General features: G+C 73.0%; 104 protein-coding genes (2 of these 104 running past the window's edge). 48 read left to right on the forward strand and 56 right to left on the reverse strand.

Translation table 11 applies throughout. The annotated features are described in order from the left end of the window. From OG472_RS20545 to OG472_RS20565, 5 genes are all read left to right on the forward strand, one after another. Positions 1-366, forward strand: partial view of a flavin-containing monooxygenase gene (locus tag OG472_RS20545; protein WP_405941859.1) — the final stretch only. The gene continues 813 nt to the left of window position 1, outside the view; only the last 366 of its 1,179 coding nucleotides appear in the window; its start codon lies off the left edge, out of view; its stop codon occupies positions 364-366. Between the two features lie 118 nt (positions 367-484). Continuing rightward, entirely contained in the window at positions 485-970 is a 486-nt protein-coding gene (locus tag OG472_RS20550) for a MarR family winged helix-turn-helix transcriptional regulator (RefSeq protein WP_401608306.1), read from the forward strand. A gap of 100 nt (positions 971-1,070) precedes the next feature. Further along, the gene (locus OG472_RS20555) at positions 1,071-2,582 is read left to right on the forward strand and encodes an MFS transporter (RefSeq protein ID WP_405941860.1); all 1,512 of its coding nucleotides are present in this window, start codon (positions 1,071-1,073) and stop codon (positions 2,580-2,582) included. A 138-nt stretch (positions 2,583-2,720) separates the two neighbouring features. Beyond that, the gene (locus tag OG472_RS20560) at positions 2,721-4,955 is read left to right on the forward strand and encodes an acetate--CoA ligase family protein (RefSeq protein WP_405941861.1); all 2,235 of its coding nucleotides are present in this window, start codon (positions 2,721-2,723) and stop codon (positions 4,953-4,955) included. Between the two features lie 217 nt (positions 4,956-5,172). Further along, on the forward strand, positions 5,173-5,976 hold the full coding sequence (locus OG472_RS20565) for an enoyl-CoA hydratase/isomerase family protein (protein WP_401608299.1): 804 nt from the start codon (positions 5,173-5,175) through the stop codon (positions 5,974-5,976). Position 5,977: 1 nt separating this feature from the next. Here OG472_RS20565 and OG472_RS20570 read toward each other — a convergent pair whose 3' ends face one another. The 3 genes from OG472_RS20570 to OG472_RS20580 form a co-directional block, all read right to left on the reverse strand. Continuing rightward, positions 5,978-6,769, reverse strand: coding sequence for a VOC family protein (locus tag OG472_RS20570; protein WP_401608298.1), 792 nt, complete (start codon positions 6,767-6,769; stop codon positions 5,978-5,980). Positions 6,770-6,921: 152 nt separating this feature from the next. Further along, positions 6,922-7,659 (reverse strand): hypothetical protein, encoded by a 738-nt coding sequence (locus tag OG472_RS20575; protein WP_401608295.1) that lies wholly within the window; start codon positions 7,657-7,659, stop codon positions 6,922-6,924. A gap of 24 nt (positions 7,660-7,683) precedes the next feature. Next, the gene (locus OG472_RS20580; protein ID WP_401608294.1) at positions 7,684-8,499 is read right to left on the reverse strand and encodes a hypothetical protein; all 816 of its coding nucleotides are present in this window, start codon (positions 8,497-8,499) and stop codon (positions 7,684-7,686) included. A 247-nt stretch (positions 8,500-8,746) separates the two neighbouring features. Here OG472_RS20580 and OG472_RS20585 point away from each other — a divergent pair, with 247 nt between their 5' ends. Beyond that, the gene (locus OG472_RS20585; protein ID WP_401608854.1) at positions 8,747-9,364 is read left to right on the forward strand and encodes a flavin reductase family protein; all 618 of its coding nucleotides are present in this window, start codon (positions 8,747-8,749) and stop codon (positions 9,362-9,364) included. Here the strand turns inward: OG472_RS20585 and OG472_RS20590 are convergent. From OG472_RS20590 to OG472_RS20605, 4 genes are all read right to left on the reverse strand, one after another. After that, the gene (locus tag OG472_RS20590) at positions 9,354-9,914 is read right to left on the reverse strand and encodes a hypothetical protein (protein WP_383571361.1); all 561 of its coding nucleotides are present in this window, start codon (positions 9,912-9,914) and stop codon (positions 9,354-9,356) included. The two genes, OG472_RS20585 and OG472_RS20590, sit on opposite strands and share 11 nt — an antisense overlap. Positions 9,915-10,011: 97 nt before the next feature. Beyond that, positions 10,012-11,079 carry a Zn-dependent alcohol dehydrogenase gene (locus OG472_RS20595; protein WP_405941862.1) on the reverse strand — a complete coding sequence of 356 codons (1,068 nt, stop codon included), beginning with the start codon at positions 11,077-11,079 and terminating at the stop codon, positions 10,012-10,014. Continuing rightward, positions 11,076-12,341: an acyl-CoA dehydrogenase family protein gene (locus OG472_RS20600; protein WP_405830665.1), complete on the reverse strand. Its 1,266-nt coding sequence runs from the start codon at positions 12,339-12,341 to the stop codon at positions 11,076-11,078. Before OG472_RS20600 ends, OG472_RS20595 begins: the two co-directional genes overlap by 4 nt. A 14-nt stretch (positions 12,342-12,355) precedes the next feature. Further along, positions 12,356-13,267: an SDR family oxidoreductase gene (locus OG472_RS20605; protein WP_401608287.1), complete on the reverse strand. Its 912-nt coding sequence runs from the start codon at positions 13,265-13,267 to the stop codon at positions 12,356-12,358. A gap of 117 nt (positions 13,268-13,384) precedes the next feature. Here OG472_RS20605 and OG472_RS20610 point away from each other — a divergent pair, with 117 nt between their 5' ends. The 3 genes from OG472_RS20610 to OG472_RS20620 all read left to right on the forward strand — a co-directional run bounded on the left by OG472_RS20610 (position 13,385) and on the right by OG472_RS20620 (position 15,697). Next, positions 13,385-14,311: a cyclase family protein gene (locus OG472_RS20610; protein ID WP_405941863.1), complete on the forward strand. Its 927-nt coding sequence runs from the start codon at positions 13,385-13,387 to the stop codon at positions 14,309-14,311. Positions 14,312-14,458: 147 nt separating this feature from the next. Continuing rightward, a complete protein-coding gene (locus OG472_RS20615) occupies positions 14,459-15,145 on the forward strand; it encodes a hypothetical protein (RefSeq protein ID WP_405941864.1) in 687 nt (228 codons plus the stop codon). Between the two features lie 99 nt (positions 15,146-15,244). Beyond that, the gene (locus tag OG472_RS20620) at positions 15,245-15,697 is read left to right on the forward strand and encodes a hypothetical protein (RefSeq protein ID WP_401608281.1); all 453 of its coding nucleotides are present in this window, start codon (positions 15,245-15,247) and stop codon (positions 15,695-15,697) included. 153 nt (positions 15,698-15,850) lie between these two features. Here OG472_RS20620 and OG472_RS20625 read toward each other — a convergent pair whose 3' ends face one another. From OG472_RS20625 to OG472_RS20640, 4 genes are all read right to left on the reverse strand, one after another. Further along, positions 15,851-16,315, reverse strand: a complete 465-nt coding sequence (locus tag OG472_RS20625; protein WP_383571382.1) for an ATP-binding protein — start codon at positions 16,313-16,315, stop codon at positions 15,851-15,853. Positions 16,316-16,638: 323 nt separating this feature from the next. Then, positions 16,639-17,538 carry an acyl-CoA dehydrogenase family protein gene (locus OG472_RS20630; protein ID WP_405830672.1) on the reverse strand — a complete coding sequence of 300 codons (900 nt, stop codon included), beginning with the start codon at positions 17,536-17,538 and terminating at the stop codon, positions 16,639-16,641. 5 nt (positions 17,539-17,543) lie between these two features. Continuing rightward, positions 17,544-18,698: an acyl-CoA dehydrogenase family protein gene (locus tag OG472_RS20635; protein WP_405941865.1), complete on the reverse strand. Its 1,155-nt coding sequence runs from the start codon at positions 18,696-18,698 to the stop codon at positions 17,544-17,546. Further along, positions 18,698-19,912 carry an amidohydrolase family protein gene (locus OG472_RS20640; RefSeq protein ID WP_401608275.1) on the reverse strand — a complete coding sequence of 405 codons (1,215 nt, stop codon included), beginning with the start codon at positions 19,910-19,912 and terminating at the stop codon, positions 18,698-18,700. Before OG472_RS20640 ends, OG472_RS20635 begins: the two co-directional genes overlap by 1 nt. A gap of 136 nt (positions 19,913-20,048) precedes the next feature. On the opposite strand from OG472_RS20640, the gene OG472_RS20645 reads away from it, so the two are divergent. Beyond that, positions 20,049-21,602 (forward strand): class I adenylate-forming enzyme family protein, encoded by a 1,554-nt coding sequence (locus tag OG472_RS20645; RefSeq protein WP_405941866.1) that lies wholly within the window; start codon positions 20,049-20,051, stop codon positions 21,600-21,602. A gap of 6 nt (positions 21,603-21,608) precedes the next feature. Here the strand turns inward: OG472_RS20645 and OG472_RS20650 are convergent, their stop codons facing one another. The 4 genes from OG472_RS20650 to OG472_RS20665 form a co-directional block, all read right to left on the reverse strand. Further along, the gene (locus OG472_RS20650; protein WP_405941867.1) at positions 21,609-22,793 is read right to left on the reverse strand and encodes a serine hydrolase domain-containing protein; all 1,185 of its coding nucleotides are present in this window, start codon (positions 22,791-22,793) and stop codon (positions 21,609-21,611) included. A gap of 75 nt (positions 22,794-22,868) precedes the next feature. Then, the gene (locus OG472_RS20655) at positions 22,869-23,540 is read right to left on the reverse strand and encodes a DUF4097 family beta strand repeat-containing protein (RefSeq protein ID WP_405941868.1); all 672 of its coding nucleotides are present in this window, start codon (positions 23,538-23,540) and stop codon (positions 22,869-22,871) included. 205 nt (positions 23,541-23,745) lie between these two features. Then, positions 23,746-24,999, reverse strand: a complete 1,254-nt coding sequence (locus OG472_RS20660) for a maleylpyruvate isomerase N-terminal domain-containing protein (protein WP_401608265.1) — start codon at positions 24,997-24,999, stop codon at positions 23,746-23,748. Then, positions 24,996-25,559: a sigma-70 family RNA polymerase sigma factor gene (locus tag OG472_RS20665; protein ID WP_401608262.1), complete on the reverse strand. Its 564-nt coding sequence runs from the start codon at positions 25,557-25,559 to the stop codon at positions 24,996-24,998. The genes OG472_RS20660 and OG472_RS20665 overlap by 4 nt, the downstream gene beginning before the upstream one ends. 302 nt (positions 25,560-25,861) lie before the next feature. On the opposite strand from OG472_RS20665, the gene OG472_RS20670 reads away from it, so the two are divergent. Beyond that, positions 25,862-26,380, forward strand: coding sequence for an EF-hand domain-containing protein (locus OG472_RS20670; RefSeq protein WP_401608259.1), 519 nt, complete (start codon positions 25,862-25,864; stop codon positions 26,378-26,380). Between the two features lie 368 nt (positions 26,381-26,748). On the opposite strand, the gene purU is transcribed toward OG472_RS20670, so the two are convergent. Both purU and OG472_RS20680 read right to left on the reverse strand, forming a co-directional pair. Further along, on the reverse strand, positions 26,749-27,627 hold the full coding sequence (purU, locus tag OG472_RS20675; protein ID WP_327414628.1) for a formyltetrahydrofolate deformylase: 879 nt from the start codon (positions 27,625-27,627) through the stop codon (positions 26,749-26,751). 14 nt (positions 27,628-27,641) lie between these two features. Beyond that, on the reverse strand, positions 27,642-28,088 hold the full coding sequence (locus tag OG472_RS20680) for an SCO4402 family protein (RefSeq protein WP_383577957.1): 447 nt from the start codon (positions 28,086-28,088) through the stop codon (positions 27,642-27,644). A gap of 196 nt (positions 28,089-28,284) precedes the next feature. Between OG472_RS20680 and OG472_RS20685 the strand changes: the two genes are divergently transcribed. After that, the gene (locus OG472_RS20685; protein WP_401608257.1) at positions 28,285-29,574 is read left to right on the forward strand and encodes an ABC transporter substrate-binding protein; all 1,290 of its coding nucleotides are present in this window, start codon (positions 28,285-28,287) and stop codon (positions 29,572-29,574) included. 3 nt (positions 29,575-29,577) lie between these two features. On the opposite strand, the gene OG472_RS20690 is transcribed toward OG472_RS20685, so the two are convergent. Together OG472_RS20690 and OG472_RS20695 are read right to left on the reverse strand one after the other, a co-directional pair. Then, positions 29,578-30,960, reverse strand: a complete 1,383-nt coding sequence (locus tag OG472_RS20690) for a hypothetical protein (protein ID WP_405941869.1) — start codon at positions 30,958-30,960, stop codon at positions 29,578-29,580. Between the two features lie 182 nt (positions 30,961-31,142). Next, positions 31,143-32,525 carry a transcriptional regulator gene (locus OG472_RS20695; RefSeq protein WP_405830681.1) on the reverse strand — a complete coding sequence of 461 codons (1,383 nt, stop codon included), beginning with the start codon at positions 32,523-32,525 and terminating at the stop codon, positions 31,143-31,145. Positions 32,526-32,741: 216 nt separating this feature from the next. Here OG472_RS20695 and OG472_RS20700 point away from each other — a divergent pair, with 216 nt between their 5' ends. From OG472_RS20700 to OG472_RS20710, 3 genes are all read left to right on the forward strand, one after another. Continuing rightward, the gene (locus tag OG472_RS20700) at positions 32,742-33,428 is read left to right on the forward strand and encodes a bifunctional DNA primase/polymerase (RefSeq protein ID WP_401608251.1); all 687 of its coding nucleotides are present in this window, start codon (positions 32,742-32,744) and stop codon (positions 33,426-33,428) included. Between the two features lie 109 nt (positions 33,429-33,537). After that, positions 33,538-34,380, forward strand: coding sequence for an ABC transporter ATP-binding protein (locus OG472_RS20705; RefSeq protein WP_401608249.1), 843 nt, complete (start codon positions 33,538-33,540; stop codon positions 34,378-34,380). Then, a complete protein-coding gene (locus OG472_RS20710) occupies positions 34,377-36,059 on the forward strand; it encodes a transporter (RefSeq protein WP_405941870.1) in 1,683 nt (560 codons plus the stop codon). Before OG472_RS20705 ends, OG472_RS20710 begins: the two co-directional genes overlap by 4 nt. 89 nt (positions 36,060-36,148) lie before the next feature. On the opposite strand, the gene OG472_RS20715 is transcribed toward OG472_RS20710, so the two are convergent. The 3 genes from OG472_RS20715 to OG472_RS20725 all read right to left on the reverse strand — a co-directional run bounded on the left by OG472_RS20715 (position 36,149) and on the right by OG472_RS20725 (position 38,829). Then, positions 36,149-36,667 carry a hypothetical protein gene (locus OG472_RS20715; protein WP_405941871.1) on the reverse strand — a complete coding sequence of 173 codons (519 nt, stop codon included), beginning with the start codon at positions 36,665-36,667 and terminating at the stop codon, positions 36,149-36,151. 223 nt (positions 36,668-36,890) lie between these two features. Then, positions 36,891-37,766: an alpha/beta fold hydrolase gene (locus tag OG472_RS20720; RefSeq protein ID WP_401608245.1), complete on the reverse strand. Its 876-nt coding sequence runs from the start codon at positions 37,764-37,766 to the stop codon at positions 36,891-36,893. Between the two features lie 370 nt (positions 37,767-38,136). After that, positions 38,137-38,829, reverse strand: a complete 693-nt coding sequence (locus OG472_RS20725) for a metal-dependent transcriptional regulator (RefSeq protein WP_319726830.1) — start codon at positions 38,827-38,829, stop codon at positions 38,137-38,139. A gap of 191 nt (positions 38,830-39,020) precedes the next feature. On the opposite strand from OG472_RS20725, the gene OG472_RS20730 reads away from it, so the two are divergent. Then, a complete protein-coding gene (locus OG472_RS20730) occupies positions 39,021-39,776 on the forward strand; it encodes an SIS domain-containing protein (RefSeq protein ID WP_401608244.1) in 756 nt (251 codons plus the stop codon). Positions 39,777-39,969: 193 nt separating this feature from the next. Here OG472_RS20730 and OG472_RS20735 read toward each other — a convergent pair whose 3' ends face one another. Beyond that, positions 39,970-41,286: a PAS domain-containing protein gene (locus OG472_RS20735; RefSeq protein ID WP_405941872.1), complete on the reverse strand. Its 1,317-nt coding sequence runs from the start codon at positions 41,284-41,286 to the stop codon at positions 39,970-39,972. 555 nt (positions 41,287-41,841) lie between these two features. Here OG472_RS20735 and iscB point away from each other — a divergent pair. Continuing rightward, positions 41,842-43,203, forward strand: a complete 1,362-nt coding sequence (gene iscB / locus OG472_RS20740; RefSeq protein WP_405941873.1) for an RNA-guided endonuclease IscB — start codon at positions 41,842-41,844, stop codon at positions 43,201-43,203. Positions 43,204-43,481: 278 nt separating this feature from the next. Here the strand turns inward: iscB and pdxH are convergent, their stop codons facing one another. Further along, positions 43,482-44,144 (reverse strand): pyridoxamine 5'-phosphate oxidase, encoded by a 663-nt coding sequence (gene pdxH / locus OG472_RS20745; RefSeq protein WP_401608239.1) that lies wholly within the window; start codon positions 44,142-44,144, stop codon positions 43,482-43,484. 200 nt (positions 44,145-44,344) lie between these two features. Between pdxH and OG472_RS20750 the strand changes: the two genes are divergently transcribed. Further along, the gene (locus OG472_RS20750) at positions 44,345-45,451 is read left to right on the forward strand and encodes a citrate synthase 2 (RefSeq protein WP_327414642.1); all 1,107 of its coding nucleotides are present in this window, start codon (positions 44,345-44,347) and stop codon (positions 45,449-45,451) included. Further along, positions 45,448-45,642: a hypothetical protein gene (locus OG472_RS20755; RefSeq protein ID WP_401608237.1), complete on the forward strand. Its 195-nt coding sequence runs from the start codon at positions 45,448-45,450 to the stop codon at positions 45,640-45,642. Before OG472_RS20750 ends, OG472_RS20755 begins: the two co-directional genes overlap by 4 nt. A 16-nt stretch (positions 45,643-45,658) precedes the next feature. Here OG472_RS20755 and OG472_RS20760 read toward each other — a convergent pair whose 3' ends face one another. The 7 genes from OG472_RS20760 to OG472_RS20790 form a co-directional block, all read right to left on the reverse strand. Then, positions 45,659-46,264 carry a TetR/AcrR family transcriptional regulator gene (locus OG472_RS20760; RefSeq protein ID WP_401608236.1) on the reverse strand — a complete coding sequence of 202 codons (606 nt, stop codon included), beginning with the start codon at positions 46,262-46,264 and terminating at the stop codon, positions 45,659-45,661. After that, entirely contained in the window at positions 46,252-46,989 is a 738-nt protein-coding gene (locus OG472_RS20765; RefSeq protein ID WP_405941874.1) for an enoyl-CoA hydratase family protein, read from the reverse strand. The genes OG472_RS20760 and OG472_RS20765 overlap by 13 nt, the downstream gene beginning before the upstream one ends. Positions 46,990-47,311: 322 nt before the next feature. Then, positions 47,312-48,481: an acyl-CoA dehydrogenase family protein gene (locus OG472_RS20770; protein ID WP_401608232.1), complete on the reverse strand. Its 1,170-nt coding sequence runs from the start codon at positions 48,479-48,481 to the stop codon at positions 47,312-47,314. After that, positions 48,478-50,409 (reverse strand): acetyl/propionyl/methylcrotonyl-CoA carboxylase subunit alpha, encoded by a 1,932-nt coding sequence (locus OG472_RS20775; RefSeq protein ID WP_405830695.1) that lies wholly within the window; start codon positions 50,407-50,409, stop codon positions 48,478-48,480. The genes OG472_RS20770 and OG472_RS20775 overlap by 4 nt, the downstream gene beginning before the upstream one ends. 8 nt (positions 50,410-50,417) lie before the next feature. Beyond that, positions 50,418-52,016, reverse strand: coding sequence for an acyl-CoA carboxylase subunit beta (locus tag OG472_RS20780; protein ID WP_401608228.1), 1,599 nt, complete (start codon positions 52,014-52,016; stop codon positions 50,418-50,420). After that, complete coding sequence (locus tag OG472_RS20785) at positions 52,013-53,893, reverse strand: acyclic terpene utilization AtuA family protein (RefSeq protein ID WP_405941875.1); 1,881 nt, start codon at positions 53,891-53,893, stop codon at positions 52,013-52,015. The genes OG472_RS20780 and OG472_RS20785 overlap by 4 nt, the downstream gene beginning before the upstream one ends. Further along, complete coding sequence (locus tag OG472_RS20790; protein WP_405941876.1) at positions 53,890-54,702, reverse strand: TIGR03084 family metal-binding protein; 813 nt, start codon at positions 54,700-54,702, stop codon at positions 53,890-53,892. The genes OG472_RS20785 and OG472_RS20790 overlap by 4 nt, the downstream gene beginning before the upstream one ends. Positions 54,703-55,016: 314 nt before the next feature. Between OG472_RS20790 and OG472_RS20795 the strand changes: the two genes are divergently transcribed. Together OG472_RS20795 and OG472_RS20800 are read left to right on the forward strand one after the other, a co-directional pair. After that, entirely contained in the window at positions 55,017-56,639 is a 1,623-nt protein-coding gene (locus OG472_RS20795; RefSeq protein ID WP_401608223.1) for a CocE/NonD family hydrolase, read from the forward strand. A gap of 169 nt (positions 56,640-56,808) precedes the next feature. Then, positions 56,809-57,150, forward strand: coding sequence for a DoxX family protein (locus OG472_RS20800; RefSeq protein WP_401608220.1), 342 nt, complete (start codon positions 56,809-56,811; stop codon positions 57,148-57,150). A 20-nt stretch (positions 57,151-57,170) separates the two neighbouring features. Here OG472_RS20800 and OG472_RS20805 read toward each other — a convergent pair whose 3' ends face one another. The 3 genes from OG472_RS20805 to OG472_RS20815 form a co-directional block, all read right to left on the reverse strand. Continuing rightward, complete coding sequence (locus OG472_RS20805; RefSeq protein ID WP_401608218.1) at positions 57,171-57,530, reverse strand: DUF1801 domain-containing protein; 360 nt, start codon at positions 57,528-57,530, stop codon at positions 57,171-57,173. Next, entirely contained in the window at positions 57,530-58,486 is a 957-nt protein-coding gene (locus tag OG472_RS20810; RefSeq protein WP_401608217.1) for an EamA family transporter, read from the reverse strand. Before OG472_RS20810 ends, OG472_RS20805 begins: the two co-directional genes overlap by 1 nt. Positions 58,487-58,547: 61 nt before the next feature. Further along, positions 58,548-61,289 carry an FAD-binding and (Fe-S)-binding domain-containing protein gene (locus tag OG472_RS20815; protein ID WP_405943197.1) on the reverse strand — a complete coding sequence of 914 codons (2,742 nt, stop codon included), beginning with the start codon at positions 61,287-61,289 and terminating at the stop codon, positions 58,548-58,550. Positions 61,290-61,463: 174 nt separating this feature from the next. On the opposite strand from OG472_RS20815, the gene serC reads away from it, so the two are divergent. Next, the gene (gene serC / locus OG472_RS20820) at positions 61,464-62,582 is read left to right on the forward strand and encodes a phosphoserine transaminase (RefSeq protein ID WP_351300224.1); all 1,119 of its coding nucleotides are present in this window, start codon (positions 61,464-61,466) and stop codon (positions 62,580-62,582) included. A gap of 704 nt (positions 62,583-63,286) precedes the next feature. Continuing rightward, entirely contained in the window at positions 63,287-66,418 is a 3,132-nt protein-coding gene (locus OG472_RS20825) for a sacsin N-terminal ATP-binding-like domain-containing protein (RefSeq protein ID WP_405941877.1), read from the forward strand. Between the two features lie 308 nt (positions 66,419-66,726). Here the strand turns inward: OG472_RS20825 and OG472_RS20830 are convergent, their stop codons facing one another. Together OG472_RS20830 and OG472_RS20835 are read right to left on the reverse strand one after the other, a co-directional pair. After that, entirely contained in the window at positions 66,727-67,503 is a 777-nt protein-coding gene (locus OG472_RS20830; RefSeq protein ID WP_405941878.1) for an SGNH/GDSL hydrolase family protein, read from the reverse strand. Next, positions 67,490-68,056, reverse strand: a complete 567-nt coding sequence (locus tag OG472_RS20835; protein ID WP_401608206.1) for a PadR family transcriptional regulator — start codon at positions 68,054-68,056, stop codon at positions 67,490-67,492. The genes OG472_RS20830 and OG472_RS20835 overlap by 14 nt, the downstream gene beginning before the upstream one ends. Before the next feature lie 87 nt (positions 68,057-68,143). Here OG472_RS20835 and OG472_RS20840 point away from each other — a divergent pair, with 87 nt between their 5' ends. Further along, positions 68,144-68,566, forward strand: a complete 423-nt coding sequence (locus tag OG472_RS20840) for a nuclear transport factor 2 family protein (RefSeq protein WP_405830710.1) — start codon at positions 68,144-68,146, stop codon at positions 68,564-68,566. Between the two features lie 19 nt (positions 68,567-68,585). On the opposite strand, the gene OG472_RS20845 is transcribed toward OG472_RS20840, so the two are convergent. Beyond that, positions 68,586-71,039: an HAD-IC family P-type ATPase gene (locus OG472_RS20845; RefSeq protein WP_405941879.1), complete on the reverse strand. Its 2,454-nt coding sequence runs from the start codon at positions 71,037-71,039 to the stop codon at positions 68,586-68,588. Positions 71,040-71,236: 197 nt separating this feature from the next. Further along, entirely contained in the window at positions 71,237-71,539 is a 303-nt protein-coding gene (locus OG472_RS20850; RefSeq protein ID WP_401608197.1) for a DUF2530 domain-containing protein, read from the reverse strand. Between the two features lie 128 nt (positions 71,540-71,667). On the opposite strand from OG472_RS20850, the gene OG472_RS20855 reads away from it, so the two are divergent. Continuing rightward, positions 71,668-73,116: an NCS2 family permease gene (locus OG472_RS20855; protein WP_383569937.1), complete on the forward strand. Its 1,449-nt coding sequence runs from the start codon at positions 71,668-71,670 to the stop codon at positions 73,114-73,116. Positions 73,117-73,129: 13 nt separating this feature from the next. Here the strand turns inward: OG472_RS20855 and OG472_RS20860 are convergent, their stop codons facing one another. Continuing rightward, positions 73,130-73,312 carry a hypothetical protein gene (locus OG472_RS20860; RefSeq protein ID WP_030156886.1) on the reverse strand — a complete coding sequence of 61 codons (183 nt, stop codon included), beginning with the start codon at positions 73,310-73,312 and terminating at the stop codon, positions 73,130-73,132. 130 nt (positions 73,313-73,442) lie between these two features. On the opposite strand from OG472_RS20860, the gene OG472_RS20865 reads away from it, so the two are divergent. From OG472_RS20865 to thpR, 3 genes are all read left to right on the forward strand, one after another. Beyond that, complete coding sequence (locus OG472_RS20865) at positions 73,443-73,880, forward strand: MarR family transcriptional regulator (protein WP_319728456.1); 438 nt, start codon at positions 73,443-73,445, stop codon at positions 73,878-73,880. A 25-nt stretch (positions 73,881-73,905) separates the two neighbouring features. Then, the gene (locus OG472_RS20870; protein ID WP_401608192.1) at positions 73,906-75,255 is read left to right on the forward strand and encodes an MFS transporter; all 1,350 of its coding nucleotides are present in this window, start codon (positions 73,906-73,908) and stop codon (positions 75,253-75,255) included. Positions 75,256-75,402: 147 nt separating this feature from the next. After that, positions 75,403-75,957 carry an RNA 2',3'-cyclic phosphodiesterase gene (gene thpR, locus OG472_RS20875; protein ID WP_401608189.1) on the forward strand — a complete coding sequence of 185 codons (555 nt, stop codon included), beginning with the start codon at positions 75,403-75,405 and terminating at the stop codon, positions 75,955-75,957. 137 nt (positions 75,958-76,094) lie between these two features. On the opposite strand, the gene OG472_RS20880 is transcribed toward thpR, so the two are convergent. Next, positions 76,095-77,084 carry an aldo/keto reductase gene (locus OG472_RS20880; protein ID WP_383569927.1) on the reverse strand — a complete coding sequence of 330 codons (990 nt, stop codon included), beginning with the start codon at positions 77,082-77,084 and terminating at the stop codon, positions 76,095-76,097. 72 nt (positions 77,085-77,156) lie between these two features. Beyond that, positions 77,157-77,831 (reverse strand): GDSL-type esterase/lipase family protein, encoded by a 675-nt coding sequence (locus OG472_RS20885; RefSeq protein ID WP_401608187.1) that lies wholly within the window; start codon positions 77,829-77,831, stop codon positions 77,157-77,159. A gap of 76 nt (positions 77,832-77,907) precedes the next feature. On the opposite strand from OG472_RS20885, the gene OG472_RS20890 reads away from it, so the two are divergent. Further along, positions 77,908-78,906 (forward strand): WD40 repeat domain-containing protein, encoded by a 999-nt coding sequence (locus OG472_RS20890; protein ID WP_405941880.1) that lies wholly within the window; start codon positions 77,908-77,910, stop codon positions 78,904-78,906. Positions 78,907-79,035: 129 nt separating this feature from the next. On the opposite strand, the gene OG472_RS20895 is transcribed toward OG472_RS20890, so the two are convergent. The 3 genes from OG472_RS20895 to OG472_RS20905 all read right to left on the reverse strand — a co-directional run bounded on the left by OG472_RS20895 (position 79,036) and on the right by OG472_RS20905 (position 81,855). Next, positions 79,036-80,511, reverse strand: a complete 1,476-nt coding sequence (locus OG472_RS20895; protein WP_401608182.1) for a flotillin family protein — start codon at positions 80,509-80,511, stop codon at positions 79,036-79,038. Positions 80,512-80,648: 137 nt separating this feature from the next. Beyond that, positions 80,649-80,879: a hypothetical protein gene (locus tag OG472_RS20900; protein WP_319728442.1), complete on the reverse strand. Its 231-nt coding sequence runs from the start codon at positions 80,877-80,879 to the stop codon at positions 80,649-80,651. A gap of 52 nt (positions 80,880-80,931) precedes the next feature. After that, on the reverse strand, positions 80,932-81,855 hold the full coding sequence (locus tag OG472_RS20905) for a DUF3027 domain-containing protein (RefSeq protein WP_405941881.1): 924 nt from the start codon (positions 81,853-81,855) through the stop codon (positions 80,932-80,934). 327 nt (positions 81,856-82,182) lie between these two features. Between OG472_RS20905 and OG472_RS20910 the strand changes: the two genes are divergently transcribed. The 4 genes from OG472_RS20910 (at position 82,183) to OG472_RS20925 (ending at position 85,845) form a co-directional block, all read left to right on the forward strand. Next, a complete protein-coding gene (locus OG472_RS20910) occupies positions 82,183-83,550 on the forward strand; it encodes an MFS transporter (protein ID WP_405830717.1) in 1,368 nt (455 codons plus the stop codon). Positions 83,551-83,773: 223 nt separating this feature from the next. After that, positions 83,774-84,268 (forward strand): DUF2771 domain-containing protein, encoded by a 495-nt coding sequence (locus OG472_RS20915; protein WP_401608175.1) that lies wholly within the window; start codon positions 83,774-83,776, stop codon positions 84,266-84,268. A gap of 13 nt (positions 84,269-84,281) precedes the next feature. Beyond that, the gene (locus OG472_RS20920; RefSeq protein WP_405941882.1) at positions 84,282-85,007 is read left to right on the forward strand and encodes a futalosine hydrolase; all 726 of its coding nucleotides are present in this window, start codon (positions 84,282-84,284) and stop codon (positions 85,005-85,007) included. After that, entirely contained in the window at positions 84,994-85,845 is an 852-nt protein-coding gene (locus tag OG472_RS20925; RefSeq protein ID WP_405941883.1) for a 1,4-dihydroxy-6-naphthoate synthase, read from the forward strand. Before OG472_RS20920 ends, OG472_RS20925 begins: the two co-directional genes overlap by 14 nt. Before the next feature lie 71 nt (positions 85,846-85,916). On the opposite strand, the gene OG472_RS20930 is transcribed toward OG472_RS20925, so the two are convergent. Beyond that, positions 85,917-86,300, reverse strand: a complete 384-nt coding sequence (locus OG472_RS20930; protein WP_030012939.1) for a cold-shock protein — start codon at positions 86,298-86,300, stop codon at positions 85,917-85,919. Between the two features lie 178 nt (positions 86,301-86,478). Between OG472_RS20930 and OG472_RS20935 the strand changes: the two genes are divergently transcribed. Next, complete coding sequence (locus OG472_RS20935) at positions 86,479-86,730, forward strand: hypothetical protein (RefSeq protein ID WP_030727717.1); 252 nt, start codon at positions 86,479-86,481, stop codon at positions 86,728-86,730. A 39-nt stretch (positions 86,731-86,769) separates the two neighbouring features. On the opposite strand, the gene OG472_RS20940 is transcribed toward OG472_RS20935, so the two are convergent. Continuing rightward, positions 86,770-87,396, reverse strand: coding sequence for an HAD family hydrolase (locus OG472_RS20940; RefSeq protein ID WP_361759188.1), 627 nt, complete (start codon positions 87,394-87,396; stop codon positions 86,770-86,772). A 171-nt stretch (positions 87,397-87,567) separates the two neighbouring features. Here OG472_RS20940 and OG472_RS20945 point away from each other — a divergent pair, with 171 nt between their 5' ends. Beyond that, a complete protein-coding gene (locus tag OG472_RS20945) occupies positions 87,568-88,092 on the forward strand; it encodes a SigE family RNA polymerase sigma factor (protein ID WP_401608170.1) in 525 nt (174 codons plus the stop codon). Between the two features lie 9 nt (positions 88,093-88,101). Continuing rightward, the gene (locus OG472_RS20950) at positions 88,102-88,932 is read left to right on the forward strand and encodes a hypothetical protein (RefSeq protein WP_401608169.1); all 831 of its coding nucleotides are present in this window, start codon (positions 88,102-88,104) and stop codon (positions 88,930-88,932) included. 75 nt (positions 88,933-89,007) lie between these two features. Here OG472_RS20950 and OG472_RS20955 read toward each other — a convergent pair whose 3' ends face one another. Then, positions 89,008-90,018: a hypothetical protein gene (locus OG472_RS20955; protein ID WP_401608168.1), complete on the reverse strand. Its 1,011-nt coding sequence runs from the start codon at positions 90,016-90,018 to the stop codon at positions 89,008-89,010. Positions 90,019-90,104: 86 nt separating this feature from the next. On the opposite strand from OG472_RS20955, the gene OG472_RS20960 reads away from it, so the two are divergent. Both OG472_RS20960 and OG472_RS20965 read left to right on the forward strand, forming a co-directional pair. Continuing rightward, on the forward strand, positions 90,105-92,588 hold the full coding sequence (locus tag OG472_RS20960) for a helicase C-terminal domain-containing protein (RefSeq protein WP_405941884.1): 2,484 nt from the start codon (positions 90,105-90,107) through the stop codon (positions 92,586-92,588). 121 nt (positions 92,589-92,709) lie between these two features. Next, entirely contained in the window at positions 92,710-93,321 is a 612-nt protein-coding gene (locus OG472_RS20965; protein WP_401608164.1) for a DUF4291 domain-containing protein, read from the forward strand. Here the strand turns inward: OG472_RS20965 and OG472_RS20970 are convergent. The 3 genes from OG472_RS20970 to OG472_RS20980 form a co-directional block, all read right to left on the reverse strand. Next, a complete protein-coding gene (locus tag OG472_RS20970; protein WP_405941885.1) occupies positions 93,308-93,856 on the reverse strand; it encodes a DoxX family protein in 549 nt (182 codons plus the stop codon). The two genes, OG472_RS20965 and OG472_RS20970, sit on opposite strands and share 14 nt — an antisense overlap. A 127-nt stretch (positions 93,857-93,983) precedes the next feature. After that, positions 93,984-94,448, reverse strand: a complete 465-nt coding sequence (locus tag OG472_RS20975) for an N-acetyltransferase (protein WP_405941886.1) — start codon at positions 94,446-94,448, stop codon at positions 93,984-93,986. Then, on the reverse strand, positions 94,445-95,017 hold the full coding sequence (locus tag OG472_RS20980; protein WP_405830728.1) for a peroxiredoxin-like family protein: 573 nt from the start codon (positions 95,015-95,017) through the stop codon (positions 94,445-94,447). Before OG472_RS20980 ends, OG472_RS20975 begins: the two co-directional genes overlap by 4 nt. A gap of 119 nt (positions 95,018-95,136) precedes the next feature. On the opposite strand from OG472_RS20980, the gene OG472_RS20985 reads away from it, so the two are divergent. Then, a complete protein-coding gene (locus tag OG472_RS20985) occupies positions 95,137-95,757 on the forward strand; it encodes a TetR/AcrR family transcriptional regulator (RefSeq protein ID WP_401608156.1) in 621 nt (206 codons plus the stop codon). Between the two features lie 139 nt (positions 95,758-95,896). Further along, the gene (locus OG472_RS20990) at positions 95,897-97,540 is read left to right on the forward strand and encodes a DNA repair helicase XPB (RefSeq protein WP_319730758.1); all 1,644 of its coding nucleotides are present in this window, start codon (positions 95,897-95,899) and stop codon (positions 97,538-97,540) included. Here the strand turns inward: OG472_RS20990 and OG472_RS20995 are convergent. Further along, positions 97,506-98,315 (reverse strand): glycosyltransferase family 87 protein, encoded by an 810-nt coding sequence (locus OG472_RS20995; protein ID WP_405941887.1) that lies wholly within the window; start codon positions 98,313-98,315, stop codon positions 97,506-97,508. The two genes, OG472_RS20990 and OG472_RS20995, sit on opposite strands and share 35 nt — an antisense overlap. 155 nt (positions 98,316-98,470) lie before the next feature. Next, a complete protein-coding gene (locus tag OG472_RS21000; protein ID WP_351296420.1) occupies positions 98,471-98,656 on the reverse strand; it encodes a hypothetical protein in 186 nt (61 codons plus the stop codon). 447 nt (positions 98,657-99,103) lie between these two features. Here OG472_RS21000 and OG472_RS21005 point away from each other — a divergent pair, with 447 nt between their 5' ends. Then, positions 99,104-101,077 (forward strand): HelD family protein, encoded by a 1,974-nt coding sequence (locus OG472_RS21005; protein ID WP_401608852.1) that lies wholly within the window; start codon positions 99,104-99,106, stop codon positions 101,075-101,077. 521 nt (positions 101,078-101,598) lie between these two features. Here OG472_RS21005 and OG472_RS21010 read toward each other — a convergent pair. After that, complete coding sequence (locus tag OG472_RS21010) at positions 101,599-102,285, reverse strand: copper homeostasis protein CutC (protein WP_401608150.1); 687 nt, start codon at positions 102,283-102,285, stop codon at positions 101,599-101,601. Between the two features lie 108 nt (positions 102,286-102,393). On the opposite strand from OG472_RS21010, the gene OG472_RS21015 reads away from it, so the two are divergent. From OG472_RS21015 to OG472_RS21025, 3 genes are all read left to right on the forward strand, one after another. After that, complete coding sequence (locus OG472_RS21015; protein WP_405941888.1) at positions 102,394-103,098, forward strand: hypothetical protein; 705 nt, start codon at positions 102,394-102,396, stop codon at positions 103,096-103,098. Between the two features lie 54 nt (positions 103,099-103,152). After that, positions 103,153-104,385 (forward strand): Cmx/CmrA family chloramphenicol efflux MFS transporter, encoded by a 1,233-nt coding sequence (locus OG472_RS21020; RefSeq protein ID WP_405943198.1) that lies wholly within the window; start codon positions 103,153-103,155, stop codon positions 104,383-104,385. 119 nt (positions 104,386-104,504) lie between these two features. Then, entirely contained in the window at positions 104,505-105,740 is a 1,236-nt protein-coding gene (locus OG472_RS21025) for a serine hydrolase domain-containing protein (protein WP_405941889.1), read from the forward strand. Positions 105,741-105,743: 3 nt separating this feature from the next. On the opposite strand, the gene OG472_RS21030 is transcribed toward OG472_RS21025, so the two are convergent. Together OG472_RS21030 and OG472_RS21035 are read right to left on the reverse strand one after the other, a co-directional pair. Beyond that, positions 105,744-106,013: a DUF4031 domain-containing protein gene (locus tag OG472_RS21030; RefSeq protein WP_383569849.1), complete on the reverse strand. Its 270-nt coding sequence runs from the start codon at positions 106,011-106,013 to the stop codon at positions 105,744-105,746. Between the two features lie 7 nt (positions 106,014-106,020). After that, positions 106,021-106,395 (reverse strand): hypothetical protein, encoded by a 375-nt coding sequence (locus OG472_RS21035; protein WP_361759131.1) that lies wholly within the window; start codon positions 106,393-106,395, stop codon positions 106,021-106,023. A 100-nt stretch (positions 106,396-106,495) separates the two neighbouring features. Here OG472_RS21035 and OG472_RS21040 point away from each other — a divergent pair, with 100 nt between their 5' ends. The 4 genes from OG472_RS21040 to OG472_RS21055 all read left to right on the forward strand — a co-directional run bounded on the left by OG472_RS21040 (position 106,496) and on the right by OG472_RS21055 (position 111,360). After that, on the forward strand, positions 106,496-107,419 hold the full coding sequence (locus OG472_RS21040) for a MurR/RpiR family transcriptional regulator (RefSeq protein WP_405941890.1): 924 nt from the start codon (positions 106,496-106,498) through the stop codon (positions 107,417-107,419). Between the two features lie 155 nt (positions 107,420-107,574). Continuing rightward, positions 107,575-108,498, forward strand: coding sequence for an N-acetylmuramic acid 6-phosphate etherase (gene murQ / locus OG472_RS21045; RefSeq protein ID WP_401608143.1), 924 nt, complete (start codon positions 107,575-107,577; stop codon positions 108,496-108,498). Between the two features lie 69 nt (positions 108,499-108,567). Continuing rightward, positions 108,568-110,052, forward strand: coding sequence for a PTS transporter subunit EIIC (locus tag OG472_RS21050; RefSeq protein ID WP_405941891.1), 1,485 nt, complete (start codon positions 108,568-108,570; stop codon positions 110,050-110,052). A gap of 72 nt (positions 110,053-110,124) precedes the next feature. Then, positions 110,125-111,360 (forward strand): MFS transporter, encoded by a 1,236-nt coding sequence (locus tag OG472_RS21055; RefSeq protein WP_405941892.1) that lies wholly within the window; start codon positions 110,125-110,127, stop codon positions 111,358-111,360. A gap of 49 nt (positions 111,361-111,409) precedes the next feature. Here the strand turns inward: OG472_RS21055 and OG472_RS21060 are convergent, their stop codons facing one another. Then, on the reverse strand, positions 111,410-112,730 hold the 3' portion of the coding sequence (locus OG472_RS21060; protein WP_405941893.1) for a helix-turn-helix domain-containing protein. The gene runs 104 nt beyond the window's last position; the window shows 1,321 of its 1,425 coding nt (coding positions 105-1,425); the start codon falls outside the window, past its right edge — the gene reads right to left on this strand; the stop codon is at positions 111,410-111,412.

Genomic DNA, 112,730 nt, shown 5'->3' on the forward strand with positions numbered 1-112,730 from the left:
GAGGGGGCGATCCCGCTCCAGGACGTCGGCCTGATCGACGCGGTGCGCCGCGGCGCGGTGGAGCCGGTGGCCGCCGTGGAGTCCTTCGACGGCGCCGAGGTGGTGCTCGCGGACGGTTCGCGGATCACCCCGGACGCGGTGATCGCGGCCACCGGCTACCGGCGCGCCCTGGAGGGGCTGGTCGGCGACCTCGGGGTCCTTGACGAGCGGGGGCGGCCCCGTACGCACGGCGCCCGCACCTCACAGCAGGCCCGCGGGCTGTACTTCACCGGCTTCACCAATCCCATCAGCGGGATGTTCCGGGAGATGGCCATGGACGCGGAGAAGATCGCCAAGGCCGTGGCCCGGCAGACGCGGTCCCGGTAGAACCGGTCCGGGCCGGCGCGGCCCCGCCCCCGGTCCCGGCGGGGACTCCGTCCCGGTAGAGCCAGTCGTCCGTTTGCCGATAATCCGCGACGGATCGACTTTCGCTACCCTGGCGGACATGACCGCCATGACGCGCACCCGCACCGAACCGGACCTGTCGTTCCTCCTGGATCACACCAGTCACGTGCTGCGGACCCGGATGAGCGCGCAGCTCGGCGAGATCGGGCTCACCCCGCGGATGCACTGCGTGCTCGTCCACGCCCTCGAGGAGGAGCGCACCCAGGCGCAGCTCGCCGAGATCGGGGACATGGACAAGACCACGATGGTGGTGACGGTGGACGCACTGGAGAAGGCCGGCCTGGCCGAGCGCAGGCCGTCCAGCACGGACCGGCGGGCGCGGATCATCGCGGTGACCGAGGAGGGCGCGAAGGTCGCGAAGGAGAGCCAGAAGATCGTCGACCGGGTGCACGGGAGCGCCCTCGGCGCCCTGCCGGACGACGAGCGCGAGGTACTGCTCCGCGCACTGAACCGCCTGGTCACGGGGCATCTGCAGACACCCGAGGAGGGTCCGCGGCCGGCCCGGCGGGCGCGCCAGAAGGGCTGACGCCACAACCCCCCTGCATCTCGATCCGTAAAAGATAGTCTGCAACAAAACTATCTGCTACGGTCGTTCCTGTTGCCTCCCGACGACAGGAGAGACCGCAATGCCCTCCACCACCGCCACACCCGCACCCACCGCCCCGGGCTCACGCTCCCGCCAGCTCGCCCTCGGCGTCCTGGCCACCGGCATGCTGATGACGGTCCTCGACGGCAGCATCGTGACCGTCGCCATGCCGGCCATCCAGAGCGACCTGGGCTTCACCCCGGCCGGCCTGAGCTGGGTCGTCAACGCCTACCTCATCGCCTTCGGTTCGCTGCTGCTCCTGGCCGGCCGCCTCGGCGACCTGATCGGCCGCAAGCGGATGTTCCTCGCGGGTACCGGGGTCTTCACCGCGGCCTCGCTCCTCGCCGGCGTCGCCACCTCCCCCGGCCTCCTGATCGCCGCCCGCTTCCTCCAGGGCGCCGGCAGCGCGACGGCCTCCGCCGTCAGCCTCGGCATCCTGGTCACGCTCTTCACCGAGCCGCGTGAACGGGCCAAGGCCATCGCCGTGTTCAGCTTCACCGGCGCGGCCGGCGCCTCGATCGGGCAGGTCCTCGGCGGCGTGCTCACCGACGCGCTCACCTGGAACTGGATCTTCTTCATCAACCTGCCCATCGGCATCGGGACCGCCCTCCTCGCCCTGTCCGCCCTGCCCGGCGACCGCGGCCTCGGCCTGAAGGCCGGCGCGGACATCCTCGGCGCACTGCTCGTCACCTCCGGCCTGATGCTCGGCATCTACACGGTCGTCACGATCGAGGAGTACGGGGCGGCCTCGGCCCACACCCTCGGCTTCGGCGCCCTCGCGCTCGCCCTGCTCGCCGGCTTCCTGCTGCGCCAGGCCACCGCCGCGAACCCGCTCATGCCCCTGCGGATCCTCCGCTCGCGCAGCGTCTCCGGCGCCAACCTGGTCCAGATGCTGATGGTCGCCGCCCTCTTCTCCTTCCAGATCCTCGTCGCCCTCTACATGCAGAACGTCCTCGGCTACGGCGCCGCCGAGACGGGTCTCGCGATGCTGCCGGCCGCGGCCGTCATCGGCCTCGTCTCCCTGACCGTCTCGGCCCGTCTCAATGCCCGGTTCGGCGAGCGCGCCGTCCTGCTGGCGGGTCTGGTGCTCCTGGTCGGCGTACTCGGCCTGCTGACCCGCGTGCCCGGCCGCCCCGAGCAGGCGGACTACCTCACCGACCTGCTCCCCGTGATGCTCCTGGCCGCCGGCTTCGGCCTCGCCCTGCCCGCCCTGACCTCGCTGGGCATGTCCGGCGCGAAGGAGGAGGACGCGGGCCTGGCCTCCGGGCTCTTCAACACCACCCAGCAGATCGGCATGGCCCTCGGCATCGCGGTCCTCTCCACCCTGGCGGCCTCCCGCACCGAATCCCTCACCGAGGCGGGACGCCCGGCCTCCGAGGCCCTGACCGGCGGCTACCACCTGGCCTTCGCGGTCGGGGCGGCCCTCCTCGTCGCCGCCCTGGCCATCGCCTTCACGGTCCTGCGCCGCCCGGAGGAGGCCCCGCGGGAGGCGGGCGCCGAGCAGGACGCCGTTGGCCGAACCGCGCTCTGGACCGACCCCGCGGAGATCTGACACCGTTCACCACATCACCTCCACCAGCTTTCCTGCGCAGCCCTGTTCCTGACGGCACGTCAGTTCAGTAATCTGACTACACGTCAGTTATTGAGTTCCAGTTCCATCAAGGTTCATCGAGCAGGAGCGGGCGGAACGATGCTTGGATCTACTCACGGCACCCTCACCACCGACTTCCGCGCACGTGTCGAGGCCTGCGGGGAGACCCCCAGGACGGCCGTCCACTCATCGGCGGCCCCCTCCGCCGACGACGCGGTCGCCGTGGACGTCAGCGGCCGGCCGCTGCACGCCGACGTGCCCGACCTCGACCGGTTCTTCCGGCCCGAGTCCGTGGCCGTCATCGGCGCCTCCGACGCCGAGGGCAGACCGAACACCGGCATCACCCGCCAGCTCATCGCCTGGGCGGAACGCGTCGGCGCCCGGATCCACCCCGTGCACCCCACCCGCCCCACCGTCTTCGGGCTGGCCTGCCACGCCTCCGTGGCCGACCTGCCCGAACAGGTGGACCTCGCCGTCCTCCTCGTCGCCGACCCGCTCCCCGTCATCGAGGAACTCGCCGAGACCAAGGTGAAGTTCGCCGTGGCCTTCGCCTCCGGCTTCGCCGAGACCGGCGACGCGGGCGCCGCCGCCCAGGACCGGCTCGGCGCCGCCGTCCAGCGCTCCGGCCTGCGCCTCCTCGGCCCCAACACCAACCTGAACGCCTTCGAGGAGTTCCGCGACGACCTCGACGGCCCGGCCATCGCCCTGATCACCCAGTCCGGCCACCAGGGCCGGCCCGTCTACAGCCTCCAGGAACTGGGCATCCGGCTCTCCCACTGGGCGCCGACCGGCAACGAGGCCGACCTGGAGACCTCCGACTTCATCTCCTACTTCGCCGAGCAGCCCGAAGTGGGAGCCATCGCCTGCTACGTCGAGGGCCTCAAGGACGGCCGGTCCTTCCTCCTCGCCGCCGACCGGGCCGCACGCAACGGCGTCCCCGTCGTCGCCGTCAAGGTCGGCCGCACCGAGACCGGCGCCCGCATGGCCGCCTCCCACACCGGGAAACTGACCGGCGCCGACACCGTCGTGGACGCCGCCATGCGCCAGTTCGGCGTGATCCGCGTCGACGGCCTGGACGAACTCCAGGACACCGCCGCCCTGCTCGCCCGGGCCCGCAAGCCGAAGGCCGACGGGGTGGTCGTCTACTCCATCTCCGGCGGCACCGGAGCCCACTTCTCCGACCTGGCGACGGAGGCGGGCCTGACCCTGCCCACCCTCTCGCAGGCCAAGCAGGACGAGCTCCACCAGTGGATCCCGGCGTACCTGAACGTCGCCAACCCCGTCGACAACGGCGGCCACCCGGTCGGCGACTGGCGCGGCCGCAAGATCATCGACGCGATCCTGGCCGACCCGGCGGTGGGCGTGCTGATCTGTCCCATCACCGGCCCCTTCCCCCCGATGAGCGACAGGCTCGCCCAGGACCTGGTGGACGCGGCCGAGGCCTCGGACAAGCTGATCTGCGTGATCTGGGGCTCCCCCGTCGGCACCGAGGACGCCTACCGCACCACCCTCCTCGGCTCCTCCCGCGTGGCCACCTTCCGTACCTTCGGCAACTGCATCACCGCCGTCCGCGCCTACCTCGGCCACCACCGCTTCACCGCCGGCTACCGCTCCCCCTTCGAGGACGCACCGCGCACGCCCTCGCCCTCGTACCGCAAGGCGCAGGCCCTCATGCGGCCCGGTCAGCAGCTCAGCGAGCACGCGGCGAAACAGCTCCTGCGCGCCTACGGCATACGGGTCCCCCGCGAGCAGCTGGTGACGAGCGCGGCGGCGGCCGTCCGGGCGGCCGGCCTGGTCGGCTACCCGGTGGTGATGAAGGCCTCGGGCCCGCAGCTGGGCCACAAGACGGAACTCGGCCTGGTGAAGATCGGCCTGACCTCGGCGAGCCAGATCCGCGACGCGTACCGGGAGCTGACCGACATCGCGCGCTACGAGAACGTGCCGCTCGACGGGATCCTGGTCTGCCAGATGGTGGAACGGGGGGTGGAGATGGTCGTCGGCGTCACCCAGGACGACCTCTTCGGCCCGACGGTCACGGTGGGGCTCGGCGGGGTCCTGGTCGAGGTCCTCCACGACGCGGCGGTCCGCGTCCCGCCCTTCGGCGAGGACCAGGCCCGCGCGATGCTCACGGAACTGCGGGGGCACGCGCTGCTGGAGGGCGTACGGGGGGCGCCCCCGGCCGATGTGGACGCCCTGGTGGAGGTCGTCCTGCGGATCCAGCGGATGGCACTGGAACTCGGCGACGAGCTGTCCGAGCTGGACATCAACCCCCTGATGGTCCTCCCCCGCGGCCAGGGGGCGGTGGCGCTGGACGCCCTCGCCATCTGCCGCTGACCCCGGTGGGGGCGGTTTCTCCGTTTCCCGGGGCTCCGCCCCGGACCCCGCTCCTCAAACGCCGGAGGGGCTGAAATACCCAGCCCCGCTCGTGCTTGCAGGCTGACGCCGGCCAAATCCAGCCCCGCCGGCGTTTGAGGCGCGGGGGTCCGGGGGCGGAGCCCCCGCAACGGCGCCGCACCCGACCACTCCGCCCACCCCGAACGGGAGCCCCGCAATGACCGCCGCCCCCGAGGACGAAGTCCTCCACCGCACCGAGAACAACGTCTCGTGGATCACCCTCAACCGCCCCGAGGCGATGAACGCGGTCACCTGGGACCAGCGCGAACGCGTCATCGCGCTGCTCGCCGACGCCTCCGCCGACCCCGCGGTCCGCGCCGTCGTCCTGACCGCCACCGGCAAGGGCTTCTGCGCGGGCGCGGACCTCCGCGGCGGCGGCGCCCCGGCGGGCGAGAGGGTCGCCGGCGACGTGGCCCGCATGATCCGCCTCGGCGCGCAGCGCCTGATCACCGCGGTGCTGGACTGCGAGAAGCCCGTCCTCGCCGCCGTCAACGGCACGGCCGCCGGCATCGGCGCCCACCTGGCCCTCGCCTGCGACCTCGTCATCGCCGCCGAACCGGCCCGCTTCATCGAGGTGTTCGTCCGCCGCGGTCTGGTCCCCGACGGCGGCGGCGCGTACCTGCTGCCCCGGCTCGTCGGGCCGCAGAAGGCCAAGGAGCTGATGTTCTTCGGCGACGCCCTCCCGGCGGCCGACGCGGAGCGCCTCGGCCTGGTCAACAAGGTGGTGCCGGCCGGGGAGCTGGAGGAGACGGCCCGCGCCTGGGCCGAACGGCTCGCGCAGGGCCCGACCCGGGCCCTCGCCTTGACGAAGCAGCTGGTCAACGCCTCGCTGGACGGTGACCGGGCGGCCGCCCTGGCCGCCGAGGCCACCGCTCAGGAGATCAACATGACCACCGCCGACGCGAACGAGGGCGTGGCGAGCTTCGTGGAGCGCCGCACGCCCAAGTACCTGGGCCGGTGAGCTACGTCCGGGGGTTCGGCTTGAGCAGCGCGAACACCGCGCCGAAGGGGTCCGCCAGCCACGCGAGGCGCCCGACGTCCGGTACGTCCGCCGCCGGCATGAGCACCGACCCGCCGTTCTTCTCCGCCTTCGCGATGGTGTCGTCGACGTCCGCCACGTGGAAGTACGGCACCCAGCGCGCCTTCTCCTCCCCGCCGCCCGCGCCTTCGCCCAGCGGCGCGACCCCGCCGAAGGAGGCGTCCTCCTGGTCCCCGTCTGCGGTGCTGAGGACGCGGTACGTCATCCCGGGCACCTCCATCTCGGCGTACCGCCACCCGAACAGGCCGGCGTAGAAGCCGATGTCGGCGACCGGGTCCGGCACGTGGAGCTCCGCCCACACCAGCGTGTTCTCGGCGGAGGCCACCTCGAAACCGGCGGTGTTCCCAGGCTGCCAGCAGGCGAACTCGGCGCCCTGCGGGTCGGTGAAGTGCGCGAGCTTGCCCTCCCCCATGACGTCCCCGGGCTCCATCCGGACCGTGCCGCCGCCGTCGCGGACCGCGGCGGCGGTGGCCTCGATGTCGGGGGTCATGAAGTGGTGCATCCAGGCGGACGTCGCCCCTTCCTCGGTGAGCGGCCCGAGCGCGGCGACGGTCTTCCCGTCCACCTGGAAGAAGCCGTAGCCGCCCGCTTCGGGCCCGGCGGAGGCGAAGTCCCAGCCGAAGACGGTTCCGTAGAAGGCGGCGGCCGCCGCCGTGTCGGGGCTGCCGAGGTCGAGCCAGTTGGGTGATCCGGTGCTGAAGTCGGTGCCGAGCATGGGGGTCCTCCCGGGAGTACGGCGGCGGTACGAGGTCGCTGCCACGATGCCGAGCCTCCACCCCGGCCCCGGCGTACGGACCCGCGGAGGCGGCACGGTTCACCCGTGTGGGGGAACAAGGGGCGACCCGTGCCTCGTCGCGGGCCCCCGCGTCAGCTCCCGACGCGCTCCAGCGCCGGCAGGAACTGGTCGTAGAAGCTCACCTTGAGCCGCAGCGAGCGCCGCTCCGCCTCCTTGAAGCACTCGGCGGTTCCTTCGCCGTCGCCGATCAGCTCCCGCAGCCGGTTGCCCAGCCGGTCGGAGTGGCTGGTGGCCAGCATGTTCACGGTCTCCAGCGAGTGCTTCTTGGCATCGTGATAGTGGTGCGGGTAGTAGAAGCGCGAGCGGTTCTCGTCTTCGCGCACCAGCAGGGGCTCCATTCGCTCCCACAGCCGTCCGTACTCGACGGAGACGAGGATCTCGCCCCAGAAGCGCAGGATCGTCAACAGCACGAGGTCGGCGCGGTCGTGCTCGCCGGCGTCGGCGATGAGGGCGAAGGTGTCCTCGATGGCCTGTTTCGTCGCCGCCGTCGGCCGCGAACGGACGAGGGCCGTCCGGGAGATCCCGAGCTGGAACATGTCGTCCGTCATGTCCTCGCGGTGCGACTTCGTGTTCCCGCGGGCGTCCGGGTACTCCTCGCGCAGGATGATCCGGGCGGTCCGCAGCCCCACCTCGTCCTGCAGGAGGTCGATCGCCAGGTCGTAGGCGGGGGTGAAGGCGAGCGACAGGAAGCGCCTCTGGAGCAGGATCTCGGCGAACCGCTCCTCCGGGAGCCGCTCGATGTTCGCGAGCACCGGATGCCGCCTGTACTGCTCGATCAGTTCGTCCTCGAACCTGTCCAGTTCCCACACGGTCGTAGCCCTTCTCCGGGATCGCTAGCTGATGTCGATGGATCTCGCCGGGTCGCGCAGGTCCACCACGCGACCGATGTCCCACAAGGTGTCCAGCTCTTTCTGAACCTGCCGGCCCATGACGGAGTCGCACCCGTCTATCTCGATCTGGGTGGACTCGATGGCGAGCTGCCCGTGCAGGAAGGAGCTGACCAGATAGTGCTCGTCGGCCTTGTAGACGGCGATCGACGGCAGGGAGTTGTAGACCTGCACCTTGAGCTTGTCGCGGAGTTCCCGCGGAAGGCGGGCGTGGAGCCGGTGGAGGATGTCGAGGCTCGCGTCCACGGACACCGAGCTGCTCGTGTTGCGCAGCGCCTGGTCGCGCAGGTCCACCACGGCGGACTTCGGGTGCACCAGCAGGATCCGCACCTCGACGTTCCGCTCGGTGACGGCCTTCTCCAGCTCCGTCTCGAGACCGTCGAGGTTGGGGATCCAGGTCTGCAGGATGGCCACCTCGCGCCGGGCGCCGCCCACGAGCCGTTTGAACTCCGCGGTCGGGAATTCCGGGTGGACCCTCGTCACGCCGAGGTAGTGCTGGCGCCGGAGCTCGCCCGTCAGGCCGTCCAGGGTGAGGCCGGAGATCTGCGCGTTGATGCTGTCGAGCACCTTGAGGCGGTCGAACTCCATCAGGAGGAAGAGGGTGACCGTGCTCAGGATGAGCAGCGTGATCTTCGGGAGCGTGCCTCCGGGGGCCATTTTGTCGAGCCACCCGAGGACGTCGGCGAGCAGGACCAGGATGCCCGCGGATGCCATCGCACCCAGTGAGATCCGTTCGGCCCGGTAGCGAAAACCGTTGCCCATGACCACCCCAGCCCCCGACGTCTTTGTCGTTGGCGATGACCATACACACGGCCCGCTCGGGCCTGTTCACCGACCCATGTCGCCTTCCTCACAAGGGAGTTCAGGCCATTTGGCCGGATCGCGGAAGGCCGCCGGAACCCTGCGCGAAGGCCCCAGGTCAGCGCGGTCCGCCCACGCACTCCACGCCCACCCCTTCCTATCTGACGAACCGTCAGCTTCAATCATGGGTGTGATGGGACATGCAGGGATGGCGGCCACCGTCGTCCGATACCTCAGGTCAGTCGGCGCCCCCACCTCCGCCGCGACGGAGCGGGAACCCGAGCCCGTCGACGCCCTGCCGCGCCCCGATCTGCGGGCCGTCGGCGAGGACGAGCGCGCGCCGGTCAGTCCCGCCGAGTTCCGGGCCGTGCTCGGGAACTTCGCCAGCGGGGTCACCGTCATCACCGCGCCGCCCGGCGAGGACGAGGAGGGCCCGGCCGGCTTCGCCTGCCAGTCCTTCGCCTCGCTGTCCCTCGACCCGCCCCTGGTCACCTTCATGGTGGCCCGTACGTCGACCACCTGGCCGCGGATCGCGCGCGCCGGGGTGTTCTGCGTCAACATCCTCGGAGCCGAGCAGGGCGAGCTGTGCCGGTCCTTCGCCGTCAGCGGCGCGGACAAGTTCGCCGGGGTGAGCCACACCCCCGCCCCCGTCACCGGATCACCGCAGCTCGACGCCGTGCCCGCCTGGATCGACTGCCGGATCCACGCCGTGCACACCGGCGGGGACCACCTCATCGTGGTGGGCCGGGTCGAGGCCATGGGCGCGGCCGGCGAGGGCGAACCGCTCCTCTTCCACAAGGGCCGCTTCGGCCGCTTCAGCGACTGACCCGCCGCCGGCGGTGCCCCAGCAGCCGGGACTGCTCGGCCTTGAGCCGGGCGAACCGGTCCCGGGTGTACTCGCGCATCTCGCGGCCCGGGAACGGGATGAGCGACAGGTGCTCCTCGTGGTCGCCCGCCGCCCACCGCGCGGCGGTGATCTCGTACCCCGAGACGTGCGCGCAGAGCACGAGCAGCACCTGCGGCATCTCCTCCTCGATCAGCAGGTCGCCCTTGCGGATCACCACGTCCCGCATGGCCTGGATGTTCGGGATGAAGACGGTGGTCGCCCAGGTGCGCCACTGGGCGAGCTCCTCGTCGGTGGGCGGCACCTCGTGGTGGAAGGGGTCGCGGCCGTCCGGGCGGGCGTAGCGCTGCGAGAAGGTGTCGTACGTACGGCTGTTGGTCTCCATCAGCGCGAAGAGCGGCCCGTAGAACTCGCTCAACTGCTGGTTCACCCGCGCCAGTCGGGCCTGCCGCTGCGCGAGGCGCAACCCGTTGGCGTAGGTCACCAGGTAGCCGAGGAAGGCCAGCCCGACGGTCACGATCAGAGTGGACATGAGGGGTGATCGTAGGCGAGGCGGACCGACGAGCGGATGATCGCACCGAAGGGCGGCCGGGGGATCCCCGGCCGTCCTTGGGCTGCGGCACCCCGTGTCAGAAGGTGAGCACCCCGCGCGCCACCCGCCCGTGGTGGGCGTCGTCGACGGCCTTGGCGAAGTCCTCCACCGGGTAGACCTCCGTCACCAGTTCGTCCAGCAGCAGCCTGCCCTGCCGGTAGAGCTCGGCGTACAGGGCGATGTCGCGCTGCGGGCGCGAGGACCCGTACCGGCAACCCATGATCGTCTTGTCCAGGTACATGGAGGAGACGAGGAAGGACGCCTCCTCCGTGAATCCGGGCACGCCGAGCAGGATCGCCTGACCGTGCCGGTCGAGGAGGTCCACGGCCTGGCGGATCAGCCTGACGTTGCCCACGCACTCGAAGGCGTGGTCGGCGCCGGTCGGCAGGATCTCGCGCACCGCCGCCGAGGAGTCGGCCACCGCGGAGGCGTCGATGAAGTGCGTGGCCCCGAACTGCCGGGCCACCGCCTCCTTCGCCGGGTTCGCGTCCACCGCGACGATCGTGGTGGCCCCCGCTATCCGGGCTCCCTGGAGCACGTTCAGCCCGATGCCGCCGGTGCCGATGACGACCACCGACTCGCCGCGGTCGACGCGGGCCCGGTTCAGCACCGCGCCCACCCCCGTGAGGACCCCGCAGCCGATGAGCGCCGCCGAGGTCAGCGGGATGTCGGCGGGGATCTTCACGGCCTGGACGGCCTCGACGAGGGTGCGTTCCGCGAAGGCGGAGTTGGAGGCGAACTGGAACAGCGGCTTCCCGCCCCGCGAGAACGGCTGCCCGGGCATCCCGATCGCCTTGCGGCACATCGTCGGCCGGCCCCGGTCGCAGTCGGCGCACGCCCCGCAGTTGGCCAGGGTGGACAGCGACACGTGATCGCCCGGCGCCACGTGGGTGACCCCCGCGCCCACGGCCTCCACGATGCCCGCACCCTCGTGCCCCAGCACCACCGGCGGCGGGAACGGGATCGTCCCGTCGATGACCGACAGGTCGCTGTGGCACAGCCCGGCCGCCCCGATCGCGACGAGCACCTCCCCCGGCCCCGGGTCCCGGATCTCCAGGTCGTCGACCACCTGGGCCTGCTTGCCGTCGAATACGACGCCTCTCACCTGGACTCCTTAGGCAGGCCGAGCACGCGCTCGGCGATGATGTTCCGCTGGATCTCGTCCGAGCCGCCGTAGATGGTGTCGGCACGGGTGAACAGGAAGAGCCGCTGTTCCTCGTCGAGTCCGAGTTCGTACGGGAGCCCGGGCGCCCAGGCCGCCGGACCGGCGGTGGCCGCCGCGCCGCGCACCTCCACCGCCAGTTCCCCGAGCCGCCGGTGCCAGCCGCCCCACAGCAGTTTGGCCACGCTGGGCGCGCCCGCGTCGTCGGTGGCGCCGCCCAGCGTGCGCAGGGCGTTCCACCGCATGGTGCGCAGTTCGGCCCACTGCCGCACGAGCCGGTCCCGCAGGACGGGATCCGCGGCGGCGGAGGCCGAAGCGGGGGCATCGGGCGGGGCGATGCCCGGGACCGGGCCCCGGCCCTGGCCCGGTCCCGCCGCGTACGCCGCCAGCACCCGCTCCAGTTCCGCCGCGAAGCCGATCTGCTGCACCAGCGTCGAGACCCCGCGTTCCAGGGCGAGCAGGCCCATGGCCACGGTCCAGCCGTCGCCCTCCCCGCCGACGGCCTCCGCCGCCACCGCACCGTCGAAGAACACCTCGTTGAACTCGGAGGTCCCCGACATCTGCCGGATCGGCCGGACCTCGACGCGCCCCGGCTGGTCCATCCGTACGAGCAGGAACGACAGCCCCCGGTGGCGCCGCGATCCGGGCTCGGTACGGGCCAGGACGAAGCACCAGTCGGCGTCCCGGGCCAGGGAGGTCCAGATCTTCTGCCCGGTGACCCGGTACAGCCCGTCGGCCCGGTCCCGTACCGCGGCCGTGCGGATCCCCGCGAGGTCGGAGCCTGCCCCCGGCTCGCTGTAGCCCTGGCACCACAGCTCCTCGCCCCGCGCGATCCCGGGCAGGAAGCGGTCCCGCTGCTCCTGGCTGCCGTACGCGATCAGCGTGGGCGCGAGGAGGTTCTCCCCGATGTGGCCGACCCGGCCGGGCGCGCGCAGCGCCGCGTACTCCTCGGCCCACACCACCTGGCCGGTCAGCGAGAGCCGCCGCTGCCCGTACGCCCCGGCCGGGGCCTCCCAGCCCTGCCCGATCCAGCCGCCGCCGCCCAGCTCGCGCTCCCACGCGCGCCGGGCCTCGACCCCCTCGTGCTCGCTGCCCGGTCCGCCGAGGCCGACGACCTGCGCGTACGGGCCCACGAGGTGCTCCGTCAGCCACGCCCGGGCGTGCCCGCGAAGCTCCTCGTCCTCGGCCCCGAAGCTGAAGTCCATCCTGATCGGGCCCCCTATGCGTTGGGACGGTCCTTGGCGGCCGCCGCCTTGGCCATGGCCTCCAGCTGCGCCAGCATCGGCATCGGGTCGGTGCCCACCGTCCCGGGCAGGAAGTCGGCGATCTTCTCCGGGGTCCAGGAGCCTTCGGCGTATCCGGCGCGCAGCTCGCGCGGCTGCGCCCAGACGGCGATCTTCGGGCCGGCGATCGTGTAGACCTGCCCGGTGATGTCCTCGGCCTTGGCGCGGTCGCTGAGCAGGTAGGTGACCAGTGCGGCCACGTCCTCCGGCTCGCCGATCTCCTTGAGCTCCATGGGGACGTTCGCCGACATGCGGGTCCGGGCGACGGGTGCGACGGCGTTGGCCGTGACCCCGTACTTGGCGAGGCCCAGCGCGGCGGACCGGACGAGGGAGATGATCCCGCCCTTGGCCGCGCTGTAGTTGGCCTGGGCCACGGATCCCTGGTGGTTGCCGCTGGTGAAGCCGATCAGGGTGCCCGAGCCCTGCCTGCGCATGACGGCGGAGGCGGCGCGGAAGACGGTGAAGGTGCCCTTGAGGTGGGTGGCGACCACCGGGTCCCACTCCTCCTCGGACATGTTGAACAGCATCCGTTCGCGCAGGATGCCGGCCACGCACACGACTCCGTCGATGCGGCCGAACTCGGTCAGCGCGGTGTCCACGATGCGCTGGCCGCCGGCCATGGTGGAGATGTCGTCGGCGACGGCGACCGCCTCGCCGCCGGCGGCCTGGATCTCCTTCACCACGCCGTCGGCGACCGCGCTGGTCGGCTCGCCCCCCTCGATCCCCACGCCGTAGTCGTTGACGACGACCTTGGCGCCCTCGGCGGCCGCGGCGAGTGCCACGGCCCGCCCGATGCCCCGGCCGGCGCCGGTGACGGCGACGACCTTGCCTGCCAAGAAGTTCCCCACGTCCGGCCCCTTCCCGCGTTTTCTGACGGACCGTTAGATTCTATGGGTAGTCAGATGCACCTGCACAAGCCCTCGTTGCCGTCGTTGCCGTATCCACGCAAGGAGCTGTCGACGCCCATGACCCTGCCCGCCGCCTTCCACGACATCGCCAAGCGCGTCAACAACTGGGGACGATGGGGTGCCGACGACGAGATCGGAACCCTGAACCTGATCACGGACGAGGTCGTCCGGACCGCCGCGGCGGAGATCCGCAGCGGCCGCCGCGTCCCCCTCGCCCTCCCCCTCAAGGAGGACGGGGTGCAGGTCGGCATGATCCCGGGCCGGATCAACCCGCTGCACACGATGGTCCAGATCAACCAGGAGATCTTCGGCCCGGGCACGGTGGCGTGCAGCGACGACGCCGTGAGCATGGGCCTCCAGGCGGGCACCCACTGGGACGCCCTCACCCACGTCTCGCACTCGGGCAGGATCTACAACGGCCGCCCGGCCGGCACCATCACGGCGCACGGCCGCGCCGAGTACAGCGGCATCGACAAGGCCGGCCCCATCGTCTCGCGCGGAGTCCTCCTGGACGTGGCCCGCGCGAAGGGCCTGGACCGGCTGGAGGGGGGTCACGCGGTGACCCCGGAAGACCTGGCGGAGGCCGAGGAGTTCGGCGGGGTCACGGTCCGCCCCGGCGACATCGTCCTGGTCCGCACCGGCCAGATCCAGGTCTACCTGGCGGGCGACAAGCACGGCTACGGCTTCCCCTCGCCCGGCCTCTCGGTCCGCACCCCGGAGTGGTTCCACGCCCGCGACGTGGCGGCCGTCGCGAACGACACCCTCACCTTCGAGATCTTCCCGCCGGAGATCGACGACCTGTGGCTGCCGGTGCACGCCCTCGACCTGGTCGAGATGGGCATGCACCAGGGCCAGAACTGGGATCTCGAAAAGTTGTCCACAGCCTGTGCAGAAGAAAACCGGTACTCCTTCTTCCTCTCCGCGATGCCGGAACCCTTCGTCGGCGGCACGGGCACCCCGGTGGCCCCGGTGGCAGTCCTCTGACCAGAAGGAATGCGCCGCGGCCGGAGGGGGCCGCAACCGTGGCGACGGGGGTGTCCGACCCTCGTGGAACCATGAGGTGTCCATGACGCGTCACCGTTCGCGCATCACACCCCGTCCCCACCACTTTCCCTGCCAGGAGAAGCCCGCATGGCCAACCCGTACCAGGTACCGCCGCCGCCTGCCCCCAGACGCCGCTCGGGCGGCAGCGTCGTCGCCGTCATCGTTCTCGCGGTGATCATCATCGGCGGCTTCATCGCCTTGCAGAAGCTCAACAAGGACGACGGCAAGCCCACGGCGTCCCCCTCGGCGTCCCCCTCCGCCAAGCCCACGGCCAAGGACCCCGGATCCCCCGAGTCCTCCTCCGACACCTCCAGCGCGTGGAAGGTCGGCGACTGCGGCGGCCCCGACCCGGCCAAGGCCCCCGACGGGTACAAGCGGACGGGCTGCTCCGACTCCGGGGCCTCCTTCAAGGCCATCGACATCAAGGAGGCCAGCATCCTCCCGGGCGCGATCCAGTGCCCGCCCGGCACGGACCTGATGATCGACGTGAGCATCTCCTACGGCGGCACGAAGAGCGGCATCCCCACCAACACCGTCTGCGGCCGCAACCTGTCGAACGAGCACCCCGGCGACGCGGGCGCCGGCGGCGGCCAGCTGGTGAAGGGCGACTGCGTGACCTCCCAGGCCAAGGAGGTCGCCTGCGGCGGCTCGGGCGCCCAGAAGGTCCTCGCCCTCGTCAAGACGAAGTCCGAGTGCCCCTCCGGCACCACCGACCCCATCGAGCTGACCATCGGGATCGGCCGCCCGTACGACGTGATCTGCACCGACGGCTGACCCGTCACCCCCGCCGCCCCCGCGCAACGCCACCCACCGGCCGGCGAACCGCGGGGGCCGGCGGGCACCTTCACGACCAGGGGCGTCCGGGAGCGAGTGATGGCCGAGACCTTCAAGTACCGGTACATGAGCGGCGGCATGGGACTCGCCGCCGACATCAGCGTGGCCGCGTACGAGGCGGACTCCCCGCCCCCGCAGGCCCTGCGCGCGTACGGGCGCCTCCACCTTGCCCTGCCCGCGGGCGGGCTGTACTGGAAGGACGCCGCCTGGCTCGCCTTCGGGATGTCGCTGCACGCGCACGAGCTGGTCGCGCGAGCGGCGGGCCGTGGCCACCTGGTCCTGGAGGTCGCCTCCCTCGCGTACCCCGGCGCCGACTACCAGTCCGAGGTCGCCGCGCTCGCGCTCGACGGCTGGATCCACCGGCACCTGCGGATCCCCCCGTGCGGGAGTGCGGTCCGCCACGACCGGGCCGGCCGGCGGTTCGCCTTCGACTGGGCCGGGACCGACACGCCGTTCGCGGACGACCTGCCGCCGCTGCCGAAGCCGGAGTGATGCGGGTGGCGGCGGCGCGCATGCACGCCCCGAGCGCGGCACGGCAGCCGCCACCCCGCGACCCGCACTCGTCAAGGCGTGTCCTTGGCGTCCCCTCGCGTCGAATCGCTCCACACCAGGGTGATCAAGATGTGACGGAACGTCAACACCTCGTTAGAGGTACACGCGCGGTTCCCGCACGGAGGTGTGAACTTCCGACGGTCCGTCGGAGGCGCAGTCCGACGCCGCCTTCTCCGCGCGGTCGATCTCGCACCAGATGCGTTTGCCCGCGCCCTCGCGCTGCCAGCCCCAGCGGTCCGCCAGGCCGTCCACCAGCTCCAGGCCGCGCCCGCCGGTGTCGTCCCCGGCCGCCTGCCGGCGGGCCGGCGCCCGGTCGCTCGCGTCGGCCACCTCGACCCGCACCCCGGGTCCCCCGAACAGCATCCGCAGCACCGCCGGACAGCCCGTGTGCACGACCGCGTTGGTGACCAGCTCGGAGATCAGCAGGATCAGCGTCTCGGCGAGCGGCTCGTCATCCCCTATGCCCGACCCCGCCAACCGGGACCGGGCCCACCGGCGCGCCCGGCCGACCTCGGCTGGGTCCGGTCCTACCTCCAACTGCACCTGAAGCACCTGCACCGCTCACACCATCCGAACCGGCGGACACTTCGCCTCGCGACAGGATGGAATCACCCACTGTGATCCCCTTGCGGAGCAGCATGGTTGACGTACAGTCACCACAACAAGCGCTTCGGGCATATTCCCGCGCGAAGGAGTGGGCGTGGTGCATACTGTGCGACGCTCGCGCCGCTCAACCGCTCGCATCTGTGGGAGCGTACCGGAGCAACCCCCCGACTCCGGTCCGTAACGAAGGGGCGAAGGACACAAACCGATATCAACTCTCTGTAATCGGACATGCGTCCCGCGGCGTCCCTCCCGTGCCCCGCGCCGGCCGCGGCCGGCTACGCCGCCGAGTCCAGCAGCTCCGCCGCCAGCAGCTCCTCCGCCTCCCCCGCCGTCCGCCACTGCTCGGCCCGCAGCCACGCCCGCTTCAGGTGCAGGTGCACGTCCGCCTCCCACGTGAAGCCCATCCCGCCGTGCACCTGCAGACAGTCCCGGGCTCCGCGTACTGCCGCCTCGTCCGCCAGCAGCTTGGCCGCCGCCACCTCCCCCGGGTCCCCCGTCACCGCCGCCGCGTAGACCGCCGTACGGGCCACCTCCGCCCGCACCAGCATCTGCGCGCACAGGTGCTTGACCGCCTGGAACGCCCCGATCGGCTGTCCGAACTGCTCGCGCTCGCCCGCGTACCGGACCGCCAGCTCCACCGTCCGCAGCGCGCTGCCGACCTGCAGCGCCGCCGTCAGCAGCGCCCCCGCGGAGCGGTACTCCGACACGTCCCCGGGCGCCGACGCCACCCGGTGCAGCGGCGTCAGCGGGTCCACCGAGCGGACCGGTGAGCCGGCGGGCACCCCGGCCTCCCCCAGCACCGCGTCCGCCTCCTCCAGGTACGCGACCAGGCCGCCCTCCAGGTCGCGGGCGGTCACCACCGCCGTCCCCGCCGCCGCCCCCGGGATCACCCCGGCCGCCAGGTGCGTGGCCACCAGCGGCCCCGGCAGCAGGGCCCGCCCGGCCTCCTCGAAGACGAGCACCGCCTCCGGCAGGCCGAGGCCGACGCCACCGGCCGGCTCGGGCAGCCGCAGGGCGAAGAAGCCCGCCTCGCCCAGCTCCCGCCACAGCCCCCGGTCCACGGCGGCGCCCGTGTCCACCGAGGCCCGCAGCGCCTCGCGCCCGTACCGCCCCGCGAGCAGTTCCCGTACGCCCGCCCGCAGGTCCCGCTGTTCCTCGGTCGGCTGGAAGTGCATGCCCCTCACCGGCCCTTCGGGAGGCCGAGGATCCGCTCGGCGACGATGTTCTGCTGGATCTGCGAGGTGCCCGCCGCGATCGTGTACGAGAGGGAGGAGAGCCGGTCCAGGGTCCATTCCTCCTCCAGGGACAGGGAGGCGGCGCCCAGCACCTCCGCCGCCACGTCGTACAGCTCCTGCCGGGCGTGCGAGTAGGCGAGCTTGAAGACCGAGCCGCCGATGCCGGGGACCCCGCCGGAGCCCTGAGACTCGCTGACGTTCCACTGGGTGAGCCGCCACAGCGCGCCGAACTCCCCGTACAGCCGACCCAGCCGGCGCCGCAGCACCGGGTCGTCCCAGCGCCCGTTCGCCTTCGCCGTACGGGCCAGCTCGCCCAGGGTCCGGCGGCAGGCGACGACCTCGCCGACGAAGGCGGTGCCCCGCTCGAAGGAGAGGGTGACCATGGTGACGCGCCAGCCGTCGTTCTCGGCCCCGACCCGGTTCGCGACCGGGATGCGCACCTCGTCGAGGAACACCTCCGCGAACTCCGTCGACCCGGCGAGCGTGCGCAGCGGCCGTACGGTGACCCCCGGCGCGTCCATCGGCATGGCCAGCCAGGAGATCCCCCGGTGCTTGGGGGCCTGCGGATCGGTCCGCACCAGCAGCTCGCACCAGTCGGCGACCTCCGCGTGAGAGGTCCAGATCTTCGACCCGGTGACCACGTAGTCGTCGCCGTCGCGGACCGCCCGCGTGCGCAGGGAGGCCAGGTCCGAGCCGGCGTCCGGTTCGCTGAACCCCTGGCACCACACCTCGTCGCCGCGCAGTACGGGCGGCAGCCAGCGCGCCCGCTGCCCGGCGCTGCCCTCGGCGGCGATGGTCGGGCCGGCGTGCAGCAGCCCGACGAAGTTCGCGCCGACGTACGGGGCCCCGGCGCGCTCCGTCTCCTCCAGGAAGATCAGGTGCTGGGTCGGGGTGGCACCGCGCCCGCCGGCGTCCACCGGCCAGTGCAGACCCGCGTAGCCGGCCTCGTACAGCCGGCGCTGCCAGCCGAGGTCGTACGCGCGCCGGCCGGGCCAGTCGTCCGGGGACGGTTTGGCGGGCAGCTCGGGCAGGGCCTTGCCGAGCCATGCGCGCAGCCGCGCCCGGAAGTCCTGCTCCTCCTCGGTGTAGGTCAGATCCATCAGCGGCTCTTGCCCAGGTCCAGGTCCAGGTCCAGGCCGAGCATGCGGATGGCGTTGCCGCGCATCAGCTTGTAGACCGTCTCCTCGTCGAGGCCCTTCACGTGGTCGAGGGCGACCTCCTTGGTGTGCGGGAAGGTCGAGTCCACGTGCGGGTAGTCGGTCTCGAAGGTGGCGTTGTCGCGCCCGACGACGTCGATCGAGGCGATCCCGTGCTTGTCGCGGAAGAAGCAGCAGAAGATCTGCCGGTAGTAGTACGTGGACGGCGGCTCGGGGATCAGGTCGCGGACCCCGCCCCAGGCCCGGTGCTCCTCCCAGACGTCGTCGGCGCGCTCCAGGGCGTACGGGATCCAGCCCATCTGGCCTTCGCTGTAGGCGAGCTTGAGGGTCGGGAACTTCACGAGGACGCCGCTGAAGAGGAAGTCCATCATCGAGGCCATCGCGTTGTTGAAGCTGAGCGAGGCCTGCACGGCGGGCGGCGCGTCGGGGGAGGCCGCGGGCATCTGGGAGCTGGACCCGATGTGCATGTTGACCACCGTGCCGGTCTCCTGGCAGACGGCGAAGAAGGGGTCCCAGTAGCCGGAGTGGATGGACGGCAGGCCCAGGTGGGTGGGGATCTCGGAGAAGGTCACGGCGCGCACCCCGCGGGCGGCGTTGCGCCGGATCTCCGCGACCGCCAGGTCGATGTCCCAGAGCGGGATGATGCACAGCGGGATCAGCCGGCCGCCGCTGTCGCCGCACCACTCCTCGACCATCCAGTCGTTGTAGGCGCGCACGCAGGCGAGGGCCACCTCCTTGTCGTGGGCCTCGGCGAAGGTCTGCCCGCAGAAGCGCGGGAAGGTGGGGAAGCACAGCGAGGCCTCGACGTGGTTGAGGTCCATGTCGGCGAGGCGCGCCTTCGGGTCCCAGCAGCCGCGGCGCATCTCCTGCCGCGTGATGCCCTCCAGCGTCATGTCGTCGCGGTCGAAGCCGACGGCGGCGATGTTGCGCTTGTACGGGAACTTCAGGTCCTCGTAGATCCACCAGTCGGTCGGCGGGCCGTCCGGGTCCATGGTGATCACGTACTTGCCGCCCGTGTACGCCAGCTCGCCGATGCCCGCGGTGATCGCCTTGGGCCCGCGGTCGCGGTACTTGGCGGGCAGCCAGACGTCGAAGAGGTGTGCGGGTTCGATCACGTGGTCGTCGACGCTGATGATCCGAGGCAATTCCAGTCCCATGACCGTCTCCCCAATCCGATGCCAATCTGATGGATCGTCAGAAACAAGCTAGCCCCGCCACCCCTGGACCGACAAGCGCCGGAGGCCTACGCTCTGCGCTTGATCTGACTATCCGTCAGCTATGGGGAGGTCTGGGATGACGGACACCGCGATCGCGACAGAACTGGGCGGCTCCCGCACCCTGTGGGAACTCATCACCCGCCGGGCCTCACTGACCCCCGGCGCCACCGTCCTGATCGAGGCGGCCGAGGACCCGGCGCAGGACCGCCGGCTGACCTTCGGGGAACTGCGCGACCGCTCCGAACGCGTCGCCGCCGGCCTGTACGACATGGGCGTCCGCCCCGGCACGGTCGTCGCCTGGCAGCTCCCCACCCGCATCGAGACCGTACTGCTCTCCGTGGCCCTCGCCCGGCTCGGCGCCGTCCAGACCCCGGTCATCCCGTTCTACCGCGACCGAGAGGTCGGCTTCGCGCTCCGCGAGTCCAAGGCCGAGTTCTTCGCCGTCCCCGGGACCTGGCGCGGCTTCGACCACCCCGCGATGGCCCGGCGGCTCGGCGCGCGCGGCGTCTTCGAGGCCTACGACGACCTCCCGGACGGCGACCCCTCCGCACTCCCGCCGCCGCCCGCCTCCGGCACGGACGTCCGGTGGATCTACTGGACCTCCGGCACCACCTCCGACCCCAAGGGCGTCCTGCACACCGACCGGTCCCTGATCGCCGGCGGCTCCTGCCTCGCGCACGCCCTGCACCTGACCCCGGACGACGTCGGCTCGATGGCCTTCCCCTTCGCGCACATAGCCGGGCCCGACTACACCGTGATGCTGCTGCTCTACGGCTTCCCCGCAGTCCTCTTCGAGAAGTTCGCGATGCCGGACGCGCTGGACGGCTACCGCCGCCACGGGGTCACGGTGGCCGGCGGATCGACCGCCTTCTACTCCATGTTCCTCACGGAACAGCGCAAGGCCCCCTCGGCCCCGCTCATCCCCACCCTCCGCCTCCTCGCGGGCGGCGGCGCCCCGAAGCCGCCGGAGATCTACCACGCCGTCGTCCGCGAAATGGGCTGCCAGCTGACCCACGGCTACGGCATGACCGAGGTCCCGATGATCACCATGGGCGCCCCGGACGACACCCCCGACCACCTGGCGACCACCGAGGGCCGCCCCCCGGCCGGCATGTCCATCCGCATCACCACCCCGAACGGCACCCCGCTCCCCCCGAACACGGACGGCGAGGTCCGGCTCCGGGGCGAGGCCGTCTGCCAGGGCTACCTGAACCGGGACCAGTCGGCGGAGGTCTTCGACGCCGACGGCTACCTGATCACGGGCGACCTCGGCCACCTGACCCAGGAGGGCTACCTGGTCCTCACCGGCCGCAGCAAGGACGTCATCATCCGCAAGGGCGAGAACATCTCGGCGAAGGAGATCGAGGACCTGCTCCACCTCCTCCCGGGCGTCGCCGACGTCGCGGTCATCGGCCTCCCCGACCCGGCCCGCGGCGAACGCGTCTGCGCGGTGGTCGAACAGACCCCGGGCGCCGCCCCCTTGACCCTGCCCCGGGTGACGGCCCACCTCCGCGCGGAAGGCCTGGCCACGCACAAGCTCCCCGAACAACTGGAGCTGTTGGAGTCCCTCCCGCGCAACGAGGCCCTGCGCAAGATCCTCAAGTACAAACTCCGCGAGCGGTACGCCTGACGTCGCCTACCGAGCCGCCGGCTCGACCGGGTCGGACGGCACGACCGGGTCGGACGGCTCGGCCGGGTCGGACGGCTCGGCCGGGTCGGACGAGACGGGCCGCCCGCCGCCGAACACCTCGTCGACGAGGCCTTGCGTCGCCTTCTGGAACGCCGCCGCCAGCGACATCGCCGCGTCGTCGACGTAGTTCAGCGCGGCGGTCAGCGTCTTGCCGCCGTCGGGCGTGCTGTACATCAGCGCCCCGTGGCCCGCCGCGCCGCCGTTGTGCGTGATGACGGTGCCGCCGTCGCCCACGGCCTGGACGAACACCCCCAGGCCGTAGCCGACCTTGGGATGCGGCGTGCACATCTCGGCCAGCAGCGGGGCCGGCAGGAGCCTGCCGCCCAGCAGCGCGGAGATGAAGGTGTGCAGGTCCTTCGTGGTCGAGATCATGTCCCCGCCGGTGGAGATCCAGGAGGGGTTGTGGCGGGTGACGTCGACCGTCTCCTGCCGGCCGGCGTCCTCGTACCGGTAGTAGGCGTGGGCGTGCGGCTCGGGGATCTCCACGCCGGTGCCGGGCAGCGACGTTCCCGACAGGCCGAGCGGTCCGATGATCAGCCGCTGCATCTCCTCGGCGAGCGAGCGGCCGGTGACCCTCTCGATCAGCAGCCTGGCCAGCACGTAGTTGGTGTTGGAGTAGCTCCAGTCCGTCCCCGGCTCGAACCGCGCCGGCTTCGACAGCGCCAGCCGCACCAGCTCTTCCGGGCGGTAGGTCCTGAACCGGCCGTCCACCCACTCCCGGCCCGCGGTCGTGGCGGCGATCCCCGGCGCGAACGTCCCGTCGTCGTAGTACTCGCCGGTGAAGTTGAACACCCCGCTGGTGTGCTGCAGCAGCATCCGCGCCGTGATCCGCCGGTCCAGCCCGAACTCGGGCAGGTGGCCGGCCACCGGGTCGTCCAGCCGGATCACTCCCTCGGCCACCAGCTGCAGCACCACGGTCGCGGTGAAGGTCTTGGTGTTGCTGCCTATCCGGACGTGGCCGTCGACCGGCGGCCCGGCGCTCTCGCCCAGCTCGGACACCCCGGCACTGCCGACCCACTCGCCCCGCTCGTCGTGCACGCGCAGCGTCACCCCGGTGAAGCCCGCCTCGGCCATCTCCTCGATGGCCTTCTGCAGCTCCGGGCGGTCCTGGTCGGTGTGGGTGAGGGACATGGTGGTGTGCTCCTTTGAAGTGTTGTGGAAGTCGGCCGGAGGGACAGGACGGCCGCGCCGGGCGGCCGTCCTGTCTCAGTTGCTGCGGGCGGTGATGTCGCCGTAGGCAGTGGTGGCGTGGATCGTGAGGGCGGGGGTGGGGCCCTCGCTGTTGTTCAGGGAGTTGTGGATCCGGCCGTACGAGGTGCCGGCGTCCAGGGAGGCGGACACGCCGCGGGCGGCGCCCACCGACACGTCACCGGCCTGGGTCCGCAGCTCGACCGCACCGCGCACCGCCTCGGCGACCCGGATGTCGCCCTTCTGCGTGCTGATCCGGGCGGGGCCGCCCAGCCGGCCGACCGACACGTCCCCCGCCATCAGCGCCAGACGGGCACCGGCGGTCTCGTCGAGCTTGACCGTGCCCTCGGCCCCCTCGAAATCGACGTCACCCAGGCGCCCGACCCCACGGAGCTCGGCACTGGCCGCCTTCGCCTCCACCCGGGAGCCCGCCGGCAGCTGAACCGTCACCTCCACCGACCCCGAAGCACCCAGGAGCTGGTTCTTCCCCTCCGGCGCCTTGATCCGCAGAACCCCGTCGACGAACTCCACGGTGGTCTCCTGCGCCGCCTTCACATCACGGCCCTTCGACGCGTTCGCCGGCAGCACCTCGACCCGCGTGTCCACGCGGTCCGCGGCGATGAACCGGATACGACCCGCAGCGATGTCCACAACGGCCGAGACGGCGGCGGGGGTGTCGAACTTCTGCAACGTACTTCTCCTTCTTCAGTGGCGGCACCCTGTCGGCCCGCCGTTTCTGATGAACGAAAAGCTACGTTGCATTCACAGATCCAGCAACAAGCTCGTTGCACACGAAAGACATCACTGCAGCTCAGAGCAGGTAATTCATTGCAATGGATTGATTTTCAATGCAACAGTCGGCATGCAGTTCATTGCAATGAACCGAAAGTGAACGCTACAGACGGCTCAGGGAGGCCGCCGCGAACAGGACGTCGCGGATGGCCTCGCGGTCGCCGTGCTGGCCCACCGCCGCGTCCTCGGGAGAGATGTGGCCGGCCGCGAGCTGGCAGAACTCGATGCCGTCCAGGGCGATCTCCGCCACCGTGCGCTCCGGCGACGTCCTCGCCCCCGGCGAGTCCAGAGCGATGTCCCAGCCGCCGCCACCCGCGCCCTCGATCTCCAGGTGCAGGGTCCGCCCGGGCGCGCCCGCCGCGACCAGGCCCCGCGCCGGGGCCGCCAGGCCGGCGCGCCGCCGCTGCGCCAGCGCGCCCGGCAGGAGCCGCGCCGCCAGGTCGATCATCCCGTGCAGATGCGGCCCCGACGGCGGCTCGTACGGGTAGTCCACCGCCTCCGCGATGTCCCACGCGTGCACCCAGCACTCGAAGGCCCGCTCCAGGAAGGCGTCCCCGAGCGGCAGCGCGAAGCCCCCGTAGTCCACGGACAGCTCGGCGACGCCCCGGCCCGCGAAGGACACCGTGCGCACCAGCGTGTGCCCCTGCTCCCGCCACGGTTCGCGGACCTGCCGCGTCGTCGGGTACGCCGAGGCGTTCCAGAAGTGCTCCGTCCGCGCGGTCGGACCGCCCTTCGGTGCGTCCGGACCCAGCGGGTCGTCCAGTCCCAGCGCGTTGGCGATCAGCCCGTCCACCGTCATCAGGTGACCGATCACGCCCGCCACCGTCGTCCGCTGCGAGCGGCGCCGTTCCTCCTCGAACCACTTCAGCCGCACCGGGGTGTGCCACTCCGAGTCGCCGAAGTCCTGGAGCAGCGCGTCGAGCCGCGCGGTCTCCGTGTCGTACGGGCTCGCCCACACCGGCACCGGGATGCGCGCCGGCCGCTTGCCCAGGCAGTCCTCCAGGACGCGCGAGCGCAGCAGCGGTTTGAGGTCGAGGGTCTCCTCGGGGTGCAGCAGCCCCACCGCGTCGCGCAGCCGCAACGCCTCCTCCGCGCAGGGTGCGCACTCGGTGAGGTGGTCCTCGACCGCCTGGGTCTCCTCGGCGGAGCAGGCCGCCAGCGCCCACGCGCCGAGCAGGGACTTCAGTACGGCGTGCGAGGGCGGAGGCGGCACCTCGGCCGGCGGCTGCGGTGGCGGCATCGACTGCGGCGCGTATGCCGGGTCCAGGTCGTCGGCGGCCCCGCGCGGACCCGGTATGCGCGGCGAGCCGCCGGGACGCTGGTATCCGTCGTCGGGCGACTCGGCAGGGCCGTTCATCGGGACGTTCCGTATCCGGACCGGGCGGTGTCCTCCTGCGGGAGGGCGTTGGCGGTCGACAGCAGCTGCAGGCCGAGCCGCAGCCGGCGCCGCGCCTCGTCCTCGCTGATCTGCAGGTCGGCGGCGGCCTGCCGGTAGTCGCGCCGCTTGAAGTACGCGAGTTCGAGCGCGGCGCGCAGCGGCGCGGGCATGGAGGTGACGATGTAGTCCGCGCGGGCCGCCGCGTTGGCGCTGCGCACCTTCTGCTCCAGCTCCTCGCGGGAGCCCCGGCCCAGCTCGGCCTGGCGCAGCCGGGCCACCGCCTGGCCCTGGGTGATCCGGGCGACCCAGGAGCGCATGGAGCCCTGCTTGGGGTCGTACGCGTCCGGGTTCTCCCAGATGTAGCCGAAGACCTCGCGGGTGATCCGGTCCGCCGCCTTCTCGTCGCCGAGCACCCGGTGCGCCAGGCTGTGCACGAGCGAGGCGAAGCGGTCGTACAGCTCTCCGAGCGCGGCGGCCTCGCCGCGGGCCAGGCGTTGCTGCATGCGGCGGTCCCAGCGCGGTGGTACGTCCTTCGGCATAAGTGCCCCCAGCCGTGTGTCGACGCAACGAATGTAGTGGGCACATGGCGGATCGCGCCCGTTTTGGGAGAACCTCGCCCTGGAAGTAAGCCCTCCGTGATAGGGGCGTGGCAGGGCGTGAACGGTGGCGCGGCCGACGGCACATGGGGACAGGTGTACGCGCCCCACCGCGCTCCCCGTGCGCGGGTTCGATGCGGCAGCCTCCTTGACCACTTCGCTTAACGCGCAGGCCACGTAGGCCTTACGCTCCTGCCTTGTCTTGAACTGAACCCCACCGCATACGTGAAGGCGGAACGCCGAACATGGACAGCGCAGAATACGAGCGCAAGATCGCCGCCCGATTCGCCACCTTCGACCAGGACGGGTCCGGGTATATCGACCGGGAGGACTTCAGCACGGCCGCGAAGGCGGTCCTGGCCGAATTCGGTACCACCGCCCGGTCGGACAGGGGCCAGGCCGTCTTCGCGGGGGCCGAGGCGTTCTGGCAGGGGATGGCCGGGATCGCGGACGTCGACGGGGACCAGCGGGTCTCCCGCGAGGAGTTCATCACCGGGGCGGCGAAGCGGCTGCGCGACAACCCGGAGCGGTTCGCGGAGATCGCGCGGCCGTTCCTGCGGGCCGTGATCGCGGTGGCGGACGAGGACGGCGCGGGGGCGACCCCGCAGGCCGCCGCCCGCGTCCTGCGCGTCCTGGGCACCTCGCCCGAACTGGCTCCGAAGCTGGCCGCCGCGCTGGACGCCGACGGCGACGGCCGCATCTCGGAGGAGGAGATCCTGGCCGCCTTCGCGTCGTACTGCGGGGTGGAGGCCCCTGACGCGTAACGCCTGCGGCGAGCCGAGCAGTCAACGACAAGGCCGGCCGGCCCCACCGGTCCGACCCGGCCTTGCCGCACACACCAGCCTTGGCCGACACCATCCAGCCCCGCCGGCACCATCCAGCCCCGCCGGCGTTTGAGGCGCGGGGTCCGGGCGGAGCCCTGATCTTCCGGCATGGCCGCGCAAATCCAGCCTCGCCGGCGTTTGAGGCGTGGGGTCTGGGGCGGCGCCCCAGGAAGCCGGGCCGCAGGGTCCGGACACCCGGGGTGACGCGTGGTCGTGCCCGTGCAGCCCGGCTGCTGGGGGCGCTGCCCCCAGACCCCCGCGCCTCAAACGCCGGCGGGGCTGAGTTTGCCCGGCGGGCGGGGGTGGCGTTAGGCGAAGACGACCGTGCGGGAGCCGTTCAGGAGGACGCGGTGCTCGCTGTGCCACTTCACCGCGCGCGCGAGCGCCTGGCACTCCACGTCCCGCCCCACCGCCACCAGCTGGTCCGGGGTCACCTCGTGGCCCACCCGCTCGACCTCCTGCTCGATGATCGGCCCCTCGTCGAGGTCCGCCGTCACGTAGTGCGCGGTCGCGCCGATCAGCTTCACGCCTCGCGCGTGCGCCTGGTGGTACGGCTTCGCGCCCTTGAAGCTCGGCAGGAACGAGTGGTGGATGTTGATGATCCGCCCGCTCAGCTCCTTGCACAGGGTGTCCGACAACACCTGCATGTACCGCGCCAGCACCACCAGCTCGACGTTCTCCGCGCGCACGAGCTCCAGCAGCTGCGCCTCCGCCGCCGCCTTCGTGTCCTTCGTCACCGGGATGTGCACGAACGGGACGTCGTACGAGCCGACCAGTTCGGCGAAGTCGGTGTGGTTGGAGACCACGGCCGCGATCTCGACCGGCAGGGCGCCGATGCTCGAGCGGAACAGCAGGTCGTTCAGGCAGTGGCCGAACTTCGACACCATGAGGATGATCCGCATGCGCTCCTCGGAGCGGTGGATCTGCCAGTCCATCTTGAACGAGTCGCCGATCGCGGCGAAGCTGGCGCGCAGCTTCTCGACGGTCACCGCGGGCTCGGCCTCGAAGTGCACCCGCATGAAGAAGAGTCCGGTCTCCCGGTCTCCGAACTGCTGGCTGTCCACGATGTTGCAGCCGGTCATGAAGAGGTAGCTCGACACGGCGTGGACGATGCCCTGCTTGTCGGGGCAGGACACGGTCAAGACGTACTGGGGCTGGGCCTGGGCCTCATTGTGCGGGTCGCTCATGACCGCACAGCCTTTCACACCGCGCGGGTGAGGATCCTCAACACTTCCAGCGACGTCGGCCGGACGTCCGGGTCGTCCCCGTCCGCCTCGGCCAGCCGTACGTGCGCCTCGCGTGCGGCGCGTACCGCCTCGGGCCACGCGTGGTGCTCCAGGTAGGCGGAGACCGGGGCGTCGGGCCCGACCTGGTGGAGGATGCGGAGCACGCGCAGCACGGCGAGGTCGACGAGGGCGGCCTCCTGAGAGTCGCGGAAGATCGTGCCGACGTACTTCTCGGCCGACCAGCTGTCGAGCCAGGTGTCCTCGACGAGCCGGTACACGGCGTCGGTGATGTCTCCGTACCCGTCGGTGCCGGTCAGCCACGTGTCCTCGTGGAAGGCCGGATCGGAAAGCATGTGCAGCGCCGAGCGCACATTGCTGCGCCAGCGCCACCACGGCATGTCGTTGAGGGGCATGCCGCCCATGGTGGAGGAGCGGCCGCCGCGGCGGGAAGAGTTCTTCGAACCTTGGGCGAATGTCACGCTTTCGATCGTACGTTCCTGTTGAACGCGATCTTCAGGCGCCTGCGGCGTACCTCGCCCCCGTAATTCACCTGGGCGTCACCGGATGTTGTGTCCATCTCACTCGACAGTTACCTGCGGGGCGGAATGGTGCATGGACATGACCATCTCGCGACGCGCCACATCCCTGTCCCGCACCTTCGTGGCCACGGCGATGGGCGCATGTCTCGTCGCCGGGTGCGGGGTGCTCCCCGGAGGCTCGGGGGGCTCCGGGGAGACCATCACGGTCATCACCTTCGCACCGGAAGGCACCAAGGCAACCAACATGCCGGGCATGACCGGCATGGCCAAGGCGTACGAACGCTGGGTGAATTCCAAGGGTGGGATCAACGGTCACAAACTGCGCGTACTGACCTGCAACGAGAAGAACACGCCCACCGGCGCCGCCGACTGCGCCCGCAAGGCCGTCGCCGAGAAGGCCGTCGCCGTCGTCGGCTCGTACAGCCAGCACGGACGCGCCTTCATGGCCCCGCTGGAGGCGGAGGGCATCCCCTTCATCGGCGGTTACGGGGTCTCCTCCGAGGAGTTCCAGTCCCCGCTCTCCTACCCCGTCAACGGCGGCCAGCCCGTCCTCATCGCCGGCGCCGGCCACCAGCTGGGCCGCGCGTGCGACCAGGTCGCCCTGGTCCGCCCCGACACCCTCGCGGGCGACACCCTGCCGGTCCTGCTCAACGCCGGGCTGCGGGCCAACAAGATGGCCGACGCCTCCGACATCCGGGCCGCCGAGGACTCCGCGGACTTCGTACCGCAGGCTCGGGAGGCCCTCGCGCACACCACCGGCAGCGGGAAGGAGAAGGAGAAGGACAAGGGCTGCGTCACCGCGGTCCTCGGCGAGCGCACCGAGACCTTCTTCGACGCCTTCCGCCGGACCGAGGTCCAGCGCAGGAAGCCGCAGATCTCCTCCGTCCTGGGCAGTGTCAGCCAGGCCCTGGTGGACCGCACGGGCGGCAAGGAGAGCCCCTTCGAGGGCGCGTACCTCACCAGCTGGTACCCGGTGGCCTCCGATCCGGTCTGGACGCCGATGCGGAAGGTCGTCACCGAGTTCGCCTTCGGCGACGACAACGTCGACCCCGACGACAGCGGGGTGCAGACCACCTGGATCGCCTACACGGTGCTGGGCGAGATCGTGAAGCGCTTCAAGGAGGACGAGGAGATCACCGCCCGCACGGTCAAGCGGTCGCTGAACCAGTCCCAGCCCGTCGGTACCGGCGGCCTCACCCCGGACCTGAGCTGGCGCTACCAGGACATGCGGGCCGTCGCCGGCTTCCCGCGCATCGTCAACGGCCAGGTCACGTTCCAGATCGTCCAGGCCGGCCGGCTCGTGGCGCAGCCCGGCGAGCAGCCCCTGGACATGACCCCGACCCTCGTCCAGGCCCCCCGCACGGCCTGATGCTCAGAGCTGGGACTTGTCGCGCTTGGGGAGGCCGTACTTGGCCGCGATCGTGTTCCACATGACCGCGGCCGACTCCTTGGCCTTCGTCGCCTCGCCGCTCGACTTGTTGCCCTCGGCGGCGTTCTTGGTGACCTTGGCCTTGCCGTCCTTGCACTTGTCGTCGTCCACGTCGTCCGCCCAGGCGGCGTAGCTGTTGTCGGCGTCCGCGGAGGACTGCCAGGCCTTGGTGAGGGCCCCGGACAGCTTCACGTGGTCGGGGAGCTTGTCCAGCTTCAGTTCCTGGAGGCGGGTGACGAGCTCCTCGCGCTGGCGGGCCGCGTCGCGCAGGTCGGCGCTCGCCTGGTCGAGGTTGTTGCAGCTCTTGATGTCCTCGACGGCCTTGATCACCGAGGCCCGGCTGTCGTTGCTGTCCGCCAGGAGCTTGTCCAGCTGGACGGCCTGCGGGCGGGCCGGGTCCACGGGAGCCTCACCGCCGGGCGCGGCGGAGGCGCCGCTCGCGGCCGGTGCCGCGGGCACCGCGCCCGGGTCGTTGTTCTGCGGCTTGCCGTCGCTGAGCAGCGAGCCGACGCCCAGCCCGACCACGGCCAGGCCGATGACCACGGCGGCGATGACGGCGGGCGAGACCCGGCGGGGTGCCTCCGGCGGCGGGGGCGGGGCCGGGGCGTACTGCTGCTGCGGGTGGGGCTGCGCGGGGGGTACGGGGCGCTGCGCGCGCGGCGGGTAGGGGCGCGGCGGCGGCTGGCGCAGCACGGGCTCTTGGACGGGCGGCAGGTGCTGGGTGTGGCCGGCGGAGTCGTCGTCGCCGCGGAACAGCCCGTCGAACCCCTCAACGGCGCGGTCGGCGGGCACCGGCGGTATGTACTGCGTCGCCGCCTCGCCGTGCGCGGGCCCGGCGGGGACGGGCGGGATGTACTGGGTGGCGGCCTCGTCGTGCGCGGGGCCGGCCGGGACGGGCGGGATGTACTGCGTCGCGCCTTCGTCGTGCGCGGAGGCCGCCGGCACCGGCGGGATGTACTGCGTCGCGCCTTCGTCGTGCGCGGAGGCCGCCGGCACCGGCGGGATGTACTGCATCGCGCCTTCGTCGTGCGCGGAGGCCGCCGGCACCGGCGGGATGTACTGCGTCGCGCCTTCGTCGTGCGCGGGGGCCGCCGGCACGGGCGGGATGTACTGGGTCGCGGCTTCGGGCAGCGGCGGGTAGCCGTAGCCGTGCGGCTCCCCCGGCCCCTCGTAGCCGGGCCCGACGACGTGCCCCGGTGCCACGTGCGGGTAGCCGTACGCGGGCCCGGGCTGCGGCTGCTCCGGGTACACCGGATACCCGGACGCCTGGTCCGGACCCCACGGGGCACCCGGCTGGGGGGCACCCCCTTGTCCGCTCTGCGTCACCGGGACTCCTTCTCCGACTCGCCCGACCCTGTGGAACCGTCGGTCACGCTACCCGGTCACGCACCCGCACACCCAGCCTCGCCCGAGACAATCCAGCGCCGGAGGCGCGGGCGGGGCCGGGATGTGCGACGGCGGCGGCGGAATCCGCGGGCGAGGCCGGAGAGGGCGGCGGCGCCGGAGCGTCAGGCGACCCTGGCTTCCAGCCGGGCGCCGAACTCCCGTACCGCCGCCTCCTCCCGGTAGGGCTCCAGGCGGGTGCGGAAGTCCTCCAGGTATTCCGCCCCCCGGTTCGACCGGAGCCCCTCCAGAAGCTCCGCCGCCTTCGTGGCGGTCTGGCAGGCCTGTTCCACCTCCCGCTGCTGCACCTGCGCCGCCGCCAGCAGCAGCAGCCCGATGGCCCGGCGCCGCGCCTTGCCCGCCGGGAGGCCCCGTAGCGCCTCCTCGGCCCGCTTGCCCGCCGCGTCCGCCTGGCCCAGGTCCCGGTGGCAGTGCGCCAGCTCGTCCGCGAGGTACGCCGTGTCGAAGTGGCGGATCCACACCGGGTCGTCGCCCGACTCCGGCTCCGCCCGCTCCAGCGCGCTGACCGCCCGCGCCGACAGCACCGCCGTGGCCCGGGTGTCGCCGAGCAGCGCGTGCCCGCGCGCCTCGGCCGCGTAGAACATGGCCTCGACGCGCGGGGTGACCTGGCCCCGCGTCCCCTCCTGGGCGGCCCGCGCCAGCTGCGCGATCTCCCGCGGGTTGCCCAGCTCGGCGGCGAGGTGGCTCATGGACGCGGCCAGCACGTACCCCCCGTACGCCCGGTCGCCGGCCGCCTGGGCCAGCCGCAGCGCCTGGATGTAGTACCGCTGGGCCAGGCCGGGCTGTCCGGTGTCCACCGCCATGTAGCCCGCCAGCTCCGTCAGCCGGGCCACGGAGGCGAACAGCGCCCGCCCGACCGGCTCCCGGTACGAGCCGCCGATCAGCCCGGACACCACCGAGTTGAGGTAGTGCACGACCACCGGCCGGACGTGCCCGCTGCCGAAGCGGTGGTCGAGGTCCTTGAGCGCCTCGGTGGTCGCCCGTACCGCCTCGACGTCCGGCATGCCGACGCGCGAGCCGCCGCTGCGGGCCACCTGGGTGTCGGCCCCGGTGATCAGCCAGTCACGGCTCGGCTCGACGAGCGCGGACGCCGCCACGCTCGAACCCGCCAGGAAGTCGCGGCGGCCGACGTCGCTGCGCCACAGCTCGCAGACCTGCTCGATCGCGCCGATGACGGTCGGCGAGAACTGCAGGCCGACCCCGGAGGCGAGGTTCTTGCCGTTGGCCATGCCGATCTCGTCGATGGTGACGGTCCGGCCGAGCTTGCGCCCGATCGCCTCGGCGATGATTCCGGGCGCCCGGCCGCGCGGCTGCTGGCCGCGCAGCCAGCGGGCCACGGAGGTCTTGTCGTAGCGGAGATCGAGGCCGTGTTCGGCCCCGCACATGTTCACGCGCCGGGCTAGCCCGGCGTTGGAGCACCCGGCTTCCTGGATGAGCGCCTGCAGCCGTTCGTTCGGCTGGCGGGCGACGAGAGGCCTGGCTGCCATGAAAACCCCCTGCTGACCGCGGGTGATCCGTTGGAATGATCACTTCCCGCCTGATGTGCGGAGAATCTTCCGCTCTGCGTCGTGTCGCTACCCAACTCCGGCGCCCCGGCCTCCTACGCGCCCCCACACGTGCATCAGTGCGCCCCGTGTGCAGGATCGATGCTCCGTCCACCCGCTGGTTTACGCCCGTAACCCCGGGTGACCCGGGGAGTTGTGATGGGCGTGGAAGAGACCATCGGAGTCACGGAGACCGCACCCATCCCCAAGCAGCGGGGCGAACTGCTGCTGGACCATGCCGTGCGGTACGCGGAAGAACGGCACTGGGACGTCTTCGCCGGCACCTGGTTGGAGCCCGGCGACGGCCGGGAGCTGTGCTCCTGCGGGGAGGCGGACTGCCCCGCGCCCGGCGCACACCCGGCGGTGAAGGACTGGGCGGCGCAGGCCACGGGCAGCGCGGTCCAGGTCCGGCGGGTCTGGGCGAAGCACCCGGGGGCCTCGATCCTGCTGCCGACGGGCCGGACGTTCGACGCGCTGGAGGTGCCGGAGTCGGCCGGATTCCTGGCGCTGGCGCGGCTGGAGCGGATGCAGCGCACCCTCGGCCCGGTCACCCTCACGCCCGACCACCGGATGCTGTTCTTCGTCCTGCCGGGCGCCGGCGTCAAGGTCGCCGACCTCGTACGGAAGCTGGGCTGGTCGCCGAGCGGCATCGACCTGGTCGCGCGCGGCGAGGGCGAGTACGTGGCCGCCCCGCCCACCCGGTTCGGCGGCCGGGGCGCGGTGCAGTGGGCGCAGCGGCCCACTCCGGCGAACCGGTGGCTGCCGGACACGGAGGAGCTGATCGACGCGCTGGCGTACGCGTGCGGGAGCGAGGCGGCGGCGGACCGCAAGCGGCGCCAGCCCTGACGTGAAGTTCGTGACCGGAAACTCATGACATAAGTAACTGCTCGGGCCTCTCCCCCTCCTCCTATGGTGAGGAAGGAACGACCAACGGGGACGCAAGAGAGGCAGGCGCATGCCGGACCAGGGCGATGCGACGGGTGGAACGTACGGGACGGGTGGCGCGGTGACCGCGCCGTCCGCCGTGCGGGTGGAAGGTCTGTGGAAGCGCTTCGGCGAGCAGGTGGCCGTCGCCGGGATCGACTTGGAGCTGCCCGCGGGCCAGTTCATCGGCCTCGTGGGCCCGAACGGCGCCGGCAAGACGACCACCTTGTCGATGGTGACCGGCCTGCTGCGTCCGGACATGGGGCGGGTCTTCGTCGCGGGGCACGACGTGTGGGCGGACCCGACCGAGGTGAAGGCCCGGATCGGCGTACTTCCCGAGGGACTGCGGCTCTTCGAGCGGCTGTCGGGGCGCGAACTGCTCGGGTACATGGGCCGCATGCGCGGGCTGCCGGGCGAGGAGACCGACAAGCGGGCGACGCAGCTGCTGGAGGTCCTCGACCTCGCGGGTTCGCAGCACAAGCTGGTCGTGGACTACTCGACGGGCATGCGGAAGAAGATCGGTCTGGCGGCCGCGCTGCTGCACAACCCCGAAGTGCTGTTCCTGGACGAGCCGTTCGAGGGCGTCGACCCGGTCTCGGCGCAGACCATCCGCGGGGTGCTGGAACGTTACACCGCCTCCGGCGCCACGGTCGTCTTCTCCTCCCACGTGATGGAGCTCGTCGAGTCGCTGTGCGACTGGGTGGCCGTGATGGCCGCCGGCCGGATCCGCGCCGCGGGCCCGCTGGCCGACGTACGGGGCTCCGCGCCCTCCCTCCAGGCGGCCTTCCTCGAACTGGTCGGCGCGCAGGGGCGCGACGCGGCCGGGGACTCGCTGGACTGGCTCGGCGGCGGCTCCGGGACGGTCGCACGATGAGCTCGCCCGCCACCCCCGCCACGGGTGCCACCAGTGCCGGTGCCGGTGTCGGCACTGCCGCCTCGCCGGCCGCTTCCGTCACCTCCGTCGCGACGGTCCCGCTGACCCCGATCTTCGTCCGCCTCAAGCTGTCGCTCCTGCGCAACGGCCTGAAGGGCTCCTCGAAGCGCAAGGCCGCCTACTTCTCGACGCTCGCCTTCGCCCTGCTCGTCGGCTTCTTCCTCACGCTCGGCCTGGCCCTGCTGCACGGGCACGCCCACGCGGGCACGGTCGTCGTCCTGCTGGCCGCGCTCCTGGCGCTCGCCTGGGCGTTCATGCCGCTGTTCTTCCCCAACGGGGACGAGACGCTCGACCCCAGCCGGCTGGTCATGCTGCCGCTGCGCCCGCGTCCCCTCGTACGGGCCCTCTTCGCCTCCTCCCTGGTCGGCATCGGGCCGATGTTCACGCTGTGCCTCGCGGTCGGCTCGGTGGTGGCCGTCGCGCGCGGCGCCGCCGGGGCGGTGGCCGCGGTGGTGGCCGCGCCGCTCCTGCTGCTCGGCTGCGTGGCCCTCGCACGGGCGGTGGCCACGGCCAACATGCGACTGCTGACCAGCCGCAAGGGGCGTGACCTGGCCCTGCTCAGCGGCCTGCTGATCGCGGTGGGCGCGCAGCTGGTCAACTTCGGCAGCCAGCGCCTGTTCCAGGCGGGCGGCCTGTCGACGCTGGAGCCCGTCGAGGCGGTGGTGCGGTGGCTGCCTCCGGCAACCGCCGTCGGCATGGTGGACTCGGCGAGCGAGGGCGCGTACGGGGAGGCGGCCGCCCAGCTGGCCCTGACCCTCGCCGCCCTGGCCGGCCTCCTGTGGTTCTGGGAGCGGAGCCTGACCAAACTGATGGTCACGCCGGACGGCTCGACCATCGCGGCCGCCCGGCCGGCGAAGGAGCGGCGCACGGGCGGCTTCTGGTCCCTGCTGCCCGCCGGCCGGACGGGCGCGGCCATGCAGCGCACCCTGCGCTACGCCGTCCGCGACCCGAAGACCAAGGCCTCCTGGGTGACCGCCCTGGCGATCGGCCTGATCGTCCCGGTCTTCAACGCCCTCCAGGGCACCGGATCCCTCTACCTCGCCTGCTTCGGCGCGGGCATGCTGGGCGTCCAGATGTACAACCAGTTCGGGCAGGACACCTCGGCGTTCTGGATGGTCGCGCAGACCATCTCCAGCACGCGCGACGCGTACGTGGAACTGCGCGCCCGCGCCGCCGCGCTGGCCCTCGTCACCGTCCCGTACACCGTCCTCGTCACCGTGGTCACGGCCGCGCTGGTCGGCAACTGGCGCGGCTTCCCGGCCGCCACGGGCCTGGCCCTGGCCCTGCTGGGCTCGATGCTCTGCACGGGGGCGCTGGCCTCGGCCCGCTTCGCGTACTCCATCCCGTCGGACGGCGCCTTCAAGAACGTCGTCCCGGGCCAGGCCGGACTCGCCTGGTCGGGCATCTTCGGCGGGATGCTGGCCTCGGCGGTGGTCTGCGCCCCGGTGATCGTCCTGACGGTCTGGCTCAACGTGGCCGACCACCACGACGTTTCGTGGATCGTGCTCCCCGTAGGCGTGGCCTGGGGTGCGCTGGCCACCTGGGCGGGCCTGCGGCTGGCGGCCCCGACGGTGGCGCGGAAGCTGCCGGAGATCCTGTGGGCGGTCAGCAAGGGCTGAGAACGGCGAAAGGGCCGGCCTCCGTTCCCGAGAGGGAGGGGAGGCCGGCCCTTTTCCGCGCCCGGGGGCCGGGCGCGGTGCGGCGGGGATCACCGGGCGGCGAGCAGCACGAGCGCGGCGAGGGAACCGGCGAACACGACGGCGTGGCGGAGGTTCTGCAGGTACGGCATCACCCAGCGGGGGAAGCCCTTTTCGGCGGCGGCGAGCATGGACCTGACGTCTATGCGCTGCAGTTCGGCGTCACCGCTCTTCGCGAAGGCGGCGGTGACAGACGGCACGGCGGTCAGGTTCGAGTAGAGGATCACGCAGTTCACCAGGAGGACCAGCGGCTGGACGACCCAGGAGAGCGTCTCGCCCCAGGAGTTCCCGGCGAGGGAGAGCACGGCCGGGACGGAAAGGGCCAGGGCGATCCCCACGGGGGCCCAGGTCTCGTGACCGCCGGCGTCGACGCGCATGCCGTTCTCGGCCATGACCGTGGTGCGCACTCCCTGGCGGCCCAGCTCGGCCTCGACGGCGGCCTGGGCGCGGGCCCCGTAGCGGCTGCGGACGAGCGGGATGCTCAGGAAGGCGAGGGCGATCAGGATCTGCAGGGCGGCGACGGCGTTCATCGGGGTTCCTCGTTTCCGGGGGGGCTGCCTGGTGACTCCGCAACCATCGCGTCGCCCCCTGACAGCCCCCGGACACCCCGCTGACAGACCGCTGACACGCCCCGCTGACACGCCTGCCGGGCACCCCGCTGCGGGGCACCCCGCCGGCATACCCCGCGGGACGCCCCTCGCCGCCGAAGCCTCACCGAGCGGCGGGCATGTGATGCGCCTTCCCGCGGGCCCGCTAGGGCGCCTCGGCCTTGATGCCGTCCAGGAAGGGCTCCAGGGCCGCGCGCCAGGCCGTCGGGTGGTCGTAGTGGAGGTAGTGGCCGGCGTCGGGGATCTCCGCGTACTGGCCGGCCGGGAGGACGCGGACCATCTCCTGGGCCTCGGCCCGGCCCAGCTCGCCGTCCAGGCCGCGGACCACGAGGGTCGGGCAGCGGACCTGGGCCAGCTCCTCCCAGTGGGCGTCGTGGACCCAGGTCTCGCGGGCCGTCAGCATCTGGCGGCGGGAGAAGAGGGGGCGCCAGCCGTCCGGGGCCTCGTGCATGACCTCGGCGAAGAAGGCACCGCGGCCGGGGTCGGGGCGCTCCACGCGGGGGTCGTCCTCGCCGAACCAGCGGCGGGCCGCGTCCTGGGTGGGGAAGGGGAGGGGCCAGCGGTGGAACCAGTCCTCCCACTCCTGCTGGGAGGCCGCGCCGAGGGCCGAGGCACGCATGTCGCAGATGACGAGGGCTTCGACCAGGTCCGGGCGGCGGGCTGCGAGCTGCCAGGCGGTGAGGGCGCCCATGGAGTGGCCGATCAGGGTCACGGGGGCGAGGCCGAGCTGCTCGACGGCGGCCTCGGCGTCGGCCACGAACGCCTCGCGCCCGAAGGAGGTGTGGACGTCGGGGCCGCCGGGCGGGCGGTCGCTCTGTCCGTGCCCGCGCTGGTCCAGGGCCACGACGCGGCGGTTCTCGCGGAGCCAGCGGGCGGTGCCGGACCAGTGGAAGGCCCGGCCCATCAGCCCGTGCAGTAACAGCACCCCGGGGCGGGGGTCGGCCTCGGCGGCCGTTTCGCGGAATTCCCAGGCGGCCAGGCGGACACCTCCGGCCCCTGTCACATCGACGCGCTGTACCACCGCAGATGCACCCCCTTCGCTCCCCACCAGACTATCGAACCTGTATTCGAAAACCGGGTTCTCGCCTACAACACCGCTCTTTCGAGTGACCTTGCTCAAGGATTGGCCGCCGCTGCCGATGGAGATCCTTTCAACAGGGAGGCGGGCCGCTCGGGGAAGACGGTCCGAAGGGGAGACCTTGAGAGCTCGGGGCTCCGGGTCACAAGGGGAGGACCGGTCCCGGCGCCGCAAGGCGCCGGGACCGCCCACTTCCCACCAGTCCAACGAAACGAGTCCGCTCCGGCAACGAATCGACGCCGGCGCTCGCGATCGCCCGCGTCGAGGTCGTAGAGGTCGTGGAGGTCGTCGGTCTCCGAGATCAGCGCCGAGGTCAGCGCTTCGCCACGAAGACGTGCGAAGCGACCTCCGCATCCAGCTCGGCGGCCTCGCCGCCACTGCCGACCAGCACACCCCCCGGGGACTCCGTCACGCTCACCACCGAGCCGGGCTGTACGCCCGCCCGCCGGAGCGTGTACATCAGCTGGGCGTCCGTCTGGATCGGCTCGCCGATCCTGCGTACGACCACGGTCTTGCCCTCCGCGCCCGGGTCGAGCTCGGACAGGCTGACCATGCCGTCCTCCAGGAACGGGTCCGCCTCGGCCTTCTCGCCCAGCTCCTCCAGCCCCGGGATCGGGTTCCCGTACGGCGATTCGGTCGGGTGGCGCAGCAGCTCCAGCACCCGCCGCTCCACCGCCTCGCTCATCACGTGCTCCCAGCGGCAGGCCTCGGCGTGCACCTGCTCCCACTCCAGGCCGATGACGTCGACGAGCAGGCACTCCGCGAGCCGGTGCTTGCGCATCACGCGCGTCGCCAGCCGCCGCCCCTCCTCGGTCAACTCGAGGTGCCGGTCGCTGGCGACGGCCACCAGGCCGTCCCGCTCCATGCGCGCCACCGTCTGGCTCACCGTCGGGCCGCTCTGGTCGAGCCGCTCGGCGATGCGGGCGCGCATGGGGACCACGCCTTCCTCTTCCAGCTCGAGGATGGTGCGGAGATACATCTCCGTGGTATCGATCAGTCCGGACATTCGTGCCCCTCGGATTGCGTGCGCTGGCCCTGCCCCCAATTCTGACGCATCGGGCCGACAACCGTCCCGTGCCGAGGGTCAAGACCGGTCCCGGACATCTCGTGGCGTTCGTATTGACACGCCCTTGGTCCAGACCGCACGGTGAGCGGCGGACACGGACGCACCCCCACCTCCGGAAGGGCCATCGTCGTATGAGCGAGAGCAAGCTGGCCGGTCAGTTCTTCGACGCCGCCATCGGTCTGCTGGAGCGGGTGCGGGACGAGGAGGCCCCGCACATCGCGGAGGCCGGCTCCCTCATCGCCGACGCCGTCGCCTCCGGCAACCGCCTCTTCGCCTTCGGCGCCGGGCACTCCTCGCTGCCCGCCCAGGACGTGGTCTACCGGGCCGGCGGCATGGCCCTGATGAACTTCCTCGCCGTCCCCGGCACCGTCGGCATCGACGTCATGCCGGCGACCCTGGGCAGCGCACTGGAACGGGTCGACGGCCTCGCCGGCGCCGTCCTGGACAGCAGCCCCGCCTCCGACGGCGACGTCCTCGTGATCATCTCCCTCTCCGGGCGCAACGCCCTGCCCGTCGAGATGGCCATGAACGCCCGCGCCATCGGTCTCAAGGTCATCGGCGTGACCTCGGTGGCGTACGCGACCGAGACCAAATCGCGGCACGTCTCCGGCAGCTTCCTCAAGGACCACTGCGACGTCGTCCTCGACAGCAAGATCGCGGTCGGGGACGCCGAGCTCAGCATCGACGGCATCGACGCGCCCTTCGCCCCCGCCTCCACCGTCGTGACCAGCGCGATCATGCAGGCGGTCATGGCGGCCGCGGCCGGCGAGCTCGCCGACCGCGGGGTGGAGCCGCCGCTGCTGCGCTCGGGCAACGTCGACGGCGGCCACGAGTGGAACGGCCGCGTGATGCAGGAGTACGGCGACCGGATCTTCTTCCGCCACTGACGGGGCGGCCGGTTGGCGTGCCGGGGATCCCGTACGGCCCCGGCACCGCCGACGTCAACGGCCGGCCCGGGCGCCACGGCGAGCCGCCCGGCACGGGACCATCGCGGCCCAACTGCCGCAGCAGAGGGCCGCGCCGGCCGTCCTGGTCCCCTGTCCCCTCCGACGGCGACGACGTCGACCGCAGCGGCTCGCGCTAGCCCGGCAGGTGTCCTCCCGCCGCCAGGTCCAGATCGGCGGCCACCCGGGCCGCGACCTCCTCCGCGTACTCCGCGTCCGCGCGCTCGAAGGCCGCCCGCGTGGGCCCGCGCACGAACGTCAGCGCCCCCAGGGTCCGCCCCCGGCTGCGCAGCACCGTGCACAGCACGTGCGCCGCGCCCTCGGGCCACTGGCGGGCCCGCGCCCACTCCGCGTCCGCCTCGCCGCGCGGGGCGCTGGTGCGCACCGAGCCGATCCGGTCCAGGGCCTGGAGCGCCGGATGCCCGGCCGCGTACCGGACCGGGATCGACCCGGGCCCCGGCAGCACCGGCGGGGACGCGGCGGACCGTACGAGCCTTCGCCGCTCGGGGTCGGCCGCGGGCTCCAGTACGTCCAGCAGGGCGTGCTCGGCGAAACCGGCCAGGGCGAAGTCCAGGCGCACGGCGGCCGCCTCGGCCGGGTCCTCGCACTCGGCGGCGGCCCGCCCCGCACGGTGGATCTGGTGGGACCGGAACCGCAGCTGCGCGGTGTCCAGCTGCTCCTGCCGGGCCTGGGTGACGTCCTGGAACAGCCAGCCGACGCCCAGCGGCACCGGCTCCTCCGCGAGCGGCGAGGCCAGCCGCAGGAACCCGCACCGCCAGCACCTGCGCCGCACCCCCTCGGCGGTGCGCACCGACACCCACATCTCCACCGGCGCGGGCGGCGCCCCCTCGGCGAGCACGTGCTGGAGCGCGCCCTCGAGCTCCTCCACGCCCTGGGTGAGCAGCTCCCCGAGCGGGCGCCCGAGCATGGCGGTGCGGCCGGTCCCGAAGGCGCGTGCGGCGTGCGCGTTGACCACGGCGGGCCGCAGGTCGACGTCGACGAGGACGACGCCCCACGAGGCGTCCTCCATCAGGGCCTCGCTCAGCGCGATGGACCGCTCCAGGTCGATCTGCGCGTGCACCTCGCTGAAGGCGCAGTACACCCCGGCGGGCTTTCCGTCCGCGCCCGGCACCCCGGCGGACTGGGTCCGTACGAGGACGCGCCCGCCGTCCTTGGTGAGCAGCGCGAACTCGTGCACCTGCCGGCCGGGCACGTGCTGGGCGGCCATGAGTCTGTCCTGCACGTCGTGCGCGTCGGCGGCCCGCACCGCCCACCCCTCGAACCCCTTGCGCCCCACGGCCTCGCCGGCGGACCAGCCGAGGATCCGCTCGGCCTCGCGGTTCCAGTGGGTGATCACGCCGTCGGCGTCGAACGCGCACAAGGCGGCGTCCATCCCGTCCAGCAGCGCTGCGAGCAGATCGTCTGCGGTCTCGTTACGTCCGGAAGCAGTCACCTGGCACCCCCAGCAGGTGTTCGCGTGTGCGGCACGTCGGATCATTCAACTGGAACGTGACGCAGCCCACACTGCATTCGGGGAAATCGGTACGCCGCCTGCACGCCCGGGAAGGCGCGACCGGGGCGATCACACGTTCGAGTGACCCTTCCCGATCGGTCCGGCCCTCCCGATCCACAGTGCGTAGCGTCGTGAAAACCACGAGAAGGGAGGTCACTCGCTCCCTCACACCGAGTGACCAGCCCCAGTCATCACGATCCCCGGATCAGTCGAGGTGCTTCGATGACTACGTTCCTTGCAGGCGAGCAGACCCACCAGGCTGTGCTTCCTCAGCAGCCTGCTCTGGAATCCGCGAGCGCAGACACCCCTGGGAGCAGGGACGAAACGGCTCACGGACTCCCGGCCACAACGCCGGGCACCGGTGTGGAACATGGGCGAGGGGAGACCGGCGCAGTCCGCACCGGGACACGTCGGCGACACGCTCGATCCGCCGCTTCGGCAGCGGAGACGGCAGAGACCGGGAGCGGTGACGCTCCCCACCTGGCAGCAAGTCGGGTGTTCGTACTGGCGAAGGGGGGCGAACCGCTCATGCCCTGCCATCCGGCCCGTGCGCGCGAACTGCTCGACAGCGGGCGTGCCGTCGTGGCGCGGCGGGCTCCATTCACCATCCGGCTCAAACACCGGACCCGTGCGGGCTCGGCCGTTGAGGGCGTGCAGCTGCGCCTTGATCCCGGCTCCAAGGCGACGGGCATCGCCATCACGGATGAACGCCACCGGGTCGGCCGGAACGGGCAACCCGCGGTCGCCCTCCGGGGGCTGATAACGATCGAGCTCCGGCACCGGGGACAACAAATCCACGGCGGCATGATGCGACGCGCCGCCTATCGCCGCCGGAGGCGCTCGGCGAATCTCCGGTACCGGGCACCCCGGCACGACAACCGCCCGCGGCCGGACGGCTGGCTTCCTCCTTCCTTGCGCCATCGCATCGACTCGACCATGTCCGTTGTCATGCGACTGTGCCGCTACGCACCGGTGCGCGAGATCCACGTAGAGCAGGTCGCGTTCGACACGACCGCATTCGCCGGAGTCATGCCATCCGGTGCACGGGAAAGCGACGAGCCGACGCACAGTGGATCCGAGATCCGTCAGTTTCTCCTGGCCAAATGGAAGGGATCTTGCGCTTACTGCGATGCCACAGGGGTGCCTCTCGACATCGAACACGTCCGCCCACGCAGCCGCGGTGGATCGGACCGGGTATCGAACCTCGTCCTCGCTTGTGTTCCCTGCAATCAGGCGAAGGGGACGGCGCCCGTCGAAGAGTTCCTCTCCGGTAGGCCGGCCCGTCTGGAGCTCGTGATCACCCAGCTGAGGAGATCGCTACAGGACGTGGCCGTCATGAACGCCACCAGGCTCCAGCTCGTGAAGGAGCTCGCAGCCCAGGGCGTGCCGGTGCGTACGTGGTCGGGCGGGCGTACACGCTGGAACCGATTCGCGATGGGGTTGCCGAAGAGCCACACGCTCGATGCCCTGGTCACCGGGATCATCGACCACGAGCGAGGGGACGCACTCGTCCGGGCACCTGCGCAGATCCTGGTGGTGGCATCGACCGGGCGTGGTTCGTACGCCAGGACCACCCCGGACCGCTACGGGTTCCCCCGCTTGCAACGGCCGCGCGGGAAGATCCACCACGGGTACGCGACGGGGGACCTGGTAGCGGCCGTCGTCCCCCGAGGGAAGTGGATCGGCAGGTGGGTGGGACGCATCGCGGTCCGGACCAGTGGTCAGCATCGCATCACGACGTTGACCAGCCGCTTTGACGTCTCCCACCGGAATTTGCGGCTACTCCAGAGAGCCGATGGATACGCCTACGGATTCGCCGCCGAAATTCGATTGAGCGAACGGCACGGGCCTGCCTAGAGTGGACACACACTGAAAGGAGGTGATCCCGGAAATGTATGGAATCCGGACGCGTGAGGTGGCTGCGGGCTAAGCGCCCGTCGTCGCACGCACCCAGTGCGGTGCCCGGCGGGATCGCCAGGCGCCAATCCACAGCAGTCACCCGACCCGCGGGCTCGCCGGTACGTCCGGCCGGCTTCTCTCACTGCAGGAGAGAGACCCAGAGCCCGCGGGTCGCCTGCTTTTCCGGGGCCGGAGCCCGGCCCCGGCCGCAGGCCGCCCCGCGCGGCGCCGCACGGCTACGGGCAGAGCCGCTCGACGCGCCACTTGCCCGCGTCCAGGACGTAGCGCAGCCGGTCGTGCAGGCGGTTCTCGTGGCCCTGCCAGAACTCCACCTCTTCGGGGACCACGCGCAGGCCGCCCCATTCCGGCGGGACCGGGACCTGCTCGTCCTCCGGGTAGCGGGCGTCGAGCTCGGCGTAGCGGCGGTCCAGTTCCGCGCGGGAGCCGATCACGCTCGACTGGTCGCTCGCCCAGGCACCCAGTTGGGAGCCGTGCGGCCGGGAGCGGAAGTACGCCGCCGTCTCGTCGCGGCCGATGCGGGACGCGGTGCCGGTGACGATCACCTGGCGCGAGATGGGGTGCCAGGGGAAGAGCAGGGCGGCGTACGGGTTCTCGGCGAGCTCGCGGCCCTTGCGGGAGGCGTAGTTGGTGAAGAAGACGAAGCCGCGCCCGTCGAACTGCTTCATCAGCACCGTGCGCGAGCTGGGCCGGCCGTCGGGGGTGGCCGTCGAGACGACCATGGCGTTCGGTTCGAAGAGGTGCGAGTCCGCGGCCTGCTGGAACCACAGGGCGAACTGGTCCATCGGATGCTCGGCGAGGGTCTCCTCGAGGACGATTTCCGAACGGTACTGCTTGCGCATCGTGGCGGGGTCAATGTCCTGGTCGGTCACGCTGGCCATCCTGCCGCAGCCGGGCCGGTGACGGTGTGCCGTATGTCACGCTTCCGCAGTCGAGGCGGAGCGGCCAAAATCTTGGGGCCGGTCCGAAGGTCGCCACGCGGGTGACCAACGGCCGTGCCGGGCATCAACGGGGATGACCGCGCCGGACCGCGAGTCACGCCGGGAGCCGCGCGTGTTCGCACTATCTGAGGAGCCGCCTGATGTCCGACTTCGTACCCGGGCTCGAAGGGGTCGTCGCGTTCGAGACCGAGATCGCCGAACCGGATAAGGAGGGCGGTTCCCTCCGCTACCGCGGGGTCGACATCGAGGATCTCGTCGGGCACGTCTCCTTCGGGAACGTCTGGGGCCTCCTGGTCGACGGCGCCTTCAACCCCGGCCTGCCCGCCGCCGAGCCCTTCCCCATCCCGGTCCACTCCGGTGACATCCGCGTCGACGTGCAGTCCGCGCTCGCGATGCTCGCCCCCGTGTGGGGCCTGAAGCCGCTGCTGGACATCGACGAGCAGACCGCCCGCGACGACCTGGCGCGCGCGGCCGTGATGGCGCTGTCGTACGTCGCCCAGTCCGCCCGCGGGCAGGGCCTGCCGATGGTGCCGCAGCGGGAGATCGACAAGGCCGAGTCCGTGGTCGAGCGGTTCATGATCCGCTGGCGGGGCGAGCCGGACCCGCGGCACGTCAAGGCCGTCGACGCGTACTGGACCTCGGCCGCCGAGCACGGCATGAACGCCTCCACCTTCACCGCACGCGTGATCGCGTCGACCGGCGCGGACGTCGCCGCCGCGCTCTCCGGCGCCGTGGGCGCCATGTCCGGGCCGCTGCACGGCGGTGCGCCGTCCCGCGTGCTCGGCATGATCGAGGAGATCGAGCGCACCGGCGACGCCGTGGCGTACGTGAAGAAGGCCCTGGACAAGGGCGAGCGCCTGATGGGCTTCGGACACCGCGTCTACCGTGCCGAGGACCCGCGCGCCCGCGTCCTGCGCCGCACCGCCAAGGAGCTCGACGCGCCGCGCTACGAGGTGGCCGCCGCGCTGGAGAAGGCCGCGCTGGAGGAACTGCACGCGCGCCGCCCCGACCGGGTGCTGGCCACCAACGTGGAGTTCTGGGCCGCGATCATGCTGGACTTCGCGGAGGTCCCGGCGCACATGTTCACCTCCATGTTCAGCTGCGCCCGCACCGCCGGCTGGTCGGCGCACATCCTGGAGCAGAAGCGCACGGGCCGCCTGGTGCGGCCGTCGGCCCGGTACACGGGGCCGGGCCGGCGCAACCCGCAGGAGATCGAGGGCTACGAGGACATCGCCGCGACTGCGTGACGGCCTCCGTCCCCTTCCACCGCGGGGCGCCGCGACCCGGACTCCTCCGGGCGCGGCGCCCCTGCCACGTCCCGGACCCGTCCCGGGCCGAAACCGCGGTGGCGGCCCGGACAGCCCCCTGGCGCCACTACGACCTGTTCGGGCTGATGGGGGTGTCGCTCGCGGTGGCGCTGGTGTCCGCCTTCGGCTGACCGGCGGGGCTCCGCCTCATCCCAGGGCGGCGTCGAGGATGCGGGCCCACTGGGCCACCACGCGGGCCCGGCGGGCCGTGTCGTCGGTGAGGACGTTGGCCAGGCCCAGGCCGCGGGCCATGTCGAGGAGCCCCTGCACGGTCTCCCGTACGCCCGGCGCGGACTCGTCGGCGCCGAGCAGCTCCACGGCGATGCGGTGGGTCTCGCGGCCGACCCGGGCCTCCAGTTCGGTGACCCGGGGGCGCAGCTGCTCCTCGTTCGAGGCGGCGACCCACAGCTGGAGCGCGGCCCGGAACAGGGTGCCGGTGTAGAGGTCCACGAGCGCCTCCACCACGACGGGGCGGGCGGCCGGGCCGGCGTGGAACAGGTCGCGCAGGGCCGTGGACCGCTCCTCGGCGACGTACTCGACGGCCGCGGTGAACAGGTCCTCGCGGGTCGGGAAGTGGTGCTGGGCGGCGCCGCGCGAGACACCGGCCCGTTCGGCGACGACGGCGACGGTGGAACCGGCCCAGCCGTGCTCCGCCAGACAGGACACGGCCGCCTCCAGGAGGTGGCGGCGGGTGACGCGGCTGCGCGCCTGCTTGGGGCCGACAGCGCCGGCCGCGCCGGTCACAGTGCCCATGACGGTTCCCGGCGCTCGAAGCGGGCAGTGATGCCCTCACGGGCCTCGGCGGACGCGAACAGCTCCCCCGACAGCTCCGTCAGACGGGCGCCGTCGCGCTGCAGTGCCTCGCGCACGGCGGCGGCGGTCAGCGCCTTGGTCGCGGCCAGGCCCTGCGGGGAGGCCTTGCGCAGGCCGGCGAGTACGGGCTCCAGGGCCTCGTCCACGTCCTCGGCGTGCAGGGTGAGCAGCCCGATCCGGGCGGCCTCGGCGGCGTCGAAGGCCTCGGCGGTGAGGAAGTAGCGGGCGGCGGCGCGCGGGTCCAGGCGCGGGAGCAGCGGCATGGAGATCACCGCGGGGGCGAGGCCGAGATGGGTCTCGGTGAAGGCGTACGTGGACTTCGGCCCGGCGGCGGCGATGTCGCAGACACCGAGCAGCCCGAGGCCGCCGGCCCGGACGTGGCCGGTGACACGGGCGAGCACGGGCTTGGGCAGCCCGGCGATCTCGTGGAGCAGGGCCAGGAAGTCGGCGGGGGCGCTGGGGGACTTGAGGTCGGCCCCGGAGCAGAAGGTGTTGCCGGTGTGGGTGAGGACGAGGGCCCGCACGCCCGGGTCCGCCCCGGCCTCGGCGAGGGCGGCGCGGGTCGCGGCGACGAGCTCTGCGGAGAGGGCGTTGCGGTTGGCCGGGGAGTCGAGGGTGAGGGTGGTGACTCCGGCCGCGGTTGCGGTGTGAACGGGTTGGACCATGTCTCCTCCGGAGGGGTGTGCGGGTATCCGTGCTGGGCCGGGATCCTCCCGGGGAGGGTATGCGGGCCGCCTGCGGCGTAGCTCCCCCGGCCCCACCGAAGCCCGGGGCCCCACCGAAGCCCGGGGCTCCGCGGAGTCCCGGGGCTCCGCCCCGGACCCGCGCCTCAATCGCCGGCGGGGCTCAAAGATCGCCTCAAACTCCCCCAGACTCCGTCCGGGGGTACCCCCAGGCGAGGCTGGATTTGGCCGGCGTCAGCCTGCACGTGCACGCAGGGCTGGGCATTTCAGCCCCTCCGGCGCTTGAGGAGTGGGGTCGGGTTGGTCAGTAGGACTTGGGGAGGCCCAGGGTTTGGTGGGAGATGAAGTTGAGGATCATCTCGCGGCTGACGGGGGCGATCCGGGCCACGCGAGAGGCGGTGATGAGGGAGGCGAGCCCGTATTCGCGGGTGAGGCCGTTGCCGCCGAGGGTGTGGACGGCCTGGTCCACCGCGCGGACGCAGGCCTCCCCCGCCGCGTACTTCGCCATGTTCGCGGCCTCCCCGGCCCCCATGTCGTCCCCCGCGTCGTACAGGCGGGCAGCCTTCTGCATCATCAGCCGGGCCAGTTCGAGCTCGATGTGCGCCGCGGCCAGCGGGTGGGCCACGGCCTGGTGGGCGCCGATGGGCTCCTTCCAGACCTGCCGGGTCTTCGCGTAGTCCACGGCCTTGGCGAGGGCGTAGCGGCCCATGCCGATGGCGAAGGCGGCGGTCATGATCCGCTCGGGGTTGAGTCCGGCGAACAGCTGGAGCAGGCCCGCGTCCTCGTCGCCTACGAGCGCGTCGGCCGGCAGCCGTACCTCGTCGAGGACGAGCTCGAACTGCTTCTCCGCGGCCTGGAGTTCCATGTCGATGACGGAGCGGGAGAAGCCGGGAGCGTCGCGGGGGACGATGAACAGGCAGGGCTTGAGGCTGCCGGTCCTGGCGTCCTCGGTGCGGCCCACGATGAGGGTGGCGTCGGCGATGTCGACGCCGGAGATGAAGACCTTGCGGCCGGTGAGGATCCAGTCGTCGCCGTCGCGGCGGGCCGTGGTGGTGATCCGGTGGGAGTTGGAGCCGGCGTCGGGTTCGGTGATGCCGAAGGCCATGGTGCGGGTGCCGTCGGCGAGGCCCGGGAGCCAGGCCTGCTTCTGGGCCGCGGTGCCGAAGCGGGAGATGACCGTGCCGCAGATGGCGGGCGAGACGACCATCATCAGGAGCGGGCAGCCCGCCGCGCCCAGTTCCTCCAGGACGATGGACAGTTCGGCGATGCCGCCGCCTCCGCCGCCGTACTCCTCGGGCAGGTTGACCCCGAGGTAGCCGAGCTTCGCGGCGTCGGCCCACAGCTCGTCGGGGTGGCCGCCTTCGCGGGCGACGCGGACGAGGTATTCGCGGCCGTAGCGCTGCCCGAGGGCGGCGACCGCCGTGCGCAGGGCCTGGTGCTCTTCGGTCTCGATGGTGCTGGTGGCGGAGCTCATGGCTGCGTTTCCTCCTGGACTACGGCGAGCAGGGCACCGAATTCGACCTGTTGGCCGGTGACGGCGTGGAGCGCGGTGAGCGTGCCGGAGGCGGGAGCGAGGATGCGGTGCTCCATCTTCATGGCCTCCAGCCAGAGCAGGGGCTGTCCGGCGGTGACGGCGCTGCCGGGGGCGAGGCCCTCGGCGATGCGGACGACGGTGCCGGGCATGGGGGCGAGGAGGGAGCCCGGTTCGGTCCGGTCCTGGGGGTCGGGGAAGCGGGGGACGGGGGTGAGGGTGTGGGCGCCGAGTGCGGAATCCACGTAGATCTCGGTCGCGTCGGCCCTGTTCGAATTTCGTTTCACGTGGAACACCCGCCGGATTCCCTCGATTTCGAGAGTGACGAGCGCGGGGGTGGCGGCCAGGACCCGGATACCGGGGTGGTCGACGAGCCGGCCGGCCTGATAGCGGACCTCGTACTCGGCGCCGGCCACCGCGTAGCGGCGGATCTGCGGCTGGGAGCGGACGTTGCGCCAGCCGCCGAGGCGGGTGGCGAGCGGGGCGTCCGGGGCGGGGGCCGCCTCGGCGAGGGCGGCGGCGAGGGTCGCGTGGGTGGCGTCCGGGGCCCCCTCGGTGAGGGCGTCGAGGTGGCGCTCGTAGAAGCCGGTGTCGAGCCGCCCGGCGGTGAACTCCGGGTGGCGCAGGGACCGTACGAGGAGTTCGCGGTTGGTGGTGAGCCCGTGGATGCGGGCTCCGGCGAGGGCGTGGGCGAGGGCCCGTACGGCCTCGGCGCGGGTGGGGGCGTGGGCGATGACCTTGGCGAGCATGGGGTCGTAGTGGATGCCGACCGTGTCCCCGTCGGTGAATCCGGTGTCCACGCGGACGTCGCCGGGGACGGCGAGGGTGTGCAGGGCTCCGGTCTGCGGGCGCCAGTCCCGGGCCGGGTCCTCGGCGTAGAGGCGGGCCTCCACGGCGTGGCCGGTGGGCTCCGGCGGTGACAGGGGCAGGGCCTCGCCCTCGGCGACGCGCAGCTGGAGGGCGACGAGGTCGAGGCCGAAGACGGCTTCGGTGACGGGGTGTTCGACCTGGAGGCGGGTGTTCATCTCCAGGAAGTACGGGCGTCCGTCGGCGGTGACGAGGAACTCGACGGTGCCGGCGCCCCGGTAGGAGACGGCGCGGGCGGCGGCGACGGCGGCGGCGTGGAGGTTCTCGCGCAGGGCCCCCGGCAGGCCGGGCGCCGGGGCCTCCTCGATGACCTTCTGGTGGCGGCGCTGGAGGGAGCAGTCGCGGGTGCCGAGCGCCCAGACGGTGCCGTGGGCGTCGGCCAGGATCTGCACCTCGACGTGGCGGCCGCGCTCGACGTAGGGCTCGGCGAAGACCTCGCCGTCACCGAAGGCCGAGCGGGCCTCGGCGGAGGCCGCGTCGAGGGCCTCCGCGAGGCTGCCGAGGTCGCGGACGACGCGCATCCCGCGTCCGCCGCCGCCGGCCGCGGCCTTCAGGAGCAGGGGCAGGTCCGCGGGGGTGGCGGCGGCCGGGTCGACGGGGTCCAGGAGCGGTACCCCGGCGGCGCGCATCAGGTCCTTGGCCCGGGTCTTGGAGGCCATGGCCTCGATGGCCTCGGGCGGCGGGCCGATCCAGGTCAGGCCGGAGTCCCGGACCTCGCGGGCGAAGCCGGCGTTCTCGGAGAGGAAGCCGTAGCCGGGGTGGACGGCGTCGGCTCCGGCGGCGAGGGCGGCCTTGATGATCAGGTCGCCGCGCAGGTAGGTGTCGGCGGGGGCCGCGCCCGGCAGGCGTACGGCCGCGTCGGCCTCGCGCACGTGCAGGGCGTCGGCGTCCGGGTCGGAGTGGACGGCGACGGTGGCCAGGCCCAGGGCGCGGGCGGTGCGGAAGATCCGTACGGCGATCTCGCCGCGGTTGGCGACGAGCAGGGAGCTGATCGGCTGGGTCATGTGCGGGCTCACATCCGGAAGACGCCGAAGCCGCCACGGGCGCCCTCGACGGGGGCGTTGTGGACGGCCGACAGGCACAGGCCGAGGACGGTACGGGTGTCGCGCGGGTCGATGACCCCGTCGTCGTACAGCCGCCCGGACAGGAACATCGGCAGGGACTCGGACTCGATCTGCGCCTCGACGAAGGCGCGCATCCCGGCGTCGGCCTCCTCGTCGTACGGCAGCCCCTTCGCGGCGGCGGACTGCCGGGACACGATGGAGAGCACTCCGGCGAGCTGCTGGGGGCCCATGACGGCGGACTTGGCGCTGGGCCAGGCGAAGAGGAAGCGGGGCTCGTAGGCGCGGCCGCACATGCCGTAGTGGCCGGCGCCGTAGCTCGCGCCGATGAGCACGGACAGGTGCGGGACCTTCGAGTTGGAGACCGCGTTGATCATCATCGAGCCGTGCTTGATGATGCCGCCCTGCTCGTACTCCTTGCCGACCATGTAGCCGGTGGTGTTGTGGAGGAAGAGCAGCGGGATGTCGCGCTGGTTGGCGAGCTGGATGAACTGGGCGGCCTTCTGGGACTCGGCGCTGAACAGCACGCCTTGGGCGTTGGCGAGGATGCCGACCGGATAGCCGTGGAGGGTGGCCCATCCGGTGACGAGGCTCGTGCCGTAGAGCGGCTTGAACTCGTCGAAGTCGGAGGCGTCGACGATGCGGGCGATGACCTCGCGCGGGTCGAAGGGCGTCTTGAGGTCGGGCGGGACGATGCCGAGGAGTTCCTCGGGGTCGTACTTCGGCTCCTGCGCCGGGGCCGGATCCGGGTGGGCCTTGCGGTGGTTGAGCCGGGCGACGACGCGGCGGGCCTGGCGGATCGCGTCGTACTCGTCGAGGGCGTAGTAGTCGGCGAGGCCGGAGGTGCGGGCGTGCATGTCGGCCCCACCGAGGGACTCGTCGTCGCTCTCCTCGCCGGTGGCCATCTTGACCAGCGGCGGACCGCCGAGGAACACCTTCGAACGGTCCTTGATCATGATGGTGTGGTCGGACATGCCCGGGATGTACGCGCCTCCGGCGGTGGAGTTGCCGAAGACGACGGCGACGGTCGGGATCCCCTCGGCCGAGAGCCGGGTCAGGTCGCGGAAGATCGCGCCGCCCGGGATGAAGATCTCCTTCTGGGAGGGCAGGTCGGCGCCCCCGGACTCCACGAGGCTGATGCAGGGCAGGCGGTTCTGCCGGGCGATCTCGTTGGCCCGCAGCGCCTTCTTCAGCGTCCACGGGTTGCTGGCGCCGCCGCGGACGGTCGGGTCGTTGGCGGTGACCAGGCACTCGACGCCCTCGACCGTGCCGATGCCGGTGACCATGGAGGCGCCGACGGGGTAGTCGCTGCCCCAGGCGGCCAGCGGGGACAGCTCCAGGAACGGGGTGTCCGGGTCGAGGAGCAGCTCGACCCGCTCGCGGGCCAGGAGCTTGCCGCGCTGCCTGTGGCGGGCCGTGTACTTCTCCCCGCCGCCCTGCAGGGCCTTGGCGTGCTCGGCGTCGAGGGCGGCGAGGCGTTCCAGGGCGGCGGTACGGGCCTGCGCGTGCTCGGGGGCGTGCGGGTCGACGGTGGTGCGGAGGCGGGTCATCGGGCGGTCCCCTCCGGGGCGGTTTCGGGCAGCAGGTGGGTCGGGATGTCGAGGTGACGGGCGCGGAGCCATTCGCCGAGGGCCTTGGCCTGGGGGTCGAAGCGGTGGCCGGAGGCCACGCCGGCGCCGAGGATGCCGGTGAGGGTGAAGTTGAGGGCGCGGAGGTTCGGGAGCGGGTGCCGGTGCACCGGGTGCGGGCGGGTCTCGGGGAGCAGGTCCTGGAACACCTCTGCGGTGAGGGTGTCGTGCAGCCAGGTCCACGCTTCGTCGGACTCGACCCAGACGCCTACGTTGGCGTCGCCGCCCTTGTCGCCGCTGCGGGCCCCGGCCAGTGCCCCGAGGGGGGCGCGGGTGGTGGGCCCTGCGGGGCTCTCCCCTACCCGCCCCTTCCCGAAACTGGGGCTCCGCCCCAGACCCCGCTCCTCAAACGCCGGAGGGGCTGAGATTCCAGCCTCGCCGGCATTTGAGGAGCGGGGGTCCGGGGGCGGAGCCCCCGAAGGGTCCGGGGCGGAGCCCCCGGACGGGGGGCTGGGGGCGGAGCCCACAGTTTCGGGAAGGGGCGGGGTGGGGGACAGGCTCCGCGCAGCGGGGATCGGCAGGTGCGTGCCGTTGGGGAGGACTGCCGCGTGGGGGACCTCGGCGGCCGGGGTCAGGGTCGACGTGAAGACCCCGTACGGCTGGGCCGGGCCCGGTGGGGTGGTGACGTGGAAGCCCGGGTAGCTGCCCAGGGCCAGTTCGATGGCCGTCGAGGTCAGCGCGCGGCCCACCCGGTCCGGGGACGGGTCGCGGACCACGAGCCGCAGCAGGGCGCTGGCCGTCTCCTCCGTCGGGGCGTCCTCGTGGTCCGTGCGGGCGAGGGTCCAGTCGGCGGTGGCCACGCCCTCCAGGGCCTCGGACATCTGGGTGCGGACCAGGGCTGCCTTCGCCTCGATGTCCAGGCCGGTCAGGACGAAGACGACCTCGTTGCACCAGCCGCCGATGCGGGTGATGCCCACCTTGAGGGTGGACGGCGGGGGTTCGCCGAGCACGCCGGAGACGCGGACGCGGTCGGGGCCGTCCTCGGAGAGGCGGACCGTGTCCAGGCGGGCGGTCACGTCGGGGCCGAGGTAGCGCACGCCCTGGGTCTCGTAGAGGAGTTGGGCGGTGACGGTGCCGGGGGTGACGGCCCCGCCCGTGCCGGGGTGTTTGGTGATGACCGCCGAGCCGTCGGCGGAGATCTCCGCGAGCGGGAACCCGGGGCGGCGGACGTCGTGCGCGGTGAAGAAGGCGTAGTTGCCGCCGGTGGCCTGGGTTCCGCACTCCAGGACGTGGCCCGCGACCACTGCCCCCGCCAGCTTGTCGTAGTCGTCCGGGGCCCAGTCGAACCACCAGGCCGCCGGGCCGCTGACCAGCGCCGCGTCGGTGACCCGGCCGGTCACCACCACGTCCGCGCCGGCCCGCAGGCAGGCGGTGATCCCGGCGCCTCCGAGGTAGGCGTTGGCGGTCAGCGCCCCGTCCTCGTACGGGGTGAGGTCGTCGCCCTCGACGTGGGCCACCGTGACGGGGACGCCCACCTTGGCCGCCAGGGCCCGTACGGCGTCGGCGAGTCCGGCCGGGTTGAGGCCGCCCGCGTTCGCGACGATCCGTACGCCCCGCTCGTGGGCGAGCCCGAGCCCCTCCTCCAGCTGGCGCAGGAAGGTCTTGGCGTAGCCGAGGTCCGGGTTCTTCAGGCGGTCGCGGCCGAGGATCAGCATGGTCAGCTCGGCGAGGTAGTCCCCGGTGAGCACGTCGAGCGGGCCGCCGGTCAGCATCTCGCGCAAGGCGTCGAAGCGGTCTCCGTAGAAGCCGGAGGCGTTGCCGATGAGGAGCGGGCGGTCGGCAGGGGGCCGGGGCGTCATCGGGCGGCCCCCGGCTCGCGCCCCGCGCCCGCCGGGCCCGCGAAGGCCTGGGCGATGTCCAGCCAGCGGTCCGCGTCGGGGCCGGTCGCGGTGAGGGCCAGGTCGGCGCGGTGGGCCCGCTGGGTGACCAGGAGGCAGAAGTCGAGCGCCGGGCCGGTGATCCGCTGCGGGGCGTCCGGCGGCCCGTACGTCCACACCCCGGCGCCGTCGGGGGCCGTCAGCTCGACCCGGAACTCCTCGGCGGGCGCGGGCAGTCCGCGTACGGCGTAGGCGTAGTCGCGGGCCCGTACGCCGATCCGCGCCACGTGCCGCAGCCGCGCGGTCGGGGTGCGGCGCACGCCGAGCGCGTCGGCGACGTCCTGGCCGTGCGCCCAGGTCTCCATCAGCCGGGCGCTCGCCATGGAGGCGGCCTTCATCGGCGGCCCGTACCAGGGGAACCGGGTGTCGGGCGAGGCTGCGGCGAGCGCCTCGTCGAGGGCGGCGCGCGTGGCCCGCCAGCGGGCGAGCAGGTCGGCGGGCGGCAGCGCCGCGCCCTCCTCCGCGCCCTCGTCGACGAAGGTGTCGGGGGCCTTCAGCGCCTCCTCGACCATGAGGCCGAAGCCGTCGGCGTCGGTGAGGGAGAGCAGTGAGGCGCGGTCGGTCCAGTGCAGGTGGGCGATCTGGTGGGCGATGCTCCAGCCGGGTGCGGGGGTGGGCCGGGCCCAGTCGGCCTCGGTCAACTCCCCTACCAGCGCTTCGAGTTCATGGCCCTCCTCGCGCAGATCGGCAAGGACGGCGACGGCGGCGTCGACGGCGGACGGATCGGGCACGGTGCGCTCCCCTCTCGGCGTGAGGGAAGACTGGCAGCACCCGATAAAACAATCAAGCACGCTTGCATGATTTTCTCGGGAGACGGCACCTTCCCGCCACCCGCACCAAACCACCACGACGGAAGGCGAGTTGCCGCGCCGCCCCGTCGACCGCAGGTCCCGCGGCGCGGCGGCCGCCGGGCACGGAGGGGCGATTCAGGCCGTAAGCCGGAAACTCGCGATACGTCACCGGATGTCCCGTCGATACTGAACGTTCCGCTCCGGGCCCGGGCGCGCGCACCACGTTCGATCCACGACGAAGAGGATGGACTGACGTGACTCCAGCCGCCCAACCCCCCTTCTCCCTCTATCCCGAACTCGACGCCACCGCCCTCAGCGCCTTCGTCGCCGCCCTGGAGAGCGGCGACGTCACCGGCCTCGCCCCCGCCCGTGCCGCGGAGGTGGCCGAGGTCCGCTCCCTCGCCGTGTTCACCCGCGGCAAGGTGACCGGCGCCGACGGGGACCTCCTCGACGCCGCGCTCTGGCGGCACACCGGGGCCCAGCCGCGCCCGGCGATCGTCATGCCCTCGCCCTGGACCAGCCTCGGCTGGCTCCCGTACGCCGTCCAGGCCAGCCTGTTCGCGGCCCGCGGCTACAACGTCCTCGCCTACTCCGCCCGCGGCTTCGGCGGCTCCGAGGGCCAGGTCGACGTGGCCGGCCCGCTCGACGTCGCCGACGGCAGCCGGGCCCTGGACCACCTCATCGAACGCAGCTCCGGGCCCGTGACCAGGATCGGCTTCCTCGGGGACTCGTACGGCTCCGGCATCAGCCAGCTGGTCGCCGCGCACGACACCCGCGTCGACGCCGTGGTCGCGCTCAGCAGCTGGGGCGATCTCGGGGAGGCCTTCTACGAGAACTCCACCCGCCACCTCGCCGCCGTACGGGCCCTGCTCAAGGCGGCCGCGAAGGCGCGGCTGAGCCCGCAGACGCACAGCGTCTTCGACAACGTCCTCGGCAACCGCGACATCCCCGGCACCCTGCGCTGGGCGGAGACGCGCTCGCCCTTCAGCCACATCAAGGAGCTCAACCGCCGCCAGGTGCCGGTCTTCTTCTCGCACGCCTGGCACGAGACGCTCTTCCCGCCCAACCAGACCCTGAAGATGTTCAACGAGCTGACCGGCCCCAAGCGCCTCGCCGTCTCCATCGGCGACCACTCCGGGCCGGAGATGACCGGCATGCTCGGGCTGCCGAACCGGATCTGGACGGACGCCCACCGCTGGTTCGACCACCACCTCAAGGGGATCGACAACGGCATCGGCGCCGAGGGCCAGGTGCTCGGCGAGGTCATGTGGAGCAAGACCCTCGAACCCCGCCCCAGCTGGCCCTCCCTCACCGAGAGCGTGCAACGGCTGCACCTGGCCGACGGCGGGGACCTGGCCGAGCAGCCGCAGGCCGGCTGGACCGCGACCGTGGTGTGCGGGGTGGACACCCCGGCGACCGTCGCCGACAAGGTCGTCGAGTCCGGCTACGACGAGATCGCCGGCCGCCCGAAGGTCTACCCGGCCGACGCCATCGACCGCACCGTCGCCGCCGTGTGGGAAGCGGACCCGGCCGCGGAGACCGTCCGGCTGCGGGGCACTCCGCGGCTGCGCGTGACGTACCGGGCGGCGAACCCCGGCTCCACCTTCGTGGCGTACCTCCTCGACGCGGCGCCCGACGGCGCGGCCCATCTCGTCACGCACGCCCCGTACACCGACGCCGACTCCCCGCCCGACAGCCTGATCAGCGCGGACATCGACCTCCAGGCGACGGCGTACGACGTGCCGCGCGGCCACCGCCTGATGCTGGTGATCGACGCCCGCGACCCGTTCTACGGCGACGCCAACCTGCCGCGCGCGACGCTGGCCTTCACCTCGCCCGAGGCGACGCCCTCCTACCTGGACCTGCCGCTCGGCTGAAAGCCGTGCGCCCGCCCCGCCGGTCCCGCGGGCCGGCGGGGCGGGCGTGCAGACCGAGGAGAAACCCAGGAGAAAAAAAACTTCCCCCGGCCGGTCACACTCCTGCGTTCCCCCGGGTCAGTGGAGTGAAAGGCGCGCAGAGAGCCGCCGAGCAGAGGGAGCCCGCATCATGTCCACCACCGCCACCGTCGTCACCCTGGTCGCCGCTTTCATGGCCGGTTTCTCCGGCGCCTCGATCTTCTTCGGCGCCAAGTTCACCGTCGAGCCGCTCGCCGAGTACGGCGTCCCGCGCAGCTGGTGGAACCGGCTCGCCACCGCCAAGGTCGCCGGCGCCGCCGGCCTGGTCGTGGGGCTCTGGGTCCCGGCCGTCGGCATCGCCGCCGCCATCGGCCTGGTCCTCTACTTCACCGGCGCCGTCATCACCGTCCTGCGCGCCCGCTCCTACGCCCACGTCGCCTTCCCGATGATCTACGCCGCCCCGGCGGCCGCGGCCCTCGCCCTCGGCTTCTGAGCGCGGCGGCCTCCGGGCCGCTACGCGCAGACCGGTCCCGGGGCGGCCGTCGCCGTGGCGCGCAGGAGGTCGCGCAGGAGGTCGAAGTCGACCCTGGCCGGGTTGCGGAAACGGAGGCAGGCCTTGCCCATGTCGTGGGCGGCCAGGCGGTCCTCGAAGGCGTCCCGTACGTCCGTGCGCAGCAGGTAGAAGGAGATGTACTGCTTCTGGTTCGCCCAGGCGATCTCCGCGGCGGTCTCTCCCGGCCGCACGTACGCGGGCATCCCGTACGCGATGACCTCCTCGAAGTCCGTCAGTTCCGCGAGGCACAGTTCCCGCAGGCGGGTGAGGGCGGGGCGGCGGGCCTCGGGGGCCCCGGCCAGGTAGGTGGCGGCGTCCATCAGGCGGGCTGCTTCCGGATCTGGGAGCGGACCGCGCCCATGCTGGCCGCGATCACGAGGGCGATGGCCAGGGCGTCCCGTGCGGACATGGCCTGGTTCAGGACGAGGAAGCCCGCGGAGGCGGCGATGGCCGGCTCCAGGCTCATCAGGATCGCGAAGGTCGGGGCCGGCATCCGCCGCAGGGCGAGCATCTCCAACGTGTAGGGCAGGACCGAGGACAGTACGGCCACGCCGACGCCCAGCGCGAGGGTGCTCGGGACCAGCAGGTCCGAGCCGGCGCCGACGATGCCCAGCGGCAGCGAGAGGACCGCGGCCACGGCCATCGCCAGGGCCAGACCGTCCGCCTGCGGGAAGCGGCGGCCGGTACGCGCGCTGAAGACGATGTACGCCGCCCACATCGCGCCCGCCCCGAGCGCGTAGGCCGCGCCCAGCGGGTCGAGGGAGCCGAAGCCGAGGCCGCCCCCGCCGTGTCCGGAGAGCAGGACCACGCCGCCGAGGGCGAGGCCGGCCCACAGGAGGTTCACCAGGCGCCGGGAGACGAAGACGGACAGGGCCAGCGGCCCGAGCACTTCCAGGGTGACGGCCGGGCCGAGCGGGATCCGGTCGATGGCCTGGTAGAAGAGCCCGTTCATGGCGGCCATGGCGACGCCGAAGGCGAGCACCGTGCCCCAGTCGGAGCGGGAGTGGCCGCGGACCTTGGGCCGGCACAGGAGGAGCAGCACGACCGCGGCGGCCGCGAGGCGCAGGGTGACCACGCCCGCCGCACCCGCCCTCGGCATGATCATGACCGCGAGGGCCGCGCCGAACTGCACCGAGATCCCCGCCGAGATCACCAGCGCGACCGGCCCGAGACCACGGCCACGGCCCTCGGCGGGCAGCGGAGCCGATACGGGGGCGGGGGCCGCCGCGGCAGCCGGCGAGGGCGACGGGGAGGGGGATGCGGAGGGTGCGGGCATTCATCCAGATTACGCGCTCCGTAAGGAGTGTCCAGCGGGGTCTTGCCTTACAGATCTTGCCTTACAGATCCGCCGTCAGGCCCTCCTCCAGGAGTTCCGCCAGGTGGCGGGCCCGGACCCCGCCCAGCTGGGCGATCTGGGTGCGGCACGAGTAGCCGTCCGCCTGGATCAGGACGTCCGGACCGGCCGCGCGCAACGACGGGAGCAGCTGTTCCTCCGCGCAGGCCACCGACACCTCGTGGTGGCCCGGCTCGAAGCCGAAGTTCCCGGCCAGACCGCAGCAGCCACCGCTGAGCTCGCCCACCAGGCCGGCCCGCTCGCGCAGCCGGCGGTCCGCCGCATCGCCGAGGACCGCGTGCTGGTGGCAGTGGGTCTGCCCGGCCACCGCGCGGTCGAGGCGGGGCGGCCGCCAGTTTGGGGCGTACTCCTCCAGGGCCTCGGCGAAGGTGCGGACGGCTGCGGCCAGGCGGGCCGCGCGGGGGTCGTCGGGGAGGAGGGCGGGGAGGTCCGTACGGAGGGCCGCGGCGCAGCTGGGTTCCAGCACCACCACGGGTGCCCGGACGTCGCCGATGGCGGTCAGCGTGCGGTGGAGGACCTTGCGGGCGCGGTCGAGGCGGCCGGTGGAGACGTAGGTCAGGGCGCAGCAGACCGTTCCGCCGCGGGGCACGGTCACGGTGAGGCCGGCCGCCCGCAGGACCCTTGCCGCTGCGCGGCCGGCCTCCGGGGCGAGGTACTCCGTGAAGGTGTCGGGCCAGAGGATGACGGTGGGGGTGGCCGTGGGGGTGGCCGTGGGGGTGGCCGTGAGGGTGGCCGTGGGTGCGGTGCCCTGCGGGCGGCTCCCGGGCTCGGCCCGGACCCGCGCCCCGAACTCCCCCGGACTGCGTCCGGGGGTACCCCCGGGCGGAGCCGGAAGGGAGCGGGTGAACGGCACACGGGCCAGTTCCGGCAGCCCCCGCTCCCGCGTCAGGCCCGGGACGGGGAGGAGGCGGGAGGCCGCGTTCACGACGCCCGCCATCCGCAGCGCGGCGATCAGGCGGAGCCAGGCCGGGAGGCCGCCCAGGGCGTAGTGCGCGAGCGGGCGGATGCGGCCCGACCAGTGGTGGTGCAGGAACTGCGACTTGTACGTGGCCATGTCCACGCCCACCGGGCAGTCGCTGAGGCAGCCCTTGCAGCTCAGGCACAAGTCCAGCGCCTCGGCGACCTCCGCCGAGCGCCAGCCGTCCCGCACGATCTCCCCCGCGAGCATCTCGTGCAGCAGCCGGGCCCGGCCGCGCGTGGAGTGCTGCTCCTCCCCCGTGGCCCGGTACGACGGGCACATCACCCCCGGCCCGCCGCCTACGTCCGCGGTGCGGCACTTGGCGACGCCGACGCACCGCGCGACCTCCCCCGCGAACGGCGTGGCCGGCAGCACCGCGAAGCGGAGGTTCTCGTCGAGCCGCGCGGGCCGGACCAGCATCCCCGGGTTCATCCCGCCGGCCGGATCCCACACGTCCTTGTACGCGCCGAAGAGCCGGATCACCTCCGGCCCGTACATGCGCGGCAGCAGTTCGGCCCGTGCCTGCCCGTCGCCGTGCTCCCCCGACAGCGAGCCGCCGTGCGCGACGACCAGATCGGCCAGGTCGCCGGAGAAGGCGCGGAAGCGGGCCACCCCGGCCGGCGAGACGAGGTCGAAGTCGATGCGCACGTGCACACAGCCCTCGCCGAAGTGCCCGTACGGGGACCCGCGCAGCCCGTGCGCCGCCAGCAGCGCGCGGAACTCCCGCAGGTACGCGCCCAGCCGGGCCGGCGGTACCGCGCAGTCCTCCCACCCCGGCCAGGCCATCTCGCCCCCCGGCAGCCGCGTCGCCGTGCCCGCCGCGTCCTCCCGGATCCGCCACAGGGCCCGCCGGCCCGCCGGGTCGGTGACCACCACCGCGTCGAGCGCGTCGGCGCCCCGGACGAGCTCCCGCGCCGCGGCCTCGTCCCGCATCTCGACGAACAGCCAGGCCCCGCCCCGCGGCAGTCCCGCCGCCCCGCGCACCAGGTCCTCCGCCATCCCCTCCAACGTCAGCGGCCGGTACGGGAGCAGCCCGGCCGCCGCGTCCGCCGCAGCGCTCTCGTCGGCGTACCCGAGGACGGCCAGGACCGGCGCGCGCGGCGCCTCCACCAGGCGCACGACGGCCTCGGTCACCACCCCGAGCGTGCCCTCGCTCCCGCAGAAGGCCCGCGCGAGCTGCGCCCCACGCTCGGGCAGCAGCGCGTCCAGTCCGCCGTAGCCGGAGATCCGCCGGGAGAAGCCGCCGCCCATCCCGGTGCGCAGGACGGCCAGGTTCCCCTCGACCAGCTCCCGCAGCCCCTGCGGCGCCCCCGACCAGCCCGTCCCGAGGCGGTGCGTGGCGCCCCCGTACGCCGTCACCGCCAGCTCGGCCACGTTGTCCGCGGTGGTGCCCCAGGCCACCGAGTGGGCGCCGCACGCGTTGTTGCCGATCATGCCGCCGAGGGTGCAGCGGGAGTGCGTGGAGGGGTCGGGCCCGAAGGTCAGCCCGTACCGGCGCACCGCGTCCTGCAGCCGGTCGAGCACCAGGCCGGGCTGGACCACGGCGGTGCGGGCGGCCGGGTCCACCGACACCAGGGCGTTCATGTACCGGGTGAGGTCGAGGACCACTCCGGTGCCGGTGGCCTGGCCGGCGATGGAGGTCCCGCCGCCGCGCGGGACGACCGGAACGCCGGCCGCGGCGCACACGCGGAGGGCGGCCGCCACGTCCTCGGCGTCGCGCGGGGCGACCACACCGACCGGGACGCGCCGGTAGTTGGAGGCGTCCATGGTGGCCAGTGCCCGGGCGGCGGCCCCGAAGTCGACCTCTCCGCGCAGCTCCGCCCGCAATGTCCGTTCGAGTTCCCCGGGTGACGTCACGCTCCCACCCTCGCACCGTCCGGCTGCGTCTCATCGGGTGGACGCGCCTCCAAGGCGCGGACCTGGACCGGATACGCTCCGCTCGTGGCTGAGATCCAGATTCCCGCTGACATCAAGCCCGCCGACGGACGCTTCGGCGCGGGCCCCTCCAAGGTGCGGACCGAGGCGCTGGACGCCCTCGCCGCCACCGGTACCTCCCTGCTCGGAACCTCACACCGCCAGGCCCCGGTCAAGAACCTGGTCGGCTCGGTGCGCCAGGGCATCCGGGACCTCTTCTCCCTCCCCGAGGGCTACGAGGTGATCCTGGGCAACGGCGGCTCCACCGCCTTCTGGGACATCGCGACCGCCGGCCTGATCGAGCGGAAGTCCCAGCACCTCACCTTCGGTGAGTTCTCCTCCAAGTTCGCCAAGGCCGCGAAGCTCGCGCCGTGGCTGGACGAGCCGTCCGTGATCTCCTCCGAGCCGGGCACCCACCCGGAGCCGGTGGCCGAGGCGGGCGTGGACGTGTACGCGTACACCCACAACGAGACCTCGACGGGTGTCGCGGCGCCGGTCAAGCGCGTCGCGGGCGCCGACGCCGGTTCACTCGTCCTGGTGGATGCGACCTCGGGCGCCGGCGGTCTGCCGGTCGACATCACCGAGACCGACGTCTACTACTTCGCCCCGCAGAAGTCCTTCGCCTCGGACGGCGGCCTGTGGCTGGCCGCGTTCTCCCCGGCCGCCCTGGAGCGCGCCGCCCGCGTGCACGCGTCGGGCCGGCACATCCCGGAGTTCTTCTCGCTGCCGACGGCGATCGACAACTCGCTGAAGAACCAGACGTACAACACCCCGGCGCTGGCCACCCTCTTCCTGCTGGACCAGCAGCTGGAGTGGATGAACAGCCAGGGCGGCCTGGAGTTCACCACCGGCCGTACGGCGGCCAGCGCGCGCAACCTGTACGGCTGGGCGGAGGCGTCGAAGTACGCGACCCCCTTCGTCGTGGACGCCGACAAGCGCTCCTCGGTCATCGGCACGATCGACTTCTCGGACGACATCGACGCGGCGGCCGTCGCCAAGGTGCTGCGCGCGAACGGCATCGTGGACACCGAGCCGTACCGCAAGCTGGGCCGCAACCAGCTGCGCATCGCGATGTTCCCGGCGATCGACCCGGCCGACGTGCAGAAGCTGACGGCCTGCATCGACTACGTGATCGAGAAGCTCTGACGAAGCAGCCTGACGATCGGTACCGAGGCCCCCGGTGACGTGAAGTCGCCGGGGGCCTCGGCGTTCCCGGCCCCTCCACGGGTCGGGGAACTCCGCACGGTCACGTGCGGTTTCGGCCAGCGTCCAAGCTCAAGTACACGAAAAATCGGCATTCCAGTTGGTGCCGCGGAAGAACGTGCCGGGCAGGGAGCAGAAGTGCCCGGCGGGGCGGGACCTCCCTTCGGGCCACCGACGAGTTCAAGCCATCCGACGGTCGCGGACCGGCGCATGAGGTTGATCCGACCGAGGGGGCGACGCCTACTGTCGCCCCAGGTCAAGGGCCCGATCACGTGGCAGCTCGCCGGTCCGCCGCCCGTCGGCCGACCTCCAGTGGACCGAACTCGTCGATTGACCCGGTGAGGACGGCCCACGAGCTGCCGGCCGCCGCTCCCACGACACCGGGCCGCCCCCTCCCGTGGCCCGGAGTCCGGAGCGGCGGCGCTTTCGCGTTCCGGGCCTTCGCGCGGTGCTTCCCGGGACCTCGGTCCCCACGATCGGGGCAAAGAGGCCGCCGTCACCTGCGGCGGCACGCTCACCCCCGACCGCCACCGGGATGCGAACCCCGTCGTGTTCGCGCACCTCACGGGTGAGGCCCAGTTCCGTACGCGATACCTTCAGGGGTCCGGAGGAAACTCTTGAAGGCGGCACAGCGTGGAGGCAGCGGCGTGAGCGTGCGAGTGACGGCGGCACAGAGCGGCGTGGACCCCTTCGGCACGGCCCGGCTGCGGCGCGGGGTGCTCGACGCCTGGGGCGCGGGCCCGGCCCGGTTCCGCGAGGACGCCAACGCCGAGGAGGACCTCGCCCTCGGCGGCTACCGGGACCGGCTCGTCATCGAGCTGGCGCAGAACGCCGCCGACGCCGCGGCCCGGGCCAAGGTGCCCGGCCGGCTGCGGCTCACCCTGCACGAGGGCGAGAACGGCCACGCGCTGCTGGCCGTCGCCAACACCGGTGCCCCGCTGGACGCCACGGGCGTGGAGTCGCTGAGCACCCTGCGCGCCTCCGCCAAGCGGGAGCCCTCCGGTGACAGCGTCGGCCGCTTCGGCGTCGGCTTCGCGGCCGTCCTCGCCGTCTCCGACGAGCCCGCGGTGCTCGGCCGGCACGGCGGCGTCCGCTGGTCCCTGGCCGAGGCCCGCGAGCTGGCCCGGGAGGCCTCCGTCGGCAGCCCCGGCCTCGGCGACGAACTGCGCCGCCGCGACGGCCACGTCCCGCTGCTGCGGCTCCCGTTGCCCGCCGAGGGCACCGCCCCCAACGGCTACGACACCGTCGTGGTCCTCCCGCTGCGCGACGCCGCCGCCGAGGACCTGGTGGAGCGGCTGCTCGCGGGCATCGACGACGCCCTGCTGCTCACCCTGCCCGGGCTGCGCGAAGTGGTGGTGGAGACCCCGACCGGCGGCTCCCGCGCGCTGTACCGCCGCGACGAGGGCCCGTACACCGTCATCGAGGACACCACCGCCTCCGGCACCCGCACCAACCGCTGGCGCACCGTCCGCCACGGCGGCCCCATCGAGCGCGCCCTGCTCGCCGACCGGCCCGTGGAAGAACGGCTGCGGCCCGCCTGGGCGGTGTCCTGGGCCGTGCCCGTCGACCCCGACGGCGCCCCGCTGCGCCCGGCCACGGCGCCCGTGGTGCACGCGCCGACCCCCACCGACGAGCCGCTGGGCATCCCGGCCCTCCTCATCGCGACCCTGCCGCTGGACACCACCCGCCGGCATCCCGCGCCCGGGCCGCTGACCGACTTCCTCGTGGAGCGGGCGGCCGACGCGTACGCCGAACTCCTCGGCGCCTGGGACCCGGTGAGCACCGGCCTCGTCGACCTGGTCCCCGGCCCGCTCGGCAAGGGCGAGCTGGACGGGGCCCTGCGCGCCGCCGTGCTCCGGCGGCTCCCCCGCACGGCCTTCCTCGCGCCGGCCGCACCGCCCGAGCACGCCGAGGAGCGGGCCGCCCTGCGCCCCTTCGAGGCCGAGGTGGTGGAGGGCGCGGGCGCCGACACCGTACGCGTCCTCGCCGAGGTCCTGCCGACCCTGCTGCCGGCCGGCCTGGAGCGCCGCGCCGAGCTGCGCACCCTGGGCGTGGGCCGGCTCCCGCTGGGCGATGCCATCGAGCGGATCGCGGGCATCGAGCGGACCCCCGAGTGGTGGCACCGGCTCTACGACAGCCTCGCCGGGGTGGACCCCGACCGGCTGTCGGGCCTGCCCGTGCCGCTCGCCGACGGCCGCACGACCATCGGGCCGCGCCACGTCCTCCTGCCGTACGCGGACACCCCGGCGGACCTGGCCCGGCTGGGGCTGAAGGTGGCCCACCCGGACGCGGCGCACCCGCTGCTGGAGAAGCTCGGAGCCCTGCCGGCCACGGCGCGGGCCGTGCTGACGACCCCGCAGGTGCGGGCCGCCGTCGCCGGGTCCCTCGACGCCGGGGAGATCTGGGACGAGGACGCGGACACCCTGGACGCCGACGAGCTGGCCGAGGTGGTCCTGGGGCTGGTCCGGGAGGCCGATCTGGCGCCGGGCGACGAGCCCTGGCTGGGCGCGCTGGCCCTGCCCGACGAGGACGGGGAACTGGTTCCGGCGGGCGAACTGCTGATGCCGGGCTCGGCGCTCGCCGCGGTCATCCGCGAGGACGAGGTCCCGTACGTGGACGCCGATCTGGCGCAGCGCTGGGGCGAGGGCCCGCTCACCGCCTGCGGGGTGCTGGCGACGTTCCAGCTGGTGCGCGCCACCGATGTGGTGCTCGACCCGGACGAACTGGAGCCCCGGGAGGGGGACTTCGCCGAGCCCGACGACGCGGGACTGCTGGACGCGGTGGACGTGTGGTGCGAGGACCTGCTGGACCAGCTGCCGGACACCCCGGTCCCGCCGGTGGCGACCGAGCTGGTCGCCGTACGGGACCTCGACCTGGTCGACGACGACTGCTGGCCGCAGGCCCTGGCGATGCTCGCGCAGCCGCCGCTGCGCGACGCGCTGACCCAGCCCGTACGGGTGCTGCTGCCGGACGGCACCACGCAGTCGGTGCGCTCGTACACCGCGTGGTGGCTGCGCGACCACCCGGTGCTCGACGGCCGCCGCCCGGCGGGCCTGCGCGCGGCGGGCGGCGACCCGCTGCTGGCGGGCCTCTACACCCCGGCGGACGCCACGGGCTTCGAGGACGAGCAGGTCCTGCGGGCACTGGGCGTACGGACGACCGTGCCGGCCCTGCTGGACGAGCCCGGCGGCGCGGCCGAGCTGCTGGCCCGGCTGGCCGACCCGGAGCGCGAGGTGACGGGCCGGCAGCTGCACGGCCTGTACGGGGCGCTGGCCGATCTGGACCCCGAGCAGGTCACCCTGCCGGACGAGCTGCGCGCGGTGGTGGACGGCGAGGTCCGGGTGGTGGACGCGGCCGACGCCGTCATCGCGGACGCCCCGGACCTGCTGCCGCTGACGGCGGGGCTCCCGCTGCTGCCGGTGCCGCCGTCCCGCGCGGCGGACCTCGCGGAGCTGCTCCAGGTGCGCCGCCTGTCGGAGACGGTCCCGGCGGAGGTGACGACGCCGGGCGAGGAGCACGAGGTCCCGGAGTCGGTGCGCGTCCTGCTGGGCCCGGCCACCCCGGCGACGTACGTCGAGCACGAGGAGCTGGTCGCGGGCGGCACGGAACTCGACTGGCGCCGCACCCCCGACGGCACCCTCCACGCGTCCACGCTGGAGGGCGTGGCGGCCGGCCTCGCCTGGTCGGCGGGCCAGTGGCCGCGCCGCTTCGAGGTGGCGGCGCTACTGGAGGACCCGTCCCGCACGGCAGAACTGGCCCGGGACCGCTGGTTCGACTAGGCCGCCCTCTCCGGCCCGGCGCCGGTGGCCTTGCCGGCCGGGGTGCGGGCTTCGGCGGTGCGGCTTGGGCCGGGTGTGCTCCGGGGCGTCTCCTCGGGCGTCGAACGTGTCGGGGAGTCGGCGGGCCGGGGCACCTTGCGTTCGACGCCCTGCGGGGAGCGCCCCTGCACACACCCGTCCCGCACATTCCAGCCTCGCCGGCGTTTGAGGGGTGGGGGTCCCCCCGGACGGAGTCTGGGGGAGGTTGCGGGGCGGAGCCCCGGTAGCGGCGCCCCGCCGGGAGCGCCCCGGCACACACCCGGCCCCGGCTATTCGCTCAGCGGCAGCAGCTGGGGGCGCTTCGCGGTGCGGCCGTCGCCCGAGGAGCGGCCGCGCAGTCGGCGGCCCAGCCAGGGGCCGAGGAAGGCGGCGGCCCAGCGCAGTTCGGCCGCCAGGGCCGATCCGGGCGGGGCGGCGGCCTGCGGCGGCAGCGGGTGGGTCCAGGTGTCGTCGCTGCCGGGCAGGCCGACGGCGTGGGCGAGGGCGGCGGCGATGCGTTCGTGGCCGAGGGTGCTGGCGTGCAGCCGGTCGGTGGTCCACATCCGCGGGTCGGCGACGGCTTCCGGCCGGGCGGTCTCCGCGACGGTGACCCCGTGCCGGGCGGCCGCCTCGCGGATGCGGTCGTTGAGGTCGGCCAGGCGGGGTCCGAGGGGCCGGGCGAGGGGCACGATCCGGCCCAGGTCGGGAAAGGTCACGGTGGCCACGTGCGCCCCGGCGGCCGTGAGCGCGGCGAACATCTCCTCCAGGTGGCCCGCGACCTCTGCCGCGTCGAACCGGGGGCGCAGCACGTCGTTGACCCCTGCGACGACGGTGGCGATGTCGGGGCGCAGGGCCAGGGCGGGGCCGAGCTGTTCGGCGCGGACCTGGCCGGCGAGGCGCCCCCGCACGGCCAGGTTGGCGTACTGCAGGCCGGGGCTGACGGCCGCGAGGTGGCCGGCGAAGCGGTCGGCGAAGCCACGTAGGCCCGTGGTGTCGTCGCCGTCGCCGAGGCCTTCGGTCTGACTGTCGCCCAGGGCGACGTAGCGCAGGTACTCACCGTTCGGCACGGTTCAGCCTCTCCCTCAGGACGGCCGCGCTGCGGCGGCACCAGTCGCGGTGGCCCTGTTCGAAGGCGATGCCGCGCAGTCCGGTCAGGTACCCGCCGATCCGTTCGCCCCGGAGCAGGTACTCCTCCTCGTCCATGTCGCCGCGCATCTTGCGCAGCACCCTGCCGAGGAGCTCGATCTTGGCCTCGGCCGCGGCCGCCCGCTCTTCGAGCTGTTCGATCACCGGCACGGTGCCGATCCGGTCGGCGTTCTGGACCTTGACGAGGAGGTCGTCGCGGATGACGTGCGGCTTCGACGCGGCCGCGGCGAAGTCCTCCAGCTCGGCGCGGCCGGCGTCGGTGACCTGGAACAGGCGCTTGTTGGGCCGGGTCTCCTGGACCACCTGGCGGCCCTCGACCAGCCCGTCCTTCTCCAGCTTGGCCAGCTCGGCGTACAGCTGCTGGGGGGAGGCGTGCCAGAAGTTCGCGACGCCGATGTCGAACGACTTCGCCAGTTCGTACCCACTGAACTCGCCGTCCAGCAGCGCCGCCAGTACGGCGTGTCGCAAGGCCATCGCAGCAGCCCCCTTCCGTTTCCTCGTCTCCCCCCGCATCATACTCATGAATATGACTACTCAATTTCTTGAGTATGAGGAGGGGTCATGAAGGAGCAGCAGACCGCCGAACGCTTCCGCGCCGCCGTGGAGAAGCGTGATGCCGCCGCATTGGAGGACCTGTTCACCGAGGACATCCGGCTCTACAGCCCGGTGAAGTTCACCCCCTTCGAGGGCCGCCCCATGGTGCTGGGCCTCTTTGGGGTCCTGCTGCGGATCTTCGAGGACTTCCGCTACGTCGGCCACTTCGAGGGGACGGCCGAGACGAGCGCCGACGGCACGGAGGCCCCCTCGTCGATCCTGGCCTTCCGCGCCACCGTGGACGGCAAGCAGATCCACGGCATCGACCTGCTGCAGTTCGACGAGGCGGGCCGCGTCAAGGAGTTCACGGTGATGGTCCGCCCCCAGTCCGCCGTCCAGGCCCTGGGCCAGGCGGTCCTCGCCGGCCTCACCGCCGAGGGCCTCGCCTAGGCACGGCCCTGGCGCCGCCCTAGGCCGGGAACCTGCGGTTCACCCAGTGGAAGGTGAACTCGATCAGGGTCGCGGCGGCCGCGGCGACGGCCACCGCGATCCAGGGCATCGTCGTGCCCACCAGCTTGAGCTGGAAGAAGTCCTGCAGCCACGGCACCACGAGGACGATCAGGAAGGCCCCGCCCATGGCGCCGACCAGGCCCACCCGCCACCACGTGTACGGGCGGGCGATGATCGCCAGGACCCACATCGAGGTCAGGAACAGCGTGAGCGTCGCCGCGCTGGTCTCGGCCTTCAGGGCGTCCGGGCCGCTGTAGTAGTGGCGGGCGATCAGGTACGTCACGAAGGTGGCCGTCCCCGCGATCGCGCCGCCGGGGATCGCGTACCGCATCACCCGTTTCACGAAGTGCGGGCGCGCGCGCTCCTTGTTCGGGGCGAGGGCCAGGAAGAAGGCCGGGATGCCGATGGTGAGCGTGGACAGCAGCGTCAGGTGGCGGGGCAGGAAGGGGTACTCGACCTGCGAGCACACCACCAGGATCGCGAGGAGGACCGAGTAGACCGTCTTGGTGAGGAAGAGGGTCGCGACCCGGGTGATGTTGCCGATGACGCGGCGGCCCTCGGCGACCACCGAGGGGAGCGTCGCGAAGCTGTTGTTGAGCAGGACGATCTGTGCGACGGCGCGGGTGGCCTCCGAGCCCGAACCCATCGCGACGCCGATGTCCGCGTCCTTGAGGGCGAGCACGTCGTTCACGCCGTCGCCGGTCATGGCGACGGTGTGGCCGTTGGACTGCAGGGCCCCGACCATGTCCCGCTTCTGCTGGGGGGTCACGCGCCCGAAGACGGAGTTCTCGTCGAGGACCCGCGCCATGTCGGCCTGCTCGGCCGGGAGCTTGCGGGCGTCCACGGTGTTCTCCGCGCCCGGCAGCCCCAGCTTGCCGGCGACCGCGCCGACGGAGACCGCGTTGTCGCCGGAAATGACCTTCGCCTTGACGTTCTGGTCGTCGAAGTAGCGCAGGGTGTCGGCGGCGTCGGGGCGCAGCCGCTGCTCCAGGACGACCAGGGCGGTCGGCCGTACGCCGGTGGCGACGGCCTCGTCGTCGAGCTCGCGGCCGGAACGGGCCAGCAGCAGGACCCGCAGGCCCTGCTCGTTGAGCTCGTTGATCTCGTCGAGGGCGGGGTCCCCGGCGGGGAGCAGCACGTCGGGGGCGCCGAGCAGCCAGGTGTTGTTCTCGCCGTCGCCCTCGCTGAAGCTGGCGCCGCTGTACTTGCGGGCGGAGGAGAAGGGCAGGGATTCGGTGCAGCGCCACTCCGCGCTGTCGGGATAGGCGTCGATGATCGCCTGGAGGCTGGCGTTGGGCCGCGGGTCGGATTCGCCGAGGGCGCCGAGGACCTTCTTGACGTACGCCGCGTCCGCGCCGCCGAGCGGGCGGAGCTCGGTGACGTCCATGCCGCCCTCGGTGAGGGTGCCGGTCTTGTCGAGGCAGACCACGTCGACGCGGGCGAGGCCCTCGATGGCGGGCAGCTCCTGGACGAGGCACTGCTTGCGGCCGAGGCGGATGACGCCGATCGCGAAGGCCACGGAGGTGAGGAGGACGAGCCCCTCGGGGATCATCGGGACGATGCCGCCGACGGTGCGGGCGATGGAGTCCTTGAGGTTGTTCTCCTTGACGAGCAGCTGGCTGATGATCAGCCCGATGGAAGTCGGGATCATCATCCAGGTCACGTACTTGAGGATGGTGGAGATGCCGGAGCGCAGCTCGGAGTGGACGAGCGTGAAGCGGGAGGCCTCTTCGGCGAGCTGGGCGGCGTAGGCCTCGCGGCCGACCTTGGTGGCGGTGAACGCACCGCCGCCGGCGACGACGAACGAGCCGGACATGACCTGGTCGCCGGGCTTCTTGAGGACGGGGTCGGCCTCGCCGGTGAGGAGGGACTCGTCGATCTCCAGCCCCTCGGCCTCGCCCACGGCGCCGTCGACGACGACCTTGTCGCCGGGGCCGAGTTCGATGACGTCGCCCAGGACGATCTCGGAGGTGGAGATCTCCGCGGTGCGGCCGTCGCGGCGCACGCTCGGTTTGGCCTCGCCGATGACGGCGAGCCCGTCGAGGGTCTTCTTCGCGCGCAGTTCCTGGATGATGCCGATGCCGGTGTTCGCGATGATCACGAAGCCGAAGAGGCTGTCCTGGATCGGCGCGACGATCAGCATGATCACCCAGAGCACGCCGATGATCGCGTTGAAGCGGGTGAAGACGTTGCCGCGGACGATGTCGACGGTGGAGCGGCTGCTGCGGACGGGGACGTCGTTGACGTCGCCGCGCGCGACGCGCTCGGCGACCTCGGCGGTGGTCAGCCCGCCGGGCTCGAACCGGGGCGCGGGTGGCCGTACCGGGTGGACCGGATCGAGCTCCGCCCCCGCGTCGATGGCGGCGCCGGCTCGCTCCGGCCCGTCCCGATCGATCTTCGCCCGCTGCGTCATGCCTTCGACGTTAAGCGGGGTTCGAACGGTTCACCCGCCGAGCGGCGGGAAGATCCGACCTCGGGATGACCCGAATCGTCCCTTGGTAGGGGACGAGGGGGACGGCTTCAGATGAGGTGGGGCGGCTACCCAGGGGCGGCTACTCGAGGGCGGGCGCTCAGGGGCCGTGCCCAGAGGCCGTGCTCAGGCGCGGGTGCTCAGGCCTGCGGGGTCGGGCCCGGGTCCTGCGGAGCCCGCGCCGCCTGCTCGGCCCGTTCCGCCGCGTGGCGCTTGAGCGCAGCCTCACGGCCGCGGACGTACCAGATGCCGATCAGGCCGAGGAAGCCGCCGGCCGCGCAGGTCCAGACCCACCACAGCTGGCCGCGGTCGGCGAACCACCCGTAGAAGGGGAGCTGGACGAGGAAGAGGGCGAACCACAGGATCGTGCCACCCGTGATCGTCGCGACGACGGGGCCCTCGAGGGGCTCGGGCGCCTCATGCTTCGCAGTCCATTTCGCCATGTGGCAAGTCTAGGCGCGTGAATTTGTGGTCTACGCGCGGAGATGGACGCCCTTTCGTTCATGTGTTCATACTGAAACGGTGTGGGCGTGGCCCATTTTCTTCGTATGAATCACCCAATGAGGACCGTATGAGCACCCCCACGGCCACCGCCCCGGAGCCTTCCCTCCAGGAACCCTCCGGAGGACTCGACCGCTACTTCAAGATCTCCGAGCGCGGTTCGACCGTCGCCCGCGAGGTCCGCGGCGGCTTCGCCACCTTCTTCGCGATGGCCTACATCATCGTGCTCAACCCGATCATCCTGGGCAGCGCGAAGGACATGTACGGGCACCAGCTCGACAACGGTCAGCTCGTGACGGCCACCGCCCTGACGGCCGCCTTCACCACCCTCCTCATGGGTGTCATCGGCAACGTCCCGATCGCGCTCGCCGCCGGCCTCGGCGTGAACACGGTCGTCGCCCTCCAGCTCGCCCCGCGCATGAGCTGGCCCGACGCCATGGGCATGGTGGTCCTGGCCGGCTTCGTGGTGATGCTGCTGGTCGCGACCGGCCTGCGCGAGCGGGTCATGAACGCCGTGCCGCTGGGCCTGCGCAAGGGCATCGCCATCGGCATCGGCCTGTTCATCATGCTGATCGGCCTGGTCGACTCGGGCTTCGTCTCCCGCATCCCGGACGCCGCCCACACCACGGTCCCGCTCCAGCTCGGCGGCACCGGCCACCTCGACGGCTGGCCCGTCCTGATCTTCGTGATCGGCGTGCTGCTCACCCTCGCCCTGCTGATCCGCAAGACGCCGGGCGCGATCCTGATCTCCATCGTGGTCATGACCCTCGCGGCGGTCGTCGTGCAGCTGGTCGCCGAGGTGCCCGACTCGGGCTGGGGCCTCACCGTCCCCGAGTGGCCGGGCAACCCGGTGGCCGCGCCCGACTTCGGGCTGGTCGGCGAGGTCAGCCTGTTCGGCGGCTTCGGCAAGGTCGGGATGCTGACCGGCATCCTCTTCGTCTTCACCGTGCTGCTGTCCTGCTTCTTCGACGCCATGGGCACGATCCTGGGCGTCGGCGACGAGGCCAAGCTGATCGACAAGAAGACCGGCGAGTTCCCCGGCATCAACAAGGTCCTGCTGATCGACGGCCTGGCCGTCGCCTCGGGCGGCGCCACGTCCTCCTCGGCCACCACGTGCTTCGTGGAGTCCACGGCCGGGGTCGGCGAGGGAGCCCGTACGGGCCTGGCGAACGTCGTGACGGGCGCCCTCTTCGGCGTGGCGCTGTTCCTCACCCCGCTCGCCACGATGGTCCCGTCCCAGGCGGCCACGCCCGCCCTGGTGGCGGTCGGCTTCCTGATCCTGGCGGGCTCGGTCAAGGACATCGACTGGAGCGACTTCACCATCGCCGTCCCGGCGTTCCTGGCCATGGTGATGATGCCCTTCACCTACTCGATCACCAACGGCATCGGCATCGGCTTCATCAGCTTCTGCGCCCTGCGCGCGGCGACCGGCCGGGGCCGCGAGGTCCCGGTGGCCATGTACGTCGTGTCGGCGGTGTTCGTCTTCTACTACGCGATGCCGGCCCTCGGCCTCACGTAGGCCCCGCCCGGGCTCAGGTCAGCCCGTAGAACTTCTCCGTCTCGTCGACGGCCGCCTTGAAGCGCTCGTCGAAATCATCGCGAATGAGCGTCCGGACCACATAGTCCTGGACGCTCATTCCGCGTTTGGCGGCGTGAGTCCGGAGCCGGTCGAGGAGCTCCCCGTCTATGCGCATGCTCAGCACATGTGTCCCCATGCCGAAAGAGTCGGGGCAGAGGGTGTGGACGCGTGTCACTTTCGGCCGCCGACTCACCCGTACGAGTGACCCCGTGCGTGACGGCCAAAAGTGGTGTTCTTTAGGGAGAGTAATGAGTTACTCTAAATACATGCCTGACCTTTCCCATGGCGACGACGCTGCCGCCGTGAACGACCTCCGCTCCGCCGTCATGCGGCTGGGACGGCGCCTGAAGCACCAGCGCGTCGACGAGTCGCTGAGCCCCACCGAGATGTCGGTGCTCGGCACCCTCGCCCGCTGCGGCCAGGCCACACCCGGCGAGCTCGCGCGGCGGGAGCACGTCCAGCCGCCGTCGATGACGCGCATCGTCGCGTTGCTGGAAGCCAAGGGACTGGTCACGCTGGAACCGCACCCCGACGACCGCCGCCAGAAGGTGGTCCGCCAGACGGAGGAGGCCGAAGCGATGCTCGAAGAGAGCCGCCGCAAGCGCAACGCCTTCCTGGCCGGGCTCGCGGCCGAGCTGACCGAGGACGAATGGGCCAAGCTGCGCGAGGCCGCACCCGTCCTGGAGAAGCTCGCGCACCTGTAGGAACGACGCCAGGAGGCGAACGCTTTTGAGTACGGGAACCGGAGCAGACTCCGCACCCGGCCACATATCCACCCCTACCAAGGCCCCTGCGGCCCCCGCGGGCAAGAACTCTATGTTCAGCTCGCTGAGGATCCGGAACTACCGGCTCTTCGCGACCGGGCAGGTCGTCTCGAACACGGGCACCTGGATGCAGCGCATCGCCCAGGACTGGCTGGTCCTCTCCCTGACCGGCTCCGCCTCCGCCGTCGGCATCACCATCGCCCTGCAGTTCCTGCCGATGCTGGTGTTCGGCCTCTACGGAGGCGTACTCGCCGACCGGCTGCCCAAGCGGCCCCTGCTCCTCGCCACCCAGAGCGCGATGGGCCTGACCGGCATCGCACTCGCCGTCCTCACCCTGGCGGGACACGTCCAGGTCTGGCACGTGTACCTCGCCGCCTTCCTGCTCGGCCTCGTCACCGTCGTCGACAACCCGGCGCGGCAGACGTTTGTCTCCGAGATGGTCGGCAAGGACCAGGTCGCCAACGCCGTCAGCCTCAACTCGGCCAACTTCCAGTCCGCGCGGCTGGTCGGCCCGGCGATCGCCGGCGTGCTGATCACCGCCGTCGGCTCCGGCTGGGCCTTCCTGCTGAACGGGCTGTCCTTCGCCGCGCCCATCGCCGGCCTGCTGCTGATGCGCACGCACGAGCTGCACCCCGTCGAGCCCCGGCCCCGCGCCAAGGGGCAGCTGCGCGAGGGCCTGCACTACGTCGCCGGCCGCCCGGAGCTGATCTGGCCGATCGTGCTCGTGGGCTTCATCGGCACCTTCGGGTTCAACTTCCCGATCTGGCTGTCGGCGTTCGTCAGCGACGTCTTCCACGGGGACGCGGGCACCTACGGGCTCTTCAACACCCTGATCGCGGCCGGCTCCCTGGCGGGCGCCCTGCTCGCGGCCCGGCGCGGCCATTCCCGCCTGCGGCTGCTGGTGACCGCGGCCGTGCTGTTCTCGGTGCTGCTGCTCGTCACGGCCCTCGCGCCCGGCTTCTGGCTGTTCGCGGCGCTGCTCGTGCCGATCGGGGTCTTCGGCCTGACGGTCAACGTCGTGGCCAACTCCAGCGTGCAGATGGCGACCGACCCCGAGATGCGGGGGCGGGTCATGGCCCTGTTCATGATGGTCTTCACCGGCGGCACCCCGCTGGGCGCTCCGCTGCTGGGCTGGATCACGGACACGTACGGCGCGCGGATCGGCATGGCTGCGGGGGGTGTGATCTCGCTGGCCGCCTCCGTCGCGATCGCGGTGGTCCTGGCGCGCGTCGGGAACCTCCGCGTACGGCTCAGCCGCCGCGGCGTCGCCTTCGTCCCTGCGGCCGCCCCGCGCGACCTGGTCCCGGCCGCCTGACCCTGCGGCCCGGCCTCCCAGGGCTCCGCCCCGGACCCCGCTCCTCAAACGCCGGAGGGGCTGGAACATCCAGCCTCGCCGGCGTTTGAGGCGCGGGGGTCCGGGGGCTGGCCCCCGGCAGCGGCGCTGCAGCCGTACGCTCGGCGCATGAGACTGTTCGCCGCCGTGTTGCCGCCCGCAGGGGCAGTCGATGAGCTCGCCGCCGCCGTGGACGCGGTCCACGACGACCGGCTGACGTGGACCGCACGAGCGGGCTGGCACTTCACGCTCGCCTTCATGGGCGAGGTCCGCGACGACGTGCTCCCCGACCTGCACGCCCGCCTGGAGCGCGCAGCGCACCGCACGGCCCCGTTCTCGCTGCGCCTGCACGGCTGCGGGCACTTCGGGGACCGCGCCCTGTGGGTCGGCGCGGCCGGGGAGCTGCCCGTCCTGCGGATGCTCGCGGAGCGGGCCGACGCCGCCGCCCGGCGGGCCGGGGTGCCGATGGAGCAGCACCGCCGCTACACCCCGCACCTCACCCTGGCCCGCGGCCACGGCGCCGCCACGCCCCTGCGCCCGTACCTGGACGCCCTCGCGGACTTCGAGGGCACTCCCTGGCAGGTCGGCACGCTCAGCCTCGTCCGCAGCAACCTGCCCGTCAGCGGGGTGCCCGGCGAGCAGCCCCGCTACGAGACGGTCGGGTCCTGGCCGCTGCACGGCTGAGCCGTACCCCGTGCGGGACCACCCGCGGGCCGCGTTAGGCTCGACGGGTGGATCCCAAGACCAGAAACCGTGTGATGGCCGGTGTGCTCGTACTGATGTTCGTCGTCGTGGCCGTGGCGGCTGCCGTCGGGCAGTAGCTACCAGGCGAAGGCCTCCGGGGAGGCACCCGGGCCGGGGAAGATCTCGTCCAGGCCCGCCAGGACCTCCTCGGAGAGCTCCAGCTCCACCGCCCGCAGCGCCGAGTCGAGCTGCTCCTGCGTGCGCGGCCCGACGATCGGCCCGGTGACCCCGGGGCGCGTCAGCAGCCACGCCAGCCCGGCCTCGCCCGGCTCCAGGCCGTGCTTGTCCAGCAGGTCCTCGTACGCCTGCACCTGCGCGCGTACGGAGCTGCTGGCGAGCGCGTCCGCCGACCGGCCGGAGGCGCGGCGGCCGCCCTGGACCTCCTTCTTGATGACCCCGCCCAGCAGGCCTCCGTGGAGCGGGGACCACGGGATGACCCCGAGCCCGTACGCCTCCGCGGCCGGGATGACCTCCATCTCCGCGCGCCGCTCGGCGAGGTTGTAGAGGCACTGCTCGCTGACCAGACCGAGCCGTCCGATGCGTGCCGCGGCCTCGTTGGCCTGGGCGATCTTCCAGCCGGGGAAGTTCGAGGAGCCGGCGTAGAGGATCTTGCCCTGCTGGATCAGGACCTCGACGGCCTGCCAGATCTCCTCGAAGGGGGTCCGCCGGTCCACGTGGTGGAACTGGTAGACGTCGATGTAGTCGGTCTGCAGCCGCTTGAGGCTGGCGTCGACGGCCCGCCGGATGTTCAGCGCCGACAGGCGGTCGTAGTTGGGCCAGGTCTCGCCCTCGGGCGCCATGCTGCCGTAGACCTTGGTGGCGAGCACCGTCTTCTCGCGGCGCCGGCCGCCCTGGGCGAACCAGGTGCCGAGGATCTCCTCGGTGCGGCCCTTGTTCTCGCCCCAGCCGTAGACGTTGGCGGTGTCGAAGAAGTTGATCCCCGCGTCGAGGGCGGAGTCCATGATCGAGTGGCTTTCGGGCTCACCGGTCTGGGGGCCGAAGTTCATGGTGCCGAGTACAAGTCGGCTGACCTTGAGGCCGGTACGTCCGAGCTGTGTGTACTTCATGGGGCACTAGCCAACTGCTTGGAGTGCGCTCGAAGCAAGACCCTCTCGTGAAAGGGGTGTTACAGCGGGTTGCTACAGCACCCGCCCGGCCCCGTACGGCCCGCCGATGCCCCACGCCTGGTGCAGCACGGCCGCGAACTCCCCCGCCAGCCGGTGCTCGCCGGAGGCGTTGGGGTGGGTGCCGTCGTAGGTGTCGTGGTGGATGTCGTACGCGTCCGGGCGCGCGGCCAGCAGGACCGGCGAGGCGGCGGTCGTCAGATCGGCCACCGCCTTCGCGAGGAGCTCGTTGAAACGGGCGACCTCGGCCGCGAAGGGCGCGTCCTCCTCGGCCCGGCTGTTCGGGATGACGGGCAGCAGCACCATGCGGACGCCGGGGCGGGCGGCGCGGGCCCCGGCTATGAAGCGGCGGACGTTGACGGCGGTCTGCTCGGCGTCGGTGTAGAAGCCGAGGTCGATCAGGCCGAGCGAGACGAGCAGGACGTCGGCCCGGGCGGCGCCGGCGGCGGGACCGATGAGGGGGGCCATGTGCTGCCAGCCCTCGCCCCAGCCGGCCAGGTGGCGGCGGGCGTCCGCGGGGAAGGCCGGGTCGGCGTACGCGTCGGAGCCCTCGTACAGCTCGCTGCGCGGGCCGACGATCCGGTAGGGGCCCCCGAAGGTCGAGCTGAGGTGCTGCCACATCCGGTAGCGCCAGGTGAAATCGCCGGCGCGTCCGATGGTCATGGAGTCGCCGACGAACATGAAACGCATCCGGTCATCATCGCGGATCGCGCGACAGAAACCTCTGTGACGCCGGACACGGGGCACGTACTGGCAGGCTGGGGACATGCGCATGCCCCTGCCGTCCGCCGCCGCCGCTGCCGTTGCCGCTGCCGCCCTCGTCGTGCTGCCGGGCACGGCCTCGGCGGCGGAAGTCCCCGCAGCCTCCTCGTTCACCATCTCCGATCCGCGGATCAGGGAGTCCAGCGGGCTCGCGGCCAGCCGGATCCACCCCGGCGTGTACTGGACGCACAACGACAGCGACGACGGCCCGTACGTCTACGCGGTGGACTCGGCCACGGGCAGGACGGTGGCCCGGGTGACGCTGACCGGGATCGGCAAACCGCGCGACGTCGAGGCGATCTCGCTGGGGCCGGACGGACAGCTCTACGTCGGCGACATCGGCGACAACCGGAACGGCACCTGGGACCACGTGTGGATCTACCGCTTCCCGGAGCCGAGGCAACTGGGCGACGTCACGGTCAAGGCCGCGCAGTTCACGGTGCGGTACGCCGACGGGGCGCGCAACGCGGAGGCGCTGATGGTGCATCCGGTGACGGGGCGGGTCTACATCGCGAGCAAGGACGAGAGCAAGGGCGGACTGTACGAGGGGCCCGCGGAGCTGTCGGCGGACGGCTCGAACGTGTTCCGGCGGGTCGCCGACGTGCCGTGGGTGACGGACGGGGCGTTCTCCCCCGACGGGAACCGGCTGACCCTGCGGGGCTACTTCGCCGCGCGCACGTACCCGTGGAAGGACGGCAGGCCGGAGGGCGAGGGCGAGCGGGTCGACGCGCCGTGGCAGGGTCAGGCGGAGTCGGTGACGTACACGCCGGACGGCTCGACGCTGATGTTCGGCGCGGAGGGCGAGGGCAGCCGCGTCATCGCCGTGCCCGTCGGCCAGGCCCCTGCGGACGCCTCGGCCGCGCCGCCGAAGCCGGGCTCCCCGTCGGATGCCGTGCCGTCCACGGAGCCGACCGTTGGCTTCGGCAAGGGAGCCGTGGTCCTGGCGGCCGGCCTGGCCATCGTCTTCGCCGCGAAACGCCTCCTGAGCCGGCGCCGCCGTTAGCCTCGCCGGCGTGTGAGCATGCGGTTCGGCGCCCGCGCCGCTGCTGGGTCTCCGCCCCAGACCCTCCCCCGGACTCCGTGCGGGGGCGGCGCCCCCGGAAACGGCGCCGCACCCGACCAGGTGGGGAAGCTACTCCTCCCGGATGGGGACGCGGCCGTTGACCGCGGGACCGGCGGAGCCACCCGTGGAACCTGCTGAGCCGCCCGCAGGGGCCTGGCCCATCGTGGCCAGGAGTTGGCGGGCCACCCCCAGGCCCGTGCCGCCCATCGTCAGGGCCTTGGCGAACATCTCCGACATGCCCTCGGCCCCGTTCAGCAGCACCATGTGCTCCACGTTCCCGAAGGCCCCCGCGCCCGCCTCCACGATCGCCGGCCAGTTCTCGGCCAGCTGCTGCGCGACGACCGCCTCCTGGTTCTCCGCCAGCGCGGCGGCCCGCGCCTTGATCGCTTCGGCTTCGGCCAGACCGCGCGCCTTCGCCGACTCGGCCTCCGCGAGGCCCCGCGCCTGGGTGGCCGCCGCCTCCGCCTCACCCGTGGCCCGCGTCGCCTTCGCCGACGCCAGACCCCGCGCCTCCGTGGCCGTCGCGTCCGCGGTCGCCGCCGTCGTCACCCGTGTGGCCTCGGCGGCCGCCGCGAGCTCCGTCTCCTTCGCCTTCGCCTGCGCCGCGGAGATGCGCGCGTCGCGCTCGGCCTCCGCCCGGGTCCGCGTCTCGTAGGCCGCCGCGTCCGCGGGCTTGCGTACGTCCGCCTGCAGCTGCTGCTCGCGCCGGTGCGCCTCCAGTTCCGCGACGCGGGTCTCCTGGACGACGACCTCCTGCCGTGCGGCCGCTTCGGAGAGCGGGCCCGCCTGACGGGCCGTCGCCGCCGCCTTGTCGCGTTCGGCCTGGTAGCCGGCCTGCAGGATCTCGCTGTCCCGCGTCGCCTCGGCCATCCGGGCGAAGGCGGCCTGTTCGGCCTCCGTGGCCAGCCGGTTCGCCTCGGCCTGCGCGATCCGCGCGTCCCGCTGCACGGCGGCCGCGTGTGGCATCGCCAGGTTCTTGATGTAGCCGGTCGGGTCCTCGATCTCGTGGATCTGCAGCGAGTCGACGATCAGTCCGAGCTTCTCCATCTCGGTGCCGCAGGCCATCCGGGTCTGGCCGGTCAGCTTCTCCCGGTCGCGGATCATGTCCTCGACCGTCAACCCGCCCACGATGGACCGCAGATGGCCCGCGAAGACGATGTGCACCCGCTCCGGCATCATCTTCTGCTGGTCCAGGAAGCGGCGGGCCGCGTTGGCGATCGACACGAGGTCGTCGCCGACCTTGAAGATGACCACGCCCTTCACCCGCAGCGGGATGCCCTGGTGGGTGACGCAGTCCACGGACAGCTGCGTCTCGTTGAGGTCCAGGGAGAGTTTCCGCACGGCCTGCACCCCCGGCAGGACGAGCGTTCCGCGCCCGGTGACGATCCGGAACCCCATGCCCTGGCCGAGACCCTCGGTCTTGTGCGTGGAACCGGAGATGACGAGTGCCTCGTTGGGCTCGGCGACCCGCCACATCAGCTTGAACAGGCCTATCAAGGCCACGATTGCGGCGAGAACGATTCCCGCCACGACGCCGATAGCCATCGGCAACGCCCCCTTATTCCAGTGCCGTTCGGCACCGATGAGGGCGAGTCTGCGCCTGCCGCGCCCCGGCGTGAAGACGGGGGAGGGTTCTTGTCGCCATCTTGATACGCACAGGTCGCGGGCGGATGGCGGCCGCGTCAGTTGTCGTAGGCGGCCATCACGTACACCGTGCGCGGCGGCTGGTACTCGACCACCGTCACCACCGTTCCGACGGCCAGCCGGCCGGTGCCGTGGACCGGGTGGGCGAGGAAGTGCTCCGCCCCGCCCCTGATCCGTACGATGACCTCGCCCACGAGGCCCGGTCCGACCGTCCCGGTCACCCGGCCGGTCATTCCCACCATGTCCGTGTCCGCGCCCGTGTCCCCCATGGGGCGAGGGTACGCCGCCGGGCCGCCGGGCGACCCGGCAGCGGCGGCAGCGTTACGAGTGGCCGAGGTCCTCGGCCGGGAGGTCCGAGACCGGGACCGAGCCCGTGTCCGTGTCGGCGGCAGGCCGCAGGGTGAATTCGTCCGTGGCCATCGAGTCGAGCACCGGCGGTGCGGGCCGCATCGGCGTCGGCATGACCGCGGCCTCCGAATGGCCGCCGCAGCCGTAGGACAGCGACACCAGACGGCCGTCGGCCGGGCTGAACTCGTTCGCGCAGACGCCGAAGGCCTGGCCCAGCGAGCCGCCGATCGCGACCAGGAAGCCGCAGGAGACACAGGACGCGGGCGCGGCCTGCGCCATCGGGGTCTTCGCGCCGAAGCCCTCGTCCCAGCGGTCGGCCGCGCTGTGCAGCCCGTACCGCGACAGCACGCGCGCCCGGCGCATGCCCAGTTCCTCGGCGACCGACGTGATGGAGCCGCGTACGGGGACCACCGCGCGGTCGGTGACGTCGGCGTCCTCGGCCTCGACCAGTTCGGCCATTTCGGTGGAGACCACCGAGTTCGGCGGCGGGGTGTCCTCGCCCGACCAGCCCGGCTCCAGGCGCAGGTCCTCGGCGTCGGTGGGCAGCAGGTCGCCGGGGCCCATGTCACCCGGGCGCAGCCGCTCGCTCCACGGCACCCACTCGGGGGCCAGCAGGGCGTCGTCGCCGGGCAGCAGCACCGTTTCGTCGAGCGTGACGTTCTTCGCGCGGGAGGCGCGGGTCACGGTGACGGCCCAGCGCCAGCCCCGGTAGCCCGGTTCCTTGGACTCGAAGAAGTGGGTGACGACGCGGTCGCCCTCCGCCACGGCGGAGACGTGCGCGCCCACCACTCCGGGGAAGGCGGCCTCCTCGGCCGCCGCGCGGGCGAGTTCTACCGCCTCGACGCACAGGCGGTCGGGGGTACGCGGGGTACGGCTTCGCGTCGTCGCAGCACTCACTGGTCTCGTTCTCTCCTACGCCGTCTCACGTGTGCGCCGTCCGTACTGTCGTCCACAACGACCCGTCGGTGCTGTCCGTACGTGGCGCGGGCGGAGCGGACCAGAGGGCCGCGTCGACGTCCGCACCCGATCGGACTCCGGGCGCACCTCACTGCAACCCATTCTGCGGGATCACGAAGAGGCGCGCGGCCAGGAGCAACCGCCGGTGGCGCGCTACGCACGCTACCTCCTCTTAAGCCTCGGGCACACATGCAAGGTCCGATTCGCGGACAAGCCACCGGCTCCGCGACGCGCCGGGAGGCGCCCACGGGGGCCCCGTGGGGCACTATGTCGAGTGTGGCACCCGCACGGTCGTCCGACGACGGCTCGGGACCGGCCAGGCGGGCCGGCCGGGCTGTCGGGCGTGCCCTGCACCTTCCGTTCACGGGTACGGCGCGCGGGATCCGGCGGGCCACGCACGCCCACGGGGCCGGGGAATCGGGCCTCGGCAAGCTGATCGAGCTGCACGCCATCAACGGCGCCGGCGACATGATGATCACGGTGGCGCTGGCCTCCACGGTGTTCTTCTCCGTGCCCACGGACGAGGCGCGCGGCCGGGTGGCCCTGTACCTGGCGATCACGATGGCCCCCTTCACCCTGCTGGCCCCCGTGATCGGGCCGCTCCTGGACCGGCTGCCGCACGGCCGCCGGGCGTCGATGGCGGCCGCGATGCTGGCCCGGGCGCTGCTGGCGCTGATCATGTCGGGTGCCGTGGAGACCGGGGGGATCCAGCTGTATCCGGCGGCGCTGGGCGTGCTGGTCGCGTCCAAGTCGTACGGGGTGGTGCGCAGCGCGGTGGTGCCGAGACTGCTGCCGCCGAAATTCTCACTCGTCAAGGCGAACTCGCGGGTCACCCTGGCGGGCCTGCTGGCCACGGGCGTGGCGGCGCCGGTGGGCGCGGGGTTGAACACGATCGGGCCGCAGTGGCCGCTGTACGGGGCCTGCGTCATCTTCGTGTGGGGGGCCTTCGCCGCGTTCACGCTGCCGCACCGGGTGGACGAGGCGAAGGGCGAGCGCCGTGCGCGGCTGTCCACGCACGAGGCGCACTCGAAGCGGCCGGGCCTGCGGACGATCAGCCGCTCGGTGCTGTGCGGACTGCTGGCGAACGCCTCGATGCGCGCGCTGTCCGGGTTCCTCATCTTCTTCCTGGCGTTCCTGCTGCGCGAGCATCCCCTGGAGGGGCAGAGCGCGGCGGTGTCGCTGGGGATCGTGGCCGTCTCGGCGGGCGTCGGCAACGCCTGCGGTACGGCGGTCGGCGCGTGGCTGCGGGCCCGGGCGCCGGAGGTCATCATCGCTGCGGTGCTGTGTCTGACGCTCGCGGTCGCGGTGCTGGCGGCGATCTTCTTCAGCGGGCTGTTCATGGCCGTACTGGGCGCGACGGCGGGCTTCTGCCAGGCGCTGGCGAAGCTCTCGCTGGACGCGATGATCCAGCGGGACGTGCCGGAGGCGGTGCGCACGTCGGCGTTCGCCCGTTCGGAGACGCTGTTGCAGGTGGCGTGGGTGCTGGGCGGAGCGATCGGCATCGCGCTGCCGCTGAACGGCGTACTGGGCATGTCCGTGGCCGCCGCGATCGTCGCCCTCGGCACGACGATGGCCCTGCGCGGCGTCGCCTCGGCCCCCCGCCACCACAGTGCCTCCCGGCCGCGGGTCGCCTAGCCCGCCGCTGCCGGGGCTCCGCCCCCGGACCCCGTACGTGCGCTTCGCGCCCGTGCCCTCAAACGCCGGGCGGGCTGGAAAATCCAGCCCCGCCGGCGTTTGAGGCGCGGGGGCTCGGGGGCAGCTCCCCCGCAACGGCGCCGCAGCCGGACAATGCGCCGCGCCGCAGGCCACGGGTACCCCATGCAGCGGCGCAGCCCAGGGGCCCGATAGCCTTCGGCTCATGACCGCACCGCTTTTCTCGGGTAGGGCCCGCCGCAGCGTCGCGGCCCTCGGAGCCGTGTCCGCCGGCCTCCTCCTCCTCTCCGCCTGCGGCGGAGAAAAGCCGACCCCCCTGGCGACCGTGACGGTCGGCAGCTCGTCGGTGTCCACCGAAGCCTCCTGCCACGGCGGCAACGAGCCGCTCACCGTGGAGGAGGTCCAGGAGTGCCTGGCCAACCTCAAGGACCCCAAGACCATCGAGTACGCCCGTGGCGACACCCTGCGCCTCGGGGTCGAGCCGGAGGTCGTCGAGGACGGCAAGAGGTGGTCGGCGGTGCTCGACGGCCAGCCGATCACCGAGCCCTCCTCGAACACGTACCGCAGCTTCCCGGGCGCCGACGTCTTCGCGACCGGCGGCCAGGGCGAGGCCCCGGCGTCGAAGAAGCTGGCGTTCCTGCAGGTCGGCGAGGACGGCAAGCCGCTCGCCGTCTGGTCCTTCAACCTCAAGCTCAAGTAACCGGACGGCACCGGTGCGCGCGCTCGTCGTGACCGCGGTGGTGGCGGAGGCCGACTCCGTCTCCACCGGTCTGACCCCTCATCCGGACGCTCCCGGTCCTGAGTCGCGCACCCTCCCCGGGGGGTACCTCATCACCCGCCGGGACCTTCCGGGCATCGCCTTCGACGTGCTCGTCGGGGGCGTCGGGCCGGCGGCGGCAGCCGCCGGCACCGCCACCGCCCTGGCCCTCGCCGACTACGAGCTCGTCGTCTCCGCCGGCATCGGCGGCGGGTTCGATCCCGCCGCCCCGCTCGGCTCCCTGGTGGTCGCGGACGCGATCGTCGCCGCCGACCTGGGCGCCGAGACCCCCGAGGGCTTCCTCGACGTGAGCACGCTGGGCTTCGGCCGCAGCGTGCACCTGCCGCCCACCGAGCTCGCGGCGCGCGCCGCCGAGGCGACCGGGGCGCTGCTCGCGCCCGTGCTGACCGTCTCCACCGTCACCGGGACCGCCGCCCGGGCCGCCGAGCTCGCCGCCCGGCACCCGATGGCCGGGGCCGAGGCCATGGAGGGCTTCGGGGTCGCGGAGGCGGCGGCCGCGCACGGGCTGCCCGTACTGGAGATCCGCGCCGTGTCCAACGCCGTGGGCCCGCGCGACCGTGCCGCCTGGCGGATCGGGGACGCGCTGGCCGCGCTCACCGCCGGCTTCCGCGTGCTGGGCCCCGTACTCGCGAACTGGGGAGAACGCCATGAGCACCGGTGAGCCGCTGAAGATCGCCTACTCGCCCTGCCCGAACGACACCTTCGTCTTCGACGCCTGGGCGCACGGCCGGGTCCCGGGCGCTCCCGCCCTCGACGTCACCTTCGCGGACATCGACCTCACCAACGGCATGGCCGAGCGCGGCGAGCTGGACGTCCTGAAGGTGTCGTACGCCGTGCTGCCGTGGGTGCTGGAGGAGTACGCGCTGCTGCCGTGCGGCGGTGCGCTCGGGCGCGGCTGCGGCCCGTTGGTGCTGACGCGCGAGCCGGGACTGGACCTGGCGGGGAAGACGGTCGCGGTGCCGAGCGAACGCTCCACCGCCTACCTGCTGTTCCGGCTGTGGGCGGCGGACGTCCTGCCCGAGGGCGTCGGCAAGGTGGTCGTGCTGCCGTTCCACGAGATCATGCCGGCGGTGCGCGACGGCCGGGTGGACGCCGGACTGGTCATCCACGAGGCCCGGTTCACCTATCAGGACTACGGGCTGCACTGCCTGGCCGACATGGGCGAGCACTGGGAGTCCACGACCGGCCTGCCGATTCCGCTCGGCGCGATCATCGCGAAGCGCACGCTGGGTGCGGAGCGGCTGCGCGCGCTGGCCGAGTCGGCCCGTACGTCGGTCCGGATGGCCTGGGACGACCCGGAGGCCTCCCGCCCGTACGTGCGCGCGCACGCGCAGGAGCTGGAGCCGGCCGTCGCCGACCAGCACATCGGGCTGTACGTCAACGAGTTCACGGCCGACCTCGGCGACTCCGGCTACGCGGCGGTGCGCGGGCTGCTGACCCGGGCGGCCGCCGAGGGACTGGTACCGGCCATCGCGCCCGGCGCGCTGGCCTTCCCGTAGTCCCGGCCCCCCTCGCACGACCGCGCCCCGCCGCTCTTGCGAGTGGCGGGGCGCAGGTGTGCGGGGAACGGTCAGACGTCCAGCTGGTCGGCCACCGCGCGCAGCAGTCCGGCGATCTTCGTGCCGTGCACCTTGTCGGGGTAGCGGCCGCGCTCGAGCATCGGGGTGATGTTCTCCAGCAGGGTGGTGAGGTCCTGCACGATCGAGGCGAGCTCGTCGGGCTTGCGGCGCTGGGCTGCCGCAACGGACGGCGCCGGGTCCAGCACCGTCACCGAAAGTGCCTGGTCACCGCGTTGTCCGGCGACGACACCGAACTCGACTCGCTGACCGGGCTTGAGGGCATCGACCCCGGCAGGGAGCACCGACGAGTGGACGAAGACGTCGCCGCCGTCGTCGCGGGAGAGAAAGCCGAAGCCCTTCTCACTGTTGAACCACTTGACCTTGCCGGTAGGCACGTCCGTCCTCTGTCCTTGTGCTCGTCGGGGGTCCGAAGTGCCGTGAACGGCTCCGGACAACAGCGCAGCGGGCCATGTGTGACCCGCCACCTCAAGGCTAATGGTCGGGGGCCGGGTGACAAGACGTTCCCCGGTCCTTCACGGTCGGCTGCTTCGGCCAGGGAACTACCCTGGTGAGGTGACTGTTACTCCTCATTCAGACGAAGCGCGGCCCGGCGACGGACTGGTCAAGGCCGGCGGCATCGTGTTCATCGCCGGGGCCGTGGCCACGCTCGCGACGATGGCGCCGCTGTTCCTCGACGTGGATCCGTTCCCGCCCTACGCGTGGGCGGTGTGCATGCTCATGGGCGTCGGCTTCGCCATCTCCGCGGCGGGCGTGCTCCGCTCGGCCGCGGCGCAGCGCAGGGCGGCCCGGGCCTCGCAGGCCTGAGCCGGGGGCTGCGCCTCACGGGCCTGAGCCGGGGTCCGTTCAGACGGGCTGTGCGGCGACGTACCGCGCGAGCCACTCGGGCAGCGCGGTGAGGTCCGGCAGCACCACGTCCGCGCCCGCCGCGCGCAGCTCGGGCTCCGGGCACGGGCCGGTCGGCACCGCCACGGACAGTGCGCCGGCCGTACGGGCCCCGCGTACGTCGCCGACGTGGTCGCCGACGTAGACCTGCGCGCCGTACTCGCGCAGCGCGCCTGCCTTGGCCTCCGCCCAGAGCCAGCCGATGACCGCGTCCGGCTCGATGCCGAGGTGCGCCAGGTGCAGCCGGGCGTTGGGCTCGTGCTTGGCCGTGACGACGATCGCGCGCCCGCCGAGCGCCTGGACGGCCTCGATCGCCTCGCGGGCGCCCGGCATCGCCGGGGTCGGCTCGATGGCGTACGCGGGGTAGATCTCGCGGTAGCGGTCCGCCATGGCCGGGATCTCGGCCTCCGGGAACCAGTACGCCAGCTCCTCGTCCAGCGGCGGCCCCAGCCGCGTGACCGCCTCGTCGGCATCGATGAACGTCCCGGTCTCGGCCGACAGGGCCTGGTAGGCGGCCCTGATGCCCGGACGGGAGTCGATGAGGGTCATGTCGAGGTCGAAGCCGACGGTGAGGTTCATACGAGCCATTGTGCCGAGGCCGGGTGACAGGAGGCGGACACCGGACCTACAACGGGGGAACGTGCGCTGAGGGTCACCTGGCCCGACCGCCGCGAAAGACCCTCATATTCGCGTTCAACCTTCTCCGCGCGGCAGCGCTCAGGACAGGGGTGAGAGACACGATGCGATGAGGGAGGGCGGATGCCGCCAGGCACCGAGCACGACCAGGGGCACGATTCAGGCCTCGATTTCGAGGCCTTCGCCCGGACCGCTCAGCGCAAGCTGTACCGGACCGCGTACCTGCTGTGCGGCGACGCCGACGGCGCGCGCGATCTGACCCAGACGACGCTCGCCAAGCTGTTCCAGCACTGGCGGAAGGTGTCCGCCGCCGAGTATCCCGAGGCGTACGCCAGGACCGTACTGACCCGCACCTTCCTCGCCGAACGGCGACGGCGGCTGCGGGACCTCCTCGCGCACCGCCACGCCGACCGGGCGCCCCTGCCCGAACACGCCGAGCTGCGCGTCACCCTGCTCGCCGCCCTCGCCGAACTGCCGCCGCGGGCCCGGGCCATGGTCGTCCTGCGCTACTGGGACGACCTCAGCGTCGAGACCGTCGCCCAACTGCTCCGCTGCAGCGAGGGAACGGTCAAGAGCCAGTGCTCACGAGCTCTGGCGAAACTGCGCATCCGGCTGGGCGAGGCCCACATCTACGCAACCGAAAGCTGAGGAGCCGACATGGGTAGCACCGAAGACCTCGACCACGCCGCGGGCGTCCTGCTCGTCCGCGACGCGATGGACCGTACGACCGCGGACCTGCCCGCGCTCCCCGACCTGTCGGGCCCGGCCCGCGCCCAGGGCCTGCGCCGCAGGGTGCGCGTCCGGGCGGCGATCGGCGGCGGGGTCCTGACCGTCGCGGCGATCGCCGTGGCCGGAGCCGTCGCCCTGCCGGACAGCGGCTGGGGCGCGACCGGCATCGGGGTGGCGGCACAGCCCTCGGGCAGCCAGGCCCTGCCCCAGCCGCCCGTCCACCTGGAACCGTCCCCGGGCGAGTCGTCGATGGCCGACCTGCCGGCCGCCGAGCGGGCGAAGCAGGAGCAGTTCCAGAACCGGGCCGTGCCCGTCCTCCAGGGCCTGCTGCCGGAAGGGGTCGGCACCCTGCAGCGGACCGACCTTTCGGTGCGCCTCTACCAGGGCACGAAGGACGGCAAGACCTTCACCGTCGTCTTCTCGGTCCGGCCGACCGGCTCGGACACCGACCCGCGCACCTGCCTGGAGGTCAAGGGCCGGGTCTGCAAGAAGGGCGCCCTGCCCGACGGCACCGAGGTCATCGCGTCGACCTCGCCTGTCAACGACGGCGACGTCACCGAGTCCCGGATCTTCTTCCGCTACAACAAGAGCAACGTCTCGCTGAGCGTCAGCCCGCACGACGCCTCGCACACCTCGGCACCCGTCACCAACGACCAACTGCTGACGCTCGCCAAGGACCCCGCCTTCCTCGACCTCGTCAAGGCCGCCGACGCCGACCCGGTGGAGGAAGCACAGAAGATCCTCCCGGCGGGCGAATAGACCATCCAGCCCCGCCGGCGTTTGAGGCGCGGGGTCCGGGGCGGAGCCCCGGGAAGCCCTCCTGGGCCGCACCCCTCAGCGCCGACGGGCCCGCCACACCAGATAGACGGCGGAGGCAAGCGCAGCAGCCCGCAACAGCCATGGCCACATGCCGTGCAGGGCCCCGCTCAGCTGCTCGTCGGCCAGGGTCTCGCCCCACCTGCCGTTCATCCGGCCCCACAGCCACACCGCCGCCCCCGCGAGGACCACGCCGGGCGGGCCGAAGACGGCCCACTTCCGCTCGGCCGGCCGCAGCACGCGCGAGGCGTACGGCAGGAGCCAGCCGACGATCAGCAGCAGCCAGTACCCGGTGACCACGCCGATGACGAGGACGGCCGCGGCCAGCAGCAGGAGGGCGTTCGGGCGCGGCCGGGCGGGGGCCGCGGCCGTCTCTTCCGGCTGCGCGGCGGCGGCCTCCTTCCTGGCCCGCCGCCGCTCGCGCAGGAACCGTACGAGGCTCCGCGCGTCCGCCGGCGCGGTCCCTGCCGGGGCCTGCGCCTCCTTCCCTGCTCCGTCGGCCGCTTCCTCCGCCTCCTCCTTGAACAGGTCCGGGATCTCGATCCCGCCCGCGAAGCCCTCCACCTGCGGGCCCGAGCCGTGCGCCGCGGGAGAGAGCCGCCACCAGTCGGGCTCGGCCCCGCCGGACGGGCCCAGCTCGTCGAGCCCGGCCAGGTGCGGCGGCACGTTCTCGGGCTCCGCCGCCGGCCGCGGCGCGGGCGCGCCCGGGCGGCGCAGGCGCCCGGGGGCACGCTGCACGGGCACCGACGCGCCCGGGGCGGACGGCGCAGCCGGCCCCGGGGCGGGGGCGGCGGTGCCCTGCCGGGAGCCGAGGGTGTCCAGGACCTCCTCCGGCGTGCCGATCCGCTCCAGGATGCGGCGTACGGCCGCCGGGGTCTCCGGTTCGTACTTGGCGCGCCGACGGTCGATCTCGTCCCGCAGCCCCGCCACCAGGCGCATCCGGTCGCCGGAGGAAAGGTGCCGCTGCTGGGCCAAGTCCCCGACGCGGCTCAGATATTCGTAGACCAGATGGTCGCTTTCGATCCCCATGCCCCGGCTCCTCCCGTACCGCCCACCCGAAAGGTAGCGCGTGCGCCCGTGGAGCCGCCGCGGGCACAGCGGATACCGTTGGCCGGATGGGGACCGGCCGACTGACCGGCCGACGCGACCAGGAGGCGACTGTGCCCGAGGCAAGCACTGCTGGGGGATCCGGCGGAAGCGGAGCCCCGCGCTCCCTCGCCGAGGCGCTGCGCGCCCGCGACGACGCGGCGCTCGCCACCCTGCTGCGCGCGCGCCCGGACCTGCTCGGTCCGGTGCCCGGCGACGTGACGCAGCTGGCCACCCGCGCCGGCACCCGGGCCTCGGTGCTGCGGGCGCTGGAGCGCCTGGACCGCTTCACGCTGCAGACGGCCGAGGCGCTCGCCGTGGCCCCGGACCCGTGCCCGTACCCGGTGCTGGAATCGCTGCTGACGGGCGAGGAGGGCACCACCGGTGAGGACAACGGGGCCCGCGCCGCGCTCCCCCGGGCCCTGGGCACCCTGCGCGACCAGGCCCTGGTGTGGGGCGACGACGACCGGCTGCGCCTGGTGCGCACCGCCCGCGAGCTGCTCGCGCCGTCCGCGCAGCGGCCCTCGCCGACCGGCCTCGGACCCACCGTCGCCGAGGCCACGTCCGGCATGTCGCCGACCCGGGTCCAGGAGATCGTGGCGGCGGCCGGGCTGCCCGCGACGCACGACCCGGTGTCCGCGGTCTCGGCGCTGACCGGCCTGTTCACCGACCCGGAGCGGATGTCCGCGCTGCTGGACGAGGCTCCGGCGGAGGCGCACCAGGTGCTGGGGCGGCTCGTGTGGGGGCCGCCGTACGGGGAGGTGACCCCGAATCCGACCGCGCCCGTGCGCTGGCTGCGCGACCGGGGGCTGCTGCTGCCCGCGACGGCGCGGACCGTCGTGCTGCCCCGCGAGGTGGCGCTGCACCTGCGCGGCGGGCTCGCGCACCGGGACACCGCGCCGGTGGCTCCGCCGGTGGCCGTGCACCGCGAGCACCGTCCACAGCTTGTGGACGCGAACGCCGCCGGGCAGGCGCTGGCCGCGCTGTCCACCGTCGAGGAACTGGTGAAGTCCTGGGAGCACGCCGCTCCGCTGGTGCTGCGGGCGGGCGGGCTCTCCGTACGGGACCTGAAGCGGGCGGCGGCCACCCTGGACACGTCCGAGCCGTCGGCGGCGTTCTGGATCGAACTGGCCTACGCGGCCGGGCTGCTGGCCAGTGACGGGGAGGCGGACGAGCGGTACGCGCCCACTCCCGCCTTCGACGACTGGTGCGAACTCCCTCCCGCCGAACGGTGGACGGTACTGGTGGAGGCCTGGCTGCCCGCCACCCGCACGTCCGGTCTGGTCGGCGAGCAGGACACCAAGGGACGCACGCTGTCCACGCTCGGCCCCGACCTCGACCGCTCCGCCGCCCCCGAGGTGCGCCGGCGCGTCCTGGAACTCCTCGCCGCCCTGCCGGAGGGCGCGGCGCCCGACGCGGAGGCCGTGCTGGACCGGCTCGCGTGGGAGCGTCCCGTACGCGGTACGAGCGATCTGCGCACCCGCCTCGCGCGCTGGGCGCTGACCGAGGCGGAGGTCCTCGGCGTGACCGGCCGGGGCGCCCTGTCCGGGCCCGGCCGGGCCCTGCTCGCGCACGAGGACCCGGCGCCGCTGCTGGCCCCCCTCCTTCCCGAGCCGGTGGACCACGTCCTGCTCCAAGCCGACCTGACGGCGGTGGCCCCCGGTCCGCTGCGCCGGCCGCTCGGGGACACCCTGGCGGTGCTGGCGGACGTGGAGTCCAAGGGCGGGGCGACGGTGTACCGCTTCACGCCCGGCTCGGTGCGCCGGGCCCTGGACGCCGGGCACGCCGCCGCCGACCTGCACGCCTTCCTCAAGGAACACAGCCGCACCCCGGTCCCGCAGCCCCTCGCCTACCTGATCGACGACGTGGCCCGGCGCCACGGCCACCTGCGCGTCGGCGCGGCCTCCTCGTACGTCCGCTGCGACGACGACGCGATGCTCGGCGAGATCCTGGCCGACAAGCGCTCGGCGGGGCTGGGCCTGCGCCGCCTGGCCCCCACGGTCCTGGCCGCTCAGGCCGAACCGACGGTGCTCCTGGAGGGGTTGCGGGCGATGGGTTACGCGCCGGCCGCGGAGTCCCTGACCGGCGACGTCCTGGTGGCGCGGGCCGACGCCCACCGCGCACCGGCCCGCTCGGCGCCCGTACCGGTGCCGGACGGTCCGCCGGTCCCGGACGCGACGCTGCTGGGGGCGGCCGTACGGGCGATCCGCGCGGGCGACCTCGCGGCGACGGCGGTCCGCAAGGAGCCCGCGCCGTCCACCGGCACGCCGGGCGAACTCCCGCGCACGAGCGCGGCGGAAACCCTGGCGACCGTCCAGGCGGCGGCGCTGACCGGCTCGGCGGTGTGGATCGGCTACGTGAACGCGGACGGCGCGGCCAGCCAGCGCGTCATCGCCCCGGTCCGCGTGGAGGGCGGCTTCGTCACGGGCTACGACCACACGGCGGACGAAGTCCGCACCTACGCCCTCCACCGCATCACGGGCGTGGCCGAACTGGCCGAAGACCAGGTCTAGCCATTCCGGCCCCGCCGGCGATTGAGGCGTGGGGGTCTGGGGGCGGAGCCCCCGGGAAACGGCGCCGCACCCGCGACGAAAACGGCTGGCATGCCGCGAGGCCATCACGCACGCTGAGGCCATGTCGGTCGTACCCACCCACCAGATCCGCGCCTCGCACACCGAGACCACCCTCACCGTCTACCAGGCCTACGCCCCCCGCCTGGGGGACCCGGCCGCTCGCGACGGCCGCTTCCCGCCCGCCTGGAAGCGGGAGCGGATGACGTGGATCAAGCCCTCGTTCCTGTGGATGATGTACCGCTGCGGCTGGGCGACCAAGGTCGACCAGGAGACCGTGCTGGCCGTCGAGATCACCCGCGAGGGCTTCGACCGGGCCCTGAGGGAGGCCTGCCTCTCCCACTACAAGCCGGGCGTGCACGCCGACCGGGCCGCTTGGCAGGAGTCCCTGCGCCAGGCGCCCGCCCGGGTCCAGTGGGACCCGGAGCGCGACCTCCACCTGAACCCGCTGCCGTACCGCTCGCTCCAGCTGGGCCTGTCCGGCCCGGCCTCACGCGCGTACGCCGACGAGTGGACGGTCTCGATCCGCGATGTGACCCCGCTGGCCCGGCAGATCCACGGCCTGCTCCGGTCCGGCGATGCCGAGGCGGCCCGCGCCCTGCTCCCGGTCGAGACGCCCTACCCGTCGGGCCCGCTGGAGCACCTCCGTACGGGGGCGTCGGTCAGTCCCGGATGAGCAGGACGATGAATCCCGCGACGACGCCCACCAGCAGGGCGAGCCAGGAGTAGCGGGGCCGCGACTCGCGCAGCACGGGGAGGTAGTGGTCGGCGGCGAAGCGGCCCGGGCCGGTGAGGGTGAGGGCGACGACCCCGGCGAAGAGGAGCACTTCGAGTTCCACGCCCTTGGGCGGGAAGTAGGCGCTCAGGCCGCGGACGTCGAGGACGTTGATGAAGACGCCGGTCAGGGCGGCGCCGGCGAGCGGGGTGAGCAGGCCGAGGGCGAGGCCGAGGCCGCCCAGGGTCTCGGACAGTGAGGCGATGACGGCCATGGCGTCCCCGGCGGGATAGCCGGCCATCGTGAAGCCCTTGCCGGTCGCGTCGAGGCCCGGGCCGCCGAACCAGCCGAAGAGCTTCATGGTGCCGTGGCCGACCATGCTGAGGCCGACCACCAGCCGGAGCACGAGCAGGCCGGTGTCGTGGGTGGCGGTGGTGAGGGGGACAGGGGCCGAGCTGGCACGGAAGAGAGCGCGGTCCAGTCGTTCTTGCGTCATGAGCGTCCGTCCTTACGTCGCCTGTGAGCGACGGCCACCGTATGACGCCCGTCCGCGATGGCCCGGCCGCAACGTCGCCCGTTCCTGTCGACGACCCGTTCGGCCGCAGGCCCGCCACCGGCCCGGCTCACCTGGCCGCGTAGTCGATCAGCCCCGGGTCGAACGGCCACACCGCGCGGAGCCACTCCTGCACGGCCTCGTACAGGGTCGCGTCGAGCGGCGCCCGGTCGGCGCGCACCCACGAGCTGACGTGGATCCGGCCGGGCTCCTCCTTGGCCGGGTAGATGTACAGGCACCCGACGACGTCGTCACCGTCCAGCACGCTGTACGTGAACCCGGTCCGGGCCTCGAAGTCCTGTGCATGGCGCACCAGGTCGGCGCGGTTGGCCTCCGGGGACATGCCCTCCGGCGGCGGCCAGTTCCTCCCGTGGAACCCCGGCGTGGCCCGGACGTGCGCGATGCTGCCGCTCCAGGCGGCGAGGTCGCGCTCGTTGTGCCGCTCGCCGAGCGGCTCCAGCCGGAAACCGTCCGCCACGAGGGTCTGGGGCACCTCGAAGCCGGCGGGCACGAAGGTCTGCCGATCATGGTTCATGCCCGGACCGTACGTGCCCGCGCCGCCAGCGTCAGCAGCTTTTCGACCGGCCACTGGTCGTCGACGTGCTCCCCGTAGGACCTGGCGAGGACCGTCCCGTCGGGCGCGATCAGGAAGTCCGCGGGCAGCCCGAGCCGCCCGCCCGCCTGGGTCCGCGACGGCGCCTTCTGCCGCCCCCGCAGCAGTTCGACGGCGCCGAGGGCGATCGCCCGCAGTACCGGCCCCCAGGCGCGCGGGCTCAGCAGGGAGCGGTAGGACGACTCGACGCCGAACTCGGCGTACAGCCGCTTGTCCGGGTCGGCGATCACCGCGAACGGCAGCCCGGCCACGTGCTCGCGCAGCTCGTCGGCGCCGGAGTGGAAGACCACGACCTCGCGGATGCCGGCCGCCTCGATCTCCGCGTGCCGCCGCACCACCGAGCGCAGGTGCAGGTGGCAGACGGGGCAGCCGGCGAACCGGCGGAACTGCAGGTGGACGAGCCGTTCGGGGTCGGGGACGGCGACGGACGAGCCGTCCGTGACGGCGGTGAGGGTGCGGGTACGGACGAGGGAACCGGTGTCGAGCTGCACGAGGACCTCCACTGGGGCACGGGCGACGGGGCCACGGGTGACGAGGCCACGAGGCCCCTTCCGTAGGCGTATGCCGTACACCTAACAGCGTAGGCGTATGTCGTACGCTGTCAACCACCATGCCGCGCCCCCGCTCGCTCACCCAGGACCAACTGGCCGCCGCAGCCCTCGCCGTGATCGACCGTGAGGGACTCCCGGGGCTGTCCATGCGCGCCGTCGCCGTCGAACTCGGCATCAGCACCATGGCCCTGTACCGGTACGTCCAGGACCGCGGGGAACTCGAAGCCCTCGTCGTCGAACTCGTCCTCAGCGCCGTCGACAGCACCCCGCCGCCCCCGTCCGCCGGGCCCTGGCGCGCACGGGTCACCCTCCTCGTCGACCGACTGCGGGACACCGTCGGCGCCCACCCCGCCGTCCTGCCGCTCACCTTCACCCACCGGCACCGCTCCCCCTGCGTGCTGCGCTGGGGCGAGACCGTCCTCGGGGTGCTCACCGAGGCCGGGCTGGGGGCCGAGGAACGGATCATCGCCCTGCGCGCCCTGCTCGCCTACGTGATCGGCGCGATCCAGCAGGAACACCTCGGCGCCCTCTCCGGCGCGGGCACCGCCGCCATCGCCGACCTCCCGGCGGACGCGTTCCCGTACCTGACCGAGGCCGCCCGCGGCGCCCGCTCCCTCACCCCGGACCGGGAGTTCCACGGCGGCCTCGCCCTGCTCCTGGCGGGCCTGGACCGGGCCTAGGCCCGCGCCCGGCGCCCGGAAGCGGCACCGGCGGCGGTCCCGCGCCCCGAGAACCGCCCGGCCCGCCCCGCGATACGGCAGACTGGAGGTTTGGCCGCCCGCGCCCGGGCGGCCGTCTCACCGCTGGAAAGGGACGCGCGTGAACGGACCGCTCATCGTCCAGAGCGACAAGACCCTCCTGCTCGAGGTCGACCACGAGCTCGCCGGAGCCGCGCGCCGCGCCATCGCTCCGTTCGCCGAGCTCGAGCGGGCCCCCGAGCACATCCACACCTACCGGATCACCCCCCTCGGCCTGTGGAACGCCCGGGCCGCCGGTCACGACGCCGAGCAGGTCGTCGACGCACTCGTCGAGTACTCCCGCTACCCCGTCCCGCACGCGCTGCTCGTCGACGTGGCCGAGACCATGGCGCGCTACGGCCGCCTCACCCTCTCCAAGCACCCCGTGCACGGCCTGGTCCTGACCAGCACCGACCGGCCCGTGCTGGAGGAGATCCTGCGGTCCAAGCGGATCACCCCGCTCGTCGGTGCGCGGCTCGACGCCGACACCGTGGCCGTGCACCCCTCCGAGCGCGGGCAGATCAAGCAGACGCTGCTCAAGCTGGGCTGGCCGGCCGAGGACCTCGCCGGTTACGTGGACGGCGAGGCGCACGCGATCGAACTGGCCGAGGACGGCTGGGCGCTGCGCCCGTACCAGCAGCAGGCCGTCGAGGGCTTCTGGCACGGCGGCTCCGGCGTGGTCGTGCTGCCCTGCGGCGCCGGCAAGACGCTGGTGGGCGCCGGGGCCATGGCGATGGCCAAGGCGACCACGCTGATCCTGGTCACGAACACCGTCTCGGCCCGCCAGTGGAAGCACGAGCTGGTCAAGCGGACTTCGCTGACGGAGGAGGAGATCGGCGAGTACTCCGGCACCCGCAAGGAGATCCGGCCCGTCACGATCGCCACCTACCAGGTCCTGACGACCAAGCGGAAGGGCGTCTACCCGCACCTGGAGCTCTTCGACTCCCGGGACTGGGGCCTGATCGTCTACGACGAGGTGCACCTGCTGCCCGCGCCGGTCTTCAAGTTCACCGCCGACCTGCAGGCCCGCCGCCGGCTCGGCCTCACGGCCACCCTCGTACGCGAGGACGGACGGGAGTCGGACGTCTTCTCGCTCATCGGGCCGAAGCGGTTCGACGCGCCCTGGAAGGAGATCGAGGCGCAGGGCTACATCGCGCCGGCGGACTGCGTCGAGGTCCGCGTGAACCTCACGGAGTCGGAGCGGCTCGCGTACGCGACCGCCGAGACGGAGGAGAAGTACCGCTTCTGCGCGACGACGGCGACGAAGCGGAAGGTCACGGAGGCGCTGGTGCGCAAGCACCAGGGCGAACAGACCCTCGTCATCGGCCAGTACATCGACCAGCTCGACGAGCTCGGCGAGCACCTGGACGCCCCCGTCATCAAGGGCGAGACCTCCAACGCGCAGCGCGAGAAGCTCTTCAACGCCTTCCGCGAGGGCGAGATCAGCGTGCTGGTCGTGTCGAAGGTCGCGAACTTCTCCATCGACCTGCCGGAGGCCACGGTCGCCATCCAGGTCTCGGGCACCTTCGGCTCCCGCCAGGAGGAGGCGCAGCGGCTGGGCCGCGTCCTGCGGCCGAAGGCGGACGGCCACGAGGCGCGGTTCTACTCGGTCGTCGCGCGCGACACGATCGACCAGGACTTCGCGGCGCACCGCCAGCGCTTCCTGGCCGAACAGGGCTACGCCTACCGGATCATGGACGCCGACGAGCTGCTGGCCAGCGACTGAGCACGGGGTGCGATCCCGGGCCCCGGTCAACCGGATTGACCCGGTTGACCGGGGCGCGAACTGCGGCGATCAGCAGGGCCAGCAGGGGGACGCACCAGACCCACAGGGCCGGCCAGTCCGGTAGCGGGGTGCGGGCGGCCGCGGGCAGCTGCCGGGTCCAGAACGCGGCCGAGTCCTGCGGGAGGACCAGCAGCCCGAGCAGCGCGGTACCGGCGAGGGCGGCCAGCGCGGTCAGTCCGGCCCGGACGCGGCGGGTCGCCAGCAGGTACGGGACGAAGGCCGCCGGGACGAGGGTGATCCCGGCGGCGACGCCCAGCGCGAAGCCCTTGCCGAGCGCGGTGCCCGGCCGGCCGAGGTCCCACAGGACCAGGCAGGCGAGCGCCAGGTTGATCTGACCGGGGAGCGGCGCCTGGAACAGCGGCCCCAGCCACAGCCCGGCGACGCTCGCGGCCAGGACGGGCCCGGGCCTGGCCGCCAGTCCCGCGAGCCGCCAGGACAGGCTGATCAGCAGGGCGAGCAGGCCCGCGTCACCCAGGACGAGGACGGCCTTCAGCACGGCGGCGGGCAGCCAGGCGGCCGGCGTGAACAGGATCGCCGCGAACGGCGGGTACACGGCGGACGGACGCCACTCGGCGGCACAGAACCCGTCGACGAGGGCATCGGCCACCGGAACGCGCAGGGCGATGCCGAGCACACCCAGCACGAGCAGCGAGCCCGTCACCAGCACGCCGGCAAAGGGCAACGGCAAGCGGCTCTGGGCAGGGCTCCGGGTCACGCGCGTGACCCTAGTGGAATCACCCAACGCACCACACTGCACGCCCAGTCCACCACCAACAGTCCCACCGTCGGCGGCACGACTTCACCGCTCCGAACCACACCAAGGCGGGCGGGCGGGGCGGGTGTGGCGTCAGCGGCGGGCGGGGCGTCCGCTCAGCGGCGTATGACGCCCGCGTCCTCGGCGTATTCGCCGAGGACGACGACGCTCACGGCAGCCGCCGCGAAGATCTTGGCCGCCTGCAGCGCGCGGCCGAGGGGGCGGCGCGGGCGGGCGTCGGAGAGGGCGGTGGCGCCGCGCGGGCGGCCACCCTGGACCGGGGTGAAGGTTGCGGTGCTCATGGATCCATGGTGCGTTTCCGCCACGCGGATCACATCGCCCTCGGGGCGTAACTCCGGGCCCCGCGGCCTCCTCCTCCCGGCCCATGCCGACCCCTGGGGACCTCCCTGAGGTATGACACTCCCCGGTATGACACCCGTACGGCGGTCCCGTGCGGGACGGACTTCCGAGGGGCTTCCGACGGACTTCCGAGGGACTTCGGGCCGCCCCCCGGCGATCCGTCCGTCCGTTTCAATTCGTTCGCGCCGCCGCGCGGCCGCAGCTAGAATCTCCGCTCTTGCCAGCCTCCCACCGCCTCATCGGGGAGAGCCGCCCCCCGGCCGGAACCGGCGGGCTTCTGTTCCGTACCAGCAGCTGGAGGCCGTCCCGTGCCCGCGCACGCCCCCGAGTCCGACCCGCTCGCCCGCGAACGGGCCCACCTCTCCGCCTCGCGCTCCGCCCTGCGCGCCATGCGCGAGGACGTCGAGGCCCTCGACATCCGCGACGTCACCGCGAACTGGGTCAACGCGATCGTCCTCCAGGCCCAGATCGACGACCGCATCAAGGCCCTCGCCGACCTCTCCCACACCCCGCTCTTCTTCGGCCGCCTGAACTACCTGCACGCACCCGGCGCCGAGCTCGCCGAGGGCGCGGAGGGCGAGCAGTTCTACATCGGCCGCCGCCACGTCCACGACGCCGACGGCGATCCGATGGTCATCGACTGGCGCGCGCCCGTCTCCCAGCCGTTCTACCGGGCCTCCAAGACCGACCCGCAGGACATCGCGCTGCGCAGGCGCTTCGGATACACCGGCGGCGAGCTGACGGCGTACGAGGACGAGCACCTGTCCGACCCCGCCGAGGCGGCGGCCGTCAGCAAGCTGCTACAGCAGGAGATCGAGCGCCCGCGCGTCGGCCCCATGCGGGACATCGTCGCGACGATCCAGCCCGAGCAGGACGAGATCGTCCGCTCCGGCCTGTCCGGTTCCGTCTGCGTGCAGGGCGGCCCCGGCACCGGGAAGACCGCCGTCGGCCTGCACCGCGTCGCGTACCTCCTCTACGCGCACCGCGACCGCCTCGCCCGCACGGGCACGCTCGTCATCGGGCCGAACCGTTCCTTCCTGCACTACATCGAGCAGGTCCTGCCGGCGCTGGGCGAGCTGGAGGTCAAGCAGGCCACCGTCGACGACCTGGTCGCCCGCGAGGGCCTGGAGGTACGCGGCACGGACGCCGCCGAAACCGCCGTGGTCAAGGGCGACGCCCGGATGGCGGAGGTGCTGCGCCGCGCGCTCGTCTCGCACGTCAGCGCCCCGACCGAGCCCCTGATGGTGGTGCGCGGTTCGCGCCGCTGGCGGGTGCCCGCGTACGAGATCGCCGAGATGGTCGAGGAACTGCAGAACCGCGACATCCGCTACGGCGCCGCCCGGGACGCGCTGCCGCAGCGGATCGCGCACGCGGTGCTCGTACGGATGGAGCAGGCGGGCGAGGCGCCCGACGACCGCGTGCAGGACGCGGTGGCCCGCAACGCGGCGGTGAAGGCCGCGGTCAAGGCGGTCTGGCCGCCTGTCGAGCCGGCGAAGCTGGTCCTGCGCCTCCTGTCCGACCCCGACTTCCTCGCGCTGCACGCGGCGGACGTCCTCACCGCGGACGAGCAGAAGCTGCTGCTGTGGCCGAAGCCGTTCCGGAGCGTGAAGTCGGCGAAGTGGTCGGCGGCGGACCTGGTGCTGATCGACGAGGCCGCCGACCTGGTGGAGCGGACGCATTCGCTGGGCCACGTCGTCGTCGACGAGGCCCAGGACCTGTCGCCGATGCAGTACCGGGCGGTGGGCCGGCGCTGCACGACGGGCTCGGCGACGGTCCTCGGCGACCTCGCCCAGGGCACCACCCCGTGGGCCACCCGCAGCTGGGACGAGGCCCTGACCCACATGGGCAAGCCGCAGGCCGTGCTGGAGGAGCTGACGGCGGGCTTCCGCGTGCCGCGCGAGGTGATCGCGTACGCCTCCCGGCTGCTGCCGTCGATCTCCCCGGGGCTCGCCCCGGTCTCCTCGGTCCGCGAGACCCCGGGCTCGCTGCTGATCTCGCAGAGCTCGGACCTGACGGCGGACGTGGTGGCGGCCTGCCGCGCGTCGCTCGCCCACGAGGGGTCGATCGGCCTGATCGCGGCGGACGCGCGGATCCCGGCGCTGGCGGAGGCCCTGCTGGCGGCGGACCTGCCGTACCTGTCGCCGGGCGAGGAGACCACGGCCGAGTCGCGGCTGACCCTGGTCCCCGCCTCCCTGGCGAAGGGTCTGGAGTACGACTACGTGGTCTTGGACGAGCCCGCGGCCATCGTCGACGGCGAACCGGACGAGCGCACGGGCCTGCGCCGCCTGTACGTCTGCCTCACCCGAGCCGTCTCCGGCCTCACGGCCCTCCACGCGGCCCCCCTCCCCACCGCCCTGTCCTGACCCGCGGGCACACTCCTGGGGCTCCGCCCCAGACCCCACGCCTCAAACGCCGGCGAGGCTGAAAGACCGGGGCTCCGCCCGTGACCGCGGGCCCGCGCATCACCGTCCTGCTCTGACCCGCGGCTCGGCGTCCCGGGGCTCCGTCCTGACCACGGGTCCGCTCCTCACCGGCAGGTCCTGACCTGCGGGCGCACTCCTGGGGCTCCGCCCCAGACCCCGCGCCTCAAACGCCGGCGAGGCTGGATTTGGCCGGCGTCAGTCTGCACGTGCCTGCGGGGCTGGATTGCACGGAGCGCAATTTCAGCCCCTCCGGCGATTGAGGAGTGGGGTTCGGGGCGGAGCCCCGGTCTCTAAGCCCCGCCGGCGACTGAGGCGATCTTTCAGCCTCGCCGGCGTTTGAGGCGCGGGCGCGGAGCGCCGTCGGGGGTTCGGGGCGGAGCCCCTGTATCCCAGCCCCGCCGGCGTTTGAGGCGCGGGTCTGGGCGGAGCCCGGCGGGGTTCGGGGCGGAGCCCCGGGTTGGTCAGGTCAGGGCCGAGCGCCATTGGGCGACGGCCTCGGCGGAGACCGGGCGGCCCCACCCGGAGGGACGGGCCGCGCCGCCGATGTGGAACGCGTCGAGGCCGGCCGAGCGCAGCACCGGCAGGTGCGAGAGGGTCAGCCCGCCGCCGACCAGCATCCGCGCCCCGTACCCCGGCTCCCCCCGCCGCGCCGCCTCGGCGACCAGCACCGGCAGCCCCTCGTCGACCCCGGCCGCCGAGCCGGCCGTCAGGTACGTGTCCAGGCCGGGCAGGTCGGCCAGCGCCTTGCGCAGCTGGTCCCGGTCGGCCGCGCGGTCGATCGCCCGGTGGAAGGTCCAGCTGCAGCCGTCCAGCTCCGCGACGACCGCTTCGACCGCGGCCAGGTCGGGGGTGCCGTCCGGGTTCAGGAAGCCGAGGACGAACTCCTGCGCCCCCTCCGCCCGCAGCTCCCGCGCCGCGCGGACCAGTACGGAGACGTCGCCCGCCGCGAAGCCGTCCGTCTTGCGGAGCATCACGCGCAGCGGGATGTCGACCGCCGCCCTGATCGCCGCGAAGGTCTCGCGCGGCGGGGTGAGCCCGTCGGCGGCCATGTCGGTGACCAGTTCGAGACGGTCCGCCCCACCTGCCTGGGCCGCGATCGCGTCCTCCGCGTCGAGGGCGATCACCTCCAGGAGCGCACGGTTGCTCATTCGTTGCCGTCCTTCGTCCGGTATGAAAAATAGGTCTAGTCCAATATCAGGGTACGGGCCTCCCCCCGCGCTTCACCAGCACAATCACGCCACCCCCACAATGTGCCCATGGACTCAGGCACCCAGCACCGCGACACCCCCGGTGGCACCGGCCCCGACACCACGGCCCTCCGGGCCCGTTGGCGGGCGACCGTCACCGCCGCCGGCGCCGCCGCCGACCGCGATCCCGCCCCCTACGCCGACCGCCTGCTCACCGCCTGGGCGGAGCCTCAGCGCCGCTACCACACCACCGCGCACCTGGCCGACGTACTCGCGCGGATCGACGTACTGGCTCCGCACGCCGCCGACCTCGCCGCCGTGGAGCTCGCCGCCTGGTTCCACGACGCCGTCTACCGTCCCGACCGCTCCGAGAACGAGGAGCGCAGCGCCGCCCTGGCCGAGCGGGCCCTCCCCGAGCTCGGCATAGCGGCCTCCCGCACGGCCGAGGTGGCCCGGCTGGTCCGGCTCACCGTCACCCACGACCCGGCCCCCGGCGACACCGACGGCGAGGTGCTCTGCGACGCCGACCTGGCCGTCCTGGCGGGTGCCCCGGAGGCCTACGCCGCCTACGTGGCCGCCGTGCGCGCCGAGTACGGGTTCGTCCCCGACGAGGCCTTCCGCGCCGGCCGCGCCGCGGTGCTGCGCCAGCTGCTCGACCTGCCGCGGCTCTTCCGCACGCCCCACGGCGCCGCGCACTGGGAGGCCCCGGCCCGCGCCAATCTCGCCGCGGAGCTCGCCGCACTCGACGCCCCTGACGCCTCCGGGGGAATTTGATCGCGTTCGCGATGGTTGGTGTGACTCATGCCCGCAGATGCCGCACGCCCCCGCATGCCCGTCGCCGTCTACATCCTCGGACTGTCCGTCTTCGCGCTCGGCACCAGCGAATTCATGCTCTCCGGCCTGCTGCCGCCCATCGCGGAGGACATGGACGTCACCATCCCGCAGGCGGGCCTGCTCATATCCGCCTTCGCGATCGGCATGGTCGTCGGGGCTCCGCTGCTGGCCGTGGCCACCCTGCGGCTGCCGCGCCGCACCACCCTGATCGCGCTCATCAGCCTCTTCGGCCTCGGGCAGGTCGCGGGCGCGCTGGCCCCCTCGTACGAGCTCCTCTTCGCCTCCCGCGTGGTCTCGGCGTTCGCCTGCGCCGGCTTCTGGGCCGTGGGCGCGGCCGTCGCCATCGCCATGGTCGACCGGGACCAGCGGGCCCGTGCGATGGCCGTCATGATCGGCGGGCTGTCCATCGCCAACGTCCTCGGCGTCCCCGCCGGCGCCTTCCTCGGCGAGCACCTGGGCTGGCGCTCCGCGTTCTGGTCGGTCGGCGCGGCCTCCGCGATCGCCCTCGCCGGCATCCTGGCGCTGATCCCGAAGATCCCGCTGCCCGCCGAGAAGCCCTCGCTCGGACGCGAGCTGCGCATCTACCGCGACCGCCAGGTGTGGCTGTCCATCGCCGTCACGGCGCTGGCCGCGGGCGGCGTCTTCTGCGCCTTCAGCTACCTGTCACCGCTGCTCACGGACGTGGCCGGGCTGGACTCCCGGTGGGTCCCGTGGGTCCTCGCCCTGTTCGGCATCGGCGCGCTGGCCGGCACCACCGTCGGCGGGCGGATCGCCGACGCGCACCTGTTCGGCGTGATGATCTGGGGCATCACCGCCTCGACCGTCTTCCTCGTCGTGCTCGCCGTGCTGGCCTCCACCGCCGCCGCGGCGATCGCCCTGGCCTTCCTGCTGGGCTTCTCGGCCTTCCTCACCGCCCCGGCGCTCAACGCCCGCATGTTCAACGTGGCCGGCGCCGCCCCGACCCTGGCCGGCGCCACCACCACGGCCGCCTTCAACCTCGGCAACACCGGCGGGCCCTGGCTCGGCGGCACCGTCATCGACGCGGGCCTGGGCTTCGCCGCCACCGCCTGGGCGGGCGCCGCCATGACGGTCACCGCGATCGGTCTGGCCGTGATCGCCCTGCGCCTGGACCGCCGTACGCCGCCCCACCCGACCCGGGTGGTGGCCGCGGGGAGCCCGGCCGCGGGCCGCGCCGAGGAACCTGCCGGGGCCCCGGCGGGCGCCTGACCGGGGGCCGGGGCCCGCTCCCGGCCCCGGTCGCCGCCCCGGACCCGGCTTCCTACGATGGGAAGGTCCGCTCGGGGACCAGGGGACCGCTCGGGGACGTGCGTCAGAGGGGATCCTCCATGGGCCGGTACCGCACGCCCACCGTCCTGGCCGCCGCCTCCCTCCTGCTGACCGCGCTGTGCGCGGGGCAGGCGCCGGCGGCCACCCCGCCGGGCCGGGTGGACATCGACCCGGCGACCGCCGAACAGCTCGACGACGCGATCACCGCGGCCATGCGCAAGGCCGACATCCCCGGGGTGGGCGTCGGCCTGTGGATCGACGGCGAAGACTCCTACGTGCGCACCTTCGGCACCGCCGACAAGGCCACAGGCACGCCCATCAAGACCGACATGCACACCCGCATCGGCAGCGTCACCAAGACCTTCACCGTCACCGCCGTCCTCCAGCTGGTCGACGACGGGAAGGTACGGCTCGACGCGCCGATCTCGACGTACGTCGACGGCGTGCCCGGCGGCGACAAGATCACCGTCCGGCAGCTCGCCGAGATGCGCAGCGGCCTCTACAACTACACCGAGGACCCGCGCCTGCTGGCCGCCTACAAGGCCGACCCGCACCGCGTCTGGACCCCGCAGGAGCTGCTGGACACCGCTTTCCGGCATCCTGCCGACTTCCCGCCGGGCACGCGCTGGGAGTACTCCAACACCAACACCGTCCTGCTCGGCCTGCTCGTCGAGAAGGTCGGCGGGCAGCCCCTGCACACCTACCTGGAGCAGCACGTCTTCGAACCGGCCGGCCTGGACGCGACCTCGCTGCCGACCGGCGCGGAGATCGCGTCCCCGTACGTGCACGGCTACACGAACTTCACCCCGGACGGCGCGACCGTCGACGCCTCCACCTGGAATCCGTCCTGGGCCTGGGCGGCCGGCGCGATGATCTCCACCATGGACGACCTGCACTCCTGGGTCCCGACCCTGGTCAGCGGGAAGCTGCCCGACGGCGACCGCCTGCTGGAGCCGGGCACCCAGGCCCAGCGGGTGCGCATGCTGCCCACCGGGCACCCCGACATCGGCTACGGGCTCGGCATCGCCGAGCTCGACGGCTGGATCGGCCACAACGGCGAGCTGCCCGGATACGAGACCGTCGCCGTCCGGCTCCCGCAGGCCCGCGCCACCATGGTGATCGTGGTGAACTCCGACGTCGACGGGAAGTTCGGCAACCTGAGCTCCCTGATCGCCAACGCGGTCACCAAGATCGCGACCCCGGACCACGTCTGGGAGCTCCCGCCGGCGGCCCAGCCCAACACCGTCCCGGAGCCGTCCACACCCGAAACCCCGGCCCCGAAGCCGAGCTCCTGACGCCTAGGCCGCCGGGCGGCCCTTCGGGCGGCGCAGGCCCGCCGCCGTGAGCCGGCGGACGAGTTCCTTGCTGCCGATCTCCACCGCGCCCGCGCCGACCGCGTCCGCGTACCGGTACGAGGGCACGTCGTAGTGGTCCCGCTCGAAGGCCCGCGGCGGACAGCCGATCCGCGCCGCGAAGGCGTGCAGCTCCTCGTACGAGACGTCGCTGACGAGGTGGGACCACATGCGGCCGTGGCCCGGCCAGGTCGGCGGGTCGATGTAGACGGTCACGGGCGGCTCACCGGAGACCGAAGACCGGGCCCAGGCCGCCGACCGCGGCCACTTTCACGCCCGCCTCCGAGCACACCCAGTGCGGGTCGGGTCCGAGCTCCGGTTCCACGTCGAGCGCGTGCGGATCGCCGTGGGTGCAGACCGGGCACAGCGGCCAACGGCCGTACTTCTCCAGCAGCGCGTCCTGCACGTCCTGGGCGACGAGTCCGGCGAGGTAGTCGACCCCCTCCGGCCACTGCTCCACCCACCAACGGCGGTGCGTGACCGAGTCCTCGACGAGGGAGACGACATCGGCATCGGCGACCTCGCCGGCAGCGAGATCGGCGAGAACAAGTGCACGGGCGACGTGCAGCGCCTGTTCCAAGGGGGTCGCGTGGTCCATGGGCCCATTGTGGCCCCGAGGGGGCCCGGTGACGAAGGGCCTCTTTTCGGGGGCCGTATGGCGTATTGACGCCCACCACCCCCGAAAATAGGTTTCAGGTGTGAGCGAGAACACGAAAGAAACTTTCAGTCGCCGTCCGCAGACCGCGCCCGCCCCGGCGCCCTCCGCCCTCCGGGCCCGCGTACGGAGCCTCGCTCCGTCCATGACGCGCTCCGTGCAGGCCGTCGCCGAGGCCGTCGCCTCCGATCCCGCCGGGTGCGCGCGGCTCACCGTCTCCGGCCTCGCCGCGCACACCGGCACCAGCGAGGCCACCGTCGTCCGCGCCGCCCGCCTCCTCGGCTACCCCGGCTACCGCGACCTGCGCCTCGCGCTCGCCGCCCTCGCCGCCCAGCAGGAATCCGGCGCCGCCCCCGCCGTCACCGTCGACATAGCCGTCGACGACCCGCTCGCCGACGTCGTCGCCAAGCTGGCCCACGAGGAGGCGCAGACCCTCACCGACACCGCCGCCGGACTCGACCTGGCCCAGCTGGCCGCCGCCGTCACCGCCCTCGCCACCGCCCGCCGCATCGACGTCTACGGCGTCGGCGCCTCCGCCCTCGTCGGCCAGGACCTCGCCCAGAAGCTGCTGCGCATCGGGCTCGTCGCCCACGCCCACAGCGACCCCCACCTGGCCGTCACGGGCGCCGTCCAGCTCGGCCCCGGCGACGTCGCCGTCGCGATCACCCACTCCGGCTCCACGGGCGACGTGATCGAGCCGCTCCGCGTCGCCTTCGAGCGCGGCGCCACCACCCTCGCCCTCACCGGCTGCCCGAACGCCCCCGTCGCCCACTACGCCGACCTCGTACTGGCCACCTCCGCCGCCCGCGAGACCCAGCTGCGCCCGGCCGCCATGTCCAGCCGGACCAGCCAGCTGCTCGTCGTCGACTGCCTCTTCGTCGGCGTGGCCCAGCGCACCTACGAAACCGCCGCCCCCGCCCTCACCGCCTCCTACGAGGCCCTGGCCCACCGCCATTCGGCCCGCTGACCCGCCCAGCCCCGCCGGCGCTCACATCCAGCCCCTCCGGCGTTTGAGGAGTGGGGGTCCCCCCGGACGGAGTCTGGGGGAGGGCCCGGGGCGGAGCCCCGATCCCGAAGCCCGGCCCGCACCCCACCAGCCACCCGCCAAGGAGCCCGCCCGTCATGACCGCGCACGCCGACCTCCGCGCCCAGCTGGAAACCCTCACCACCGAGGCCTTCCGCCAGGACCTCGCCGAGATCGACCGGCTGCCCACCCTCGACATCGCCCGCACGATGAACGCCGAGGACGCCACCGTCCCGGCCGCCGTCGCCGCGCAACTGCCGCACATCGCCGCCGCGATCGACGCGATCGCCGAGCGGATGGCCCGGGGCGGCCGCCTCGTCTACGCGGGCGCCGGCACGGCCGGCCGGATGGGCGTGCTGGACGCCAGCGAGTGCCCGCCCACCTTCAACACCGACCCCGCCGACGTCGTCGGCCTGATCGCTGGCGGCCCCTCCGCCATGGTCAAGTCCGTCGAGGGCGCCGAGGACTCGCCGGAGCTGGCCGTCGCGGACCTCACCGCGCTGGAGATCGGCCCGGACGACACGGTCATCGGCATCTCCGCCTCCGGCCGCACCCCGTACGCGATCGGCGCCGTCGCCTTCGCCCGTGCGCGCGGCGCGCTCACCGTGGGGCTCTCCTGCAACGCCGGCTCCGCCCTCGCCGCGGCCGCCGAGCACGGCATCGAGGTCGTCGTCGGACCGGAACTCCTCACCGGCTCCACCCGCCTGAAGGCGGGTACGGCCCAGAAGCTGGTGCTCAACCTCATCTCGACGATCACCATGATCCGCCTGGGCAAGACCTTCGGGAACCTGATGGTCGACATGCGCTCCTCCAACGAGAAGCTGCGCGCCCGCGCCCGCCGCATCGTGGCGCTGGCCACCGGCGCGCCCGACGAGGAGATCGAGGCCGCGCTCACCGCCACCGACGGCGAGGTCAAGAACGCCGTCCTCGTGATCCTCGGCGGCGTCGACGGACCGAAGGCCGCCGAACTGCTCGCCGCCTCGCACGGCCACCTCCGCGCGGCCCTCACCGCCGCCCGCTGACCCCTGCGCTCCTGCGCCTGCTCACCCCCACCGCCCCCGCCCGCATCCCCCAACGCAAGGCGACCCCACATGTCCACTGACAAGAACCGCGCCACAGCCGCCGCGATCCTTCCTCTGGTCGGCGGCCCGGACAACGTCACCTCCATCGCGCACTGCATGACCCGGCTGCGCATCGGCCTGTCGGACCGTTCGCTGGTCGACGACGCCGCCCTGCGGGCCGTACCCGGGGTCCTGGGCGTGGTCGAGGACGACACCTACCAGATCGTGCTCGGCCCGGGCACCGTCGCCCGCGTCACCCCGGAGTTCGAGGCGCTGGTCGAGGAGGGCCGCTCGGCGGCGCCCGCCGCCCCCGCCCCGCACGCGGTCACCGCGGAGGACCTGCAGGCGCAGGGCGCGGCGCTGAAGGAGGCCCGGAAGGCCCGCAACGCCACGCCGTTCAAGCTGCTCCTGCGCCGCATCGCGAACATCTTCGTCCCGCTGATCCCGGCGCTGATCGGCTGCGGCGTCATCGCGGGCCTGAACGGCCTGCTGACGAACCTGGGCTGGCTGCCCGCCGTCGTCCCGGCGCTCGCCGCGATCGCGTCCGGGTTCATGTCGCTGATCGCCGTGTTCGTCGGCTACAACACCGCCAAGGAGTTCGGCGGTACGCCGATCCTGGGCGGCGCGGTCGCCGCGATCATCGTCTTCCCGGGCGTCGCCAAGATCGACGCCTTCGGCCAGCAGCTCTCCCCCGGCCAGGGCGGCGTCCTCGGCGCGCTCGCCGCGGCCCTGCTCGCCGTGTACGTGGAGAAGTGGTGCCGCACGTGGGTCCCCGAGGCCCTGGACGTCCTCGTCACCCCCACCCTCACGGTCCTGATCTCGGGCCTGGTCACCCTCTACGGGCTGATGTTCCTCGCCGGCGAGGCCTCCGCGGCCATCGGCACCTTCGCCGACCGGCTGCTCGCGACCGGCGGCGCCTTCGCGGGTCTCGTCCTCGGCGGCCTGTTCCTTCCCCTCGTGATGCTGGGCCTGCACCAGGCCCTGATCCCCATCCACACCACGCTCATCGAACAGTCCGGCTACACCGTGCTGCTGCCCATCCTCGCCATGGCGGGCGCGGGCCAGGTCGGCGCGGCCATCGCCGTCTACTGCCGGCTCCCGCGCAACGGTTCGCTGCGCACCACCATCAAGTCCGCTCTCCCGGCCGGCTTCCTGGGCGTGGGTGAGCCGCTCATCTACGGGGTTTCCCTCCCCCTCGGCCGCCCCTTCGTCACGGCCTGCGTCGGCGGCGCGGCCGGCGGCGCCTTCGTCGGCCTCTTCAACCAGCTCGGCGTCGCCTTCGGCTCCACCGCCATCGGCCCCTCGGGCTGGGCCCTGTTCCCCCTGCTCGACGGCAAGTCGAACCCCGGCGTCACCATCGCCATCTACGCGGGCGGCCTGGCCGTCGGCTACCTGGTCGGCTTCGCCGCCACCTATTTCTTCGGCTTCACCCGCCGGATGCTGACGGACCTCAACACCGACCCGGACCCGGCCGCCCCGGCCTCCGAGCCCTCCAGGGAACCGGCCCTGACCTGACGTCCGCCCTGCCGTGACCGGGCCCGGGGGAGCTTGCCCTCCAGTTGGTCGAGGGCCCTAGCGTCCGCGGCCATGGCATCCCTCGACACCGCCCGGCACGGCTCGGCGCGCCCGGCCCTTCCCCGTACGTACCTCGTCTGGCTCGCCGGCACCCGCGCCTCGCTGCTCGGTGATGCCGTCCTGTACTTCGCCCTCGGCTGGGCGGCCAGTGCCCACGGTGGCGGGACGGGCGCCCTGGTCCTGACCGCCATCGCCCTTCCCCGCACCCTGCTGCTGTTGCTGGGCGGCGCAGTCGGCGACCGGTTCGGCGCCCGCAGGGTGATGGTCGTCGGGGATGCCGTGATGCTCACGGCCACGCTCGCGCTGGCCCTCGCCAGCTCGCGCCCGGACCCCTCTCCCTGGCTCCTCGTCACGGTTGCGGCGGTGGTCGGCACGGTCGACGCGTTCTACCTGCCGGCCGCCGGGTCCATGCCCCGCAGTCTGGTGGGCGAGGCGCAGCTCCCCCGGGCGTTGGCCGTGCAGCAGGCGGCCGGACAGATCGCCTCGCTGCTCGGGGCTCCGCTGGGCGCCGTACTCGTCGCGGCCGCCGGGCTGACCGGTGCGGCGCTCGCCGATGCGGGCACCTTCGCGATCGTCCTCGTCGTGCTCGTCTGCGTCCGGCCGGCCTTCGACGTCGAGCAGTCCCCTCGCGGGGAGGGTCTCCTGGCCGGGGCGGCGGACGGGGTGCGGGTCGCCGTGGGGGATCCGGTCCTGCGGTCCGCGCTGCTGCTGACGGCCGCCGCCGCCTGCTTCCTCCTGCCGGTGGTGTCCCTGCTGAACCCGCTCCTGGCACGGGAGCACGGCTGGAGTGCCGGGGCGGCCGGCCTGATCGCCGGCGGTCAGAGCCTGGGGGTGGTCGCCGTGGCGCTGGTGGTCTCGCGGTGGGGCACCGTGCGCCGGCTCGGCAGGGGTGCGGCGCTGGGGCTGTGTGCCGCGGCGCCGGGGATCGCCGCGGTGGCGCTGGCCGGGAAGGACGCCGTGGCCGTCGCCGTGGCCGGGGCGATCGTCACCGGTGCGGGTTCGGGGATGTTCGCCTGCCACATCGGTCCGCTGGTGCTGACCGGCGTCCCGGGCACGCACCTGGCCAGGCTGCAGGCGCTGCTGACGCTCGTTCAAAGCTTGGCGCTGGTGGTGGGCAACAACGCCCTCGGCGCACTCGCCGACGCCCGGGGGGCCACGCTCGCCACGGCGGTCTGCGCGGCGGGTGCCGGCGCGGCGGGGATCACGGGCCTCGCCCTGAAACCCCTCGGCCGCGTGCGCCGGCCGTGAAACGGAGCCGGCCGACCGGGACGGCCCCGCCCGCCTCACATCCGGCGGGTCAGGACGTCGTTCCCTCGGGGACCCAGCCGTCGCCGCCGAGGGGGAACTCGTAGCCGGGGCGGCCGTTGTGGCCACTGGTGCGGAACGGCTTGCCGTTGTTGTCGATCGTGAGGGTGCCGTGGCGGGAGCCGCTGGACCAGGACAACTCCAGGAACCAGCTCACGTCGTAGGCGGAGGCGTCGGCCTTGACGTAGAACACCTCCGGTTCGGATTCGCTCACCTTGAACGGGAAGTTCGGCTGCCCCGCCTCGGGCACGACGGCCGGCCGGGCGGCGTCGAGGGCCACCGTGAAGGAACGGGTCGGAACGCCGGCTCCACAGCCGACGCCCGGGTAGCCCATGGCGTAGTCGTTCCAGGCGAGAGGGGCGCGCTTGGCTGCCGTGCGGACGGTCAGGCCGTCCAGGACCACGGTGTCCTTGCCGGAGCCCTGGAGGGTCAGCGTGACGTACTGCTCGCCCGCGGACACCGCTCCGGCCGCCGCCACCCACGCGGGCGCGTCGCGTTCCACGGGCGGCGGGGACACCCGGGCCGGAGGCTTGTCGATCAGATAGTGCTGGCCGCACGGCGCCTCCCAGGTGTACGCCTGGGCGGTCACCTTCACCGGCGCACCGGACGACGCGGCGCCATCGCCTCGACCGGAGGCGGACGAGGCGGAGGACGAGGGTGAGGAGGAGGACGGGCTCGCGGTGGAGGCGGGGTCGGTGCCGGCAGCGGGCGCCGAGCCCGGGGACGGGGTTTCCGACGGTGCCGCCCCGGACACCGGCGACCCGCCGTCCGCGCGTTGCCCTTCGCCGTCCTCGCGGGACGCGGCACCGGCGGGCCGGTTCCGTACGTCTCCCCCTCCCGTCGGCAGGTACGCGGCGAGCGCGACCGCCCCGGCCACGGCGGCCACGGCGATCCCGGTGAGGACGGCCCTACGGATGCGACGCCGCCCGTTCGGCGCGGGCCGATCGACGGGGTCGGCCGGGGCGGCCGCGGCGGCCGGATTGGCCGGTTCTGCCGGGTCGCCAGGGTCGCCCGGATCGGCCGGTTCTGCCGAGTCGCCCGGATCGGCCGTCGGCGTCTCGGCAGCCGGGGTCGCCGGGGCGGCCGGGGTCACCGGGGTCACCGGAAGTACCTCTACGGACGCCCCCGCGCTCGGCGTCTTGGCGGCCGGCTCACCCCCCTTGCGCGGACGGTTCGCGTCCGCCAGGACCCAGGCCCGGTGCAGTGCGACGAGTTCTTCGGGCGATGCCTTGCAGAGCCGGGCGAGCCGTTCGACCGGTGCGTAGTCCGCCGGGACGACGTCGCCGCTGCAGTACCGGTGCAGGGTCGACGTG

The organism is Streptomyces sp. NBC_00207 (assembly GCF_045160965.1).
In the GTDB taxonomy this organism is placed as follows: domain Bacteria; phylum Actinomycetota; class Actinomycetes; order Streptomycetales; family Streptomycetaceae; genus Streptomyces.

Bases quoted from the DNA above. Each gene is read 5' to 3' on its own strand.
- OG472_RS20670 (WP_401608259.1), top strand. From the start codon at position 25,862: ATGGACAGCGCAGAATACGAGCGCAAGATCGCCGCCCGATTCGCCACC.
- OG472_RS20960 (WP_405941884.1), top strand. From the start codon at position 90,105: ATGGGGACCGGCCGACTGACCGGCCGACGCGACCAGGAGGCGACTGTG.
- OG472_RS20975 (WP_405941886.1), bottom strand. From the start codon at position 94,448: ATGAACCATGATCGGCAGACCTTCGTGCCCGCCGGCTTCGAGGTGCCC.
- OG472_RS20705 (WP_401608249.1), top strand. From the start codon at position 33,538: ATGCCGGACCAGGGCGATGCGACGGGTGGAACGTACGGGACGGGTGGC.
- OG472_RS20640 (WP_401608275.1), bottom strand. From the start codon at position 19,912: ATGGGACTGGAATTGCCTCGGATCATCAGCGTCGACGACCACGTGATC.
- OG472_RS20765 (WP_405941874.1), bottom strand. From the start codon at position 46,989: ATGGTCCAACCCGTTCACACCGCAACCGCGGCCGGAGTCACCACCCTC.
- OG472_RS20985 (WP_401608156.1), top strand. From the start codon at position 95,137: ATGCCGCGCCCCCGCTCGCTCACCCAGGACCAACTGGCCGCCGCAGCC.
- OG472_RS20910 (WP_405830717.1), top strand. From the start codon at position 82,183: ATGTCGAGTGTGGCACCCGCACGGTCGTCCGACGACGGCTCGGGACCG.
- OG472_RS20965 (WP_401608164.1), top strand. From the start codon at position 92,710: ATGTCGGTCGTACCCACCCACCAGATCCGCGCCTCGCACACCGAGACC.
- OG472_RS20585 (WP_401608854.1), top strand. From the start codon at position 8,747: ATGGCGGCCACCGTCGTCCGATACCTCAGGTCAGTCGGCGCCCCCACC.
- OG472_RS20845 (WP_405941879.1), bottom strand. From the start codon at position 71,039: ATGACGCAGCGGGCGAAGATCGATCGGGACGGGCCGGAGCGAGCCGGC.
- OG472_RS20635 (WP_405941865.1), bottom strand. From the start codon at position 18,698: ATGGATCTGACCTACACCGAGGAGGAGCAGGACTTCCGGGCGCGGCTG.
- OG472_RS21005 (WP_401608852.1), top strand. From the start codon at position 99,104: ATGCGCGAGGACGTCGAGGCCCTCGACATCCGCGACGTCACCGCGAAC.
- OG472_RS20775 (WP_405830695.1), bottom strand. From the start codon at position 50,409: ATGACCCAGCCGATCAGCTCCCTGCTCGTCGCCAACCGCGGCGAGATC.
- OG472_RS20900 (WP_319728442.1), bottom strand. From the start codon at position 80,879: ATGGGGGACACGGGCGCGGACACGGACATGGTGGGAATGACCGGCCGG.
- OG472_RS20620 (WP_401608281.1), top strand. From the start codon at position 15,245: ATGGCCGAGACCTTCAAGTACCGGTACATGAGCGGCGGCATGGGACTC.
- OG472_RS20650 (WP_405941867.1), bottom strand. From the start codon at position 22,793: ATGTCCCTCACCCACACCGACCAGGACCGCCCGGAGCTGCAGAAGGCC.
- OG472_RS20580 (WP_401608294.1), bottom strand. From the start codon at position 8,499: ATGGGCAACGGTTTTCGCTACCGGGCCGAACGGATCTCACTGGGTGCG.
- OG472_RS20645 (WP_405941866.1), top strand. From the start codon at position 20,049: ATGACGGACACCGCGATCGCGACAGAACTGGGCGGCTCCCGCACCCTG.
- OG472_RS20760 (WP_401608236.1), bottom strand. From the start codon at position 46,264: ATGGGCACTGTGACCGGCGCGGCCGGCGCTGTCGGCCCCAAGCAGGCG.
- OG472_RS20880 (WP_383569927.1), bottom strand. From the start codon at position 77,084: ATGAAGTACACACAGCTCGGACGTACCGGCCTCAAGGTCAGCCGACTT.
- OG472_RS20915 (WP_401608175.1), top strand. From the start codon at position 83,774: ATGACCGCACCGCTTTTCTCGGGTAGGGCCCGCCGCAGCGTCGCGGCC.
- OG472_RS21000 (WP_351296420.1), bottom strand. From the start codon at position 98,656: ATGAGCACCGCAACCTTCACCCCGGTCCAGGGTGGCCGCCCGCGCGGC.
- OG472_RS20865 (WP_319728456.1), top strand. From the start codon at position 73,443: ATGCCTGACCTTTCCCATGGCGACGACGCTGCCGCCGTGAACGACCTC.
- OG472_RS20615 (WP_405941864.1), top strand. From the start codon at position 14,459: ATGGCCAACCCGTACCAGGTACCGCCGCCGCCTGCCCCCAGACGCCGC.
- OG472_RS20730 (WP_401608244.1), top strand. From the start codon at position 39,021: ATGAGCGAGAGCAAGCTGGCCGGTCAGTTCTTCGACGCCGCCATCGGT.
- OG472_RS20715 (WP_405941871.1), bottom strand. From the start codon at position 36,667: ATGAACGCCGTCGCCGCCCTGCAGATCCTGATCGCCCTCGCCTTCCTG.
- OG472_RS20680 (WP_383577957.1), bottom strand. From the start codon at position 28,088: ATGGGCGGCATGCCCCTCAACGACATGCCGTGGTGGCGCTGGCGCAGC.
- OG472_RS20855 (WP_383569937.1), top strand. From the start codon at position 71,668: ATGAGCACCCCCACGGCCACCGCCCCGGAGCCTTCCCTCCAGGAACCC.
- OG472_RS20565 (WP_401608299.1), top strand. From the start codon at position 5,173: ATGACCGCCGCCCCCGAGGACGAAGTCCTCCACCGCACCGAGAACAAC.
- OG472_RS20550 (WP_401608306.1), top strand. From the start codon at position 485: ATGACCGCCATGACGCGCACCCGCACCGAACCGGACCTGTCGTTCCTC.
- OG472_RS20555 (WP_405941860.1), top strand. From the start codon at position 1,071: ATGCCCTCCACCACCGCCACACCCGCACCCACCGCCCCGGGCTCACGC.
- thpR (WP_401608189.1), top strand. From the start codon at position 75,403: ATGAGACTGTTCGCCGCCGTGTTGCCGCCCGCAGGGGCAGTCGATGAG.
- murQ (WP_401608143.1), top strand. From the start codon at position 107,575: ATGACCGCGCACGCCGACCTCCGCGCCCAGCTGGAAACCCTCACCACC.
- OG472_RS20785 (WP_405941875.1), bottom strand. From the start codon at position 53,893: ATGACGCCCCGGCCCCCTGCCGACCGCCCGCTCCTCATCGGCAACGCC.
- OG472_RS20800 (WP_401608220.1), top strand. From the start codon at position 56,809: ATGTCCACCACCGCCACCGTCGTCACCCTGGTCGCCGCTTTCATGGCC.
- OG472_RS20700 (WP_401608251.1), top strand. From the start codon at position 32,742: ATGGGCGTGGAAGAGACCATCGGAGTCACGGAGACCGCACCCATCCCC.
- OG472_RS20885 (WP_401608187.1), bottom strand. From the start codon at position 77,831: ATGCGTTTCATGTTCGTCGGCGACTCCATGACCATCGGACGCGCCGGC.
- OG472_RS20940 (WP_361759188.1), bottom strand. From the start codon at position 87,396: ATGGCTCGTATGAACCTCACCGTCGGCTTCGACCTCGACATGACCCTC.
- OG472_RS20725 (WP_319726830.1), bottom strand. From the start codon at position 38,829: ATGTCCGGACTGATCGATACCACGGAGATGTATCTCCGCACCATCCTC.
- OG472_RS20950 (WP_401608169.1), top strand. From the start codon at position 88,102: ATGGGTAGCACCGAAGACCTCGACCACGCCGCGGGCGTCCTGCTCGTC.
- OG472_RS21010 (WP_401608150.1), bottom strand. From the start codon at position 102,285: ATGAGCAACCGTGCGCTCCTGGAGGTGATCGCCCTCGACGCGGAGGAC.
- OG472_RS20970 (WP_405941885.1), bottom strand. From the start codon at position 93,856: ATGACGCAAGAACGACTGGACCGCGCTCTCTTCCGTGCCAGCTCGGCC.
- OG472_RS21020 (WP_405943198.1), top strand. From the start codon at position 103,153: ATGCCCGTCGCCGTCTACATCCTCGGACTGTCCGTCTTCGCGCTCGGC.
- OG472_RS20770 (WP_401608232.1), bottom strand. From the start codon at position 48,481: ATGAGCTCCGCCACCAGCACCATCGAGACCGAAGAGCACCAGGCCCTG.
- OG472_RS20610 (WP_405941863.1), top strand. From the start codon at position 13,385: ATGACCCTGCCCGCCGCCTTCCACGACATCGCCAAGCGCGTCAACAAC.
- OG472_RS20560 (WP_405941861.1), top strand. From the start codon at position 2,721: ATGCTTGGATCTACTCACGGCACCCTCACCACCGACTTCCGCGCACGT.
- OG472_RS20685 (WP_401608257.1), top strand. From the start codon at position 28,285: ATGACCATCTCGCGACGCGCCACATCCCTGTCCCGCACCTTCGTGGCC.
- purU (WP_327414628.1), bottom strand. From the start codon at position 27,627: ATGAGCGACCCGCACAATGAGGCCCAGGCCCAGCCCCAGTACGTCTTG.
- OG472_RS20710 (WP_405941870.1), top strand. From the start codon at position 34,377: ATGAGCTCGCCCGCCACCCCCGCCACGGGTGCCACCAGTGCCGGTGCC.
- OG472_RS21055 (WP_405941892.1), top strand. From the start codon at position 110,125: ATGGCATCCCTCGACACCGCCCGGCACGGCTCGGCGCGCCCGGCCCTT.
- pdxH (WP_401608239.1), bottom strand. From the start codon at position 44,144: ATGGCCAGCGTGACCGACCAGGACATTGACCCCGCCACGATGCGCAAG.
- OG472_RS20890 (WP_405941880.1), top strand. From the start codon at position 77,908: ATGCGCATGCCCCTGCCGTCCGCCGCCGCCGCTGCCGTTGCCGCTGCC.
- OG472_RS20780 (WP_401608228.1), bottom strand. From the start codon at position 52,016: ATGACCCGCCTCCGCACCACCGTCGACCCGCACGCCCCCGAGCACGCG.
- OG472_RS20895 (WP_401608182.1), bottom strand. From the start codon at position 80,511: ATGGCTATCGGCGTCGTGGCGGGAATCGTTCTCGCCGCAATCGTGGCC.
- OG472_RS20810 (WP_401608217.1), bottom strand. From the start codon at position 58,486: ATGCCCGCACCCTCCGCATCCCCCTCCCCGTCGCCCTCGCCGGCTGCC.
- OG472_RS21015 (WP_405941888.1), top strand. From the start codon at position 102,394: ATGGACTCAGGCACCCAGCACCGCGACACCCCCGGTGGCACCGGCCCC.
- OG472_RS20955 (WP_401608168.1), bottom strand. From the start codon at position 90,018: ATGGGGATCGAAAGCGACCATCTGGTCTACGAATATCTGAGCCGCGTC.
- OG472_RS20590 (WP_383571361.1), bottom strand. From the start codon at position 9,914: ATGTCCACTCTGATCGTGACCGTCGGGCTGGCCTTCCTCGGCTACCTG.
- OG472_RS20665 (WP_401608262.1), bottom strand. From the start codon at position 25,559: ATGCCGAAGGACGTACCACCGCGCTGGGACCGCCGCATGCAGCAACGC.
- OG472_RS20630 (WP_405830672.1), bottom strand. From the start codon at position 17,538: ATGCACTTCCAGCCGACCGAGGAACAGCGGGACCTGCGGGCGGGCGTA.
- OG472_RS21050 (WP_405941891.1), top strand. From the start codon at position 108,568: ATGTCCACTGACAAGAACCGCGCCACAGCCGCCGCGATCCTTCCTCTG.
- OG472_RS20925 (WP_405941883.1), top strand. From the start codon at position 84,994: ATGAGCACCGGTGAGCCGCTGAAGATCGCCTACTCGCCCTGCCCGAAC.
- OG472_RS21025 (WP_405941889.1), top strand. From the start codon at position 104,505: ATGGGCCGGTACCGCACGCCCACCGTCCTGGCCGCCGCCTCCCTCCTG.
- OG472_RS20600 (WP_405830665.1), bottom strand. From the start codon at position 12,341: ATGGACTTCAGCTTCGGGGCCGAGGACGAGGAGCTTCGCGGGCACGCC.
- OG472_RS20805 (WP_401608218.1), bottom strand. From the start codon at position 57,530: ATGGACGCCGCCACCTACCTGGCCGGGGCCCCCGAGGCCCGCCGCCCC.
- OG472_RS21035 (WP_361759131.1), bottom strand. From the start codon at position 106,395: ATGGACCACGCGACCCCCTTGGAACAGGCGCTGCACGTCGCCCGTGCA.
- OG472_RS20850 (WP_401608197.1), bottom strand. From the start codon at position 71,539: ATGGCGAAATGGACTGCGAAGCATGAGGCGCCCGAGCCCCTCGAGGGC.
- OG472_RS20815 (WP_405943197.1), bottom strand. From the start codon at position 61,289: ATGGACGCCTCCAACTACCGGCGCGTCCCGGTCGGTGTGGTCGCCCCG.
- OG472_RS20835 (WP_401608206.1), bottom strand. From the start codon at position 68,056: ATGGCCTTGCGACACGCCGTACTGGCGGCGCTGCTGGACGGCGAGTTC.
- OG472_RS20570 (WP_401608298.1), bottom strand. From the start codon at position 6,769: ATGCTCGGCACCGACTTCAGCACCGGATCACCCAACTGGCTCGACCTC.
- OG472_RS20750 (WP_327414642.1), top strand. From the start codon at position 44,345: ATGTCCGACTTCGTACCCGGGCTCGAAGGGGTCGTCGCGTTCGAGACC.
- OG472_RS20660 (WP_401608265.1), bottom strand. From the start codon at position 24,999: ATGAACGGCCCTGCCGAGTCGCCCGACGACGGATACCAGCGTCCCGGC.
- OG472_RS20860 (WP_030156886.1), bottom strand. From the start codon at position 73,312: ATGGGGACACATGTGCTGAGCATGCGCATAGACGGGGAGCTCCTCGAC.
- OG472_RS20840 (WP_405830710.1), top strand. From the start codon at position 68,144: ATGAAGGAGCAGCAGACCGCCGAACGCTTCCGCGCCGCCGTGGAGAAG.
- OG472_RS20695 (WP_405830681.1), bottom strand. From the start codon at position 32,525: ATGGCAGCCAGGCCTCTCGTCGCCCGCCAGCCGAACGAACGGCTGCAG.
- OG472_RS20945 (WP_401608170.1), top strand. From the start codon at position 87,568: ATGCCGCCAGGCACCGAGCACGACCAGGGGCACGATTCAGGCCTCGAT.